At 69.6% G+C, this 99,276-nt stretch carries 85 protein-coding genes, 1 tRNA gene, 2 pseudogenes and 2 riboswitches; of the genes and pseudogenes, 28 read left to right on the top strand and 60 right to left on the bottom strand.

Going from position 1 to position 99,276, the window contains the following annotated elements; genetic code table 11:
• The first annotated feature begins 234 nt into the window (after positions 1–234).
• Positions 235–1,209 (top strand): bile acid:sodium symporter family protein, encoded by a 975-nt coding sequence (locus ABZZ22_RS07905; protein WP_354928916.1) that lies wholly within the window; start codon positions 235–237, stop codon positions 1,207–1,209.
• Positions 1,210–1,435: 226 nt separating this feature from the next.
• On the opposite strand, the gene ABZZ22_RS07900 is transcribed toward ABZZ22_RS07905, so the two are convergent.
• From ABZZ22_RS07900 to ABZZ22_RS07875, 6 genes and pseudogenes are all read right to left on the bottom strand, one after another.
• Complete coding sequence (locus tag ABZZ22_RS07900; RefSeq protein ID WP_354928914.1) at positions 1,436–2,455, bottom strand: phosphatase domain-containing protein; 1,020 nt, start codon at positions 2,453–2,455, stop codon at positions 1,436–1,438.
• A 35-nt stretch (positions 2,456–2,490) separates the two neighbouring features.
• Positions 2,491–3,891, bottom strand: a complete 1,401-nt coding sequence (locus tag ABZZ22_RS07895) for a mycothione reductase (protein WP_354928911.1) — start codon at positions 3,889–3,891, stop codon at positions 2,491–2,493.
• A gap of 142 nt (positions 3,892–4,033) precedes the next feature.
• A pseudogene (locus ABZZ22_RS07890) lies at positions 4,034–4,333 on the bottom strand (LysR substrate-binding domain-containing protein); the annotation flags it as partial.
• A 35-nt stretch (positions 4,334–4,368) separates the two neighbouring features.
• On the bottom strand, positions 4,369–5,778 hold the full coding sequence (locus ABZZ22_RS07885) for a cobyrinate a,c-diamide synthase (protein ID WP_354928908.1): 1,410 nt from the start codon (positions 5,776–5,778) through the stop codon (positions 4,369–4,371).
• 76 nt (positions 5,779–5,854) lie between these two features.
• On the bottom strand, positions 5,855–6,469 hold the full coding sequence (gene cobO / locus ABZZ22_RS07880; protein ID WP_354928905.1) for a cob(I)yrinic acid a,c-diamide adenosyltransferase: 615 nt from the start codon (positions 6,467–6,469) through the stop codon (positions 5,855–5,857).
• Positions 6,469–8,616 (bottom strand): VWA domain-containing protein, encoded by a 2,148-nt coding sequence (locus ABZZ22_RS07875; protein WP_354928902.1) that lies wholly within the window; start codon positions 8,614–8,616, stop codon positions 6,469–6,471. The genes cobO and ABZZ22_RS07875 overlap by 1 nt, the downstream gene beginning before the upstream one ends.
• Positions 8,617–8,640: 24 nt before the next feature.
• A riboswitch (cobalamin riboswitch) is annotated at positions 8,641–8,783 on the bottom strand.
• Between the two features lie 16 nt (positions 8,784–8,799).
• Here ABZZ22_RS07875 and cbiE point away from each other — a divergent pair.
• Positions 8,800–10,032, top strand: a complete 1,233-nt coding sequence (gene cbiE, locus ABZZ22_RS07870; RefSeq protein ID WP_354928899.1) for a precorrin-6y C5,15-methyltransferase (decarboxylating) subunit CbiE — start codon at positions 8,800–8,802, stop codon at positions 10,030–10,032.
• Here the strand turns inward: cbiE and ABZZ22_RS07865 are convergent.
• Positions 10,019–11,263 carry a helix-turn-helix domain-containing protein gene (locus ABZZ22_RS07865; protein WP_354928896.1) on the bottom strand — a complete coding sequence of 415 codons (1,245 nt, stop codon included), beginning with the start codon at positions 11,261–11,263 and terminating at the stop codon, positions 10,019–10,021. The two genes, cbiE and ABZZ22_RS07865, sit on opposite strands and share 14 nt — an antisense overlap.
• Before the next feature lie 334 nt (positions 11,264–11,597).
• On the opposite strand from ABZZ22_RS07865, the gene ABZZ22_RS07860 reads away from it, so the two are divergent.
• The 4 genes from ABZZ22_RS07860 (at position 11,598) to ABZZ22_RS07845 (ending at position 15,103) form a co-directional block, all read left to right on the top strand.
• Complete coding sequence (locus tag ABZZ22_RS07860; protein WP_354928893.1) at positions 11,598–12,311, top strand: hypothetical protein; 714 nt, start codon at positions 11,598–11,600, stop codon at positions 12,309–12,311.
• A gap of 41 nt (positions 12,312–12,352) precedes the next feature.
• On the top strand, positions 12,353–12,973 hold the full coding sequence (locus ABZZ22_RS07855) for a hypothetical protein (protein WP_354928890.1): 621 nt from the start codon (positions 12,353–12,355) through the stop codon (positions 12,971–12,973).
• A gap of 111 nt (positions 12,974–13,084) precedes the next feature.
• On the top strand, positions 13,085–13,705 hold the full coding sequence (locus ABZZ22_RS07850) for a hypothetical protein (protein ID WP_354928887.1): 621 nt from the start codon (positions 13,085–13,087) through the stop codon (positions 13,703–13,705).
• A 174-nt stretch (positions 13,706–13,879) separates the two neighbouring features.
• Positions 13,880–15,103: a hypothetical protein gene (locus tag ABZZ22_RS07845; RefSeq protein WP_354928884.1), complete on the top strand. Its 1,224-nt coding sequence runs from the start codon at positions 13,880–13,882 to the stop codon at positions 15,101–15,103.
• A 40-nt stretch (positions 15,104–15,143) separates the two neighbouring features.
• Here the strand turns inward: ABZZ22_RS07845 and ABZZ22_RS07840 are convergent, their stop codons facing one another.
• From ABZZ22_RS07840 to ABZZ22_RS07815, 6 genes and pseudogenes are all read right to left on the bottom strand, one after another.
• The gene (locus ABZZ22_RS07840; RefSeq protein ID WP_354928881.1) at positions 15,144–15,977 is read right to left on the bottom strand and encodes an HAD-IA family hydrolase; all 834 of its coding nucleotides are present in this window, start codon (positions 15,975–15,977) and stop codon (positions 15,144–15,146) included.
• 17 nt (positions 15,978–15,994) lie between these two features.
• The gene (gene bluB, locus ABZZ22_RS07835; protein ID WP_354928878.1) at positions 15,995–16,612 is read right to left on the bottom strand and encodes a 5,6-dimethylbenzimidazole synthase; all 618 of its coding nucleotides are present in this window, start codon (positions 16,610–16,612) and stop codon (positions 15,995–15,997) included.
• Positions 16,612–17,367, bottom strand: a complete 756-nt coding sequence (cobM, locus tag ABZZ22_RS07830; RefSeq protein ID WP_354928875.1) for a precorrin-4 C(11)-methyltransferase — start codon at positions 17,365–17,367, stop codon at positions 16,612–16,614. Before cobM ends, bluB begins: the two co-directional genes overlap by 1 nt.
• Before the next feature lie 106 nt (positions 17,368–17,473).
• Positions 17,474–19,174, bottom strand: a complete 1,701-nt coding sequence (gene cobJ / locus ABZZ22_RS07825) for a precorrin-3B C(17)-methyltransferase (RefSeq protein WP_354928872.1) — start codon at positions 19,172–19,174, stop codon at positions 17,474–17,476.
• Positions 19,171–19,824 carry a precorrin-8X methylmutase gene (locus ABZZ22_RS07820; RefSeq protein ID WP_354928919.1) on the bottom strand — a complete coding sequence of 218 codons (654 nt, stop codon included), beginning with the start codon at positions 19,822–19,824 and terminating at the stop codon, positions 19,171–19,173. Before ABZZ22_RS07820 ends, cobJ begins: the two co-directional genes overlap by 4 nt.
• Before the next feature lie 642 nt (positions 19,825–20,466).
• Positions 20,467–20,658, bottom strand: a pseudogene (locus tag ABZZ22_RS07815) (nitrite reductase); the annotation flags it as partial.
• Positions 20,659–20,713: 55 nt separating this feature from the next.
• Positions 20,714–20,919, bottom strand: a riboswitch (cobalamin riboswitch).
• A gap of 103 nt (positions 20,920–21,022) precedes the next feature.
• On the opposite strand from ABZZ22_RS07815, the gene ABZZ22_RS07810 reads away from it, so the two are divergent.
• Positions 21,023–22,189 (top strand): ABC transporter substrate-binding protein, encoded by a 1,167-nt coding sequence (locus tag ABZZ22_RS07810; protein WP_354928869.1) that lies wholly within the window; start codon positions 21,023–21,025, stop codon positions 22,187–22,189.
• Between the two features lie 17 nt (positions 22,190–22,206).
• Here the strand turns inward: ABZZ22_RS07810 and ABZZ22_RS07805 are convergent, their stop codons facing one another.
• The 4 genes from ABZZ22_RS07805 to kdgD (ABZZ22_RS07790) form a co-directional block, all read right to left on the bottom strand.
• Positions 22,207–22,704: a sulfite exporter TauE/SafE family protein gene (locus ABZZ22_RS07805; RefSeq protein ID WP_354928866.1), complete on the bottom strand. Its 498-nt coding sequence runs from the start codon at positions 22,702–22,704 to the stop codon at positions 22,207–22,209.
• A 327-nt stretch (positions 22,705–23,031) separates the two neighbouring features.
• Positions 23,032–24,375 carry an enolase C-terminal domain-like protein gene (locus ABZZ22_RS07800; RefSeq protein ID WP_354928863.1) on the bottom strand — a complete coding sequence of 448 codons (1,344 nt, stop codon included), beginning with the start codon at positions 24,373–24,375 and terminating at the stop codon, positions 23,032–23,034.
• The gene (locus tag ABZZ22_RS07795) at positions 24,372–25,865 is read right to left on the bottom strand and encodes an aldehyde dehydrogenase (NADP(+)) (protein ID WP_354928860.1); all 1,494 of its coding nucleotides are present in this window, start codon (positions 25,863–25,865) and stop codon (positions 24,372–24,374) included. The genes ABZZ22_RS07800 and ABZZ22_RS07795 overlap by 4 nt, the downstream gene beginning before the upstream one ends.
• A 38-nt stretch (positions 25,866–25,903) precedes the next feature.
• Entirely contained in the window at positions 25,904–26,818 is a 915-nt protein-coding gene (kdgD, locus tag ABZZ22_RS07790; RefSeq protein ID WP_354928857.1) for a 5-dehydro-4-deoxyglucarate dehydratase, read from the bottom strand.
• 827 nt (positions 26,819–27,645) lie between these two features.
• Between kdgD (ABZZ22_RS07790) and ABZZ22_RS07785 the strand changes: the two genes are divergently transcribed.
• Positions 27,646–28,908, top strand: a complete 1,263-nt coding sequence (locus ABZZ22_RS07785) for a DUF222 domain-containing protein (protein ID WP_354928854.1) — start codon at positions 27,646–27,648, stop codon at positions 28,906–28,908.
• A 426-nt stretch (positions 28,909–29,334) separates the two neighbouring features.
• Here the strand turns inward: ABZZ22_RS07785 and ABZZ22_RS07780 are convergent, their stop codons facing one another.
• Positions 29,335–30,246 carry a LysR family transcriptional regulator gene (locus tag ABZZ22_RS07780; RefSeq protein WP_354928851.1) on the bottom strand — a complete coding sequence of 304 codons (912 nt, stop codon included), beginning with the start codon at positions 30,244–30,246 and terminating at the stop codon, positions 29,335–29,337.
• A gap of 153 nt (positions 30,247–30,399) precedes the next feature.
• Here ABZZ22_RS07780 and ABZZ22_RS07775 point away from each other — a divergent pair, with 153 nt between their 5' ends.
• The 10 genes from ABZZ22_RS07775 (at position 30,400) to ABZZ22_RS07730 (ending at position 40,498) form a co-directional block, all read left to right on the top strand.
• A complete protein-coding gene (locus ABZZ22_RS07775) occupies positions 30,400–31,395 on the top strand; it encodes a tripartite tricarboxylate transporter substrate binding protein (RefSeq protein WP_354928848.1) in 996 nt (331 codons plus the stop codon).
• A 41-nt stretch (positions 31,396–31,436) separates the two neighbouring features.
• A complete protein-coding gene (locus ABZZ22_RS07770) occupies positions 31,437–31,967 on the top strand; it encodes a tripartite tricarboxylate transporter TctB family protein (protein ID WP_354928845.1) in 531 nt (176 codons plus the stop codon).
• A gap of 174 nt (positions 31,968–32,141) precedes the next feature.
• Positions 32,142–33,680 carry a tripartite tricarboxylate transporter permease gene (locus ABZZ22_RS07765; protein ID WP_354928842.1) on the top strand — a complete coding sequence of 513 codons (1,539 nt, stop codon included), beginning with the start codon at positions 32,142–32,144 and terminating at the stop codon, positions 33,678–33,680.
• Positions 33,681–33,692: 12 nt separating this feature from the next.
• Positions 33,693–34,088 carry a universal stress protein gene (locus ABZZ22_RS07760; protein WP_354928839.1) on the top strand — a complete coding sequence of 132 codons (396 nt, stop codon included), beginning with the start codon at positions 33,693–33,695 and terminating at the stop codon, positions 34,086–34,088.
• Positions 34,085–35,359, top strand: a complete 1,275-nt coding sequence (locus ABZZ22_RS07755) for a glucarate dehydratase family protein (RefSeq protein WP_354928836.1) — start codon at positions 34,085–34,087, stop codon at positions 35,357–35,359. The genes ABZZ22_RS07760 and ABZZ22_RS07755 overlap by 4 nt, the downstream gene beginning before the upstream one ends.
• A gap of 136 nt (positions 35,360–35,495) precedes the next feature.
• On the top strand, positions 35,496–36,704 hold the full coding sequence (locus tag ABZZ22_RS07750) for a hypothetical protein (RefSeq protein WP_354928833.1): 1,209 nt from the start codon (positions 35,496–35,498) through the stop codon (positions 36,702–36,704).
• A gap of 20 nt (positions 36,705–36,724) precedes the next feature.
• The gene (locus ABZZ22_RS07745) at positions 36,725–37,243 is read left to right on the top strand and encodes a TRAP transporter small permease (RefSeq protein ID WP_354928830.1); all 519 of its coding nucleotides are present in this window, start codon (positions 36,725–36,727) and stop codon (positions 37,241–37,243) included.
• 28 nt (positions 37,244–37,271) lie between these two features.
• On the top strand, positions 37,272–38,567 hold the full coding sequence (locus ABZZ22_RS07740) for a TRAP transporter large permease (RefSeq protein ID WP_354928827.1): 1,296 nt from the start codon (positions 37,272–37,274) through the stop codon (positions 38,565–38,567).
• A 24-nt stretch (positions 38,568–38,591) separates the two neighbouring features.
• The gene (locus ABZZ22_RS07735; RefSeq protein ID WP_354928824.1) at positions 38,592–39,641 is read left to right on the top strand and encodes a TRAP transporter substrate-binding protein; all 1,050 of its coding nucleotides are present in this window, start codon (positions 38,592–38,594) and stop codon (positions 39,639–39,641) included.
• A 32-nt stretch (positions 39,642–39,673) separates the two neighbouring features.
• Positions 39,674–40,498: an NAD(P)-dependent oxidoreductase gene (locus tag ABZZ22_RS07730; protein WP_354928821.1), complete on the top strand. Its 825-nt coding sequence runs from the start codon at positions 39,674–39,676 to the stop codon at positions 40,496–40,498.
• 74 nt (positions 40,499–40,572) lie between these two features.
• On the opposite strand, the gene ABZZ22_RS07725 is transcribed toward ABZZ22_RS07730, so the two are convergent.
• The 3 genes from ABZZ22_RS07725 to ABZZ22_RS07715 all read right to left on the bottom strand — a co-directional run bounded on the left by ABZZ22_RS07725 (position 40,573) and on the right by ABZZ22_RS07715 (position 44,387).
• A complete protein-coding gene (locus ABZZ22_RS07725; protein ID WP_354928818.1) occupies positions 40,573–42,402 on the bottom strand; it encodes a pectate lyase in 1,830 nt (609 codons plus the stop codon).
• A gap of 103 nt (positions 42,403–42,505) precedes the next feature.
• Positions 42,506–43,189: a FadR/GntR family transcriptional regulator gene (locus tag ABZZ22_RS07720; RefSeq protein ID WP_354928815.1), complete on the bottom strand. Its 684-nt coding sequence runs from the start codon at positions 43,187–43,189 to the stop codon at positions 42,506–42,508.
• Positions 43,190–43,265: 76 nt separating this feature from the next.
• On the bottom strand, positions 43,266–44,387 hold the full coding sequence (locus ABZZ22_RS07715) for a mandelate racemase/muconate lactonizing enzyme family protein (RefSeq protein WP_354928812.1): 1,122 nt from the start codon (positions 44,385–44,387) through the stop codon (positions 43,266–43,268).
• 76 nt (positions 44,388–44,463) lie between these two features.
• On the opposite strand from ABZZ22_RS07715, the gene ABZZ22_RS07710 reads away from it, so the two are divergent.
• Together ABZZ22_RS07710 and ABZZ22_RS07705 are read left to right on the top strand one after the other, a co-directional pair.
• Positions 44,464–45,711, top strand: coding sequence for an alpha-hydroxy acid oxidase (locus ABZZ22_RS07710; RefSeq protein WP_354928809.1), 1,248 nt, complete (start codon positions 44,464–44,466; stop codon positions 45,709–45,711).
• Positions 45,708–47,108 (top strand): FAD-binding oxidoreductase, encoded by a 1,401-nt coding sequence (locus ABZZ22_RS07705; RefSeq protein WP_354928806.1) that lies wholly within the window; start codon positions 45,708–45,710, stop codon positions 47,106–47,108. Before ABZZ22_RS07710 ends, ABZZ22_RS07705 begins: the two co-directional genes overlap by 4 nt.
• A gap of 151 nt (positions 47,109–47,259) precedes the next feature.
• Here ABZZ22_RS07705 and araA read toward each other — a convergent pair whose 3' ends face one another.
• The 5 genes from araA to ABZZ22_RS07680 form a co-directional block, all read right to left on the bottom strand.
• Complete coding sequence (gene araA / locus ABZZ22_RS07700) at positions 47,260–48,786, bottom strand: L-arabinose isomerase (protein WP_354928803.1); 1,527 nt, start codon at positions 48,784–48,786, stop codon at positions 47,260–47,262.
• A gap of 41 nt (positions 48,787–48,827) precedes the next feature.
• Positions 48,828–49,517, bottom strand: coding sequence for an L-ribulose-5-phosphate 4-epimerase (locus ABZZ22_RS07695; RefSeq protein WP_354928800.1), 690 nt, complete (start codon positions 49,515–49,517; stop codon positions 48,828–48,830).
• Positions 49,517–51,160, bottom strand: a complete 1,644-nt coding sequence (locus tag ABZZ22_RS07690; RefSeq protein WP_354928797.1) for an FGGY-family carbohydrate kinase — start codon at positions 51,158–51,160, stop codon at positions 49,517–49,519. The genes ABZZ22_RS07695 and ABZZ22_RS07690 overlap by 1 nt, the downstream gene beginning before the upstream one ends.
• Before the next feature lie 113 nt (positions 51,161–51,273).
• On the bottom strand, positions 51,274–52,293 hold the full coding sequence (locus tag ABZZ22_RS07685) for a LacI family DNA-binding transcriptional regulator (RefSeq protein WP_354928794.1): 1,020 nt from the start codon (positions 52,291–52,293) through the stop codon (positions 51,274–51,276).
• Positions 52,294–52,336: 43 nt separating this feature from the next.
• Positions 52,337–52,972, bottom strand: coding sequence for an endonuclease (locus ABZZ22_RS07680; protein ID WP_354928791.1), 636 nt, complete (start codon positions 52,970–52,972; stop codon positions 52,337–52,339).
• Positions 52,973–53,104: 132 nt separating this feature from the next.
• Between ABZZ22_RS07680 and ABZZ22_RS07675 the strand changes: the two genes are divergently transcribed.
• Together ABZZ22_RS07675 and ABZZ22_RS07670 are read left to right on the top strand one after the other, a co-directional pair.
• Positions 53,105–53,587, top strand: coding sequence for an SDR family NAD(P)-dependent oxidoreductase (locus ABZZ22_RS07675; RefSeq protein WP_354928788.1), 483 nt, complete (start codon positions 53,105–53,107; stop codon positions 53,585–53,587).
• 33 nt (positions 53,588–53,620) lie between these two features.
• On the top strand, positions 53,621–54,049 hold the full coding sequence (locus ABZZ22_RS07670) for a hypothetical protein (RefSeq protein WP_354928785.1): 429 nt from the start codon (positions 53,621–53,623) through the stop codon (positions 54,047–54,049).
• Between the two features lie 142 nt (positions 54,050–54,191).
• Here the strand turns inward: ABZZ22_RS07670 and ABZZ22_RS07665 are convergent, their stop codons facing one another.
• Both ABZZ22_RS07665 and ABZZ22_RS07660 read right to left on the bottom strand, forming a co-directional pair.
• On the bottom strand, positions 54,192–54,818 hold the full coding sequence (locus ABZZ22_RS07665; RefSeq protein WP_354928782.1) for a hypothetical protein: 627 nt from the start codon (positions 54,816–54,818) through the stop codon (positions 54,192–54,194).
• A complete protein-coding gene (locus ABZZ22_RS07660) occupies positions 54,815–55,063 on the bottom strand; it encodes an NAD(P)H-binding protein (RefSeq protein ID WP_354928779.1) in 249 nt (82 codons plus the stop codon). The genes ABZZ22_RS07665 and ABZZ22_RS07660 overlap by 4 nt, the downstream gene beginning before the upstream one ends.
• Positions 55,064–55,146: 83 nt before the next feature.
• Between ABZZ22_RS07660 and ABZZ22_RS07655 the strand changes: the two genes are divergently transcribed.
• Positions 55,147–56,820: a CocE/NonD family hydrolase gene (locus tag ABZZ22_RS07655; RefSeq protein WP_354928776.1), complete on the top strand. Its 1,674-nt coding sequence runs from the start codon at positions 55,147–55,149 to the stop codon at positions 56,818–56,820.
• Between the two features lie 590 nt (positions 56,821–57,410).
• On the opposite strand, the gene ABZZ22_RS07650 is transcribed toward ABZZ22_RS07655, so the two are convergent.
• Complete coding sequence (locus ABZZ22_RS07650; RefSeq protein ID WP_354928773.1) at positions 57,411–58,727, bottom strand: TIGR01777 family oxidoreductase; 1,317 nt, start codon at positions 58,725–58,727, stop codon at positions 57,411–57,413.
• 49 nt (positions 58,728–58,776) lie between these two features.
• Positions 58,777–59,925: an acyl-CoA dehydrogenase family protein gene (locus ABZZ22_RS07645; RefSeq protein WP_354928771.1), complete on the bottom strand. Its 1,149-nt coding sequence runs from the start codon at positions 59,923–59,925 to the stop codon at positions 58,777–58,779.
• Between the two features lie 175 nt (positions 59,926–60,100).
• On the opposite strand from ABZZ22_RS07645, the gene kdgD (ABZZ22_RS07640) reads away from it, so the two are divergent.
• Both kdgD (ABZZ22_RS07640) and ABZZ22_RS07635 read left to right on the top strand, forming a co-directional pair.
• Entirely contained in the window at positions 60,101–61,015 is a 915-nt protein-coding gene (kdgD, locus tag ABZZ22_RS07640; RefSeq protein WP_354928768.1) for a 5-dehydro-4-deoxyglucarate dehydratase, read from the top strand.
• A 16-nt stretch (positions 61,016–61,031) separates the two neighbouring features.
• Entirely contained in the window at positions 61,032–62,015 is a 984-nt protein-coding gene (locus tag ABZZ22_RS07635; RefSeq protein ID WP_354928765.1) for a 2-hydroxyacid dehydrogenase, read from the top strand.
• Here the strand turns inward: ABZZ22_RS07635 and ABZZ22_RS07630 are convergent.
• From ABZZ22_RS07630 to ABZZ22_RS07620, 3 genes are all read right to left on the bottom strand, one after another.
• Positions 61,957–63,267: a hemolysin family protein gene (locus ABZZ22_RS07630; protein WP_354928763.1), complete on the bottom strand. Its 1,311-nt coding sequence runs from the start codon at positions 63,265–63,267 to the stop codon at positions 61,957–61,959. The genes ABZZ22_RS07635 and ABZZ22_RS07630 overlap by 59 nt on opposite strands.
• A gap of 90 nt (positions 63,268–63,357) precedes the next feature.
• Entirely contained in the window at positions 63,358–65,637 is a 2,280-nt protein-coding gene (locus tag ABZZ22_RS07625; RefSeq protein ID WP_354928760.1) for an FdhF/YdeP family oxidoreductase, read from the bottom strand.
• Between the two features lie 56 nt (positions 65,638–65,693).
• Positions 65,694–67,376, bottom strand: a complete 1,683-nt coding sequence (locus tag ABZZ22_RS07620) for a BCCT family transporter (protein WP_354928757.1) — start codon at positions 67,374–67,376, stop codon at positions 65,694–65,696.
• 430 nt (positions 67,377–67,806) lie between these two features.
• On the opposite strand from ABZZ22_RS07620, the gene ABZZ22_RS07615 reads away from it, so the two are divergent.
• A complete protein-coding gene (locus ABZZ22_RS07615; RefSeq protein ID WP_354928754.1) occupies positions 67,807–68,481 on the top strand; it encodes a GntR family transcriptional regulator in 675 nt (224 codons plus the stop codon).
• 60 nt (positions 68,482–68,541) lie between these two features.
• Here ABZZ22_RS07615 and ABZZ22_RS07610 read toward each other — a convergent pair whose 3' ends face one another.
• From ABZZ22_RS07610 to ABZZ22_RS07600, 3 genes are all read right to left on the bottom strand, one after another.
• Positions 68,542–69,732 (bottom strand): hybrid-cluster NAD(P)-dependent oxidoreductase, encoded by a 1,191-nt coding sequence (locus ABZZ22_RS07610; protein ID WP_354928751.1) that lies wholly within the window; start codon positions 69,730–69,732, stop codon positions 68,542–68,544.
• An 18-nt stretch (positions 69,733–69,750) separates the two neighbouring features.
• Entirely contained in the window at positions 69,751–71,001 is a 1,251-nt protein-coding gene (locus ABZZ22_RS07605; protein WP_354928748.1) for an aromatic ring-hydroxylating dioxygenase subunit alpha, read from the bottom strand.
• A gap of 270 nt (positions 71,002–71,271) precedes the next feature.
• The gene (locus tag ABZZ22_RS07600; protein WP_354928745.1) at positions 71,272–72,012 is read right to left on the bottom strand and encodes an IclR family transcriptional regulator; all 741 of its coding nucleotides are present in this window, start codon (positions 72,010–72,012) and stop codon (positions 71,272–71,274) included.
• 283 nt (positions 72,013–72,295) lie between these two features.
• On the opposite strand from ABZZ22_RS07600, the gene fdhA reads away from it, so the two are divergent.
• A complete protein-coding gene (gene fdhA, locus ABZZ22_RS07595; RefSeq protein WP_354928742.1) occupies positions 72,296–73,507 on the top strand; it encodes a formaldehyde dehydrogenase, glutathione-independent in 1,212 nt (403 codons plus the stop codon).
• A 75-nt stretch (positions 73,508–73,582) separates the two neighbouring features.
• Here the strand turns inward: fdhA and ABZZ22_RS07590 are convergent, their stop codons facing one another.
• The 18 genes from ABZZ22_RS07590 to ABZZ22_RS07505 all read right to left on the bottom strand — a co-directional run bounded on the left by ABZZ22_RS07590 (position 73,583) and on the right by ABZZ22_RS07505 (position 92,934).
• Positions 73,583–74,935, bottom strand: a complete 1,353-nt coding sequence (locus ABZZ22_RS07590; RefSeq protein WP_354928739.1) for a folylpolyglutamate synthase/dihydrofolate synthase family protein — start codon at positions 74,933–74,935, stop codon at positions 73,583–73,585.
• Complete coding sequence (folP, locus tag ABZZ22_RS07585) at positions 74,932–75,816, bottom strand: dihydropteroate synthase (RefSeq protein WP_354928736.1); 885 nt, start codon at positions 75,814–75,816, stop codon at positions 74,932–74,934. Before folP ends, ABZZ22_RS07590 begins: the two co-directional genes overlap by 4 nt.
• Before the next feature lie 76 nt (positions 75,817–75,892).
• On the bottom strand, positions 75,893–76,777 hold the full coding sequence (locus ABZZ22_RS07580) for a bifunctional methylenetetrahydrofolate dehydrogenase/methenyltetrahydrofolate cyclohydrolase (RefSeq protein WP_354928733.1): 885 nt from the start codon (positions 76,775–76,777) through the stop codon (positions 75,893–75,895).
• A 22-nt stretch (positions 76,778–76,799) separates the two neighbouring features.
• Positions 76,800–78,173: an L-serine ammonia-lyase gene (locus ABZZ22_RS07575; RefSeq protein ID WP_354928730.1), complete on the bottom strand. Its 1,374-nt coding sequence runs from the start codon at positions 78,171–78,173 to the stop codon at positions 76,800–76,802.
• Positions 78,173–78,829, bottom strand: a complete 657-nt coding sequence (locus tag ABZZ22_RS07570) for a sarcosine oxidase subunit gamma family protein (RefSeq protein ID WP_354928727.1) — start codon at positions 78,827–78,829, stop codon at positions 78,173–78,175. The genes ABZZ22_RS07575 and ABZZ22_RS07570 overlap by 1 nt, the downstream gene beginning before the upstream one ends.
• Positions 78,822–81,731, bottom strand: coding sequence for a 2Fe-2S iron-sulfur cluster-binding protein (locus tag ABZZ22_RS07565; protein ID WP_354928724.1), 2,910 nt, complete (start codon positions 81,729–81,731; stop codon positions 78,822–78,824). The genes ABZZ22_RS07570 and ABZZ22_RS07565 overlap by 8 nt, the downstream gene beginning before the upstream one ends.
• Positions 81,728–82,018 carry a sarcosine oxidase subunit delta gene (locus ABZZ22_RS07560; protein ID WP_292653169.1) on the bottom strand — a complete coding sequence of 97 codons (291 nt, stop codon included), beginning with the start codon at positions 82,016–82,018 and terminating at the stop codon, positions 81,728–81,730. The genes ABZZ22_RS07565 and ABZZ22_RS07560 overlap by 4 nt, the downstream gene beginning before the upstream one ends.
• Before the next feature lie 12 nt (positions 82,019–82,030).
• Complete coding sequence (locus ABZZ22_RS07555; protein ID WP_354928721.1) at positions 82,031–83,248, bottom strand: sarcosine oxidase subunit beta family protein; 1,218 nt, start codon at positions 83,246–83,248, stop codon at positions 82,031–82,033.
• The gene (gene glyA, locus ABZZ22_RS07550) at positions 83,248–84,543 is read right to left on the bottom strand and encodes a serine hydroxymethyltransferase (protein ID WP_354928718.1); all 1,296 of its coding nucleotides are present in this window, start codon (positions 84,541–84,543) and stop codon (positions 83,248–83,250) included. The genes ABZZ22_RS07555 and glyA overlap by 1 nt, the downstream gene beginning before the upstream one ends.
• Positions 84,544–84,656: 113 nt before the next feature.
• Positions 84,657–87,161, bottom strand: a complete 2,505-nt coding sequence (locus ABZZ22_RS07545) for an FAD-dependent oxidoreductase (RefSeq protein WP_354928715.1) — start codon at positions 87,159–87,161, stop codon at positions 84,657–84,659.
• A gap of 40 nt (positions 87,162–87,201) precedes the next feature.
• Complete coding sequence (gene purU, locus ABZZ22_RS07540) at positions 87,202–88,104, bottom strand: formyltetrahydrofolate deformylase (RefSeq protein ID WP_354928712.1); 903 nt, start codon at positions 88,102–88,104, stop codon at positions 87,202–87,204.
• 179 nt (positions 88,105–88,283) lie between these two features.
• Complete coding sequence (locus ABZZ22_RS07535; RefSeq protein ID WP_354928709.1) at positions 88,284–89,360, bottom strand: hypothetical protein; 1,077 nt, start codon at positions 89,358–89,360, stop codon at positions 88,284–88,286.
• Between the two features lie 271 nt (positions 89,361–89,631).
• A tRNA-Ala gene (locus tag ABZZ22_RS07530) sits at positions 89,632–89,704 on the bottom strand.
• Positions 89,705–89,767: 63 nt separating this feature from the next.
• Entirely contained in the window at positions 89,768–90,397 is a 630-nt protein-coding gene (locus ABZZ22_RS07525; protein ID WP_354928706.1) for a histidine phosphatase family protein, read from the bottom strand.
• Positions 90,398–90,418: 21 nt separating this feature from the next.
• On the bottom strand, positions 90,419–90,793 hold the full coding sequence (rsfS, locus tag ABZZ22_RS07520; protein WP_292650844.1) for a ribosome silencing factor: 375 nt from the start codon (positions 90,791–90,793) through the stop codon (positions 90,419–90,421).
• Positions 90,790–91,467, bottom strand: a complete 678-nt coding sequence (gene nadD, locus ABZZ22_RS07515; RefSeq protein WP_354928702.1) for a nicotinate-nucleotide adenylyltransferase — start codon at positions 91,465–91,467, stop codon at positions 90,790–90,792. Before nadD ends, rsfS begins: the two co-directional genes overlap by 4 nt.
• An 11-nt stretch (positions 91,468–91,478) precedes the next feature.
• Positions 91,479–91,640 (bottom strand): hypothetical protein, encoded by a 162-nt coding sequence (locus tag ABZZ22_RS07510; RefSeq protein ID WP_292650848.1) that lies wholly within the window; start codon positions 91,638–91,640, stop codon positions 91,479–91,481.
• A gap of 43 nt (positions 91,641–91,683) precedes the next feature.
• Entirely contained in the window at positions 91,684–92,934 is a 1,251-nt protein-coding gene (locus tag ABZZ22_RS07505; protein WP_354928699.1) for a glutamate-5-semialdehyde dehydrogenase, read from the bottom strand.
• A gap of 177 nt (positions 92,935–93,111) precedes the next feature.
• On the opposite strand from ABZZ22_RS07505, the gene ABZZ22_RS07500 reads away from it, so the two are divergent.
• On the top strand, positions 93,112–93,279 hold the full coding sequence (locus ABZZ22_RS07500; protein WP_354928696.1) for a hypothetical protein: 168 nt from the start codon (positions 93,112–93,114) through the stop codon (positions 93,277–93,279).
• 201 nt (positions 93,280–93,480) lie between these two features.
• On the opposite strand, the gene ABZZ22_RS07495 is transcribed toward ABZZ22_RS07500, so the two are convergent.
• The 6 genes from ABZZ22_RS07495 to ABZZ22_RS07470 all read right to left on the bottom strand — a co-directional run bounded on the left by ABZZ22_RS07495 (position 93,481) and on the right by ABZZ22_RS07470 (position 98,939).
• A complete protein-coding gene (locus ABZZ22_RS07495) occupies positions 93,481–94,386 on the bottom strand; it encodes a phosphotransferase (RefSeq protein ID WP_354928693.1) in 906 nt (301 codons plus the stop codon).
• 24 nt (positions 94,387–94,410) lie between these two features.
• Positions 94,411–95,697, bottom strand: a complete 1,287-nt coding sequence (locus ABZZ22_RS07490; protein WP_354928690.1) for a phospholipase D-like domain-containing protein — start codon at positions 95,695–95,697, stop codon at positions 94,411–94,413.
• 234 nt (positions 95,698–95,931) lie between these two features.
• A complete protein-coding gene (locus tag ABZZ22_RS07485; RefSeq protein WP_354928687.1) occupies positions 95,932–96,885 on the bottom strand; it encodes an electron transfer flavoprotein subunit alpha/FixB family protein in 954 nt (317 codons plus the stop codon).
• Between the two features lie 22 nt (positions 96,886–96,907).
• The gene (locus ABZZ22_RS07480) at positions 96,908–97,708 is read right to left on the bottom strand and encodes an electron transfer flavoprotein subunit beta/FixA family protein (protein WP_354928684.1); all 801 of its coding nucleotides are present in this window, start codon (positions 97,706–97,708) and stop codon (positions 96,908–96,910) included.
• 110 nt (positions 97,709–97,818) lie between these two features.
• Entirely contained in the window at positions 97,819–98,154 is a 336-nt protein-coding gene (locus ABZZ22_RS07475; RefSeq protein WP_354928681.1) for a hypothetical protein, read from the bottom strand.
• A 5-nt stretch (positions 98,155–98,159) separates the two neighbouring features.
• Positions 98,160–98,939 carry an enoyl-CoA hydratase-related protein gene (locus ABZZ22_RS07470; RefSeq protein ID WP_354928678.1) on the bottom strand — a complete coding sequence of 260 codons (780 nt, stop codon included), beginning with the start codon at positions 98,937–98,939 and terminating at the stop codon, positions 98,160–98,162.
• Positions 98,940–99,276: the final 337 nt, after the last annotated feature.

Here is a 99,276-nt window from a genome sequence, read left to right as displayed (position 1 = left end):
CACCCTCGACCTCGAGGTCGCCGACAAGCTCCTCGCCAAGATCGACGAGATCGCCGAGATCTTCTGGGCGACCAAGAAGGCCTGAGGAACGAAGGGCCTCTCGTACGTCGACGGAGAGCTCGACCGGGTCTCGTGACCCGGTCCCCTGCCCCGCCCGCCGCGCGACTCCTGCGAGGATCTCGCGGTGGGCGGGGCATCGGGTCGCCCCGTACCGAGCGTCGTGGAGGGAACAGCATGAACAGAGTCCGACAGGTCAGCGCCTTCGTGGGGCGTTGGTTCGCCCTGATCGTCCTGGTCGCCGGCGCCATCGCCCTGGCCACCCCCAGCACCTTCGACGGATGGGCGGCGCAGATTCCTCTGCTCCTCCAGATCATCATGCTCGGGATGGGCATGACGCTCAGGCCACGCGACTTCGCCATCATCGGCCGGCGGCCATGGGCGCTGCTGCTGGGCGTCGCCGCTCAGTTCACCGTGATGCCCCTGCTCGGCTGGGGCATCGCCAACGCGCTGAGCCTCTCCGCGGTGCTCACCGCCGGCATGATCCTGGTCGGCTGCTCACCGGGCGGCACCGCGTCCAACGTCATGGTGTTCCTGGCCCGTGGCGACACTGCACTCTCAGTGGCCATGACCTCCGTGTCGACGCTGCTCGCGCCGGTGCTGACGCCCATCCTCGTCCTGCTGCTGGTCGGCGAGGATCTCCCCGTCTCCGCGAGCGACCTGTTCGTCTCGATCGTGAAGATCGTGCTCGTCCCGGTCCTGCTCGGCCTCGTGCTCCGGCTGTTGCTGCCCCGTCTCGTCGAGCGGGTCATCGACGTGCTCCCGCTGATCTCGGTCGCCGGCATCACCGCGGTCGTGCTGGCCGTCGTCGCCGGAAGCGCGTCGACCCTGCTCTCTGTCGGCCTCCTGATCGTTCTCGCCGTTGTCCTGCACAACATCGCCGGCCTGGCACTGGGGTACGCAGTGGGGCGGGTCTGCCGAATGCCGGTCTCGAGCCGACGCGCCCTCAGCATCGAGGTGGGCATGCAGAACTCCGGACTCGCCGCCGCCCTCGCGACCGTCCACTTCTCCCCCGCGGCCGCGCTTCCTGCCGCGATCTTCTCGGTGTGGCACAACGTGTCCGGGTCGACCCTGGCCAGCTACTGGTCGCGTCGTCCCGTCGAGGGGGATGACGTCACCTCACCGAAGGGTGCCCCGGCCAATAACCCCTGACAGGCTTGTGACGAGCAGCGCGTCGACGGCACCCGGCCAGCCCGGGATTGCGACCCTGGTCGGATGACCTCGACCCTTCGCCCCTGTTGACTGGAGGCCATGAGCGAGCCACCGTCCGGCAGACCTCGACGATCTCGGCCCCGCTCGACGCGGTCTGGCAACGCGTCACCGACTTCGAGGGGATCGACGACGAGCTCATGCCGGTGATGCGGATGCGAGTGCCAGTTCAGAGCAGGCCGAGTCCTGTGGCGTGGCGACGAACCGCCTCGCTGTCGGCGACGAGCACAAGAGGTACGTCGTCGCCCATCCCGTTCCACACGCGCTCGACCCGCCCGTCGTGAGGGTCGAGGCGCACCTCGCGGATGCAGACCGCGAGGATCCGCCCGGGATGGCGGCGGACAGTGTCGACGTAGATCTCCGGGTCGTGCTCACCGGAGTCGCCCAGGAGGACGAACCGTAGGTCGGGGTGGAGCGCGAGGACCTCGTCGATGCGCGCCGTCTTGGGCTCGCGGCCGGCGGCCCTGCCGAGCAGGTCGCGCAGCAGCAGCGGCCCGCGGGGGAAGTCGCGGTGGCGTACGAAGGCGCTCAGGAACGAGTGCAGGTTCCACGGGCTGGAGGAGATGTAGAACACCGGGTTCACACCGGCGGCGAGGTCGCGGTAGAGCTCGGGCGCGCCCGGGAACGGGGTGCGCGTGAGCGCCGACCCGGTGAGGGTCTGACGCACCATCCGCCCGACGCGCTGCACCCCGGTCTCGAGGATCGTGTCGTCGATGTCGGAGATCACGCCGAACCGCGCCTCCTCGGCGGGAACGCGAACCTCCACCTCGGCCCGATGAACGCCGGCCAGGCCGCGGTACTCGCCGGCCAGCTCGACGGTGCCCTGGGTCCACGGTGCCTGCAGGGTGTGGGCGCTGGGGTGCAGTCGCGCCACGAAGTAGCCCTCGTCGTCGGTGACCGCGTCCACAACGGCATCGCCCACGGTGATCCGCAGCGGCACACCCGGCAGCTCGTCCGTCACGAAGTGTCGGACCATGCGGCGTACGGCGGCGACCGCACCCTCGCCCTCCACAGCCGCCGAGGGCGGCGGATCATCGACGACCCGCCCGCGCACGACGACCCCCACGGCGCTCCCGTGCCCGCCGTAGCAGACGATCCGGAAGTCCGCCGGCACCCGTGATCCTGCCCGGCGGAGCCTCGCCGCGTCCCACGCCCGCTCCACCCTGAGCACCCACTGACGTGCCAACATGGCCACAGCATATGGTCCGGCCGTCCGGCCGGCGATCACGCCAGCGGCAGGGCCAGCAGCGCGTTCTCGATGAGTTCCGGCATCGCCGGATGGATCCAGTACTGGTCGCGTGCCATCGTCCGGGCATCGAGGCCGAACTGCATCGCCTGGATAAGCGGCTGGATCAGCGTCGGCGCTTCGGGCCCGATGACGTGCGCACCCAAGAGCGCGCCCGTGTTCGGGTCGGCCAGCAGCTTGGCGAACCCCGAGGTGTCCTCCATCGCCCAGCCGTAGGCGGTGCCGGCGTACTCCTGGGTCGAGGTGACGTACTCGATGCCGTTGGCTCGAGCCTGCTGCTCGGTCAGCCCGACCGACGCGATCCGCGGTTCGGTGAACACTGCGTACGGCACGTAGCGGTGGTCGGTGCGGATCAGGCCCTTCGGGTGGAGCAGGTTGTGCGCGACGGTCCGAGCCTCACGGTTGGCCACGTGCTTGAGCTGGTACGGCGAGCTGACATCACCCAGGGCCCACACGCCCGGGACCGTCGTGGCTTGGGTCTCGTCGACCACGATCCGGCCATCGCCGGTGATCTCGAGTCCTCCGGCCTCGGCTTCGATCAGGTCGCTGTTGGGCACCCTGCCGGTCGCGACCAGCAGCACGTCGGCCTCGAGGCGCTCCTCGCCGTCGTGGGTGTCGAGGAGGACCCGAACCCGGTCACCGTCGCGGTCGACTCGTCGGATCGCGTGGTTCAGACGCACGTCCCACCGCTCTCCCGCGATCTCGGTGAACCGGCGCGCGACATCGCGGTCCAGCCGGCTGAGCAGCTGTCCGGAGCGGGCCACGACGGTGACCTTCACGCCGAGGGAGGCGAAGATGTGGGCCATCTCCACGGCGATGAAGCCGCTCCCCAGGATCACCATGCTGGCCGGCAGCTGCTCCAGGCGCATCACCGAATCACTGGTGTGGAATCCGCTCTCGGCCAGCCCCGGGACGTCGGGAACGGCCGGGCGACTGCCCGCGGCGACCACGATCCGATCGGCGCTGATCGCCGTGACGCCGCCGGCCTCGTCGATGACGGTCAGCTGCTTCGGACCGGTGAAGCGCGCAGTGCCGGTCAGCAGACTCGTGTTGGGCCGTCCGGTCTGCCGGTACTTCTGACCGCCATCGGCGATCGGGTCGATCCGTCCAAAGATCCGGTCGCGGATCCGCGGCCAGTCCGCATCGTCGAAGGAGAGGTCGACGCCGAGTCGCCGCGCTTCACCGGGGGCTCCGGCCACGTCGGCGGTGTGCACCAGCATCTTGGTCGGGATGCAGCCGACGTTGAGGCAGGTGCCGCCGTAGGAGCCTCGGGACCCGACGCCCTTCTCGACGTAGACCACCTCCCAGTCGTCGAACCGCTCATCGACGATGGCGTTGCCCGAGCCGGAACCGATGATCACCAAGTCGACATGCCGCATGCCCCCATCATCGCCGGACGAACGCTCGCGGGACGGGTTTCTGGGCGCGAGCCGTACGGCAGAGAGGAAGACGTACGCAGCCACCACCCTTTCTGTGGGCCAGGTCGTCGAGAAGTCGGGCGGCGATCAGTGACGGTTCACATCAGGTGCTCGTTCGGTTGATGCCGATCGCGGCGAGGAACGCGGCGGTCGCCGGGGTCGGGCCGGTTGACGGCCAGGCGACGTACTCGGTGCGGTGCGGTGCATCGGTGACGGTGACCACGACGAGACCTTCGAGCTCCGGGGCGATCTGGACGTACGGCGCTGCCAAGAAGCCGACCGCGAGGCCGCACCGGATCAGGCCCGCCATGAGGGCGGTGTCGGTGACTTCGTAGGCAACCTCGCGAGTCAAGCCCGCCTGCACGAACGCCTGGTCGGTCTGAGCACGTCCGGCCGACCCGTACGGGAAGTCGACCGAGGGTTCGTCTACGAGGTCGGCTAGGCGACGTGGAGGTAAGACGCGTGCACCGTGTCACTGCTGAAGCCGGTCTCGGCACCGTCGACGCTCCAGGCCGCCTGCGCCCCGGCGGAGGGCGAGGTGGTGGTGCGGTGGAACTCGTGGCCGGTGACCTGCTCGCCGGCACGGGTGAGCAGGGAGTCGGAGGGGGCCGTGGCCACCGGGTAGCGGAGGGTGAGGCGCTCGCTCATCGCGGCTCGGGCAGGAAGGGCGCCGGCCAACGGGACGCCGTCGAGGGCCTCCGCGAGGTAGAGCAGCCCGGCGCACTCGGCGACGGTCGGGACCCCGGCTTCGACGGCTTCACGCAGGTCGCGGAGGAGGCTGCGGTTGGCGGCGAGCTCGGCGGCGTACATCTCCGGGAAGCCGCCACCGAGATAGATCCCCCGGGTGCCGACAGGGAGCGCCGGATCGGTCATCGGGTCGAACGCGACAACCTCGCAACCCGCGGCCGTCAGGAGCTCCTCGGTCTCGGGGTAGCGGAAGGTGAACGCCCTGCCGCCCGCGACCGCGACCACAGGACGCGCGTTCGCGTCGTCGACTGTGTTGGTCTCGACACGCCTCCGCCTAGCGGCTCCGGCGGCTCGACCAACGGTTGCGCTGGTTGAGCCGGCGTCGTGAGGAACGAGCGACGCCGTGTCGAAACCAACACGGTCGCCTTCGCCCAACGCCACCACCGGATCCCAAGGATCCCCGTCCAGGTCTGGAGCCGACCGGGCGAGCTCCAACAAGGCGGACAGGTCCAGATGAGCCGCGACCTGCTCGCCCAGCCGCTCGATCAGCGCGACGGACTCGTCGCGCTCGTCGACCGGGACGAGCCCCAGGTGGCGCGAGGGCGTCGCCAGCGACGGGTCCGGCGGGAGCATGCCGAGGACCGGCAGCCCGAGACCGTCCAGCGCACGCCGGATCTCGTCGGCGTTGCGCCCGGGAGAGCAACGGTTGAGGACGACTCCCCCGATGCGTACGGACGGGTCGAAGCCGGCCATGCCCGCAGCGATCGCGGCAGCGGAGCGGGACATCCGGGCGACATCGAGGACCAGGACGACCGGCGAGGAGGTCAACGAGGACACGTGTGCGGTCGAGGCGAAGCCGTCGGTGCCGAGCCGGCCGTCGTAGAGGCCCATGACGCCCTCGATGACCGCCACGTCGGCTCCGGCAGCGCCGTGGAGCAGCAACGGTACGACCCGCGACTCCCCCACCAGGTGCGGGTCGAGGTTGCGGCCCGGGCGGCCGGTGGCGAGCGCGTGGTAGCCCGGGTCGATGTAGTCCGGGCCGACCTTGTGACCGCTGACCACGTGCCCGGCCGAGCGCAGCGCCGCCATCAGCCCGGTCGCGATCGTCGTCTTGCCCGAGCCGGTCGAAGGAGCAGCGACCGCCAGCCGGGGCAGGCTCATGCCGCCACGCCCGTAGGGCAGTGCGAAGAATACGGACGTGGCGCCCTGAGGTTTGTTGTCGCTCGCTTGGGCTCGCTCACCATTCGATGCCCCGCTGGCCCTTCTGACCCGCGTCCATCGGATGCTTGATCTTGGTCATCTCGGTGACCAGGTCGGCGACCTCCAGCAGCGCCGGGTCGGCGTCGCGGCCGGTGATGACGACGTGCTGACGCCCCGGCCGCTCGGCGAGCACAGTGGCCACCTCGGCGGCATCGACCCAGCCCCACTTGATCGGATAGGTGAACTCGTCGAGGACGAGCAGGTCGTAGGTCTCCGCGGCCAGGCACCGCTTGATCTCGGCCCAGCCCTCGGCGGCGTCCGCGGCGTGATCCTCGGCGTCACCCTGCTTGCGCGACCAGGACCACCCCGAGCCCATCTTGTGCCAGTCGACCGGACCACCTTCGCCGGTCTCCTCGTGCAGCGCACCGAGACGCTCGAGCACGGTCTGCTCGCCGATGCGCCACTTGGCCGACTTCACGAACTGGAAGACCCCGATCCGCCAGCCCTGGTTCCACGCGCGCAGCGCGAGCCCGAAGGCGGCGGTCGACTTCCCCTTGCCGGGCCCGGTGTGGACCATCACCAGCGGACGGTTGCGACGCTGACGGGTGGTGAGCCCGTCGTCGGGTACGTTGAGCGGCTGTCCCTTCGGCATCAGGCAGCGCCCCTTCCGGTGGTGGATCCGGTGAACCCGTGGACGGCGGAGGTCAACGCCTCGGCGCTCACCTCGGCTACGGGCACGTGCTCCGCATCCAGGTGCGCCGCCAGCTGGCGCGCCAGCCCGAGCCGCATCGGTCCGCTCTCGGAGTCGATGACGACGGTGGTGACGCCCAGACCGGCGACGTACGCGGCGGCCTGCTGCGAGCGCCGGACCGCGTCCTTCCCGTGGGTCTTGGAGTTGGCGCGGCCGTCGGTGACGACCACCAGCAGCGGCCGCAGATCAGGGTCACGCAGACGCTCGCGCTGGAGCACACGGGCGGCCTCGAGGAGGCCTTCGGCCAGCGGCGTACGTCCTCCGGCGGGGATCTCGTCGAGGCGGGCCGCGGCGAGGTCGACCGACCCGGTCGGCGGCAGCACGAGCTCGGCGCCCTCGCCGCGGAACGTGATCATCCCGACCTTGTCACGGCGCCGGTAGGCGTCGAGGAGAAGCGAGAGGACCGCCGCCTTCACCTGCGCCATCCGCTTGCGCGCGGCCATCGACCCGGACGCGTCCACGCAGAAGAGCACCAGGTTGGCCTCGCGGCCCTCGCGGACCGCGGTGCGGAGGTCCTCGATCCGCAGCTCGACCCGCCCGGACGTACGTCCCCGGGCGGCCTGCTTCCCCGCCGCCGCCTTGAGCGTCTCGACCAGGTGGAGCGAGCCTCGGCTGCTCTCCCGTGCGCCGATCCGGCGACCGCTGCTGCCGATCGCCTTGCTCCGGCCGCCGGTGCGGCCCGTGCCCAGGCCGGACACGGTCAGGAGGCGGGGGCGGTAGGCCGCGGCCGCACCGGTGACTGACTCGGGTGCGGCACCGGAAGGAGATTGTGGCTGGTCGGGTGCGTTGTCGGCTGTGTTGGTTTCGACACCGCTCGCTTCGCTCGCGGGCTCAACCATCGGGGGTTCTCCCCCGTCGGTCGAGCTATCCCCGTCGGTCGAGCCGGCACCACCCTCGTCGGTCGAGCCGTCGGAGCCGCTAGGCGGAGACGTGTCGAGACCAACAGAGTCGTCTTCGGCACCCGAGTCTCCCGAGTCATCCGAAGGCCCACCCTCCGGCGGCTCAGGTGGCAGCTCCTCGTCCCCGAGAATCCGGTCGAGCAGGTCCTCGTCGATCCCCGGAGCATCGAACGGGTTGCGCCGCCGCCGGTGCGGCAGCGCGAGCAGCGCGGCCCGGCGAATGTCGGCCCGGGTGACCTCCGACCGGCCGGCCCAAGCAGCGTGCGCGACCGCGGTGCGGGCGGTGACGATGTCGGCACGCAGCCCGTCGACCTCGAACGCCGCGCAGACCTCGGCGATCTTGAGCAGCCCCGGCTCGGTGAGCCGGACCTTCCCGACCAGCTCACGAGCGGCGGCGATCCGGGAGGTCAGCGCACGATCGGCTCCGCCGAAACGTTCGGCGAACGCAGCGGCGTCGAGGTCGAAGGCCATCCGGCGGCGGACGACCTCGACGCGAAGCGCGGGATCCCGCGGCGCGGCGACCTCGACGGTGAGCCCGAAGCGGTCCAGCAGCTGCGGGCGCAGCTCGCCCTCCTCGGGGTTCATGGTGCCGATCAGGACGAAGCGCGCGGCGTGCGAGACCGAGACGCCGTCGCGCTCGACGGAGACGCGCCCCATCGCCGCCGCGTCCAGCAGCAGGTCGACCAGGTGGTCGTGGAGCAGGTTGACCTCGTCTACGTAGAGCAGGCCACGGTGTGCGCGGGCGAGCAGCCCCGGCTCGAACTCGACCGCACCTCGCGAGAGCGCGCTCTCCAGGTGGAGCGAGCCGACGACCCGGTCCTCGGTGGCTCCCACCGGGAGTTCGATCAGCCGCACCGGCCGGCTCTCCACGACGGCGGCGGACCCGAACGGACCGTCCGGCGACTCGGCGGAGGGGTCGGACGGGTCGATCGAGAACCGATCCCCCGCATAGACCGAGATCGAGGGCAGCACGGCCGCCAGACCGCGTACGGCCGTCGACTTCGCGGTCCCCTTCTCGCCACGGACCAGGACGCCGCCGATCTCCGGGGAGATCGTGGTGAGCACGAGCGCGAGGCCCATGTCGTCGAGTCCTGTGGCTGAGTCGGCCTCGCAGCCGAGGACGGCAGAAAATGGATAGTGCACCGGCATGAGAGGCTCCCGCTCCCTATCGCGTTGATTGGATGGTCACGGGGCCGGTCTTCGGACTCACCGAGTCTCCACGAATGGAGCTCGACTCACCGCAGCGGGCCTGTGCCGGATTCTCACCGGCTTCCCAGATTCTCCCCAGTCGGGGCACCTCGTGACTGTGCGGTCACTGTAGCGTCTGGCCCCATGATCGTCGTGGTGGGCATCGGTGCCGGAGGTTGGGACGAGGTCCCCGTACGTCACCAGCAGCTGATCCGAGGCGCCTCGGTCCTCCTCGGCGGCAAACGCCACCTCGACCTGGCCCCGGACGTCCCCGGCCAGCGGCGCGAGCCCTGGCCCTCACCGCTCCGCGACGGGCTCCCTGCACTGCTCGAATCCGTCGGCGACGCCGTCGCTCTGGCCTCGGGCGACCCGCTCGTCTCCGGTATCGGCACGACCCTGATCGACCTGCTCGGCCCGGAGAACGTGCGCATCGAGCCGGCCGTCTCCTCCGTCGCCCTCGCTCGCGCCCGGATGGGCTGGTCGGCCGAGTCGTGCGTGGCCGTCAGCCTCGTCGGCCGCGACGTCGCACTGATCGCCCGCGAGCTCGCCCCCGGCCGCCGCATCCTGGCGCTCTCCTCGGACGGATCCACTCCCGTGTCGGTCGCTGACCTCCTGGTCACGGTCGGTTTCGGCGCCTCGACCATGACCGTCCTGGGTGACCTGGGAGCGGAGACGGAGACTGCTCAGACGGCGACCGCGTCGACCTGGGTCGGTGAGTCGCCGCGCCTCAACATGGTGGCGATCGAGTGCGCCGCCGACCGTGTTGGTTTCGACACGGAAGCGAGCGTGTCGAGACCAACACAGTCGTTCCCCGCGTCCTGGACCCCAGGCCTCCCCGACGACTCCTTCGAGCACGACGGCCAGCTGACCAAGCGCGACCTCCGGGCCTCGGCCCTGTCCCGTCTCGCCCCGACCCCAGGACAGCACCTCTGGGACGTGGGCGCCGGAGCCGGGTCGGTCGGGATCGAGTGGATGCGGGCGCACCCGACGTGCACGACGACCGCGATCGAGGCCAGCTCCGAGCGGGCGGCCCGGATCGCTCGCAACGCAGCCCGCCTCGGCGTTCCCAACCTGAGCGTCATCGAGGGCCGCGCCCCCGACGCCCTGGCCGGCCTCCCCGCCCCGGACGCGATCTTCATCGGCGGCGGGGCGACCCGTCCCGGCGTGCTCGACACCTGCCTCGCGGCGCTGCGCCCCGGCGGCCGGATCGTCGTCCACGGCGTCACCCTCGAGACCGAGCAGCTCCTGGCCGCTGCCTACCAGGAGCACGGCGGCGAGCTCACCCGGATCTCCGTCGAGACCTCTGCCCCGATCGGCGCCTTCACCGGCTGGACCCCGGCCCGGTCGGTCACCCAATGGACCCTCACCGTCGGGTGAGATCGCGCCGCCAGCGCGGAGTCGTCGACTCCAGGGCGGTCAGGAGTCCGACGGTCTCTGCCGGGTCGCTGAGGCGGTCACCGAAGAGCTCCTTGATGCGCTTGAGCCGGTGGCGCACGGTCTGCTCGTGGACCCTCAGCTGCTCGGCGACGACGGGCGCGCTGGGCCGGGCCCGCAGCCAGACCAGCATGGTCTCGGCGAGCGCCAGGCGGCGTTTCGGGGTCTCCCCCAAGAGGGGCGCGAGCAGCTGCTCGTCGGCGAAGCGGCGCAGCGTCGGGTCGGCGTGCAGGCACAGCTCCGACTGGTGCTCGGCGCACCAGACGATGCCGTCCGCGGAAGGACGGAGGACCTGCTCGGCGACCAGATCCACGGCCCGCAGGCCCCAACGTACGGCGTGGCGGGTCTCGTCGAGCCGCACCTCCCAGGTGACGGCCACCGGGCGGCTCGTCGCGGCGACGACCGCCCTGGCCCTCTCGTGCACCACGCCTGAGGCCCCGATCACGACCATGGCCCCCTCGCTCGGCCCCATGAGCAGACGCGGCGCGGGCGCGCTGAGCTCTGCCGGGACCGGTCCGCCCGGAACCACCGCCACGGCCACCCGGTCGGTGATCTTCCAGCCGGCGCGTCCGGCCAGGGCACACAGGTCGCCGGTCCGTACGTCGCCGACGAGCGCCGCGAAGAGCGGCAGCCGGGGGTCGATCGGCGGCGAAGGCTCGGCGAAGCCGCGGGTCGCGTGCTCCAGCAGCTGGCGCTGGTAGTCCATGAGCGCCTCGGCGAGGTGGCTCACCGACGCCATCGGCAGCTCCAGCTCACCGGCGATCTTCGTCATCTCCCGCCAGAACTCCTGCGTCGCGATGTGGTGTGCGGCCCGCATCGCATCGAGGTTGTGGCCGGCCCTGCCCTCGAGACTGCCCAGCTGTCGGTAGATGTGGGCGACGGTCGCACCGCGCACGGGCGCACCGGCCATCGCGTCGACGAAGAGCGCGACCGCCTCGTCCAGCGCCTTCTCGATGACGTCGTGCAGTCGCGGGTCGCTGAACGCGGCCACCTCACCGCAGATGCGTCTGGCGATACGGCGAGACAGGTGGCAGGCGCGGGGCCGGTAGGCCACCACGATCTGGCGCGCGATCAGGTTGGGTGGCGGCGACAGGGCGATTCGCAGCGTCGGGTGGGGCCTTCTCGGGATCAGGCCCGTGAACATGTCCGTGTCCGGTCGTGTCGTCGAAGTCACGCAGCTCTCCTCCACTTCCGTCCCTCGCTCTCTGCGACCTGGGGAGCCGCGCGAAGGACGTGTCCCGGATGCAGTGAAGTGGCGGGAGACCTCCACGTCCAGAGCCGCGGAGGTGCGCGGCGCCAGAACCTCCAAAACTTGTGATGGGCCTCACAAATTTTCACCGCTGAGGCGAAATTGTCACCAACCTGACAATTTTGGCCGGATCCGGTGACTTTCGATGTCGCCACGGTAGCCAGCCACCGTCCGCGACCCCCTCAATGGTGCCGTCATCGCAGTTGTGGTCGATCTCCCACCCGGCTCGATCACCCCTCCCACACCGTAAGGGGAACACGTGAGAACCAAGCCTCCACCCCGTCGCCGCACCTGGGCCGTCACGGCCTTCGCCGCCCTCGTGGCCACCGCGCTGCTCGTCGGGGCACCCGCCGCCCAAGCTGCCGAGAACCCGACGCTCGAGATCGACTACGACGCCGTCGGTACGACGCACATCGGTGCGCAGGTCGACTCATCGATGGCCATCGGGCCCTCGGTGCTCGAGTCGACCCTCGACCTCACCAACGGCCACATCGTCGGTGGATCCCTCGCCATCCCGACACAGACGATGAGCTTCGACATCTTCGGGATCCCGGCTCAGGCGAAGGTCACCATGACCCAGGTCGGGCCGCTGACCGGCGCCATCGTGCCCACCGACCAGCTCGGCAAGTCGACCCTCACCTCGACTGTCGCCTACGACATCCAGCTGAGCGACGTCAAAGCCAAGGTGTTCGGGATCTGGTGGCCTCTGGCAGTCGGCAGCCGCTGCCACACCGCCGAGCCGGTCAACATCACCGCCAGCACTCCCGAGGGTGAGTTCTTCACCGTCAACGGCGGCGGCCGGGTCACCTCCACCTACACGATCGGGAGCTTCACCGGGTGTGCCGCGCTGAACTTCTTCGACATCCCCGGCTTCTTCCCCTGGTTCGGCTCCATCCCGATCAACGCCTTGGTGCCGGGCGCCGACAACACCCTCGAGCTGCAGATCGCCAACCCCCGCGCGGGCACCGCGTGAGCCCCTCGGGTTCAACACAACACCACACAAGGAGAAACATCATGAAGAAGATCACCAGCCGCGTATTCACCGGTCTCGCTGCCGGAGCGCTCGCTGTCGGGACCGTCGCCGCCATGTCCGCGCCGGCCCAGGCCGCTGCCGCCGACTACACCCCCACCGGCCCGGACCCGGTCGTATTCGTCGGCAACAACGTCGCCTTCACCGCGGACGAGGCCGGTCAGACGCTGACCTGCGACGTGTTCGACCTGGAGGGTGGCATCTCCAACTCCGGTACGAGCCGGGCCTTCGGGGCATCTGCCGGAACGCTCGATGACCTCTCGTCCAGCGGCTGCACCAACCCGATCGCCGGGGACACCACGGTCCAGCCGACCGGCGCCTGGGACGTCGCGATCACCGGAGCCGAGGTCGGCTCGGTCTCGCCTGCCGAGCTCCGGAACGTGACCGCGTTCGTCTCCGCCGCCGACTGCGACTTCAACGTCGCGGGCGCGGTGACCGGTAGCTTCAACGACTCCACCGGGGTGTTCACGCCCACCGGTTCGAGCCTGGTCATCTCCGACAACCCGTCCGGCTTCATCTGCTCGATCCTCGGCCTCGCTCAGGGTCAGAGCATCTCCGTGGACGGGACCTGGACGGCCGCCGGTCTGACGATCACCAACCCGTGATCAACCAGCACTGATCGATCCATCAAGGGGTCTGTGTCGCTGGCCTTGGCCAGCGACACAGACCCCTTTCTACTACCCAACTCGGGAGCACCCTTCACCCAGGAGAAACATATGAAGAACCTCATCAGCCGAGTGCTCACCGGCCTTGCAGCCACAGCGCTCACGATCACGACCATCGTGGCAACGGCCACACCCGCCCGGGCAGTCGTCGACACGTACACGCCGCACGGAGGGCCTGCCATTTCGTTCACCGGTGCCGACATTGACTTCACCATCATCGAGGCCGGCCAGAGGTTTACCTGTGCGCAGGTCGACATGTTCGGCACCATCCGCGACGCGGGCGTGAGCAGGCCCTTTGGGGCAACTGCCACGGCTTGGGACCAGCTCGTCTATGACGATTGCACCAACCCGATCTTCGGCGAAACCACCTTCGACCCAATCGGCGTCTGGGTATTTGCGATCACCGGGCCCGAGGTTGGCTCGGTCTCGCCCGCGACCCTCACCGACGTGAGGCTATTCCTCCAGGCTGCTGACTGCTCGTTCAACATCGCGGGGGACGTGAGCGGTAACTTCGACGACGTCACTGGGGTGTTCACGCCTACGGGGTCCACCCTGACAATTGCTGACGATCCAGCCGGCTTCGTCTGCTCGCTCCTCGGCTTCGCTCAGGGTCAGAGCATCAGCGTGAGCGGCTCCTGGCTGATCAGCGGTCTGACGATCACCAACCCCTGATCGTCTGACAATGGCTCGCTGATGAGTCGAGAAAACTTGTCACGCGCGTGACAAGTTTCCGAGTCTCCAGCCCCTTCGCTCCACGGTTCTGTGGCGCTCGCCACATTCGCCGTCTTAACTGATGGCGGACACCCGTACGGTCCTCGCCGGACCCGACCACCTGAGGAACTCTTCATGCGCATCCCTCGCCTCCGTGCCGGAGCACGTACCGGTCGAGCTGCTGTCGGCGTGCTCCTCCTGGCCTCCGCGTTTCTGGCACTCCCCACCGGCCCGGCCACGGGCGATCCCGAAGCCGATCCGCAGAGCGCCTCGCAGAGCAGCGTCGCGGCTCCGACACCGGAACTACAGGCATTGATCGCGGACGACCCGGCCGAGGGCCTGCCGGGCTTCAACGACCTTCCCATTCCCCGGTCGATCAGCATCACCGAAGGCACCGTCACCGCTTCGCAGCACGCAGTCGCTCGGCGCTCGAAGATGTCCATCACGGCTCAGCCGATCTGGGCCGCCATGTACTACGGGGAGTTCAACGATCCGATCGAGAATCCGACGAGATACAACGCACCACGTTGCACCAGCACTACTAACGTTGCCTGCCTTCCCGACCCTTTTTACCAACCGTCGTGCGCGACAGAGGATCCGAGCACGCAATGGACGGCGGCCTATTTCCGCCACCAGATGTATCCGTTGAAGCCGATCGACGGCGGTGGCGCCGAGGTAGGAGTCCTCTCCGAGGACAGGATCAATCTGATCGCCTTCGGTACCATCCCGGCCACTGCGACGCTGACGATCTCCGTCCCGCGGGTCCGCGGAAAGTTCCAGCCGTTGATTGCCCACACTTGGTCCAGGCCGTTCAGGTCGACGGGATGCGCGCCGCGGCCGAGCGACATTCCAGGAGCGTCCGCACTGGTGGACGGAAAGGTCATCCTTCAGCTCAGCGACCTTGAGGTCGACGGCGTGCCGGTCGATCTCGGCGCGCGGTGCCGGACGAAAGACCCGGCCCAGCTCAGTCTCTGGGGAGACTCGGTCAGCGGGAACTACAGCGCCGCCAGGGGAGGCCCGTTAGGCGCCTTTGACGGACTGCACCCGGGGTCACGGGGACCGTTGAACAGTCCCTACTACCGCACTGACAACGGTCGCACCATTCCCCCGTCCTCGGGAATCGATATTCCACCTTTCGCCAACTGTGGCACGAGCGGCGATGACCTCAGCCCCCTGGTCAGCGCCATGGCTTCGGGCCCGAACAATCCAGTGCGTGCGACCCAAGGTCAGATCTTCGGCTTCAACCGAATTCCGCTGGAAGACATCGCGATGTGCTCGCTGACTCAGCCAGACTCGTGCCCACTCCCCGCACCAGAGGTGCCCGAAAGGCCGCCGCTGCCGGACGGCGAGGGTCAGTGACCGTCCAGCGTTCCCCCCGCTGCGTACCTCTCCTCATGGATCACCGAAGAGAGCGCGGAGCGGTGGCGCCAGCCGAAGCGTTCCAGGTCGGAGACATTGGGCAGGCCGGAGATCTGATCGAGCAGGACTGGGCAACGCACGTTCGTACTCGAGCGGGCCGACGGGGAATCGCAGGAACTCCTCGGCGGTAGCAGCCGGCCTGGTCAACAACGCCCTCGAATCGCACGTCGCCGTGCTTCACGCGAGCACGGATGCTCGCGAGCTCGGCCAAGGTGTCGATCCGATGGGTCGCCCCCGAGAGGTCCTGGGTCGCGGTGAAGCCGTTGCGTACGACCGCACAGTCGATGCCCGCGGCAACTGCCGACGCGAGACCTCGGGACGAGTCCTCGACGACGAGCGTCTCGTCACGGCTCGCACCGAATCGCGTCAGGCCGGCCAGGTACGGCTCCGGGTGCGGCTTGGGGCGGTCGTAGTCCTCACGGACCAGCACGAAGTCCATGAACCCGGTGATCTGCCGCCCTTGGTGGATGAGGTCGAAGTCGGCCCGCTTCGCCGTGGTCACGATGGCCATCCGGACGTACTGCGACAGCTCGGCGAGCGCGTCGACGACTCCGTCGATCTGGATCGCCTCGGTCCGCAGATACTCCTGGTAGTAGGCGTCCCGCACCTCACGCTGCCTGTCGATGACCGGCTCGTCGACACCGGCCGCCCGAGCCTGGGCCCAGGCGCCCAGCCCCTGGCTCATGTCGCGGAGATATCGCTCCTGATCCAGCGCCACACCGATCTCCGCCAATGCTCGTTCGCCGGCCTTGAAGTACCAGAGCTCGGTGTCCACCAGAACACCGTCATGGTCGAAGAGGACGTACTTCTTCACGACCTGATCCTGACGGACTACCCGAACCTCTCCTCGTGCACCACCGTCGAGAGCGCAGAGCGGTGGCGCCAGCCGAAGCGCTCCAAGTCGGGGACGTCGGGGAGGTCGGCGACGGGGCCGACGCAGAGCCAGGCGACGGGACGTACGTGGTCGGGCAGGCCGACGAGGTCGCGCAGGAACTCCTCGCGGTAGAAGCTGACCCAGCCGACGCCGAGGCCCTCGGCGGTGGCGGCGAGCCAGAGGTTCTGGATGGCGAGGACGGTCGAGTAGAGGCCGGCGTCGGCGATCGCGTGGCGGCCGAGGACGTGGGTCCCGCCGCGGGTCGGGTCGTAGCCGACGACCACCCCGAGGCCGGACTCGCAGATCCCCTCGATCTTGATCTTCGAGAACGTCTCGGCCCGCTCCCCCGCCAGCGAGTCAGCGAAGACCTCGCGTTCGGTGGCGACGTGCTCACGAAACGTACGCAGCGTCTCGGGCGAGCGCACCAGCACGAAGTCCCACGGCTGGGTCATCCCGACGCTCGGAGCCGCATGGGCCGCCGACAGCACTCGCTCGAGCACGTCGGGGTCGACCGGGTCGCCGGTGAACTCGGCTCGGGTGTCGCGGCGGCGGTTGATCGCGTCGTACAGGTCCATCAGGCACGCTCCTCCAGGTTTCGCGGGCGGGCCGCGTCGTAGAGGAACGACTCGCCCCCGTCGCGGGCCAGCGCGGGTCCGGCGAGGATGACGGCCGCCTGCCGCAGGCCCGCGTCCTCGACCGCCTCGGCGATCGTCGCCACCGTCCCGCGCAGCACCAGCTCGTCGGGCTGGCTGGCGCGGTAGACGACCACGACCGGGCACTGTGGTCCGTAGTAGGGCAGCAGGTCGGCCATCAGCTCGCGGGTGCGCCGGATCGCGAGGTGGAGCACGAGGGTGGCGCCGGTCGCGGCGTACGCGGCCAGCGACTCCCCCTCCGGCATGGCCGTCGACCGAGCCTGGGTGCGGGTGAGCACCACCGACTGCGCCACCAGCGGGACGGTCAGCTCCCGACCCACCAGTGCGGCGGCCGCCGCGTAGGCCGGAACTCCGGGAGTCACGTCCCACGGCACTTCGGCGGCATCGAGCCGCCGGGTCTGCTCGGCGACGGCCGAGTAGACCGACGGGTCGCCGGAGACGAGGCGTACGACCCGATCGCCACCGCGGTGGGCGGCGACGATCGCGCCGACGATCTGGTCCAGGTCCAGCTTCTGGGTGTCGACCAGCTCGGCCTCGGGGCTGCAGTGCGCCAGCACCTCGGTGTCCAGATAGGTGCCCGGATAGAGCACCACGTCAGCGGCCGCGAGCATCCTCGTCGCGCGGACGGTGAGCAGGTCGGCCGCGCCGGGGCCGGCGCCGACGAAGTGGACGGTCATGAGTCGGTTCCTCCATCACGGTATGCAGAGAAGCGACCGCTTCCCTCGCGGAGCTCCGCAAGGGATGTGTCCCTTGGGCTGCATACCTTGACGAAGGTGCAGCCCCTCACCGTACGTACCTCGGCGTCCAGACCTGCCCGGCCGCGGTCGCCCGCGTCGAGCTCGCGCCCACGATGACCAGGCACTTCATGTCGATCGAGGCCGGGTCGAGCTCGCCGAGGGTGGTCACGGTCAGCGACTCCTCGGCCCGCCCGACGTCGCGGCCGACGACCACGACGGTGTCGGGCTTGCGGTGCTCCAGGAGTACGTCGCGGGCGGTGCCGATCTGCTCGGTGCGCGAGCGCGAGGCCGGGTTGTAGATGGCCAGTACGAGGTCGGCGGCGGCCACGGCGCGCAGCCGCTCCTCGACGACCGGCCACGGCTTGAGCCGGTCGGAGAGCGACATCACCGCGAAGTCGGCCCCGACCGGAGCTCCTGCGCGCGCGGCCACTGCCTGGACGGCGCTGACGCCGGGTAGCACCCGGATGCGTACGTCGGCATAGGCCGCATCCTCGGCGGCCTCGAAGACGGCCGACGCCATCCCGAAGACCCCGGCGTCGCCGCCGGAGACGACGGCCACCCTCTCCCCCGCCTTCGCCAGGTCCAGCGCGTGCCGGGCCCGGTCGACCTCGACCGTGTTGCCCGAGGCATGCCGCTGCAGGCCCTCGCGCTGGGGCACCCGGTTGACGTAGGGCGCGTAGCCGACGACGTGGCCGACCTCGGCCAGCGCGGCTGAGACCTCGGGGGTCAGCCACCCATCCGGTCCCGGACCGAGCCCGACGACGAGCACCTCCCCGGAGACCGGGTCTGTCGAGACGCCCCCGCGCGTCGCCTCGACAGACTCGGCAGACTCGGCCGCCGCCCCGGCACCGGCTGGTCGAGCCGCCGGAGCCCCTAGGCGAAGGCGTGTCGAGACCAACAGGGTCGATTCGAGCGCAGAGGGGACTGTGTTGGTCTCGACACGCTCGCTAGCGCTCGCGGCTCGACCGACGGGGGTAGCGGCTCGACGGGCGGAGGTCGGGGCGGTGTCGCCGGGGACGACGATGAGGGAGAAGTAGGGAACCGAGGACGGGTCGACGTCGGCGACCGGTAGCCAGCGCTCCTCGGGCTGCGAGGCACGCTCGACGTACCAGGCGCCGTCCAGCCGCCCGGCAGCCGCGAGCGCGGAGCGGACCGCGGGGAAGGTGCGGCCGAGCTTCATGATGATGGCGGCCTCGGTGTCGGCGAGGCGCCGGGCGAGCTCGGGCTCGGGCAGGGTGCCGGGCAGGACGGTGAGGACGTCGGTCTGGCGCACCAGCGGCGTCGACACGGCGGCGGTGGCGGCCGCGAAGGCGGGCACCCCGGGCACGACCGAGGTCTCGTAGATCTCCTTGAACCGGTCGTGGAGATACATCGAGGAGCCGTAGAAGAGCGGGTCGCCCTCGGCGAGCAGGACCACGTCGCGGCCGGCGTCGAGATGAGCCGAGAGCCGGACCGCGCAGGACTCGTAGAACTCGGCCATCGCTCCGACGTAGCCGCCCGGGTGCGAGGTGGTCCCGGTCGTGACCGGGTAGCGCAGCTCCTCCTCGATCGCGTCGGCGGGGATCAGCGAGGACGCGATCCGGCGGGCGTGGGACTGCTTGCGCACGCCGGCGTGGTAGGCGACCACCGGCGCCGCGCCGATCAGCCGGGCGGCCTTGAGGGTGATCAGCTCGGGGTCGCCCGGGCCGATGCCGACGACGCTGAACTTCCCGCGTACGCCCGCCGGAGTTCCTGTCGAGCCAGTCATTCCTGCTCCTGGGCGAGTGCGTTGAGGGCGGACGAGGTCATCGCGGAGCCGCCGCGGCGGCCGCGGACGGTGACGAACGGGATGTCGATCCCGTGCTCGTCAGCGAAGGCGGCCAGCGCCTCCTTGGACTCGGCGGCGCCGATGAAGCCGACCGGGCAGCCGACGACGGCGGCCGGCCGCGGACCGCCGTCGAGGATCATCTCGAGCAGGTGGAAGAGCGCCGTCGGGGCGTTGCCGATGGCGACGACGGCACCCTCCAGGTAGGGCTCCCACATCGACAGCGCGGCTGCGGTGCGGGTCGTCCCCCACTCCCGGGCGAGCCCCGGGACCCGGTCGTCGCCGAGCATGCAGAGCACCTCGTTGTCGCGGGGCAGCCGGCTGCGGGTGACCCCGGTCGCGACCATGGTCGCGTCGCACAGGATCGGGGCGCCAGCCTCCAGCGCACCCCGCGCGGCCTTCACCAGATCGGGGTGGATGACCAGGTCGGAGGCGAGATCGACCTGCCCGCTGCCGTGGATCATCCGCACCGCGAGGCGCTCGGCGTCGGCCGGCACCGCGGAGAGGTCGGCCTCTCGCCGGATGGTCGCGAAGGAGTCGACGTAGATCGCCGGGCCCTGGTCGATGTAGTCGTAGCGCCGGGTGGGGCGCAGCTGCGGCGAGGGTACGAACACGCCGTGCCACGGCGTCACCACGACGGCCGGAGCCCGCTTCGCGAGCCCCTCGATCGCGGTCCGGTCGAGGACCCCGTCGGTGGCGGCCACGTGCTCACCACCGGGCACCTGGCCGAAGTCGAGCTCCTCGGCCGCGACGGGCACCCGAGCGTCAGCCGCGACCGGATCGGTCAGCGGCGAGTCGAGCTCGGAGACGTGCCAGGCCGCGGACGGTCCCTCACCACGTACGTCCAGGAAGCGCGAGGCGAGCGCGGCGAGCCGGGACGCGGCCTCGACGAGCGGTACGACGGGCCCCCACGTCTCGCCGACCCGGAGCTGAACCTCGGTGGCGGACAGCGCGACCAGGCCGAGGTCGCACTCGCGCGAGACCAGGTCGCCGCGACCGTCGTCGAGCACGAAGAGGAACCGGCCCGGGAGCGCCGTCAGGCGGGAGGAGCCGCACAGCAGCCGGTCCAGCGACGCGGCGACGCCGCGCAGGTCGGCCCGACCCCCGGCGACTCCGGTCTGCGGGGAGACCATCACGTTGCGTACGAGCTCGTGGGTCTGCGCCGGCACCAGACCGGTCGCCTTCAGCGCGGTGAGCACCTCGCCCGGGAGCGCTCCGTCGACCGCAGGCAGGCCCCGGACCTGCAGGTTCGCGCGGCCGGTGAGGTAGATGTTGCCGTCGCCGTAGGTCTCGGCGACAGCGATCAGCGAGAGCAACGCCGACGACGAGACGGACCCGCCGATCAGACGCAGCCGGACCAGCAGGCCGTCCTCAGCCGGCCACGGACGGCCGACTCCCGGGCACCGGTCGGTTCGGACTCGCGTCATCGGGACACCTGCTCTGCGTCATGTGCCCTTGCGCGGGGCACGTGGTGACCTGGCGGCGGGCGCCACCAGAGCCAGCAGGTCTTCGGACTCGGAATCGATCGGAGCGGAGCGCCTTCCCGGAGCCAGGCTCCAGTGGCTGCCCTCCCCCGAAGAAGAGCGTGCCCCGCCCGTCATCCTCACCGCTGCGCGTCAGTCCCGGACTTGCACCGGGTTCCCTGACCCCATCAGGCATGGAGTACGACTGGCAGGGCGAGACTACCCACTTGCGGACATCGCGACGAATTGCTCGCTGTCAGGCCGTGGTGTGTGGCAGTGTTCGGCTACTCGAAATCTGCTCCACGTCCTCCCACAGATGGAGTCTCCCGTGACCGGATCGGCCAACCGGCAGCTGTTCGTTCTCGCGACCGTCTCGTCGCTCACCTTCGGCCTCGCCGGGTGCGCCTCGAGCTCGGAGTCGAAGGTCTCGATCGGCCTGGTGGTTCCGGCGTCCGGGGCGCACGAGTCGATCGGCACCGACATGACCCGCGGCTTCGACCTCTACCTCGACCAGCACGACGGGCAGCTCGGCGGCAGGCTGGTCGACGTCGTCGAGGCCGACGAGGGCGACCACGTGCAGACCGGGGTCGCCGCGGTCGCCAGGCTGATCGAGGAGGACGAGGTCCATGCGGTCGTCGGGCTGGTCGGCTCGGAGACGGCGCTCGCGGCCAAGTCCGTCGCGACCGCCAACGAGACGCCGCTGATCGTGACCGGCGCCGGAGCCGACCGGTTCGCCGACGGCTCCGACTATCTGTGGCGGACGTCCTCGACCAACGCAGGACTCGGCGGCTCGCTCGGGAAGGCGGTCGCCGTGGACACCGACCGGGGCTCGGCGTACGTCATCGCCTCCGACGACGCGACCGGGCACGAGCTCGCCGACAGCTTCATGATCGCCGTCGAGGCGTCGGGCGGGACCATCTCGGGCCAGGGATACACGTCGTCCGGCGCGTCCCGGGAGTGGTCCGGCCTTCTCAACGAGGCCGCGAAGTCGGGGGCGGACGCCATCTACGCCGCCTATGCCGGGAAGCAGGCTGAGGCGTTCGTGCGGGCCTACCGCGAGTCCCGCGTGTCTCGGAGGATCCCGCTCTACGGTCCCGGCTTCCTCACCGAGGGCGACGTCCTGACCACGTTGGCCGGCGCCGCCACCGGGGTGCGGACCGCGCTGCACTACAGCGCCGCGGTCGACTCGCTGGCCAACGCCGCCTTCGTGCTGGACTACCGCGAGGCGTACGACGCCACTCCGACGGTCTACGCGGTGCAGGCCTATGACGCGGCGGCTGCACTCGACAAGGCTCTCGCGCTCTCCGACGATCTCGACCGTAACGAGATCGCCGATTCCCTCGGGTCGGTCGGCACCATCGCCAGCCCACGCGGGAACTGGTCCTTCGACCCCAATAACAACCCGGACCAGCCCTACTTCCTGCGCGTGGTCAAGGACGGCCCCGACGGGCACAGCAACGTGGTGCTGCGCAAGATCGGCTCGACCAGCGGCTGATCTCTGCCACCCGCGCGCTAGCTGGTCGCCAGGTGCAGCGCGAGACCGAGCCCGGCGAGGCCGACCAGCCAGCGCAGGGGGCGCTCGGGCGCGACGCGGACGATCCCGGGCCCCAGGAAGCCGCCGATCACCGCCCCCAGCCCGAGGGCGATCGCTGCAGGCCAGTCGACGGAAGCGAAGAAGACGTACGCGATCGCCGCGGTGCCGTTGGCGACGCCGGTCGCGACGTTCTTGACGGCGTTGGTGATCGCGAGCGCCTCGGTTCGCTCGAGCACGAGCACGGCCAGCGCGATGATGCCGACACCCGCGCCGAAGTAGCCGCCGTAGATGCCGAGCACGAAGACGATGACGCCCCAGCCGAAGCCGCGCGCCAACGTACGCCTGCCTGCACCGTCCGGCGGTAGGGCGTCGATCGGTGGTCGAGCTTGTCGAGACGCCCTTGCAGCAGCAGCCCATCCCCTGATCCGGTCACGGAGCAGCAGAAGGATTGCACCGCCGCCGACGAGCCAGGGCACGATCGCCTCGAAGGCCTCTGCCGGCGTGGTGAGCAGCAGAGCCGCGCCGACCGCAGGAACGAAGCCAGACCCAGCCAGGCGATCCTTCTGCCCTGGCCGCGGAGCTCGCGTCGTGAGCCCGCGATGGTGCCGCCGGTGACGCCGAACATCGCCACGGTGTTGGTGACGTTGGCGACGACCGGCGGCAAGCCCGCGGCCAGCAGGGAGGGGTAGCTGACCAGCGAGGCCAGACCGGCCACCGAGCCGGTCAGTCCGGCGCCGATACCGGCGAGCAGGAGCCAGGCGAGCTCGGCGCTCACCGGGCCGACACTCGCGCAGCCTCCGCGTTCATCGGACCAGGCAGGGGCGCTTGGGGTCGAAGGTCCACCCCGGCACCAGGTACTGCATGGCGACGCCGTCGTCGCGCACGCCGAGGCCGTGCTCGAGGTAGAGCTCGTGCGCGGCCGCGACCCGCTCGCGGTCGAGCCGGATCCCGAGGCCGGGGGCCGTCGGGACCTCGATGGCACCGTCGCGGATCTCCAGGGGCGACTCGGTCAGCCCCTGGCCGTCCTGCCAGATCCAGTGGGTGTCCAGCGCGGTGATCTCCCCCGGCGCCGCGGCGCCGACGTGGGTGAACATCGCCAGCGAGACGTCGAAGTGGTTGTTGGAGTGGGAGCCCCAGGTCAGCCCGAAGTCATGGCACAGCTGGGCGACGCGGACGGAGCCGGACATGGTCCAGAAGTGCGGGTCGGCCAGCGGGATGTCGACGGCGTTCGTACGGATCGCGTGCGCCATCTGACGCCAGTCGGTGGCGATCATGTTGGTCGCCGTACGCAGCCCGGTGGCGCGCTTGAACTCGGCCATGATCTCGCGGCCCGAGTAGCCGCCCTCGGCGCCGCAGGGGTCCTCGGCGTACGCGAGCACGTCGTCCTTGCCCTTCAGCAGCCGGACCGCGTCGGCGAGCAGCCAGCCGCCGTTGGGGTCGAGGGTGATCCGGGCGTCGGGGAAGCGCTCGTGGAGGGCGGTCACCGCGGCGACCTCCTCCTCGCCGGGGAGGACGCCGCCCTTGAGCTTGAAGTCGGTGAAGCCGTAGCGGGCCTGGGCGGCCTCGGCGAGGCGTACGACCGCCTCGGGGGTCAGCGCGACCTCTCTCCTGATGCGGTCCCAGTCGTCGGCGGCGTCAGACTCCCGCAGGTAGGGCAGGTCGGTCTTGTCGGGGTCGCCGACGTAGAAGAGGTAGCCGAGCATCGGGACGCTGTCTCGCTGCTGGCCGTCGCCGAGCAGCTCGGCGACCGGCACACCCTGCGCCTGACCTGCGAGATCGAGGAGCGCGGACTCCAGTGCGGTGACGGCGTGGACGGTCGTACGCAGGTCGAACGTCTGGGCTCCGCGGCCGCCGGCGTCGCGGTCGGCGAACCGCTCCGCGACCTGCCGAAGCAGGCTGCGGTAGCGGGTCACGGGCTGCCCCACGAGCAGCTCGGCGGCCTCCTCGATGGTGCGTCGGATCGGCTCGCCGCCGGGGACCTCGCCGACACCCTCGCGGCCCTCGGAGTCGGTGAGGATCGCGATGTTGCGGCAGAAGGTCGGCGCGTGCGCGCCGCTGAGGTTGAGCAGCATCGAGTCATGACCTGCGACGGGGACGACCTCGATCTTGGCGATCGTTGGCCCCATGGTGGGCACAGCGCTGGTCATGGCAGCTGCAGCTCGCCGTCGATCCGGCGGGCGAGGTGCCACGGGTTGTCGTCGCGTACGGCCTCCGGGAGGAGGGCCGCGGGGACGTCCTGGTAGGCGACCGGACGCTGGAAGCGCTCGATCGCGAGGCTGCCGACCGAGGTGGTGCGGGAGTCGGAGGTGGCCGGGAACGGGCCGCCGTGGACCATCGCGTGACCGACCTCGACGCCGGTGGGCCAGCCGTTGAAGAGGATCCGGCCGACCTTCAGCTCGAGCGCGGAGACGACCTGGGCGGCGGCCTCGTCGTCGGCATCGGTGGCGTGGACCGTCGCGGTCAGCTGGCCCTCGAGGGAGCTCAGGCTGGGCAGCAGCTCGTCGACGGAGTCGTAGCGGACCACGACGCCGGAGGCACCGAAGATCTCGTCGGTCACACCGTCGAGGCGGGCGGCCTCGACGATCTGGGGTGCGGGGGCGCACTCCGCGCCTGCCTTGCCCTCGCCGACGACGGTGACGCCGTCGGTGGCGCGGAGCGTCGCGATGCCCTTCTCGTAGGCGTTTGCGATGCCGGAGGTCAGCATGGTGGCGCCGACGGCCTCGGCCGTGGCGCGGCCGGCTGCGGCCAGGAAGGCGTCGCCGGCCTCGTTCTTCGGGAGGAAGAGCAGGCCGGGGTTGGTGCAGAACTGGCCGGCGCCGAGGGTGAGCGAGCCGACGTAGGCCTTGGCGAGTGCCTCGACGTCACCGTCGAGGGCGCCGGGGAGGACGACGACGGGGTTGATCGAGGACATCTCGGCGTAGACCGGGATCGGCTCAGGCCTGGCCGCCGCGGCCGCGGCGATCGCGAGCCCACCACCGCGGGATCCGGTGAAGCCGACGGCCTTGATCCGCGGGTCGACGACCAGGGCCTGGCCGAGCTCGATGCCGGCCTTGAAGTCGGTGGAGAGGAGGTAGGAGAAGGTGCCGGCCGGCAGGCCGGCCTTCTGGACGGCCCGGGTGACGGCCTGGGCGACCAGGTAGCCGGTCAGCGGGTGCGCCGGGTGGCCCTTCACGACCACCGGGCAGCCTGCGGCGAGCGCCGAGGCGGTGTCGCCGCCGGCGGTCGAGAAGGCGAGCGGGAAGTTGCTGGCGCCGAAGACCGCCACCGGGCCCAGCGGGATCTGGCGCTGACGGATGTCGGCGCGCGGGAGCGGGGTCCGGTCGGGGAGCGCCGGATCGATTCGTACGCCGAGGTGGTCACCGCGCCGCACGACGCCGGCGAACATCCGGAGCTGGCCGGTGGTGCGGCCGACCTCGCCGCTGATCCGGCCCTCGGGGAGGTGCGATTCGGCGACCGCGGCCTCGACGATCTCGGGGCGGGACGCCTCGATCTCGTCGGCGACGGCCTCGAGGAAGTCCGCGCGTGCCTCGGGGGTGGTCGCGCGGTAGCCGGCGAACGCCTCGGCTGCGGCGGTGGTGGCGGTGGTGACGTCGGGCTGCTCGGAGTCGGCTCCGGCGATGATCGAGCGGTAGCTCATGGTCCCTTCCTATCGGGTCGGTTCTAGGGAGGTCGGCGTCAGGAGATTCGGGCGACGAGGTCGCGCAGCTCGGCGACCTCTTCCTCGCGCAGGTCGGTCAGCGGCGGTCGGACCGGGCCGGCCGGTCGGCCGATCGCGGCCAGGCCACCCTTGACGATCGACACGGCATAGCCTGCCGTGCGGTCGCGAATGTCGAGGTAGGGGATCACGAACTCGTTGAGACGACGGTAGACCTCGTCGCGGTCCTGGGCGCGTACGGCGTCGTAGAACTCGATCGCCCACTTCGGCGCGAAGTTGAACAGCGCCGAGGAGTAGGTGCTCACGCCGAGCTGGAGCAGCGGCAGCGCGAAGGTCTCTGCCGTCGGAAGGCCACCGATGTAGGTGAGCCGGTCGCCGACCCGGGCGTAGGTGCGGGTCATCTGCTCGATGTTGCCGACGCCGTCCTTGAAGCCGATCAGCGTGGGGTTGCGGTCGGCGAGCTGCGCGACGGCCTTGTCGTGCAGGACCGCGTTGGCGCGGCTGTAGACGATCACGCCGAGACCGGTGGCCTCACAGACACGGCTGGCGTGCTCGACAAGGCCGTCCTGACCCGCCTCGGTGAGGTAGGGCGGCATCAACAGCAGACCGTCGGCCCCCGCCGCCTCCGCCGCCTTCGCCTGCGCGATGGCGTTGGAGGTGCTGCCCGTCGCGGGCGCCAAGACCGGAACCGCACCGGCGACCTCGTCAACGGCCGCGCGTACGACCCGGTCGGTCTCCTCCGGGGTCAACGAGAAGCCCTCCCCTGTCCCTCCGGCCGCGAAGAGGCCTGCGACGGGGTACTCGGCCAGCCAGCTCAAGTGCTTGCGATAGTTCTCTTCGTCGAACTGCAGGTCATCGTTGAAGTGAGTGACCGGGAACGAGAGAAGCCCGCTCTTGAGCTGGGCGGCCAGGTCGGTCGGGCTGTACTCGGTCACGAGTCACGTCCTTCAGGGGTTGTGAGGCAGAAGTGGTGCCCATCACGTTATGAACCTTCGGCGATGCCTGTCCAAGCCCGAATTTGAATCTCTTGATGCGCGTGGGGCATCGCGGGGGTGGGTGTGAGTTCGTCGAGACCACATCCCCACTGGTCGAGACCTCATCCCCGCTGGTCGAGACCTCCCTGTCCCCGCTGGTCGAGCCGCCGGAGCCGCTAGGCGGAGGCGTGTCGAGACCAACACAGTCGCTTCGGTGGTCGAGCTTGTCGAGACCGCCTGCCCCCGGTGGTCGAGCCTGTCGAGACCCCCTGCCCCCGGTGGTCGAGCCTGTCGAGACCCCCTGCCCCCGGTGGTCGAGCCTGTCGAGACCCCCCGCCCCCGGTGGTCGAGCCTGTCGAGACCCCCCGCCCCCGGTGGTCGAGCCTGTCGAGACCCCCTGCCGGAACGTCCCACCCGAAGGCTGGCGTGGGCCGCCGACCCTTCTTCGAGGATCTTCTCGACATGCCCCGGAGTCAAGGACGGCCTTCGGCCGCCGGCTACGCCGGCCGCTATCGCGGTCCTTGACACCGGACCACGTCGAGAAAAGATTTGGCTGGCTATCGGGGCGGCGGCCCGGGTGTGGCGCAGCGCATTCTTGCTTCGGAATGGTGGTGTTGATGGGGCGGGACGCTGGCCCTTCGGGCCACTTACCATCCACAGGTCCGAGGCCGTTCGCTCACCGCGAAAACAGGGTTTGACCTGCCAAGATAGGTAGATTCGCGTCGCCTGGTGGAGTAGAATCAGACCCATCATGACACGCCTCTGAACACGGGAGAGGAGGGGCGGCGATGAGTCTCGAACCCGAGATCAACCACTGGGGCACCAACCCTCAGGACCCGATCGACGCAGAGCTCGCCGCCCTCGAATCCTCCCTCGACACCCTGCTCGCCAGGGACCCCGCCTACTGGCGCACTGCGGAGAAGAAGGACCGGTTGAGGCGTTTGGAGATCATCCAGGCCAAGCAGGCCGCGCTGAAGCTCGGCGTCCTCGCTGTCTCCGGTGACATCGCTGAGGAGACCGGCGCGAAGGATGTCTCGGGGTGGATGCTGGCCGAGCTGTTGGTCGACAAGAAGATCGGTCGCGCCGAGGTGAAGCTCGCCGCCGGGCTCGCGAGGTACGAGCTCGTCGCCGCGGGCCTGGCTGAGGGTGTGGTGTCCCAGGACAAAGCCCGGGTGATCGTCAAGGCGCTCGAGGCGGTCGAGGCCGACCCGGTCGCCACTGCTGAGGACCTGATTCTCGCGGAGAAACTGCTGGTCGACTACGCCACCCAGATGACCGCCGACGACCTCAAGAACATCGGGAAGCGGATCCTGACCGAGGTCGACCCCGAACGGTTCGAGGCGGCCGAGGCCAAAGCCCTGCAGCGCGAGGAAGAACGCGCCCAGCGGCGTACGTTCTTCACGTCTCGTACCAACGGTGATGGGACCGTAGACATTCACGCCCGTGTCTCGAACGCGGTCGGGATGAGGCTTCGGACCATCCTGGACTCGTTGGCGCAGCCCCGGAAACTGTCATCGGAGGACCGTGGGCGTAAAGCACCGTATGACCGGCTGCTGGGCCAAGCCTTCGCTCGGATCGTTGAGACCTATGACGTGGACCAGCTGCCCCGTCATGGTGGCCACGCCACCACGGTGTTCATCACCATGAACGTGAAGGACCTCCGCAAGGACCTCGGCACCGCCGCGTTGGGGTTCGACGGGGAGCAGATCAGTGCTGCTGAGGCCCGCCGGATGGCTTGCAACGCCGACCTGATCCCGGTCGTGCTGGGGACAGGCTCGGAGATCCTCGACTTCGGCCGCAGCATCCGCCTGGCACATCCGGTCCAACACCGTGCACTCCGACTGCGGGACAAGTGCTGCCAAGCAGAAGACTGCGACGCACCAGCGGCCTGGACCGAAGCCCATCATCTGAAACCGTGGTCGGCAGGCGGCCGAACCGATCTAGCCAACATGGTGCTGTTGTGTTCGAGTGATCATCGTCGGATCCACGACCCCAACTACGACTATGAGCGCCTCCCGGATGGACGGATCCGGTTCACCCGCCGCGTCTGACCGCGCTGCGGCCTCCCCGGCCCACCGGCCGGCCTTGTGAAGGGTTTCACGAGGTCGACCCTCTGTCATAGCCGACGACTTCATGGTCTTCGCCAAGCCATAGGGGCGGCCACCTTGTGAACGATTCACGAGGTGTCATCGTCTAGCGCAGCACCCCCGCAGACCCTCCCTGGCAGGACCGGCCAACCCCGGTCCCCAAGCCCGTGCGCACCCCAATCTCGCTGCGCCATACCCCGCCGCCGACCCGATAGCCAGCCAAATTTCTCGCCGGATCACGGTGTCAAGGACCGCGAAGCGGCCGGCGAAGCCGGCGGCCGAAGGCCGTCCTTGACTCCGGGATCCGGCGTGAACACCATCCATAACGGGTCGGCGGCTCCAACCCAACAAGAACGACCAGCCCCGAAGCCCTCACGGAAAGCCCCAGCCCTACCGATTCATCTCGATGATCGCATCAAGAACCCGCCGTACGACCGGACTGACAGACCCCCGCGCCCAGATCGCATGCAGCTCGACCGGACGCTCGGGGTCCTTGTCCAAGCGAGTGTCGCCGCCGCCGTGCTCGATGGGGCGGAAGACGACGCCTTCGACGTGCAGCGAGCTGGCCGAGACCGGGACGAAGCCGACGCCACGATCGGCGGAGACCAGGAGCATGGCGGTGAGGACCTGGTGGACGCGCTGCTCGATGCGGGGGTGGGCGTTGGCGAGGAAGCGTACGGAGAGCTCGTGGAAGTAGCGCGACTGCTGGGGGTGGTAGCCGATGACGGGCTCGCCTTCGAAGTCCTGCGGGGTGAGCGGTCGGTCCAGCTCGGCCAGCCGGTGTCCTTGTGGCAGCACGGCCATCAAGGGCTCCCGGGAGATGACTCGCGAGGAGAGCAGCTCGGTGTCGAAGGGCGGGCGGGCCAGGCCGATGTCGATCTCACCGTGGCGGATGCCGTCCACCTGGGCGAGCGTGACCCGCTCGGAGAGCCGCACCTCGACGTCCGGGACCTCGACGGTGAGGCGGCGCAGCAGGGGGCCCAGGATCGAGATGGCCGAGACCGCGGTGAAGCCGAGCCGGACCACACCGGCGGCACCCGCGTCGACGCGACGGGCCAGGTCACCGGCGCTCTCGACGAGGTTGAGCATCCGGTAGGCCTCGTCGAGAAAGGCCGCGCCGGCGCCGGTCAGGGCGACCCGGCGGTTGTCCCGCTCGAGCAGCTGCGCGCCGACCGACTTCTCCAGCTTCTGGATCTGTCGCGACAACGGGGGCTGGGTCATCCGGAGCCGCTCGGCCGCCCTGCCGAAGTGGAGCTCCTCGGCGACCGCGACGAAAGAACGCACCTGGTCGAGGGTGATCATTTCGCCAGGGTAGACCACGATGCACCAAGTGGAACACTCTATGCCGAAACGGGCTTGGACCGGTATCGCCAGGGCTCTTAGTGTCGGTGATCACACGACCTCGGGCCACCGTATTGCGCCAACCGGCCCGACCACTCGGACCTAGGAGCAACGATGCGTACGACCAACCACCTTCTCGCCGCGACTGCCGGCGTCGCGGCCCTGGCCCTCTCCGCCTGTGGCGTCTCGAACACGACCGGTGGCAGCGGTGACGGCGAGGAGTATCCCGCCGGCACCGTCGAGATGTACGTCGGCGCCTCGGCCGGTGGGTCCAGCGACCTGATCAGCCGCGCGGTCTCCAAAGGCCTCTCCGACGAGCTCGGCGCCTCCTTCCCGGTGATCAACCAGGAAGGCGCCAACGGCGCGCTCGCCGCCAACAAGGTGGCGAAGGCCAAGGCCGACGGCAAGACCATCGCCATCCAGAACGCCTCGCTGTTCGCCATCACGCCGCTGGCGGTCAGCGAGGACGAGGTCACCGATCTCGCCGACTTCGACGTGGTCCAGGGCGTCTCCCGCGACGACTACGTCATGGTCACCGGCCCGAAGAGCGGCTTCAAGTCGCTCGACGACATCAAGGCCGCGAAGACGAAGGTCACCTACGCCACCACCGGCGTCGGCACCGGCGCCCAGCTCTCCTGCGGCCTGACCTACGCCTCTGCCGACATCGACGCCGAGGCCGTGCCGTTCGACGGCGGCGCGCCGGCCCTGACCGCGGTGCTCGGCAACCAGGTCGACACCGCCTGCATCCAGGTCGGTGAGGCGATCGAGAACATCGAGTCCGGGAAGCTGACCCCGCTCAGCGTCTTCGGTCCGGAGCGGGTGGAGTACCTTCCGGAGGTCCCGACCGCCAAGGAGCAGGGCCTCGACGTCGAGGTCGCGCAGTACCGCTTCATGACCGTCCCGAAGGGCACCCCGGACGACGTCAAGGACACCATCGCCGAAGCGATGCAGGCGACGTTCAAGACCGAGGAGTACCAGGCCTTCAACAAGCAGAACAGCCTCACCCCGATGGAGATCTCCGGCGACGAGGTGGTGGCCCAGCTCGACGAGGACAAGAAGCGCTTCGCCGACCTGGTCGAGCAGTACGGTCTCGACCTCGGTCAGGGCTGAGCAGCACCCGGCCCGGCAGAACACACGACGAAGGCATGACGATGAGCGACGAACGTACCCCAGCTTCTGACCAGGACATCCTGGATGAGATTCAGGCCGAGGTGGCCCACGACCTGGAGGAGGAGCGACCTCCTTCCGGCGGGCCGACATACCAGGTGGTCGGGGCGCTCGTCGCTCTCGTCGTCGGTATCGGCGGCGCCGTCCTCTCCTACGGCTACGGCATGGGCTCGCTGCGTCAGCCCGGCCCCGGCATGTGGCCGTTCGTGGTCAGCGTCGCCATCGCCCTGATGGCGGCGGCGCTGCTCGTCGTCGGCCGTGGGCTGAACGACAGCGAGAAGTTCACCCGCTCCAGCGCGCTCCCCGCGGTCGGCCTGGTCACCTTCATCTTGCTGGCCATGCTGATGCCCGTGATCGGCTTCGAGATCCCGTCGCTGCTGCTGTGCGTCGTGTGGCTGAGATTCCTCGGCGGCGAGACCTGGCGCAGCACGATCATCACCGCAGGTATCACGGTCGCCGCGTTCTACTTCCTGTTCCTCTACGGGCTGCGCATCCCGCTGCCCCACCTGTTCTGAGCGGAGCCCTAAGGCCATGTCTCCTGAGTCCACGCCCACTACGCGACGTTTCGCATCCGATCTGGCTGCGTTGCCGCCGCTCGACAGCCTCCAGGATGCCTTCGCAGCGGACGCCTTGCCAGATCGGCCCGAAACGCCGCTCGTGGCCGCCGTGTCTTCAGGAGACATGGCCTGATGGACGTCAACGCCTTTCTCGACGGCTTCGCGCTCGTCACCGAACCGCAGAACCTGCTCTACTGCCTGATCGGCGTGCTCATCGGCATGCTGATCGGCGTACTCCCCGGCCTCGGGCCGGCGGCCACGATCGCCATTCTGCTGCCGATCACCTACAGCATCGACCCGGTCTCCGCGATCATCATGCTGGCCGGCATCTACTACGGCGCCCAGTACGGCGGCACGATCACCTCGGTCCTGCTCCGACTACCGGGCGAGGCCTCATCGGTCGTCACCGTCTTCGACGGCTTCGCCCTCGCCAAGCAGGGCAAGGCCGGGACGGCCCTCGGCATCGCCGCGATCGGCTCCTTCGTGGGCGCGACCGTCTCGATCCTCGGCCTGACCCTGGTGGCTCCGCTGATCGCCGGCTGGGCGCTCAACTTCGGTGACCCGGAGTACGCCGCGCTCGCCCTCCTGGGCGTCCTGCTGGTCGCCACCATCGGCAACGGCAACAAGCTCAAGGCGATGATCGCCGCCGCGCTCGGTCTGCTGCTGGCCACGGTCGGCCGGGACAGCTTCAGCGGCGCCGAGCGCTTCACCTTCGGCAGCCTGCAGCTGACCGAGGGCATCGACTTCGTGGTCGTCGCGATGGGCCTCTTCGGTGTCGGCGAGATCCTCTACAACCTCGAGGAGCGGCACGGGAAGCCCCACGTCCCCGCCGTCGTCACCAACATCTGGCCCTCCCGCAAGGACATCAAGCAGTCCTCCGGCGCCATCGGCCGCGGCTCGCTGATCGGCTTCGTCCTGGGCGTGCTGCCCGGTGGCGGCGCCGTGATGTCCTCCCTGGCCGCGTACGCCGCGGAGAAGCGCATCTCCAAGCACCCCGAGCGCTTCGGCCGTGGCGCCATCGAGGGCGTCGCGGCCCCCGAGACGGCCAACAACGCCGCCGCGACCTCCTCGTTCATCCCGCTGCTGACCCTCGGCATCCCGGCCAACGCCTCGATGGCGATGCTCTTCGGCGCCCTGCTGATCCTCGGCATCTCGCCCGGTCCGCAGCTGGTCGAGGAGCGCCCCGACCTGTTCTGGGGCGTCATCAACTCGATGTACATCGGCAACCTGATCCTGCTGATCCTGAGCATCCCGCTGGTGGGTATCTTCGTCCGCATCCTGCGGGTGCGCCCGGCGATCCTGGCCCCGATCACCGCGCTGATCACCATCCTGGGCGTCTACACGATCAACAACTCCACCTTCGACATCTTCGTGATGATCGTCTTCGGTCTGATCGGCTACCTGATGAAGAAGGTCGGCTTCGAGCCCGGCCCGATGGTGCTCGCCTTCGTCCTCGGCTCGATCGTGGAGGACGGCTTCCGCCGCTCGATGCTGATCTTCGACGGCGACCCGACCGGCTTCTTCACCCGGCCGATCTCGGGCACCATCCTGGCGGCCTTCGTCCTGGTCGCGCTCTGGCCGGCCGCGAAGGCGCTCCTGACCCGCCGCAAGGCCGCCACCGTCACCCCGGCTCCGGCCGAACGCGACGACGTCGACACCCCGACCCGCTGAGAGAGGCACACCATGACCATCCTGATCGGCTACGTACCCACCCCGGTAGGTGAGGCGGCCCTCGAGGCCGGCCTGGCCGAGGCGGCCGCACGCGGCGACGACGCCGTGATCGTCAACAGCCCGCGCCGCGGTGCCACCGTGGATGCCGACCTCGTCGACGAGACCACCGCCGCGGAACTCGTCGCCCGCGCCGCCGAGGCCGGTGTGACCGCCCGCGTCGACCACACCACGCACGGCGCGGACGTCGTGGAGACCTTCGACGCGCTGGTCGCATCGACCGGGGCCCGGCTGATCGTGATCGGCCTGCGCCGCCGCTCCCCTGTCGGCAAGGCCCTGCTGGGCAGCGACGCCCAGCGCATCCTGCTCGACGCCGGCGTACCGGTTCTCGCGGTCAAGCCCACCGCATGAGTGGGCCAAGCACCAGCCGTATCTCCAAGGTCGTCGTCACGCCGGTCGCGTTCGCCGACCCACCACTGCTCAACGTGGTCGGCGTCCACCAGCCGTGGGCGCTGCGCGCGATCGTCGAGCTCCACACCGACACCGGCCTGCTCGGCCTCGGGGAGACGTACGCCGACGAGACCCACCTCGCCCGGCTCGACGCCGTCGCCCAGGCGCTCCCCGGCTCCGATCCCTACGACACCAACGCCCTGCGCCGGCTCGTCGTCGACGTGCTCGGCAAGGAGACCGGCGGGGCCGGCGCCTCTTTCGGCGGCATGCTCGACGTCTCCTCCGCGGTCGACACCGTCTACTCCCCCTTCGAGGTCGCCTGCCTCGACCTGGTCGCGCGCGAGGCCGGCAGACCGGTGAGCGATCTGCTCGGCGGCGCCGTGCGCGACCGGGTGCCGTTCAGCGGCTACCTCTTCTACAAGTGGGCCGGCCACCCGGGCATGCCAGACGATGACTGGGGCGAAGCGCTCAACCCCGAGCAGATCGTCACCCAGGCGAGACGGATGGTCGACGGCTGGGGTTTCGGCTCGCTCAAGCTCAAGGGCGGGGTGCTCCCGCCCGAGGACGAGTGCGCTGCGATCGAGGCGCTGCGCGATGCCTTCCCGGACCTGCCGCTGCGCCTGGATCCCAACGGCGCCTGGACACCGGAGACCTCGGTGAGGGTCGCCGAGCGGCTGGCGGGCGTCGTGGAGTATCTCGAGGACCCCACCCCCGGCATCGAGGCGATGGCACAGGTCGCGGCACGCACCGACGTACCCCTGGCCACCAACATGTGCGTGATCGCCTTCGAGCATCTCAGACCGGCGATCGCTGCCGACGCGGTCCAGATCGTGCTCTCCGACCACCATCTATGGGGCGGGCTACGCCGCTCGGCGCTGCTGGGCGGCATCACCGACACCTTCGGGATGGGCCTGTCGATGCACAGCAACTCCCATCTCGGCGTCTCGCTGGCCGCGATGGTCCAGCTGGCCGCCGCGACCCCCAACCTGACCTATGCCTGCGACACCCACTACCCGTGGAAGACCCAGGACGTCGTACGCCCCGGGGTGCTCGACTTCGACGACGGCGCGGTCGCAGTGCCGACGGGGCCGGGCCTTGGTGTCGAGCTCGACCGTGACCTGCTCGGCGAGCTGCACGAGCAGTACCTCGGCTGCGGCGTACGCCGCCGGGAGGACACCGTCTACATGCGTTCGATCGACCCCGCCTTCACGCCGAACACAGCGCGCTGGTGACCGCGTCAGCAATACCTTCACAGTATCGCCTAATGCGATATGTGGCTTGGACACGAATCGCTAATCCTGACAGTCTCCTGTGACCAGGGCCACAGGTGGGCCCAGTCACAGAACCACGAGCCAGGAGCAGACACCGGTGACACAGATCCAAGCAGGCGAGACCGAGGCTGTACAGCCGGTACCGGTCGTCGGCTATGCCTACCCCTGGGACGTGATCGGCGATCCTTCGTTCGCCGACCGCGCCCGGAGTCTCGGAGTCTCGAAGGTCGCCCTCGCCGCGGCCTACCACACCACTCGCGCCGCGACCCCGCTCCACCCCGAGCACCGGTTCGTCGAGGCCCGCAGCGCGGCGCTCTATCGCCCGGTGCGCGCCGAGGCGTGGGACGGCGCCCGGCTGGTGCCGCCCCCGGCGACCTGGGTCGCCGCGGAGGACCCCTACGGCGAGGCGAGCGCCATCCTGACCGACGCCGGGTTCGAGGTCGCCGCCTGGATCGTGCTGACCCATTCCAGCCGCCTCGGTGAGGCCAACCCCGACCTCGCGGTCGTCAACTGCTGGGGCGAGCCCTACCCCTACGCGCTCTGCGCCCGCCACGAGGACGTCCGCCGCTACGCGGAGACCCTGGCCGCCGAGGCCGTCCGCGACACTGCGACCTCCACGGTCATCCTGGAGGCGTGCGGCCAGCTCGGCTTCGGCCACGGCGGACACCACGAGAAGACCGACGGCGCCTACGACGCCGCCACGCAGCAGCTGCTCTCGATCTGCTGCTGCGCCGGCTGCCGCGAGGACTGGGCCGGCCGCGGGCTCGACGCCGACGCCACCGTTGCGGCCCTGCGTGCCGCGACCGGCGCTGACGCCGCCGACGCCACCGTGGACGCCGAGACCCTCGACACCATCCTCGCCTCCCGCCACGCCGCGGCCGACGAGCTCCGCCACCGGGTGATCGCCGCCGTACGCGAGGCCGCTCCCGACGTCGTCGAGATCGCGGTGCACGCCCAGCCCGACCCGTGGGCCACCGGAGCCAGCCCGGGCCTGACCCCGACCACGCCCGACGACGTCGACCTGGTCGTCTCCTTCTGCTGGCCGACCACCGAGGCCGCGGTGGAGACCGGACGCCGGCTCGTCGAGTCGCTCTCCGGAAAGGCAGCGGCCGCTGCGTACGTCACCGTTCTCCCGCCCACCACCGAGGACGCCTTCGGCGGCCATGTGCGGGCGCTGGTCGATGCCGGGATCGACCAGATCCACCTCTACCACCTCGGCCTGGCGGGCTCGGACAGGCAGCACCTGCTCGCCGAGGCGACCGAGGTTCCCCACCACCGCCGCGACGAGGACGGACTGTCGGAATGAACGTAGACAACGAGAACGCTGTGCCACATGAGAAATCTGGCTTCACGCGCACCTGGCGCGCGGTCGACACGGTCTTCGAGGTGTTCTGCATCCTGTGCCTGATCGCCACGGTGCTGATCGTGCTCTGGCAGGTGTTCAGCCGAGAGCTGCTGAGCAGCTCCCCCACCTGGAGCGAGGAGAGCGCGCGGATCCTGCTGGTCTGGATCGGCTTCCTCGGTGCCGCGATCGGCTTTCGCGAAGGCGCCCACATCGCGGTCACCTTCCTGGTGGACAAGTTCCCGGCGATGCTCCAGGCGGTGATCGACCGGGGCATCCAGGTGCTGTTGATCGGGTTCGGTCTCTTCCTGGTCGTCCAGGGCACCCAGTTCGTCATCGACGCCCGGATGGCCACGCTGCCCGGCACGGGTCTCCCCCGCAGCGTCTCCTACCTCATGATGCCGGTCGCCGGCGCCATGGTCATCCTCTACACCGTCCTCCAGGCCTTCGGCGTGAGCACCAAGCGCTACGTCGAGGCCGGCGACGCAGCCGAGCTCGACTGAGCCGCCGAGAGCCGAGAGAGCCCCCATCATGCCTATCGATCCGCTTGCCATCACCATCCTTCTGGGCGGCTTCGCCGTCCTCGTCGTCCTCCGCGTCCCGGTCGCTCTGGCGCTCGCCCTGGCCGCCCTCTTCGAAGCGCTCTATCTCGGGCTTCCACTGACCACCGTCGGCCAGCGGATGGTCGCCGGCCTCGACACGTTCGCCCTGCTCGCCATCCCCTTCTTCATCCTCGGCGGCGAGATCATGGGCGCCGGCGGCATCTCGCGTCGTCTGATCGCCTTCGCCGGCCTGCTGGTCGGCTGGGTGCGCGGCGGTCTCGGGATGGTCAACATCGGCGCCAGCACCTTCTTCGGGGCCCTGTCCGGCTCCTCGGTCGCGGACGTCTCCGCGATCGGCTCGGTGACCATCCCGATGATGAAGAAGCGCGGCTACGACACCGACTACGCGGTCGCGGTCACCGTCGCGGGCGCCACCCAGGCGGTCATGATCCCGCCGAGCCACAACCTGATCATCTACTCGATGGCCGCAGGCGGCGTCTCCATCGGCGCCCTGTTCACCGCCGGCATCGTCCCGGGCATCCTGCTCGGCACGGCACTGATGACCCTGGCGTACATCCTGGCGGTCAAGCGTGGCTACCCGAAGGAGGAGCTGGTCCCCCTCAAGGACGTCCCCAAGATCATCAGCGACGGGCTGCTCAGCCTGCTCATGCCGGTGATCATCCTGGGCGGGATCCTCAGCGGCATCTTCACCGCGACCGAGTCGGCGGCGATCGCCTGCCTGTACGCCTTCGTCCTGACCTTCTTCGTCTACCGCGACCTTCCCCTCAAGGCGATGGTCCCGATCCTGCAGAGCGCCCTGCGCACCCTCGGGGTGGTGTTGTTCATCATCGCGGCGGCCGGCGCCTTCGGCTACTTCCTGGCCTTCCTGCAGGTGCCGGCGCTGGCCACCGACGCCCTGCTCGGCATCTCCAGCAACGTCGTCGTCGTGCTGCTGCTGATCAACCTGCTGCTGCTCGCGCTCGGCGCGATCATGGACATGGCGCCACTGATCGTGATCATGACGCCGATCCTGCTGCCGGTCGCCACCGGCCTCGGCATGGACCCGGTCCAGTTCGGGATCATGCTGGTCCTCAACCTGGCCATCGGCCTCATCACCCCGCCGGTCGGCAACGTCCTCTTCGTCGGCTGCGCCATCGGACGTACGTCCATCGAGAAGGTGATCAGGACGGTCGGTCTCTTCCTGATCCCGTTGCTCGTCGTCCTGATGCTGATCACCTTCGTCCCGTTCTTCTCCCTGGCCCTCCCCGATGCGCTCGGACAGTAGTCACCCCCTCGAAAGGAACCAACCATGAACACCGCCTCCCCCAAGCCGGTCGCCCGGCGCTCCCTGTTCAAAGCCGGTGCCTTCGGCGCCGCGGCCGTCGCCGGCGGCCTCGCCCTCAGCGCGTGTGGCGGCGGATCTCTCGCCGGCAGCGGTGGAGGCGGCGGCTCGAAGACCTTCAAGCTGGCCGAGACCCACCCCGAGGACTACCCGACCACGCTGGGCGACAAGAAGTTCGCCGAGCTGGCCGAGAAGTACACCGACGGCCGGATCAAGATCCAGGTCTACCCCAACGCCCAGCTGGGCGAGGAGTCCGACGCCATCGAGCAGGTGCAGATGGGCTCGATCGAGATGACCCGGATCAGCTCCGCCCCGATGGGCGAGTTCGTGCCGGCGATGGGGCTCTTCAGCCTGCCGTACCTCTTCGACGACGCCGACCACCTGTGGCGCTTCCTGGAGAGCGAGAGCGGCAAGAAGCTGCTCAGCGAGACGGAGAGTGCCGGCTTCAAGGGCCTGGGCTACTTCGACCCCGGCGCCCGCAGCTTCTACACCACGAAGAAGCCGATCCTCGCCCCGACGGACGTCAAGGGACTCAAGATCCGGGTCCAGGAGTCGCAGGTGCAGATCGACTTCATCAACGCCCTCGGCGGCTCCCCCACCCCGATGGCCTACGGCGAGGTCTACAGCTCGCTGCAGAGCGGGCTGCTGGACGGCGCCGAGAACAACGAGCCGTCCTACCTCTCCGCCTCCCACTACGAGGTCGCGCCGAACTACACCCTCGACCGGCACATGCGCGTCGCCGAGGTGCTCCTCATCAACAAGGACACCTTCGACGGGCTCTCCTCCGAGGACCAGGAGGCGCTCCAGAAGGCTGCCACCGAGGCCGCCCCGTTCCAGCGCGAGAAGTGGGAGGCTCAGGTCGAGACCGACCTCGAGAAGCTGCGCGGCGAAGGGGTCAAGATCAACGAGATCGCCGACATCGCCCCCTGGCGCGAGGCGACCAAGTCGGTCATCGAGAAGCACGGCGCCAAGCTCGGCGAGTACCTCGACGCCGTCGACGAGCTCCGCTCCGCCTGATCCCTCACCGTTCGACCCAACCGGAAGGAACCATGTCCGAGACCGTACTCATCACCGGCGCCAACGGCGTCGTCGGGCGGCTCATGCGCCCGCGCCTCGCCCGCGAGGGCCGGGTGCTTCGCCTCCTCGACATCGTACGTCCCGAGCCCGCCGCTGAGGGCGAGGCCGTCGAGGTCATCGAGGCGTCGGTGACCGACGAGGCGGCGATGCGCGCCGCTTGCGAGGGCGTGGACGCGATCATCCACCTGGGTGGCATCAGCGTCGAGGCCCCCTGGGCCGACATCCTCTCGGCCAACATCGACGGCACCCGGGTGGTCCTCGAGACCGCCCGGGACGCCGGGGTCCGTCGCGTGGTCCTGGCCTCGAGCAACCACGCGGCCGGCTTCTACGACCTCGAGAACGCACCGGAGGGCGGACTTCCGGCGGATGTCTTCCCTCGCCCCGACACCTACTACGGGGTCAGCAAGGTCGCACTGGAGGCCCTCGGGAGCCTCTTCCACGACCGCTACGGCATCGACGTGACCGTGCTGCGGATCGGCTCGTGCTTCGAGAAGCCGTGGGACCGCCGATCGCTGTGGACCTGGATGTCACCCGCCGACGGTGCCCGTCTCCTCGAGGCGTGCCTGTCCACTCCCGAGCCCGGTTACCGGGTGGTGTGGGGCATCTCCCGCAACACCCGCAACTGGTGGTCGCTGGAGGCCGGCGAGGCGATCGGCTACCACCCGCAGGACGACTCCGAGATCTTCGCCGCGGAGCTGCTCGGTGACGCGATCGACGACGGCCCGCAGGGGCCCGAGGAACGGCTGGCGGGCGGCAAGTTCTGCTTCACGCCACTCGGGGAGCACCAGCAGAAGTAGCAAGATCCAACAGGCCCCATGGGGAACGGGTGGCCCGGCGATCGCCGGGCCACCCGTTCTCTTTGCTCAGCCGGTCAGGAAGCGGACGCGCGGATCAGCGTGCCGAGGTTCTCGACGAACGTCTCGGTGTTGATCAGCTGGGGCGCCTCGGTCGGCTGGTAGGGCGGCACCGCCGGCGGGTTGCCGGCGGGATAGGGCGAGGTGTCGAAGGTGTCCCCGACGTGCTTGCTCATGTAGGCCTTCCCGTCGTAGGGGTGCTTGCTCCCCGGGCCACGGAACGGGTTGGTGATCGCGTCGGCCGCAGAGAGCCAGTAGCCCTTCTCGCCGAGATCGGTGACCACTCGCGCCACCTCGGCGTCGCCGGGCCGGCTGACCTCGTGCGAGGTGCCGCGCAGCAGCTCGAGCAGGCCCAGGTCGTGCAGCGAGAAGAACGGCGGCAGCTCGTAGGGGTCCCCCGGAGTCAGCGGGGAGCGGTCCACCAGGTCGGCGACCTCGGCATCCGACAGCGCCCGCAGCCGGTCGTACTCGGCACGCAGCCGCGCCTCCGCCACCGAGCGACCGCCGGAGTAGTGGCTGAGCGTGTCGCGGTGGTCGTAGTCGTAGTAGTACGCGCCGTTGACGATGTTGGAGCCGAACCGGTGCACGAACAGCGCCCGGTTGGTCCCGGGCTCGACGAACGTGGGGTGGGTCCGGCTCGCGATCAGCGGGTTCTCCGCCCGCTGCTGCTCGGTCAGCCGGCAGCCGGCCAGCCAGTCCAGCGCGGCCGGGACGCCGTCGAGGAAGGAGCGGTCGCCGGTGAGCTGGAAGTAGGTGAACAGCTGCTCGACGTTGGTCTGCGTGGTGTGGGTGGCCAGCGCACGCGGCTCGTAGGAGCGGCCTGCGGCGACCGCGCCGGCCGGGCGCCCGTCCATGTCCTCGGCGAGGTGCTGGAGACCCCAGCCTGCCTGGGGCGCGGGCTGCTGCATGCGGCGCACGCACTCCATGGCCCGGCGCACGGGCTCGACCAGATCGTCACGGCCGAGCGAGACGACGCACATCAGCATGAGCTTGATGTTCTCGCCGAGGACGTTGTCGTTGAACGTGACGTGCTGGGTGTAGTCACCGTCGACCATCCCCTGGCGGGCGTCCTTCGGGAGCCAGGACGGCAGCTTCTTCGGCCACGGCATCTCGGTCGTCGCCTTCGGGTCGACCGGCCAGCGCTGCGGCCAGCCGCCGTCGCCCACGCCACCGCTGATCTGGGCGTCGGTGATGAAGTCGATCACCTTGTTCAGCGACCGCTTGAAGCCCCGGTCGCGCGGGTCGAGCAGGTGGAGACGCAGGATCAGCTGGCCGGCGGTCGAGGTGGCGGCGTCGTCGAAGGTGGAGTTGTCGTAGAGGTGCTGGAACTCCTCCAGGCGCCAGCCGTTGATCCCGATCGACTTGTACCAGCGCTTCAGCGACTTCGGGCCGGCGAAGTCGTGGATGTAGTTCCAGCCGCCCTCGGGACGCTGGGCGCGGACGAGAGCCCGGCCGGTGCGGCGGGCGGCGTCCAGGAACCGCTTCTCCCCCGTCGCGACGTACGCGTCGAGCAGGGCGTGACCGACGGTCGGCGTGCCTGGCGGCTGGACCCAGCACATGGTGCGCCGAGCCTCCATCTCACCCCAGGTCAGCGACATGTCGGGGCGGTAGCTCCAGACGTAGGCACCCTCGTAGGAGACCGTCTCGTCCATGTAGGTCGCCGCGCGGAGCATCGCGTCGCGGACACCCTCGGCGGAGGCCGCCGTCGCGGCTGCGGCGGACGAGGTGAGGCCGGCGGTGGTGAGACCGCTCGCGGCGCCGACGAGCGGGGCGGCGGTTGCTGCTTGGACGAGCCGACGACGGCTCAGCGTCGAGCTCGGTGGGGACTTCTTCGCAGGTGAGTTCATCCCTCAATCGTGACGACAGTCACAGCCCACGGCCAATACCGATGCCGACTCACGCGATGCCCGCCAGGGCAACGTGTCATTGCGGCTGAGCCACGCCGCTGGGTCACTCGCGCAGGCGCCGGCGGGTGCTGCCCAGATGCACCCGCATCGCGGCCCGGGCGGTGTCGGCGTCACCGGTGAGGATCGCCGTGGCGATGTTGTCGTGCTCGCGCTGCACCCGCTCGACGTGGATCGCATCGCCGGGCGAGTAGGCGTCGCCGAGGCGGGTGCGCGGCAGCATGATCATCATCGGACCCAGCGAGTCCATCAGGTCGAGGTAGAAGCGGTTGCCGGTCGCGGCGGCGACCGCCCGGTGGAAGGCGAAGTCGGCCTCCACCGCGCCGTCGGGACCCGCGGTCGCCAGCGCGGAGAGCGCCTCCTCGATCGAGCGCGCACTCTGCTCGTCGTGGTGGGCGGCGGCCAGAGCCGCCGCCTCGCACTCCACCCCGAGCCGGAAGTCGACCATGTCGAGCACGTCGTGCTGCGTACGGATCGCGGAGGACTCCAGCGCGAACGGCGACGGCGCCGGCACCGCCAGCACGAAGGAACCACGCCCCTGGAAGGTCTCGACCAGACCCTCGGCACGCAGGCGGGTGACCGCCTCGCGCGCCACCGTCCGCGACACCCCGTACGTCGCGACCAGATCGGACTCCGAGGGCAGCTTCGCCCCCGGCGCGAGGTCCCCGGCCAGGATCTGGTCCTTGATCCCGGAGACGACGCGGTCGGCGAGCCCGGCGCTAACTGTCATGCCGTCGCCTCCGTCGGACAGAGGCAAGGATACGGACGCGACGGCCTGACCCTGATTGTCGCTCGCTGGCGCTCGCTCATGCCGTGAACTTAACGCTCTCCACGGTGAGCTTGCGCATCTGGTCGCTGAGCGTGAAGCCGAGACCCGGGCGGTCCGGCACCCACATCTGGCCGTCGTGGATGTCGATGCGCTCCTCGAAGAGCGGGTTGAGCCATTCGAAGTGCTCGACCCACGGCTCGGTCGGGTAGGCCGCGGCCAGGTGCAGGTGGATCTCCATCGCGTAGTGCGGCGCGAGCGCGAGACCGGCGTGCGCGGCGAGGGTGGCGAACTTCAGGAAGGGGGTGATGCCGCCGATGCGCGGCGCGTCCGGCTGGACGATGCCGCGGTAGCCGGCGTCGATCAGCGCCATGTGCTCGGGCACCGAGGTCAGCATCTCGCCGGTCGCGATCGGGGTGTCGAAGACGCGCGAGAGATCGGCGTGGCCGACCGCGTCCCAGGCGTCGAGCGGCTCCTCGATCCAGATCAGGTCGAACTGCTCGAGCTCGCGGCACATCCGGCGGGCACGGGCACGGTCCCACTGCTGGTTGGCGTCGACCATGAGCGGCGTGTCACCGAGGTGCTCGCGGACCGCGGCGACCCGGCGCAGGTCCTCGGCCCAGTCGGGCTGGCCGACCTTGATCTTGATGCCGCCGATGCCGGCCTCGAGCGAAGCGGTCGCCTTCTCCTTGATCTCCTCGACGCCCGCCTGGAGGAAGCCGCCGGAGGTGTTGTAGACGCGGCAGGAGTCGCGGTGGGCACCGAGCAGCTTGGCCAGGGGCAGGCCGGCGCGGCGCGCCTTGAGGTCGTAGAGCGCCACGTCGAGAGCGGCCACGGCCTGGGTCGCCACTCCGCTGCGGCCGACCGAGGCGCCGGCCCACATCAGCGACTCGTAGATCTTGGCGATGTCGGAAGGATCCTGGCCGATCGCGACCTGGGCGATCTCCTTGAGGTGGGCGAACTGCGCCGGACCGCCGGCGCGCTTGGAGTAGCTGAAGCCCATGCCCTCGAAGCCCTGCTCGGTGGTCACCTCGACGAAGAGCAGCACGGTCTCGGTCAGCGGCTTCTGCCGCCCGGTGAGCACCTTGGCGTCGCTGACCGGGTTGTCGAGCGGGAGGACGACGTGGGAGAGGTTCAGTGACTTGATGCGGTCGGCGGCCATGGCGGGGTGCTCCTCGATGGGCTAAGTTGTATTACAAGTTCAGAACTTATCCGATGAGTGAGGAGGAGTCCAGAGCGTGCCCGCTGATTCTCAGGTCGCCCGGCAGGCGGCCCGACAGCTCCCCCGGTGGCGCGATCTCGCGCCCTTCCTGCGGCCACGCCCGTTCCACTGGCGGGCCGCCGACCGGCGGCTCGCCCGCTGTCTCAGCGTCGACGACCTGGAGCGCGCCGCCCGGAAGCGAGTGCCGACGGCGGTCTGGGACTACGTCTACGGCGGCTCGGACGGCGAGCACGCGATGCACCGGAACCGGGCCGCCTTCGACCGCGTGGAGCTGCGCCCCACGGCCTTCGGCCAGGTCGGCGAGCCCGAGGTGCGTACGTCGATCCTCGGGCGGCCCGCGTCGGCACCCATCGTCCTGGCACCGACCGGATACACCCGGCTCAGTCACCACACCGGGGAGCGGGCGGTCGCCGCGGCAGCCGCCGCGGCCGGGCTGCCCTACACGCTCTCGACCTACGCGACAACCTCGATCACCGACGTCGCGCGCGCCGCCCCACAGGGGCGCAACTGGTTCCAGGTCTACCTGATGAAGGACCGGGCGGTGACCCTCGACCACATCACCGAGGCGGCCGCGCAGGGCTACGAGGCGCTCATGCTGACCATCGACACGACCGTGACGGGGATGAAGCGCAAGGACAAGCTCAACGGCTTCGCGATTCCGCCCCAGCTGAGCCTGCGTACGTTCGCCGACATGGCGCGCCACCCCGGCTGGGTCGCCAACATCCTGACCACCGAGCCGCTGCGGTTCGCGACGTTCCCCGAGGGGTCGCACCACGGCCGCTGGGGCATGTCCAACGAGCTGCGCGAGCAGGCGATCCGGCCCGCAGACATCGGCTGGCTCAAGGAGCACTGGGACGGCCCGGTGGTGGCCAAGGGCGTGCTCTCGGTCGCCGACGCGGTGGCCTGCGTGGACGCGGGGGCCGACGCACTGGTGCTCTCCAACCACGGCGGCCGCCAGCTCGACCGCGCGCCGGTGCCGCTGGAGCTGCTGCCTGCGGTGGTCGACGCGGTGGGCAACCGGACCGAGGTGTATCTCGACTCCGGCGTGCGCTCCGGTGGCGACATCGCGGCCGCCCTCGGCCTCGGCGCCCGTGGCGTGATGATCGGGCGGCCCTACCTCTACGGCCTCATGGTCGCCGGCCGACAGGGGGTCGACGCCGGCCTGACCCTGCTGGTCGAGGAGCTGCGGCGGGCGATGTGCCTGCTCGGCACCCCCGACATCGCCGCGATCGGCCCCGAGCACGTCCGGCTGCGGTCCGCATGACCCGCCTCGTATCCAGCCTGCGCGCCGCCCTCGGCGACAGCACCGTGCTGACCGATCCAGCCGACATGGCGGCGTACGTCACCGACTGGACCGGCAGCTTCACCGGCACCGCCCTCGCCGTGGTGCGCCCGGCCTCGACAGGCGAGGTCGCCACCGCGGTCCGGCTGTGCGCGGCGGCGGGCGTCGGGGTCGTCCCCCAGGGCGGCAACACCGGTCTCGTCGGCGGCGGCGTCCCCGACTCCGGCGGCGACCAGATCGTGCTCTCGCTCGGCCGGATGCGCCGCGTACGGGAAGTCGATGCAGTCGCCGACACCCTCACCGTCGAGGCAGGCACGCCCCTCGCCACCGTCCAGGGGGCCGCCGCAGCCGCCGGGCGGCTGTTCCCGCTCTCCCTCGGCTCGGAGGGCTCGTGCACCATCGGCGGCACGATCGCGACCAACGCCGGCGGCACCGCGGTGCTGCGCTACGGGATGATGCGCGAGCTGGTGCTGGGCCTGGAGGTCGTGCTCCCCGACGGCCGGGTCTGGGACGGGCTGCGGCCACTGCGCAAGGACAACACCGGCTACGACCTCAAGCAGCTGTTCATCGGCTCGGAGGGCACGCTCGGCGTGGTCACCGCGGCGGTGCTGCGCCTGCTGCCGGCGACGCCCCGTCGGGCGACCGCGTTCGTGGCGCTCGAGTCGGTCTCGGCTGCCACCGCACTGCTTCCGCTGCTCCGCGAGCACGCCGGCGGGCAGCTGACCACCTGGGAGCTGCTCGGCCGCCAGGCCGTCGACCTCGTCCTGGCCCACCTGCCGGGCGCCCGCGACCCGTTCCCGGACCGGCACGCCTGGTACGGCCTCGTCGAGCTCGCCGGCACCTCCGCCGACGTCGACGAACGGCTCGAGTCGGCCCTCGGGGCCGCTGCCGACCAGGGGCTGCTCCTCGACGCGGTCCTCGCCGGCAGCGCCGCTCAGCGCGAGTCCCTGTGGGCGCTGCGCGAAGGGGTCTCCGAGGCACAGAAGAGCGAGGGCGCGACCCTCAAGCACGACGTCACCCTGCCGATCACAGTCCTGTCCCGGTTCGTCGCCGAGGTCGGGCCTGCGCTGCTCGCCGCGCTACCGGGGCTACGGCTGGTGACGTACGGGCACGTCGGGGACGGCAACCTGCACTACAACATCTCCGCGCCCGTCGGCGACGATGCGGCGCTGAGGCGGGAGGCGCCCGCCCTGACCCGGATCGTCTACGACGCCGTCACCGCGCTCGGTGGCAGCATCTCCGCCGAGCACGGGATCGGTGCGCTCAAGCTGGATGCCGCTGCGGCGTACAAGACGGGGGTCGAGGTCGACCTCCTGCGAGCCGTCAAGCAGGCGATCGACCCCGACGGGGTCATGAACCCCCGGAAGGTGGTGTCCTGACGCGGCCGCTGGTCGAGCCGGGTTCGTGAGGAACGAACGAATCCGTATCGAGACCAACACGGTCGTCTCGCCGCTCGAGAGGACCCTGTTGGTCTCAACTCGCTCGCTCCCCCTCGGAGTCTGAACGCAGTAGCCCCAACCGACGGCGTGTCTACAGCCCCTGGGCGACCCGGTAGAACACCTGGTTCCAGCGCACCTGGTCGGCGAAGCCGCGGCGGGTGGTGGACTCGTCGATGACCAGCAGCTCCGTGCGGGCGATGTCGGCGAAGACCTCGAAGGCCTCGATCCCGGCGGCGGTCGACATCACCGTGTGGTGCGCGCCGCCGGCGGTCAGCCAGGCCTCGGCCGAGGTGGTGAAGTCGGGGCGCGGGGCCCAGACCGCCCGGGCGACGGGCAGCTTCGGCAGCGCCTGGGTCGGCGGGACCACGTCGACCACGTTGGCGGTCATCCGGAAGCGATCACGCATGTCGGCGAGCGAGACGACGACGGCGCCCTCGCGAGCGTCGGCGTCGAAGACCATCCGGACCGGGTCCTCGCGGTCGCCGATCCCGAGCGGGTGGATCTCGACCTTCGGCTTCGAGGTGGTGAGCGAGGGGCAGATCTCGAGCATGTGCGCACCGAGGATCACCTCCGAGCCGGGGGTGAGGTCGTAGGTGTAGTCCTCCATCAGTGAGGCACCGCCGGGCAGGCCCTCCCCCATCACCTTCGCGGCCCGCACCAGGACGGCGGTCTTCCAGTCTCCCTCGGCGCCGAAGCCATACCCCTTGCTCATCAGCCGCTGCACCGCGATGCCGGGGAGCTGGCGCAGGCCGCCGAGGTCCTCGAAGTTGGTGGTGAAGGCCATCGCGTCGCGCTCGACCAGGAACGCCTCCATGGCGATCTCCTGGCGGGCGGCGTAGCGCAGCGATTCGTGACGCTCGCCGTCCTTGCGGAGTTCGGGCGCCACGTCGTAGAGATCCTCGTACTCGGTGACGAGCGCGTCCACGGCGGCCTCGTCGACGGCCTCGACGGCCGCGACCAGGTCGTTGACGCCCCAGGTGTTGACCGAGACACCGAAGCGCAGCTCGGCCTCGGTCTTGTCACCCTCGGTGACCGCGACGTTGCGCATGTTGTCGCCGAAGCGGACCAGGTTGAGCCCGTGGGTCGCGGCCCAGCCGGCGGCACCGCGGATCCAGGTGCCGACACGGCGGGTGACCGCGGGGTTGGAGACGTGACCTACGACGGTGGTTCGGGCGACGCCGAGGCGGGTGGCGATGTAGGCGTACTCACGGTCGCCGTGGGCGGCCTGGTTGAGGTTCATGAAGTCCATGTCGATCTCCGACCAAGGGAGTTCGACGTTGGCCTGAGTGTGCAGGTGCAGGAGCGGCTTCTGGAGCGCGTCCAGGCCGGCGATCCACATCTTGGCCGGGCTGAAGGTGTGCATCCAGGTGATCACGCCGAGGACGTTGTCGTCGGAGTTCGCCTCGAGCATCGCGCGGCGGATGGACGCGGAGTCCTTCAGGACGGGCTTCCACACGACCTTCGCCGGAACGTCGGAGGAGGCGTCGAGGGCGCGAGCGACCTCCTGGGACTGCTCGGCCACCTGGCGAAGGGTCTCCTCGCCGTAGAGGTCCTGGCTGCCGGTGAAGAACCAGACCTCGCGGTCGCCATAGGGTTTCGGCGCTGTTGGCTTGCTCATGTGGGGTCCTTCCAGTGCTTGGTGAGGTTCGAGGGCGCAGCTCAGTGCTGGCCGTAGACGTTCTGGTAGCGGTCGTAGAGCGAGTCGATGTGGCCCTGGTCGATCGGCTGCGGCTGGCCGAGCTGGCGCGCGATGTGCACGGTGCGGGCGACCTCCTCGCACATCACCGCGGCCTTGACCGCGGAGCGGCCGTCCTTTCCGATGGTGAACGGACCGTGGTTCCGCATCAGCACCGCTGGGCTGCGCGACTCGCGCAGCGTCTCCACGATGCTGCGCCCGATCGAGTCGTCACCGATGATCGCGAACGGGCCGACCGGGACCGGTCCGCCGAACTCGTCGGCCATCATCGTGAGCACGCAGGGGATCTCCTCCCCGCGGGCGGCCCAGGCGGTGGCGTAGGTGGAGTGGGTGTGGACCACTCCCCCGACCTCGGGCATGTTGGCGTAGACGTACGCGTGGGCGGCCGTGTCCGAGGACGGCGACCGCTCGCCCTCGACGAGGTTGCCGGCCAGGTCGCACACGACCATCGCCTCGGCGGTGATCTCCTCGTAGGCGACGCCGGAGGGCTTGATGACCAGCAGATCCTCGCCGTCGGGGTTGCTGACCCGCTCGGAGACGTTCCCGGCGGTCCACACGACCAGCTCCCACCGGGGCAGCTCGGCGTGCAGGGCGGCGACGCGCTCCTTGGCGGCGTCGACGGCGGTGCGAAGAGCGGCGGGGATGCCCGTCATCACTGGTCTCCTTCTTCTGCGGCTCGTGCGTTGTCTGCGGTGGGTGCGAGCGAGGCCACGGCGGCGCGCTCGATGTCGAGGCCGGCCTCGTAGCGTTCGAGGTAGGTCCGGAACCCGGCGAGGTCGGCGGCGTCCGGCTCGACGACCTCGAGGTCGATGTCGCCGAAGACGCGCTCGGCGAGATAGGCGCTCAGGCTGAGGTCGCCCTCGGCCGCGGCCGCCCGGGCGTACGCAGCCAGCACCGCGATCCCCCACGCGCCGCCTTCGCCGGCGGTGCGGCCGACGGCGACCGGGGCGCCGATCGCCGCGGCGAGCAGCCGCTGGGCGACGCCCGCGGTGCGGAACAGGCCGCCGTGGGCGAACATCGCGTCGATCTCCACACCCTGGTCGGCGAGCACACGCATGCCGAGGGCGAGGGTGCCGAAGACGCCGTAGACCTGGGCACGTGCGAACCCGGCGAGGTCGAGGCGGCTGCCGGGGGTGCGTACGAAGAGCGGACGGCCCTCGTCGAGGCCGGCGATCGGCTCGCCGGCCAGGTAGTTGTAGGCCACCAGCCCGCCACCGTCGGGCGAGCCGTTCAGGGCGGCACCGAGCAGCGCGCCGAAGACCGCGTCGGGCTCGCAGGGGTGTCCGAGGGCGGCGGCGAACTCGCCGAAGACCCCGGCCCAGGCGTCGAGCTCGCTGGCACCGTTGTTGCAGTGCACCATCGCGACCGGGTCACCGGCCGGGGTGGTGACGATGTCGATGGCGTGGTGGACCGTGGCCAGCGGCGCCTCGAGCACGACCATCGCGAAGATCGAGGTGCCCGCACTGACGTTGCCGGTGCGCTTGGCGACCGAGTTGGTGGCGACCATCCCGGTGCCGGCGTCGCCCTCGGGCGGGCACAGCGGGATGCCGGGCCGGAGCAGCCCGGTGGGATCGAGCAGCGCGGCGCCCGCAGGGGTGAGCCGACCGGCGTCGGCGCCCGCCGGGAGGACCTGCGGGAGCAGCCCTTCGACCCGCAGGCCGGGACGCTTGGCGGCGGCCAGGTGGCCGACCTGCTCCAGCATCCGCTGGTCGTAGGTGCCGGTGGCCGGGTCGATGGGAAACACGCCGGAGGCGTCGCCGACGCCGAGCACGTGCTCGCCGGTCAGCTCCCGGTGGACGTAGCCCGCGAGGGTGGTCAGCGAGGCGATCCGCGGCAGGTGGGGCTCGTCGTCGAGGATCGCCTGGTAGAGGTGGGCGACCGACCAGCGCAGCGGGATGTTGGCGCCGAGGGTCTCCGACAGCTCGGCGGCGGCGACGGCGGTGTTGGTGTTGCGCCAGGTGCGGAAGGGCACCAGCAGCTCGCCGGCCTCGTCGAAAGCGAGGTAGCCGTGCATCATCGCCGAGACCCCGATCGACCCGAAGGTCGTCGGCCGGGTGCCGTAGCGGCGCTCGACCTCGTCGCCGAGGGCGGCGAGGGCGCCCTGCACGCCCGCCCAGACCGCCTCGAGCGAGTAGGTCCACAGACCGTCGACGAGCTCGTTCTCCCACAGGTGGGAGCCGGTGGCGAGGGGCGCGTGGTCGGGCCCGATCAGGCACGCCTTGATGTTGGTGGAGCCCAGCTCGATGCCGAGCGAGGTCTCTTCGAGGTCAGGCAGCAGGCCTGCTCGCTGCGTCATCACGGCTCCGTTTCTGCCCGACGGCTCGGGATGGGGGTTCGAGGCGATGTGAACGCTAACATATTGCCGGCGGATTACCCCTGTGTTCCCGTGGACCCGATTGACCCTCGCGGTTACGCGGGCGGGTTCGGCGCGGCCGAGTCCCGGACGACCAGCTCCGGAGCGATCAGCGGCGGGACCTCGACGGTTCCCTCGGCGATGGCCTCCGTGGCCACCTCGACCGCGAGCTCGCCCAGCGATGCGAAGTCCTGCCGGACGGTGGTCAGCGGCGGCCACAGGTACGCCGCGTCCGGGACGTCGTCGAAGCCCACGACGCTCACGTCCTGAGGGACCCGGCGGCCCGCCTCGTGCAGCGCCCGGATCACGCCGAGCGCCATCGAGTCGTTGGCCGCGAAGACGGCGGTGACCGAGGCGTCCCGGGCGATCACGGCGCCGGCCTCGTAGCCGCTCCTGCTCGACCAGTCCCCGAAGATCTCGGGCCCCGGCTCCGCGCCGCCATCCCGGAGCGCGGCGAGCCACCCCTCCCGGCGCTGCCGGGCGTCGATCCAGCCGACCGGGCCGGCCACATGGGCGATGTTGCGATGACCGAGACCCAGCAAGTATTCGGTGGCCAGCACGGCGCCGGCGTGCTGGTCGATCCCCACCGAGCGCACCCCGGCGGGCGGGTCGCTGTGAATCATCACGACCTCCACCTGCGTCGAGAGCTGGGCGACCAGATCCTCGAACGACTGATGCGAGACGCCGAGCAGTACTGCCTCGACCGCATCGTCGAGGAGCGCCTCGATCGCCCGCTCAGCCGCAGTCGCCTCCGGGTACGGCACCGGGCTCAGGATGATGTCGTAGCCGGCCCGCTGACCGGCCTGGTGCACCGAGGCGGCCAGCGTGCCCGGACCGTAGAGGTGCGGTTGGGTGTAGAGCAGGCCCAGCCGCCCCGACCGCCGGGTCACCAGCGCCCGTGCCGACTTGTTGCGCCGGTAACCCAGCTCGTCGATCGCGGCCTGCACCCGCTCACGGGTGTCGCCGCGGACGGCGTCGGAGCCGTTGACCACCCGGGACACGGTCTGGTGGGAGACCCCGGCCAGCGCCGCGACATCTGCCATGCTCGGCGCGTTCTTCGACTCCCCGTTGACCATGCGGTGATCCTAAGCGGGTTCACCCTGCGCGGCGGGAAGAGCCTCAGCTCTCCTCGAGACCGGGAAGCCCGTGACGCGCTCTGGTGAGGGCTGCGGCGAGCGGGGCACAGCGTCCGTCGGGGGCCAGCGAGGCGAGCTCGTCCGGGTCCCCGGGCAGGCCGATGTCGCGCGCCTGCTCGAGGAGCGGGCCGTCGAGGAAGGGCAACAGCTCGGGCCACACGTCCTGCACCTCCCGGCAGAAGATCCGGGCACCCACCGGGCCGATGCGGGGCGACTCGGTGAGCGCGTCGATCAGGGTCTCGGCGTCGTCGCAAGAGGTCGGGCGGAGTCGGCGGAGGTCACCGCGGCAGGTCTCCAGCAGCCACCGCGCCTGCTCGGCGAGCTTGGTCGCGGTGCTCTCGTCGTAGCGGCGGTAGTGGGCCCGGCCGAGAGCGTCCACCCGCTGCTGCCAGGTGGAGTCGAGCAGCCGTTGCGGCGTACGCCATCCGGCGCCCGACAGCTCCCGCGCGGCGGCGACCGCGATGTCGGTCGAGATCCGGATCGAGGAGAGCATCGCCAGAACGAGGAGCCGATACAGCGGGGACGGCTTGTCCCGGAGCCGGATGCCGGCCTCTTCGGCGTACGTCGCGCCGCCGGCGTCCAGCAGGCGCCGCACCACGTCGCGATCCCGTTTGCTCACCCTGTCGACGTACCCGCCGCGAGCCGCACCCATGCGCTGCCGTCGCAGGCTGGGATCGGCAGACCCTGGATAGATCCTGGCGGCCGACCGAGGATGGATCCGACCCGAGATCCTCTCTCCAGGAGCAGACCGATGCCACGTCGACCCATCGACATCACGATCCCCGACCTGTCCGGCAAGCGAGCCCTCGTCACCGGAGCCAGCAACGGCATGGGCCTGGTGATGGCCACGCGACTGGCGGCGGCCGGCGCCGAGGTCTTGATGCCCGTACGCAACGCCCGCAAGGGCGAGAAGGCGCTGGCCACGATCCGCGGACACGTCCCGGAGGCCCGGATCTCGCTGCGCGACCTCGACCTGTCCTCGCTGTCGTCGGTGGCGGCGCTCTCCGAGACGCTGCTGGGCGAGGACCAGCCGTTCCACGTGATGATCAACAACGCCGACGTGATGACGCCGCCGGCGCGGCAGACGACCGCCGACAGGTTCGAGCTCCAGCTCGGCACCAACCATCTCGGCCACTTCGCCCTGGTCGCCCGGATCCTGCCGCTGCTGCGAGCCGGGCAGGCCCGGGTGACCTCCCAGGTCAGCGTCGCCGCGAGGCGCGGCGCGGTCAACTGAGGGGATCCCAACTGGGAGCAGGGCTACGAGGCCATGTTGGCTTACGGCCAGTCCAAGATCGCCGTCGGCCTCTTCGGGCTGGACCTGGATCGGCGAAGCCGGGCCAACGCCTGGGGCATCACCAGCAACCTCTCCCACCCCGGCGTCGCCCCGACCAACCTGCTGGCCGCGCGACCCGAGATCGGCCGCACGACCGACACCCTCCCCGTACGCATGATCCGCTGGCTCTCCGCCCGCGGGGATCCTCCTGGGCACCCCCGAGACCGCCGCCCTTCCCGCACTGCTGGCCGCCACCTCGCCCGATGCGACCGGCGGCCGGCTCTACGGCCCCAGCGCCCCCGGGCACCTCGGTGGCGCCCCCGCCGAGCAGGCGCTCTACCGCCCCTAGCCAGTGGCGAGGACGCCGCCCGGCTGTGGGAGATCTCCGAGAGCCTCACCAGGACCGCGCTCCTGACCAGCTGACCGGCTGCGGCGGTGCCTAGGTGCCGGTCAGGCCGACGCGCCAGATCAGCGAGGCCGGCGGCTCGACATCGGCGGCCTCGTCGATGTGCGCCTGGTTGGCTCTTCGTTTGTCCACGCACCTCACGATGATCAACGCAGCGGCTCAGGCAGCCGCCATCTTCCGGATGCGCGGGTGGTTCTCCAGGGCCCACCGCACGGTCTTCGGAGGGCGTCCGAGCAGGGTTTCCAGCTCGTCGGTGATGCCGCCGTACCCTCCGCGGCCGATGATCCGGTTCAGGGTCTTCAGGTGCTCTGCGATGTGCGGATACGCGGCCATGTGGGTGTCCGCGTAGGTCTTGTTCCAGGTTTCGATGTCTTCGGGAACGTAGGTGACCGGGCTTCCCAGCACGGCCGCGAAGTCCTCCGCGAACCCGTGCCCGTCCTTCATCTCCGGACCGGTGAGCGCGTACGACTTCGAGATATGCGGCGCCGGGTCAACCAGGATCTTCGCGCACAGTTCCGCGACGTCATATCCGGCGATGGGCGCGAAGCGGTGGTCGCCGAAGGGCAGGCGCAGCTCACCGTCGGCCAGTGAACCGAGGGCCAGCCAGGTCATGATGGGGTTCTCGACGAAGAAGGCCGCCTGGATGTTGACGGTCGGGACGCCGGACCATTCCAGCACCTGCTCGGCGACCCAGTGAGCCCGCTGCGGCGGCGACCAGTTGGCGACGAGTCCGCCGAGCCGCGCGCGCCGCTCGCCCTCCGGCGCGGTCATGTCGTCGAAGGTCATGAACAGGCCCATGCTGAAGTAGATGCGCCGGACACCTTCAGCGCGGCGGCCACGTCGGCGATGGTGAGCATGTCCCCGACGAAGACCTCGTCCCCGGCGTGGCGGAGCGAGTGGGCGCGTTCGTCGTCCTGTCGTACCAACGCGCGCACCGGGTGCCCTTGTTCGAGCAGCATGTCGACCATCGTCCGGCTTACACCCCCCAGAAAAGACCGATCGGTTTCACCACGCAGATCCGCCTCGACCACCCCCCGATCGGGGGTGCCGCGGGGGGTATGGCCTGATTCACTATGTCCTGAAGAAGACGTCGGGGCAGGCAAAGGAGCAGCACGTGGCGGAGATCCAGGTCGAGTTCGACGTACCCGCGGAGATGCGTGACGGCACGGTGCTGCGCGCGGATGTCTACCGGCCCGGCGGCAGCGGACCGTGGCCGGTCCTGCTGAGCAGGCTGCCGTATGGGAAGCAGATGCCCCTCGCGATCGGTCTCCTCGATCCCCTGGCGGCGGCTCGGCGTGGCTTCATGGTGGTCATCCAGGACACCCGTGGCCGGTTCGCCTCCGAGGGTGAGTGGGACCCGTGGACGCACGAGGAGAGCGACGGATACGACACCGTACGGTGGGCTGCCGCCCTTCCCGGCGCGAACGGCTCCGTCGGCATGATCGGCGCGAGCTACTTCGGCCACACGCAGTGGATGGCGGCGCTGTCCAAGCCGCCGCAGCTCAAGGCGATCGCGCCGATGGTCTCGTGGTCCGACCCGGACGACGGGCTGTGGACGCGCGGCGGCGCGATTGAGCTCGGCATCACCGCCAACTGGACCCTCCTGATGGGCGCCGACGCGATGATGCGCCGGCACAGCACCGACCCCGCCACGCTCGTCGGCAGCCTCGGCAGGCTCGTGCAGGATCTCGACGGCCTGGCCGACGGCGGCTACGGCGAACTGCCCGCCGGGCTCTTCCCCGCGTTCGTCCGGCACGATCTTCCCGAGCTGGGCTATGAGCGGTCCCGGCGGGAGCCCGAGTGGGCGCGGACCTGCCGGGTCGAGGGCCGGCACGACGAGGTGGACCTGCCGACCTTCCAGGTCGGCGGCTGGTACGACATCTTCACCCAGGGCACGCTCGACAACTTCACCGCCATGCGCCGCGCCGGCCGGACCGCCACGCTGATCATGGGGCCGTGGAGTCACGCCAACCAGCAGCACGTCATCGGCGACGTCAACTTCGGGTTCGGCGCGAACTCCGCCTTCATGGGCATGCGCGGACCCCTGCACGGCCTCCAGCTCGACTGGTACGAGCGCACGATCGGCGACGGGGAGCCACTGGAGCCGGACACCGGCAAGGTGCTGCTGTTCGTCATGGGCGTCAACCAGTGGCGCGAGGAGACGGAATGGCCCCTGTCGCGGGCCGTGGACACGGACTTCCATCTGCGCGCGGACGGGCGTCTGACGCGGGAGCCGCCACCTGTCGCCGAGCCGCCCGAGGAGTTCGTCTACGACCCGATGGACCCGGTACCCACAGTCGGCGGAGCCCTGTTGCTGACCGACGACTTCCGTTCCGGTCCGCTCGACCAGGCGGCCGTTGAGGCGCGCGAGGACGTCCTCGTCTTCACCACCGAACCGCTCACCGAGGACGTCGAGGTGACCGGCCGGGTCAAGGCCGTGCTCTTCGCCGCCACCGACGGGACCTCGACCGACTGGCTCGCCCGCCTGTGCGACGTCGACGAGCATGGCGTCTCCCGCAATGTCACCGACGGCATCGTGCGGGTACGGGCAGCGTCACCGGGTGAGCCTGCCGAGCACGTCGTGGACCTGTGGTCGACCAGCATCGTCTTCCGGGCAGGGCATCGCATACGGGTCCAGATCACCTCGAGCAACTTCCCCCGCTGGGACCGCAACCTCAACACGGGTGAACCCGAGGAGAGCGCGACCACCGCCCGAGTGGCCCGCCAGCAGGTCTGCCACGACCCCGCCCGGCCCTCCCGCATCGTCCTCCCGGTGGTCCCGGGCTGACCGGCATTTCGGCCGTGTCGCAGCCGTCGTCCACCACGGTGGCGCGGGCACCATGACCAATGGCCGCCGAGGCCCGGCCGACGGAGCGGCCGTGGCCGAGGAACTGTTGCTCACCGGCGAGGCCTGACCCTCAACGACCGAGTACGTGACTCAGTGCCGCCTCCAACCTGTGGTGGCGGAACTCGTGGCCGGCGAGCGGGTCCGGAACGCGTCAGCGCCGTACCCGTGACGACCTGGTGTCGAACTCGCACTCGACGATCAGCACAGATGACAAGGGGCCGCAGCGTCGGAGGGCTGCGGCCCGCTGAGGTGAGCATCAGAGGCGCGTCTGGATCACGGCGTGAGTCCCGTCGGTGCGCCAGCCGGGTTCGTGTGTTTCCAAGACGGAGGGCTCGGTGAAGGGAGGTAGGACGTTCTGGGCCACCTCGTCAAGCCGGTCGAGGTTGTCCTGGACCGACGGCCGATACGGGATTCCTGATCGCACCTTCGCGATCAATTCGGGGTGACGGCGGGTCAGGACGCCGTGACCGAAGGAGGCCGGCTCTTCGGAGCCGATCTCTTCGGCACTGACGCTCTGGCAGATCCTCATCTCAGCGGCCGACCACATGGCGCAGCGCCCCCTCCAGGTCGGGATGGCGGAACGTGTGGGGCATGAGGGCTTCCGGCAGGACCCGCTGACTCGCCAGCGCCATCTCCTCGGCCCCCTCCTTGCCCAGCAGTAGCCGCGGGCCGAGGGCCGGGGTGGGCAAGAGCGCAGGGCGCCGGAGCACGTGGGCAAGGGTCTGCGCGTAGTCCCGGCCGGTGACCGGCTCGGGCGCGACCGCGTTGACCGGGCCGGTCAGCGAATCGTCGAGGAGCGCGCGGTGGTAGATGTCGACGAGGTCGTCGATGCCGATCCAGCTCAGCCACTGCTCGCCGCTCCCGAGCCGGCCGCCCAGTCCGGCGGCGAAGAGCGGCCGCTGGAGCCGCAACGCTCCCCCGGCCGGTGTCTGGACGATCCCGGTCCTCACCGCGACGGTCCGCGGCCCGTCGACCCGGCCGGCCGACTCCCAGTCGGCGACCACGTCGGCGAGGAAGCCGGTGCCTCGCGCCGAGGACTCCGTGAGCATCTCGGCTCCCCTGTCCGCACCGTAGATCCCGATCGCGGAGGCACCGACGAAGGTGCGTACGCCGCTGCGTGCCGCCGCCTCCGCGAGCCGTCGGGTCGGCTCGATCCGGGAGTCGCGGATCGCCGCCTTGTGCGCCGCGGTGAAGCGGCCGGCGATGGACGCCCCCGCGAGATGGACGATCGCGTCGACACCCTCGAGCAGGTCCGGCGCCGGCGCCGAGGGATCCCAGCGGCGCTCGTCTGGACCCTTCGGGGTGCCTCTGACCAGCCTGATCACCCGATGGCCACCCGTGGTCAGGAACGGCACCAGCGCTTGCCCGACGGTCCCGCTCGATCCGGTCACCGCGATGGTGAGAGATCTGCCCGCGGCGTACGTCCGGTGGTGGGCTGCGAGGTCGGCGCCCAGCTGGGCGTGGCGGTAGGCGAGCATCCGGTCCACCATCCGCCCGAGCACGTTCGTCTCGATCCGGTCGGTGACCAGCGTCGCGGCGCCGTCGGCGGCGAACTCGTGCCGGTGGGTCCACGACAGCGGCCGCAGCGAGGCGAGCCGGTCGGTGAACAGGTGCGGCGCCTCGTAGGCGGCCGGGTCGTGACGAGCCACCCAGTCCACGCCACGACCGAGCGAGATCACCGCGGTGCCGTCGGCCAGGTCGGTCGCCTCCTCCCGCGCCTCACCCGGCATCCACGGCGGCATCAGCCGGTGGATCGCACCGGGGCGCCGATGCCACTCGAAGACCTCCTCGACCGGCGCCTCGATGCGCGTCGTCAGCGAATGGACCCGGACCAGCGGTGACGTCATACCTGTAGCCTCGCGCGGATCCGCCGGGCGGACAATCTCCCTCGCTGACTCAGCCCTGGAACTCCTTCACCATCTGCTTGGCGATGATCAGCTTCTGGATCTCGCTGGTGCCCTCGTAGAGCCTGAACAGCCGCGCGTCCCGGTAGAACCGCTCCACCGGCACCTCGCGCATGTAGCCGAGGCCACCGTGGATCTGGACCGCCCGGTCGGCGATCCGGTCGACCGCCTCGGTGCAGAACAGCTTGCACAGCGACGGTGCCATCCGGCGGTCGCTGCCGTCGTCCCAGCTGCGGGCGGCCTCGAGCACCATCGCGCGACCGGCGTACGCCTCGGTCCGGCTCTCGGCGAGCATCGCCTGGATCAGCTGGAACCCGGCCAGCTTCTGGCCACCCTGACCGTTGGTCGTGGCGTGACGGAGGCTCTCCTCGATCAGCCGGTCGGCCAGGCCGACGGTCAGCGCCGCGATGTGCAGGCGGCCCTTGGCCAGCGAGCGCATCGCCGCGGAGAAGCCCTCGCCCTCGACCTCGCCGACCAGGTTCTCGGCGGGCACCCGGACACCGTCGAGGAAGATCTCGGAGGTCGAGGTGCCGCGCTGGCCCATCTTGTGGTCTCGCGGACCGACGGTGACGCCGGGGGTGTCGGTCGGCACCACGAACACCGAGATGTTCTTCGCGCCCTCGCTGAGGTCACCGGTGCGGGCGAAGACCATGAGCAGATCGGCCCAGTTCGCGTTGGTGATGAAGCGCTTCTGCCCGCTGATGACGTACTCGTCGCCCTCACGCACCGCGCGGGTGCGCAGGCCGCTCGGGTCGGAGCCGGCCTCGGGCTCGGTGAGTGCGAACGAGGCCACCAGCTCACCGCTGGCCAGCCGGGGCAGGTACTGCTGCTTCTGCCGATCGGTGCCACAGTTGACCAGCACCTGACCGGCGATGCCGTTGTTGGTGCCGAACACCGAGCGAAACGACGGCGTTGTCCAGCCGAGCTCCATCGCCAGCCGGACCTCCTCCGACATGGTGAAGCCGAGGCCGCCGTACTCCTCGGGGATGGCATAGCCGAACAGCCCCATGGCTGCGGCCTGCTGCCGGAGCCGGTCGGGGATCCGGTCGGTCTCCTCGATCTCGTCCTCGGCGGTGACGACCTCCTTGCGGATGAACGCGCGGACTGCGTCGAGGATCGAGGCGAACTCGTCGGGCTCCATGGGTGCTGCTCCTTCATGCGGGACGGTCAACGGCTCGATGATTGTCCCAACTGGACCACGGCCCAACTGGCCAATGCCGCGAGGGCATCGCGCGATGCCGTTGCGATGTTGGACGCGTATCGCTTCCGCTCCCTAGCCTCAGGATCCGACGCCGTCGAACCCCTGAGGAGATCCCATGGGCCGCTACACCCCCACCGAGCTCCGCGACGCCCTCGGCACCGGGCTGCTGTCGTTCCCAGTGACCCACGCGACCGCCGACTTCGCCCTCGACGAGGAGGCCTACCGCGCGCACCTGCAGCACCTCAACGGCTTCGACGTCGCCGGCCTGTTCGCCGCCGGCGGCACCGGCGAGTTCTTCTCGCTGACGCACGACGAGGTGTCCAGGGTCCTCAAGGCGACCGTCGAGGAGGTCAAGGACGGCACTCCCGTGATGGGAGCGGCCGGCTACGGGACCTCCCAGGCCGTCGCGATGGCGCAGCGCGCCGAGGCGGACGGCGCCGACGGCATCCTGCTGCTGCCGCCCTACCTCACCGAGCTGTCGAGCCGTGGCCTGTACGAGCACGTCGCCCGCGTCTGCTCCGCCACCTCGCTCGGCGTGGTCGTCTACCACCGCGCCAACGCCCGCTACGAAGCCGACACGATCCTCCGCCTCGCCGAGGATTTCCCGAACCTCATCGGCTTCAAGGACGGCATCTGCGACATCGACCTGATGGCGACGTTGAACGCCCGCCTCGGCGACCGCCTGGTCTACATCGGCGGCCTGCCCACCGCCGAGACCTACGCGCTGCCCTACCTGGAGCTCGGCGCCAGCACCTACTCCTCGGCGATCTTCAACTTCGCCCCGCGCTGGGCGGTCGAGTTCTACACGGCCGTACGCAACCACGACCGCGACAAGGTGCTCGCCCGGCTCCGCGACTTCGTCGTCCCCTACATCGCGATCCGCGACCGCGGTGCCGGCTACGGCGTCTCCATCGTCAAGGCCGGCCTGACCGCCGCCGGTCGCCCGGCCGGTCCCGTACGTCCCCCGCTGACCGACCTCACCGAGCAGGAGCTGGCGGAGCTGACCGCCCTCGTCAAGACCGTCGTCTGACCGACAGGAGAAACCCGTGAGCCGCCGCATCCTCCAGGTCGGACCGCTCAAGCCGTCGCTGGCCGCCACCCTCACCGAGCGGTATGACGCCCTCGTGCTGCCCGACGGCGAGACCCGGGCCGCGTTCCTCGCCGAGCACGGCCCATCGATCGGCGCCGTGGTGACGACCGGGCGCACCGGCGTACCGGCTGACCTGATGGCGCAGCTGCCCGCGCTCGGCGCCATCGTCAACTTCGGGGTCGGCTACGACACCACCGACGTCGAGGCCGCCGCCGCACGCCGGGTACTGATCTCCAACACCCCCGACGTCCTGACCGACTGCGTGGCCGACACCGCGATCGGCCTCGCCATCGACACCCTGCGCCGCCTCAGCGACGCCGACCGGTTCGTACGCCGCGGCGACTGGCCCGAGGCCGGCACCTACCCACTGACCCGCAAGGTCTCGGGCAAGCGGGTCGGCATCGTGGGCCTGGGCCGGATCGGCCAGGCGATCGCGACCCGCTTCGAGGCCTTCGGCTGCCCGATCTCGTACCACTCCCGCCGCGAGGTCCCCGGCTCCCCGTACGCCTACACCGTGTCCCCGGCCCATCTCGCCGCCGACGTAGACATCCTGGTCGTCGCCACCTCCGGCGGCAGCGGTACGCAGCACCTCGTCGACCGCCAGGTGCTCGAGGCGCTCGGGCCCGAGGGCTACCTGATCAACATCGCGCGTGGCTCCGTGGTCGACCAGGACGCCCTGGTCGACCTGCTGCTCACCGGCGGGATCGCCGGAGCCGGGCTCGACGTCTACACCGATGAGCCCACGGTGCCCGCGGACCTGATGACCCTCGACAACGTGGTGCTCCTCCCCCACCTGGCCAGCGGCACCGTCGAGACTCGTGCCGCCATGGAGCAGCTGACCCTCGACAACCTCGACCGCTGGCTCGCCGACGGCACCGTCCTCACTCCGGTACCGGAGGTGACGGAGGTGACGGAGGTGACGCCTCGGGGTGCATCGTGATCTCGGTGATCCGGTTGCCGTTGCGGGCGGCCACCTCCAAGGTGCCGCCCGGGACGGCCAGCACCTCCCCGACCTGCGGGATGTGCCCCAGCCGGGAGATCAGGTAGCCCGCGACGGTCTCGTAGCCGCCGTCCTCGAGCTCGACGCCGGTGGTGCCCGCGAAGTCCTCGAGCGTCATCGCGCCGTCGAACCGGGACAGGTCGCCGTGGTCGCGGATGCGGGCCTCGCCGTGGTCGTACTCGTCACGGATGTCGCCGATCATCTCCTCGACGAGATCCTCGAGGGTCACGATGCCGTCGGTGCCGCCGTACTCGTCCACCACCATCGCCAGATGGGTGCCGCCCTGGCGCATCGTGGCGACCGACGGGATGACCCGCTTGGTCCCCGGCAGCGCCAGCACCGGACGGCACACGTCCCGGATCGTGCGCTGATCGGTCGTGGTCACACCGAGCAGGTCGCGCACGTGCAGGAACCCGAGGATGTCGTCGAAGCCCTTCCCGGTCACCGGGTAGCGGGAGTAGGGCAGGTCGCGCACCTTCTCGGCGGCCGCGGGAAGCGGCATCGAGGCAGGCAGGAAGGTGACATCGCCGCGTGGGCGCATCACCTCCCGCAAGGTCGTCTCGGTGGTGGCGAACACGTCACGGAGGATCCGGCGCTCCTCCTCCTCGAGGTCCTGGTTCGTGGAGACCATCTCCCGCAGCTCCTCCTCCGAGACCTGCTCGGTCGCGGCCTTGGGATCGCCGCCGAGCAGGCGCACCACGGCGTTGGTCGAGATCGAGAGCAGCCAGATGACCGGCCGCATCACGTTGGCGAACCGGTCCAGGATGGGCGCGACGGCGAGCGAGATGCCGGCGGACTTCTGCAGCGCGAGCCGCTTGGGCACCAGCTCGCCCAGCACCAGGGAGAGGTAGGCGATGAACAGGGTGAGCACGATGAGAGCCGTGGTCTCGGCGAGCGTCTCGCCCAGACCGAGACGCTCGAGGTAGGGCGCGACGTCGGGAGCGATCGCCGAGCCACCGTAGGCCGCGGAGAGGAACCCCGCGACGGTCACGCCGATCTGCACCGCGGCCAGGAATCGGTTGGGGTCACGGGCGACCTCCGCCACCCGGGCCCCGCGAGGCCCCTGACGCTCCAGCGCGGCCAGCTGGCTCTCCCGCAAGGACACCAGCGCCAGCTCGGTCGCCGCGAAGACACCGCCGACCAGAACGAACACCAGGACCAGCCCGAGGCTGAGGAATGTCTGCGTGTCCATCATGCCCGCTCACCCATCGTGTCGATTTCAGGTGAGCGGTAGGAACTTCGAGGCTTCTTCACGCAGAAGAATCTACAGCCAGGCCGCTTGTCAGCCCGGATCCGACCCGGCGCCCTCGAGTCGGACCACCACCCCCTTCGAGGTGGGGGTGTTGCTGCCTTCGGCGACGCTGTCGAGCGGCACGAGGACGTTGGTCTCCGGATAGTACGCCGCCGCCGAGCCCCGGCTCGCCGGGTAGGCGACCAGGGTGAACCCGGGCGCCCGCCGCTCGACGCCGTCCTCCCAGACCCCGACGATGTCGACGCGGTCACCGTCGGCGAGCCCGAGCTCGGCGATGTCGGCCGGGTTGACCATCACCACCCGTCGGGCCTGGTGGATGCCGCGGTAACGGTCGTCCATCGCGTACGGGATGGTGTTCCACTGGTCGTGGGAGCGCAGCGTCTGCAGGATCAGATGGCCCGGTGGCGCCTGCAGCCAGGTCAGGTCGTTGCGCGTGAAGACGGCCTTGCCGCTCGGCGTGCGGTAGACGCCGGAGTTGACCGGGTTCGGGAGGACGAATCCGTTGGGCTCCTTGATCCGCTCGTTGAAGTCCTCGAACCCCGGCACCACCCGAGCGATCCGACCGCGGATCCGGCTGTAGTCGGCCTCGAAGTCCGCCCACGCGATGCCGTAGCGGCCGCCGATCGTGGCTCGCGCGATGCGCGAGACGATCGCGACCTCGCTGAGCAGACTCTTCGAGGCAGGCTCGAGCTTGCCGCGGGTCGCGTGCACCGAGCTCATCGAGTCCTCGACGGTCACGAACTGCTCGCCGCTCGCCTGGACATCGATGTCGCTGCGACCCAGCGTGGGCAGGATCAGCGCCGTCCGGCCGACCACTGTGTGCGAGCGGTTGAGCTTGGTGGAGATCTGGACCGTCAGGCTGCATTTCCTCAGCGCCGCCTCGGCGACGTCGCTGTCCGAGATCGCCCGGACGAAGTTGCCGGCGACGCCCACGAAGACCTTCGCCTTCCCGTCCCGCATGGCCCGGACCGCGTCCACCGAGTCGTACCCGTGCTTGCGTGGCGGGTCGAAGCCGAACTCGGCACCGAGCGCGCCCAGGAAGGAGTCGGGCATCTTCTCCCAGATACCCATCGTCCGGTCACCCTGCACGTTCGAGTGGCCGCGGACCGGGCACACGCCCGCACCGGGCTTGCCGATGTTGCCCCGCAGCATGAGGAAGTTGACCACCTCGCGGATCGTCGGCACACCGTGCTTGTGCTGGGTCAGCCCCATCGCCCAACAGACGATGACCGAGCGGCTGGCCAGCACCTGCTCGTGGACCGCCTCGATCTCCTCGCGAGTCAGCCCGGTGGCCTCGAGCGCCGCCTCCCACGTGATCGCGCGGGCATGCTCGGCGAAGGCATAGAACCCGGTCGTGTACTCCGCGATGTACTCCCAGTCCAGCACCCCGCCCCCGGCGTCCCGGTCGGCCTCGAGCAGACGGCGGTTGAGCATCTGGAACAGGGCGAGATCGCCGCCTGGACGGATCTGCAGGAACTGGTCCGCGATCTGGGTGCCCCGACCCACCACTCCACGAGCCTTCTGCGGGTTCTTGAACCGCATCAGTCCCGCCTCTGGCAGCGTGTTGACCGCGATCACCCTGCCGCCGCGATGCTTGGTCTCCTCCAGCGCCGACAGCATCCGCGGGTGGTTCGTACCCGGGTTCTGGCCGACGACGAACACCAGGTCCGCGTTGTAGATGTCCTCGAGCTGGACGCTGCCCTTGCCGATCCCCAGCGTCTCGTTGAGCGCCGAGCCGCTGGACTCATGGCACATGTTCGAGCAGTCGGGCAGGTTGTTCGTACCGAAGGCCCGGGCGAAGAGCTGCACCAGGAACGCAGCCTCGTTGTTCAGCCTGCCCGAGACGTAGAACAGCGCCTCGTCGGGAGAGTCGAGGCCGTTGAGCTCTGCGCCGATGGTCTCGAACGCCTCCTCCCAGGTGATCGGCTCGTAGTGGGTCGCACCTGGCCGCTTGACCATCGGCTCGGTCAGCCGGCCCTGCTGGTTGAGCCAGTGGTCCGACTTCTCGTCGAGCTCCGCGACCGAGTGCCGGGCGAAGAACTCGCGCGTCACCCGACGCGTGGTCGCCTCGTCGGCGATGTGCTTGGCGCCGTTCTCGCAGTACTCGTTCCGGTGGCGGTGTTCGGGCTCCGGCCATGCACATCCCGGACAGTCCATCCCGTCGGCCTGGTTGAGGTTCAACAACGTCAACGCCGTACGCCGCACAGAGGTCTGCCTCAGCGAGTACTCGATCGCCTTCCGCACCCCAGGCACGCCCGCGGCCCAGTTCTTCGGCTCGGTGACACCGAGCGCCTCCGTCGGCTCGTCCACGGGGTACGCCCCGTCCGCATCTCGTTTCACCACACCCGTTCCCTTCGCGACTCGGGTTAGCTCGCCGGCCTGGGCAGCGCGTCCTCGTCATCGACGGGCTCGACGACGGGCTCGACGACCGCTTCCACGACCGGCTCACCGACTGGCTCATCACCCGGGTCGTCGGCGGGAGCATCAGGGTCACGCGAGACCCTGAAGACGAAGTCGTCCCCGTGCTCCGAGACCCCGTAGACGACGGCCTGCTCGACAGCCTTGGAGGCGTACTGTGCGCGCACGACCAGCGGATCCTCGCGGAGGTCTTTCACCAGGGACACGCACAGCCCGACCATGACCACCACGAAGGGGACCGCAGCGACGATGGTGATGGTCTGCAGGCCGCTGAGCGCGTCGGAGCCGCCGACCAGGAGCATCACGGCGGCGACCGCACCCGTGGCGACACCCCAGAAGATCACCGTCGGCCTCCCCGGCTCGATCGAGCCGCGCTCGGAGAGCGTGGCCATGACGATCGAGGCGGCGTCCGCACCCGAGACGAAGAAGAGCGCGACCAGGATCATGACCACCACGCTGGCCACGGTGGCGAACGGGAAGGACGCCAGAGTCGTGAACAGCTGGGTCTCCACGCCCCCTGCGCCGGCGATGTCCACGCCGTTCTGCTGCAGGTTGATGGCCGCACCGCCGAAGATCGCGAACCAGGCCAGGCTCACCAGCGAAGGAACCAGGAGCACACCGGTCACGAACTGGCGGATGGTCCGGCCGCGCGAGATCCGGGCGATGAACATCCCGACGAACGGCGTCCACGAGAGCCACCAGGCCCAGTAGAAGACAGTCCAGCTCGACAGCCAGGAGGCGGTCACAGAGCCTTCGGCCGAGGTCCGTGCCGACATCATCGCCACCTCTTGGAAGTAGCTGCCGACCGTTGTCGGGACGAGGCTGAGAATGAACACCGTCGGTCCGGCCAAGAAGACGAACAGGGCCAGCCCGACGGCGAGCACCATGTTGATGTTCGAGAGCCACTGGATCCCCTTGGCCACCCCCGAGACCGCCGAGATGACGAAGCCCACCGTGAGCACGGCGATGATCGCGACCAGGATGCCGTTTCCGGTCCGGCCCAGTCCGCCGACGATCTCGAGCCCGCTACGGATCTGGAGCGCGCCGAGGCCGAGCGACGCCGCCGACCCGAAGAGCGTGGCGAAGATCGCGAGCATGTCGATGACCTTGCCGCCGGCACCGTACGCGTGACGCCCGAGGAGCGGCTCGAACACCGAACTGATGAGCAGGCCGCGCCCCTTCCGGAAGACGCTGTACGCGATCGCGAGACCGACCAGGGCGTAGATCGCCCACGGGTGGATCCCCCAGTGGAAGAGGGTCGTGGCCATGGCCGTCTGGATCTTCTCGGACTGACCGTCGCCGACGGAGCCCGGCGGCGGGGCGATGTAGTGGCTGATCGGCTCGCTCACCCCGTAGAAGATCAGACCGATCCCCATGCCGGCGCTGAACATCATCGTGATCCACGAGACCGTGCGGAACTCGGGCTCCTCGCCGTCCCTGCCGAGCGGGATGTTCCCGAACTTGCCGAAGGCGAGCCACAGCACGAACCCGACGAAGGTCGACGCCGCGGTGACGAAGAGCCATCCCAGGTTGGCCATCACCCAGGACAACGACGTCCCCGAGACCGACGCCAGCGTCTCCGTGCTGAGGAACCCCCAGACCAGAAAGCCGACCGCGATGAGCGCGGTCACCCCGAAAACGACGCGGTCGACGCCCCCCGTGTCCTTGGCCGGCTCCCCGGGAGGACAGTCGAGCGCAGGATGGGTCGGACTTCCGTGCTGACCGACGGCCTTGTGGCGCGGGGAAGGCACAGGGGAAAGGTCTCCGCTACCTGCGGATGATCTCATGACGCACTCCGATCGAGAGCCCTTGGGACGAGCAGCATCTGTAGGTGCCATGGAGGCTCCGGGTGGCGGCACTACGGTGGGGCGCTACACGGTCAGACACTGATATACCAGTGACCATATATGTGATGCATCACAGATGACAAGGGCCCGAATCACAAGGAAATGACCGGCCACGCAATTGCCCGAAGGCTGATGTATCAGACTAGGATGGTAAAAACCGCATCAGGAATATCTGATGCCGACAGGTCGGACCGGACAGGTGGGCACGCACTCGATGACTGTTGACGAGATTCTGGCGACGACGGCGAACCCGCCCGCCTCCTCACTTGCCGAGCAGGCCTACCTGTACGTCCGCGATCGCCTGGTGATGCTCGACATCCGCCCCGGGGCACCGATCAACGACGCGCAGATCGCCGCGGCCATCGGCATGGGGCGCACCCCCGTCCGGGAGGCGATCAAGCGGCTCGAGGCCGACCACCTCGTCCACTCCTTCCCGCGGCGCGGCACCTTCGCGACGACCATCGACGCGACCGAGCTCAGCGCGATCACCGAGATCCGGCGTCAGCTCGCGCCGCACGCGTCCCGCGTCGCCGCGGAGCGCGCGACCGCGCAGCAGCGCGAGCAGATGCGCGCTCTCGCCGATCAGATCGGCGAGGGCAAGCTGGGCGACCAGGACCGCACCGCCCTGATGCGCGTCGACAAGGCCGCCCACGGACTGATCTACCAGTCGAGCGGCAACGCGCACCTCGAGGACATCCTGGTCAGGTACGACAACCTGGCCATCAGGATCTGGTGGATGGTGATCGACCGCCTCCCCGACCTGGCCCACCACGTGGTCGAGCAGGCGCAGCTCCTCAACGCCGTGGCCGCCGGCGACGGCGACCGAGCCGAGAAGCTCACCCTCGAGCACATCGGTGACTTCGAGCGCGAGATCCGTCAGGTCCTCTGAGCCATCGGTGGCTGCCAGGTCGACCCCGGCCGGGCGGCCGCCGGTGCTGCGTACGCCTCCTCAGCAGTCCAGACGGACGTCACCCAGCGGCTTGGAACAGCAGATCAGCACCTTCTGCTGGCCGATCTCCTTCGGTCGGATCCCGCCGTTGTGCTGCATGTCGACCTCTCCGGAGAGCATCGACACCTTGCAGGTCCCGCACATGCCCTGACCGCAGGCGGCCAGCGGCCGCATGCCGGCTGCCACCGCCGCCTCCAGCAGCGTCTGGTCCGGACCGCAGGTGATCATGCGGCCGCTGCGTGCGAACTCGACCGAGAACCCGGTCGCAGCCTCGTCCGCGGCTTCCTGCTCGGCTTCCTGCTCGGCTTCCTGCTCGGTCGGTGGACCGGCAGGCAGGACAGGCGCCGCGGGCGCGCTGAGGTCGAAGCTCTCCTCGTGATACTTCGCCATGTCGTAGTCGAGCTCTTCGAGCAGCGACTTCGCCGCCGCCATGTAGCCCTCGGGTCCGCAGATGAACGTCTCGCGCTCGTTGAGGTCAGGGGCCAGGATCTCGAGCACCGGCTTGGAGATGCGTCCTTGCAGCCCCATCCAGCGCTCGCTGGGGGCGTCACCTTCGCAGATCTCCACCACTCGCAGGTTGGGCATCAGGCGCGCCATCGCCTCGAGCTCTCCGCGGTAGATGATGTCGGCCGGCGTGCGCGCGCTGTGCACGAAGAGGATGTCCGCCTCGGACCCCAGGTCATACAGGGTCCGCGTCATCGAGAGCACCGGGGTGATGCCGCTCCCGGCCGAGAGGAACAGGTACTTCGGCGCGTCCTCCTCAGGCAGCACGAAGGCGCCCGCCGGGGCGTGCATCGAGATCCAGTTGCCGGGTTCGAGATTGTCGTGCAGCCAGTTCGACACGACACCGCCGGGGACCCGTTTGATCGTGATCGCCAGGCGGTCGGGCCGGGTCGGCGGGGAGGCGATCGTGTAGCAGCGGGTCATCATCTCGCCGTCGATCTCGACCCGCATCGTGATGAACTGTCCCGCCTCGAAGTCGAAGGGGCGCCGCTCGGGTGTCGTGAAGACGAAGGTCTTCACATCATGGGTGACCGCCAGAACCTGGCTGCACACCAGGTCCATCACGTCGCTCTCGGCCCAGCAGGGCTCCAGCATCCGCTTGCTACGGGCGACCGCCGGGCGGCCGTTCTGCAGGCCGAACGAGTTCGGCTCCGACACCTCGGGGATGTCCGTCTCCATGATGCTCATGTCTGCTCCCGAATCCTGCTAGGCGTTGGCTTGGACGCGTTGGACGTACCAGGTGACGAAGGCGTCGACCTCGCCCTCGACGGTCGAGTACGGGCCGGGTACGTAGCCCGGGTCCGCGACTCCTCGCTGCGTGCTCTCCACCAGGACGCGGTCCTGGTCGTTGGTGGCCCGCCAGACAGAGGTGAGCGACTCGACCGAGTAGTCGACCCCTTCGACGGCCTCCGGGTTCACCAACCAGGTCGTCCGGACCAGCGTCCGGTCGACGGCGAGGGGGATCACCGAGAAGACGACGGCGTGGTCACCGAGGAAGTGGAACCACGAGTTGGGCTGCATGTGCAGCGAGAGATCGCCGAACCTCGGGTCCTCGATGGACCCCATCAGCTTGGCGCAGAGCTGCTGTCCGTCGGGGCCGAACGAGGCCCCCGCGCCGTCGAGGGGGAGGTGTGAGATCTGGAACGCCGTCGCACGCCCCTCGAGCTCGCAGCGCTCGCCGACGGGGAAGCCGATGGCCGCGCAGGCCTTCTCCAGATCGGCCTGCGCCGCCTGGTAACGCTCGAAGGTCGACTGCATACGCGGCGGCACGTCCTTGGCCTCGTACCGGCTGATCGGGAAGTAGGCCGTCACCAGCTCGGGGTGGGAGGCGTCGCAGTGGTGGCACTCACGGTTGTTCTCCATCACCAGCTTCCAGTTGCCCTCCTCCACGATGTCGGTCTGGTGGGCGACCTTGGCCGAGGCGAGAGAGTAGGGCTTCAGGTAGGGCTCCAGGAACTCGCTGACCTCGTCGAAGTCGGCTGGCGGCTCGTCGGCCAGGCAGAGGAAGACCAGCCCGCCCACGGCGCGGACGTTCACCGGCTTGAGCCCGAACTTGTCGTACTCGAAGGAGTCCTGTTGGGACTCGGCGAAGATGAGGCTGCCGTCGACCCGGTAGGTCCACTGGTGGTAAGGGCACACGATGTTGCCGATCGAGCCGCAGGCGGACTCGAGCAGCCGTGATCCGCGGTGCCGGCACACGTTCCGGAAGGCGCGGACGTTCTCGTCGTCATCGCGAACGACGATCACGGAGTGCGCGCCCACATCGATGGTGACGTAGTCACCGGGGTCCGGGATCTCAGCCTCGGCGACAGCGAAGATCCAGTGCTGCCCGAAGACGATGTCGAGATCCTGCTCGTAGATCTCCGAGCTTGTGTAGAACGGCGCCTCCAGGCTGTAGCCGGATGCTCGCCTGTCCGCCAAGGACGCCAGGCCCGCAGGCCTCGTTTCGATGCTCATTCGCGTCACGCTCATGTCTCCCACGCTCAGATCCGGGCAGGTACCGGGGTTCAGATGACAGCGGCCCGTCAGTCAACAGTTGTTTCGCTCTGCACAACCACTGCGTACCGTGAAACGATTCTGCCGCGCCAAATGTGACGCTGTCAACGGATCGATGTCGATTCGGTCACAGGATTTACGCGCGCTCGACGACATGGACGAAGCGGCCCGCATGCACAGGGCATGCGGGCCGATCTTGCGGGCCGGTTCGTCGCCCCGGCAGGGCGCAGATCACTCGGCCTTGGGGAAGCCGTTCCGCTCGGAGATCGACGCAGCGGCCGCGAGAACGTGCTCGGCCAGCTCGGCCGCATTCTCGGAGGTGATGCGGAACGACGGGCCGGAGACCACCACGGCGGCGATCACCCCGCCGCCGATGGAGCGGATCGGCGCGGCCACGCCGGCGAGACCGATCTCGTGCTCGTCGACGGAGTAGGCGTAGCCCAGCCGCCTGACCTCGGCGAGCTGTTCCTCGAGCCGCTCCGGATCGACCACGGTCTCCTCGGTGTAACGCTCGAGACCACGGTCGAGAATGTGTTGGCGCTCCTCCGGCCGCATCATCGCCAGGAAGACCTGGCCGGACGCTGTGGTGTGCAAGGGGCTCCGCTGCCCGACCCAGTTCACCGAGGTGATCTCGGCGCTCCCGATCACCTGGTCGATCGTGATGGCCTCCTCACCGTCGTTGATGACGATGTTGACGGTCTCTCCGACCTCGTCGGCCAACGCCATGCAGATCGGACGACTCGTGACCGAGAGGTCATGCTTGCGGGTCGCGCCGGCGGCCAGCTGGATGACGCCATAGCCGAGCTGATAATGCCCCCGAGTCGCGTTCTGCTCCACCAGCCCGCGCGCCTCGAGAGTGGCCAGCAGACGGAAGACCGTGGACTTGTGCACCCCCAGCTCCTCGGAGATCGGCGTGACTCCGACAGCCCCCCGACGGGCGAGCACCTGGAGGATGGAGATGGCTCGGTCCACTGAGTGAACGGTCGTGCTCCGTGTTTCGCTCGTGTTGCTCATGCTGAAACAGTATGCCGCCCGGTCAGATCCCGCCCTCTCCGCCCCTACTGTCGGGTAGCCGCAGCGCGAGCGACCAGACGCCGCCGCAAGCGGCCCGAAATCGATCGAGAGAGGGTCTTGATGCCAGCGTTCCCGACGGGCTAGCGTGTTTCATATAGCGCTCTTGTTTCGCTATAAGAAACACGCTTGTCATCTGAGAAACGCCGTACGCCCCCATCCCGGGGCAGGAAGAAGAGACGCCATGGCAGACAACAGAGTCGTCGTCTACAAGGGGCCGGGCGAGGTGGCCGTCGAGACCATCGAGTACCCGAAGCTGGAGCTCCCCGAGGACGTGGTCCGTGGCCTGGGGATCAAGCGCGCCGCGCCGCACGCGGTGATCCTCAAGCTCGTCACCAGCAACATCTGCGGCAGCGACCAGCACATGGTCCGCGGCCGGACGACCGCGCCCGTGGGCCAGACCCTCGGCCACGAGATCACCGGCGAGATCGTCGAGATCGGCGACGACGTCCTCTTCCACGAGGTCGGTGACATCTGCTCGGTGCCGTTCAACATCGCCTGCGGACGCTGCCGGATGTGCAACGAGGGCAAGACCGGCATCTGCCTCAACGTGAACCCGGCCCGGGCCGGCGCTGCGTACGGCTATGTCGACATGGGCGGCTGGATCGGCGGCCAGGCCGAGTACGTCATGGTCCCGTTCGCCGACTTCAACCTGCTGAAGTTCCCCGACCGGGACCAGGCCCTGGAGAAGATCCTCGACCTGACGATGCTCTCCGACATCTTCCCGACCGGCTACCACGGTGCCTATACGGCCGGTGTCACCACCGGATCGACCGTGTACGTGGCGGGTGCGGGCCCGGTCGGGCTCGCCGCGGCGTACTCGGCGCAGCTGCTGGGGGCCGCGACCGTCATCGTCGGCGACATGAACGCGGCTCGGCTCGAGCAGGCCGCCAGCTTCGGCTGCGCGACCGCGGACCTGTCCTCCGGCGACGCCCTGGCGGACATCATCGCGGACATCCTCGGCGAGCCGGTGGTCGATGCGGCCGTCGACGCGGTCGGCTTCGAGGCCCGCGGTCACGGCCGGGATGCCGTCGAGCAGCCTGCCACCGTCCTCAACGACATCATGGAGGTCTCCCGCGCAGGTGCCTCGCTCGGCATCCCCGGCCTGTACGTGACCGGCGACCCGGGCGCGGTCGACGATGCCGCCAAGCAGGGGAAGATCGGCGTCAGGCTCGGCCTGGGCTGGGCCAAGTCGCACACCTTCGTGACGGGTCAGTGCCCGGTCAAGCAGTACAACCGCCAGCTGATGAACCTGATCCTCGCCGACAAGGCCCACATCGCCGACGCGGTCAACGCGAAGACCATCAGCCTCGACGAGGCCGCGGAGAGCTACGCCGCGTTCGACCAGGGCGCGGCCACCAAGTACGTGATCGATCCGCACGGCATGGTGAGCTGACCCCAGCGGTCAGCGCACGGTCCTGCCCCTGGCCACGTCGGCCAGGGGCAGGACCGTTTCACAGCCTCAACGGTTTCACAGGCCCAACAGGAGGCGCGCCTCCCCCACGGTGACGACAGAGCCCGTGACCAGAACCTGAGCCGGACCTCCGTCACCCGCGGAGAGAGTCGAGGCGACGCTGGTCGCCTCGAGGAGGGCGTCGCCGAGGTCATCGATCTCCACGACCCGGTCCGCGCCGAGGAAACCGCAAGCCACGGCAGCGGTGTCGCGAGCGGACAGCGACCTCGGACTGCCGTTCCGGGTGCAGATCATCGTCGTCACGACGGGCTCGAGCTCGGCGAGCATGCCCGCGAGGTCCTTGTCGCTCAGCGCGGCGACCACGGCGACGGTCGGCCGCCCGCCCAGGTCGGCCAGACCCGCAGCCAAGGCGCGGGCACCGTCGGGGTTGTGGGCGGCGTCGAGGATGACGGCCGGGGCTCCGCGCAGCACCTCCAGCCGGCCGGGCGATCGTACGGAGCCGAGCGCCCGGCGAAGGCCGTCGATCGGGATTGCCTCGCCCAGGAAGGCCTCGACGCTCGCGATGGCGAGCACGGCGTTGTGCGCCTGATGGCGTCCGTGCAGGGAGAGCGGGACCTCGGGGTAGAGACCCGCGAGACCGTCGACCGAGATGATCTGCCCCACGCCGTACGTCCGTCGCTCGCTCAGGCGGAAGTCACGGCCTTCGACCATGAGCCGCGCCAAGTGAGCGTCGGCGTGGGCGCGGAGGAGCTGTTCGACGTCCGGGGTCTGCCGAGCAGTCACCGCCAGTGCACCGGGTTTGATGATCCCGGCCTTCTCGGCGGCGATGTCGAGGGTAGTGGGGCCGAGGTGGTCGACGTGGTCGAGGCCGACGGGCAGGATCGCGGCGACCTCGCCGTCGATGACGTTGGTGGCGTCCCACCTGCCGCCCATCCCGACCTCGACGGCGGCGACGTCGACCTGCGCGGTCGCGAACGCCTGATACGCCATCGCGACCGTCATCTCGAAGAACGACAGCGGTGTGGGGCGAGTCCTGTCCACGGCCTCGGCGGCGGGCAGGACGTCGCGGTAGGCGCGTACGAAGCCGCCCCGCGAGATCGGCCGGCCGCCGAGGCTGATCCGCTCCCGGATGTCGGTGAGATGAGGACTGGTGAACCTACCGACCTTCGAGCCCAGCTCGAGCAGGATCGCCTCCACCATCCGCGCGGTGCTCGTCTTGCCGTTCGTCCCGGTGATGTGGATCGAGCGGTAGTTGTGCTGCGGCTGGCCGAGCACCTCCATCACCGCCCGGATGCGCTCGAGGGAGGGGGCGATCCTGGTCTCGGGCCAGCGGGCGAGAAGCTCGCGTTCCACCTCGGTGACGTCGAAGCCGGAGGCCGGACCAGTCGTAAGGCCCGGCCGGCGACTCATCGCTCCCCTGCCCGGGCGCCGATCAGCTCGGCTCCGACCACGCGGCCGTGCAGACGCGCGGCGACCCTGGAGGCGGCAGCGGCACCCGAGACCGAGTGCACGCGCACGCCCCAGGCGCCTCCGTACGCAGCGATGGCGGCCACGGCGTCCGAGGCCTCATCACGGTCGGCAGGAACGTCGGAGTCACGTCGTCCGTACGTCGCCACCTCGGCGAGGAACCGTTTGCGGGAGGCTCCGACGAGGACGGGGAAGCCGAGCTCTCGCAGCTCCGGCAGGGCAGAGAGCAGCTCCCAGGACTGGGCGGCGTTCTTCGCGAATCCCAGGCCGGGATCGAGGATGATGCGCTCGGGGCGTACGCCGGCGGCGAGCGCGGAGTCGAGGCGGCCGCGAAGCTCGGCGCAGACGTCGTCGACCACCGAGTCGTAGTAGGAGAAGTCGTCCATCCGCACGGAGTGCCCCCGCCAGTGCATGAGCACGCAGGTGACGTCGGCCTCGGCGAGGAACGGCAGCATCTCGGGGTCGGCGAGGCCACCGGAGACGTCGTTCACGATCACGGCGCCGGCTCGGACGGCCTGCCGGGCGACCGATGCCCGCATGGTGTCGATCGAGACCGGAAATCCTTCCCCTGCCAGGGCCTCGATCACCGGAACCACGCGGGCCAGCTCTTCGCTCTCGCTGACACGCCCGGCACCTGGCCTGGTGGACTCGCCACCGACGTCGAGGATGTCGGCGCCCTCTCGCATCAGCTCGACGCCTCGGCTGACGGCCGCCTCGACATCGAGGAACCTGCCGCCGTCGGAGAAGGAGTCGGGCGTGACGTTGATGATGCCCATCACCTGGCAGCGCTGAGCTGCGACGGTCTGCATCCGAACGGCACTCATGCCACCGCCCCCGTAGCGCAAGCGCCATCGTACGGGCGCGGCGGCCTGAGGTTTATTGTCGCTCGCTGGCGCTCGCTCATGTCAATGCCCCGACGATCGCCTCCCGAGCAGCCAGATGTTGTTCGGCGATCTCGACGATGTTGGTCAGCAGCATGGCGCGGGTCATCGGTCCGACTCCCCCGGTGGCACCGCTCATCTTGCCGGCGACGACATCCACGTTCGGGTCGACGTCGCCGAGGATGCCCTCGATGGTCCGGGTGATGCCGACGGAGAGGACGGTGGCGCCGGGGCTGACCCAGTCGGGCTTGACCAGGTGAGCGACGCCCGCCGCGGCGACGATGACGTCCGAGGCCCGAGCGTGAGCGGCGACGTCGCGGGTCTCGATGTTGCACAGGGTCACGGTGGCGTGCTCCGTCGGGCGGGTGAGCATGAGCCCGAGAGGCCTGCCGACGGTCAGGCCACAGCCGATGATGCAGAACCGCTGTCCGGTGATCGGCACATCGTGCTGCCGAAGGAGCTCGATGATCCCGCGCGGCGTGCACGGCAGCGGCGCCGGGGTCCCGAGCACCAGCTTGCCGAGGTTCGTGGGGTGGAGCCCGTCGGCGTCCTTGTCCGGGTCGATGAGCTCCAGGACCCGGTGGGTGTCGACGTGCGGAGGCAGCGGCAGCTGGACGATGAAGCCGGTGCAGGTCGGGTCGTCGTTGAGCTGCTGCACCGCGGCCTCGATCTCCGCCTGCGACGCGGAGGCGGGCAGCTCGATCCGGATCGAGGCGATGCCGACCTCGGCACAGTCGCGGTGCTTGCCCGCGACGTACGACCGGGAGCCCGGGTCGTCGCCGACGAGGATGGTGCCGAGGCCGGGATCGATTCCGGCCTCGTGCAGCGCCTTCACCCGTTCGGCGAGGCCGGCCTTCAGATCAGCAGCGACGCGCTTGCCGTCGATCTTTGCTGCGATGCTCATGCGCTTCTCCTTCGGCCCGACGTCAGCATTCGATGACGTTGACAGCGAGGCCTCCGCGGGAGGTCTCCTTGTACTTGATCTTCATGTCGGCCCCGGTCTCGCGCATGGTCTTGATCGCGGCGTCGAGAGAGACACGGTGGCTGCCGTCGCCGCGGGCGGCGATGCGGGCAGCGTTGATGGCCTTGTTGCTGGCGATGGCGTTGCGCTCGATGCACGGGATCTGCACCAGCCCACCCACCGGGTCGCAGGTGAGGCCGAGGTTGTGCTCGATCCCGATCTCGGCCGCGTTCTCCACCTGCTCGGGGCTGCCGCCCAGCACCTCGCACAGAGCGCCGGCCGCCATCGCGCAGGCCGAGCCGACCTCGCCCTGACAGCCGACCTCGGCGCCGGAGATGGACGCGTTGATCTTGAACAGGATCCCGACCGCGGCGGCCGCGAGGAGGAACCTCACGATCCCGTCCTCGTCCGCGCTGGGCACGAACTTCTCGTAGTAGTGGAGAACGGCCGGGACGATGCCCGCCGCGCCGTTGGTCGGCGCGGTCACGATCCGCCCGCCCGAGGCGTTCTCCTCGTTGACGGCGAGGGCGAAGAGGTTGACCCAGTCCATCGCCCTGAGCGGGTCGGTGTCGTCGGTGACGGCGTGGAGGTGGGTGTAGAGACCCGGGGCGCGTCGAGGGACCTTCAGCCCGCCGGGCAGCGTGGGCTCGGTGCGGGTGCAGCCGTTGTGCACGCACTCCTGCATCACCGACCAGATGTGCAGCAGCTCGGCGCGTACCTCGTCCTCGGTGCGCCACGCCAGCTCGTTGGCCATCATCACGTCGCTGATCCGCTTGCCTGATCGGGCGCAGGTCGCGAGCAGCTCCGCTCCGGTGGTGAAGGGATACGGGATCGGGGTCGCGTCCGCGACGATCCGGTCGGCGCCGGCCGCGGTCTCGTCCACGACGAAGCCGCCTCCGACCGAGTAGTAGGTGCTTTCCAGGAGCGTCGCTCCGGTGGCTTCGAACGCTCGGAAGATCATGCCGTTCGGGTGCGCGGGCAGGGTCTTGGTGCGATGCATCACCACGTCGTCGGCATCGAACTCGATCTCCCGCCCACCACCGAGTCGCAGCCGACGAGCCGCCCGCACCTCGGCCACGCGAGCGTCGGCGTTGTCCGTGTCGACGGTCTCGGGACGGTTGCCCTCGAGACCGAGGACGACCGCCTTGTCGGAGCCGTGGCCGTGGCCGGTGGCGCCGAGGGACCCGAACAGCTCCACCTGGACCCGGGCGACCCCGTCGAGCAGCGAGCCTTCCTTCAGGGCGTCGGTGAACTGCACCGCCGCGCGCATCGGGCCGACCGTATGGGACGACGACGGCCCGATGCCGACGGAGAACATGTCGAACACGCTCAGTGCCATCAGCCGGATCCCAAGCGACGGATCGAGCTTGTCGAGATCACCTTGAACTCGGCCATGGCGTCGATCAGCCAGCGGCCCAGGAAGTCTGCGTACGAGGCACGCGGAAGGATCCGGTACGACTCGTTCTCGACCTTCCAGAGCAGGACCGGGACACGTCCGATGCTGGTGGCGACGGCGGTGCCGGGCGAGAAGGCCCGGGGATGGAGGTCGAGCGGGCAGCCCTTCTCGAGCACCGCCCGCGCCGACGGGCCCTCGAGCCGGAGGGTGGTCCGGTTGGCCGACAAGTCGAGGACCGCGGAATCACCGGCTGCGGCCCCCGCGCGCAGGTAGGACACCAGGGTGGAGCCGCCCACACTCTGGGAGATGACCAGATACTCGTCGGGCGAGAGCCACAGGACGGTCACGTCGTGGCCGATGGCGACCTCGCCGCAACGGGCCGGCAGCTCGGTGCCGAGGACCTTGGCCAGGCGATCCCGGTCCGGCGAGCCGATCGGCACGCGCAGACCCACCATGGTGAGGAACTGCTCCTCGCGCACCCGCACCCCCCGGGCTCCCGAGACGCCGGCCGCGACGAAGTCGCCGTGGAGATGCTGGGCTGGGCTGACGCGCAGATCATGGATCGTCTTGTCGAGCGGCTCGATCGTGGTCTCAACCATCGCGGCGGCTTCCTTCCGGGTCGTAGAGGACGGTTTCAGCGACGACGACGTCGACCATTCGGTCTCCGACCGGCGCGACGAGGGACTGGCCGATGCGGTTGCGGCCATCCTTGATGAGTGCCAGGGCGAACGAGCACCCGAGCGCGGCGCTGTGGTAGCTCGAGGTCACATGCCCGAGCATCGGCACCGGTCCGTCAGCAGGAGTGATCGGCGTACCGGCCGCGACCAGCTGGGTGCCCTCGGGCAGCCTGAAGGTCTTGTCGACCGGCAGCACCGAGACGAGGTGCTTGCGGTCGGTGCGGGCGGTGTCGTCCCGGCTGTAGGACCGCTTTCCGACGAAGTCCTTCACCTTGGAGACGATCCACTCCATGCCCGCGTCCTGAGGGGTGACCGTGCCGTCGGTGTCCTGGCCGACGATCGGGTAGCCCTTCTCCGCGCGGAGCACGTGCATGGTCTCGGTGCCGTACGGGGTGATCGACCATTCCTGGCCGGCGGCGTGGATCTCCTCCCACACCCGCCGACCGAACCAGGTCTCGACGTTGACCTCGAAGGCGAGCTCTCCGGAGAACGAGATCCGGCACACCCGCGCCGGGACGCCCGAGGCGAGCGTCGTCTCGCGGAAGCTCATGAAGGGGAACGCCTCGTTGCTGGCATCGAGCTCCGGTGCGATCTTGGCGATCACCTCGCGCGACTTCGGGCCGACGACGGCGACGGTGGCCCACTGCTCGGTCACCGAGGTGAAGCTGACGTCCAGGGCCGGCCACTCGGTCTGATGCCACTCCTCGAGCCAGTCGAGGACCTTGGCGGCGCCGCCGGTGGTCGTGGTCATGAAGTAGCGGCCCTCGTCGAGGCGGAGCGTGACACCGTCGTCGAGGATCATCCCGTCGGGCGTGCACATGACGCCGTAGCGCGCAGAGCCGGGGGCGAGCTTCTTGAAGCCGTTGGTGTAGATCCGGTTCAGGAACTCACCGGCGTCACTCCCCCACACCTCGATCTTGCCCAGGGTGGTCGCGTCCATCATGCCGACCGACTCGCGGACCGCGGCGCACTCACGGAGCACGGCCTCGTCCAGCGACTCGCCGTTCCGCGGGTAGTACCAGGGCCGCAGCCACTGGCCAACGATCTCCATCTCGGCACCTTGCGCGACGTGCCAGGGGTGGATCGACGTCAGCCGGGCCGGGTCGAAGAGGTCTCCCCGCTCGCGGCCCGCGAGCGCGACGAACGGGACCGGAGCGTACGGCGCACGGTACGTGGTCGTGCCGATCTCACCGGGGCTGCGACCGTCGTTGAGCGCGGCCGCGATGACCCCGATCGCGTTGACGCCGGAGGTCTTGCCCTGGTCGTTGGCGGTGCTGATGGAGGTGTAGCGCTTGATGTGCTCGACGCTGCGCATCCCGGCGCCGGTCGCACGCAGTACGTCGTGCACCGTCTGATCGCGCTGGAGGTCGACGAAGTGGTCGACCAGGTCGTCGAGCGGGACGCCGTGCTCGGCCGCGAGCCAGAGGCTGCGGGTCGTACCGCTGGCCCTCGCCGCGGGAAGTGGCTCGATCGGCGCCTCCAGCTCACCGACGAAGCCGGCGGCGAGCAGAGCCGTCGAGGCAGCGTGCCGACCCTCGGCGAGGCACGCCTCGAGCGGGTAGCTGCCGCGGGCCGATCCCGCGATCTGCTGGCCGGGGACCTCCCCCACGGGGACGAAGCCGGCCAGGTCCTCGTCCCAGTGGACCTTTCCCTGCCGCTGGCTGTGCAGGTGCACGACGGGGCTCCAGCCTCCGGCGACGGCGACCACGTCGCAGGCGACGTCTCGCCTCTCTCCGACCGCGACGCCGTCGGCATCGATGGCCGACACCGTCGCGGCGGTGACCCGAGGGTCGCCGTCGGTGTCGAGGACGGCAGAGCCGAGGATGACCTCGATGCCTGCCGCCTCGGCCCGGCGGGCGGTTTCGGACTGCTCGGCGCGGGAGTCGACGACGGCCGCCACGGTGACTCCGGCCGCCGTCAGGTCGGCGGCGACGTCGTAGGCGCTGTCGTTCGTGGTGGCGAGCAGGATCCTGGCCCCTGCGGCGACGCCGTACCTGTTGAGGTAGGTGCGGACCGCGGAGGCGAGCATCACGCCGGGCCGGTCGTTGTTGGCGAACACGAGGGGACGCTCGTGAGCGCCGGTCGCGACGACGACCTGCTGGGCCCGGATGTGCCACAGGCGCTGTCGCGACAGGCCCCTGAGCTCCTCCTTGGCGGGGGCGTCGAGATGGTCGAGCCGGCTCTCGAGCGCGATCACGTAGTTGGAGTCGTAGCTGCCGAAGGCGTTGGTCCGGCTGAGGACCGTGACCTCGGGTGCGGCCGCGAGCTCCTCGGTGACACCGCGCAGCCAGACGTCGCTGTCGACGCCGTCGATGCTGACGTCGCGGGTGGAGAGCAGGGCGCCGCCGAGCTCGGGCTGGTCGTCGATGAGGATGACGCGGGCACCGGATGCGGCGGCGGTCCTCGCGGCGGCGAGCCCGGTCGGGCCGGCACCGATGACGAGCACATCGGCGTGGACGTACAACTTGTCATAGATCGCGGTGTCGTCGGCGGGGTCGAGCTCGCCGAGGCCGCTGAGGTAGTGAGCCTCGAGCCCGTCGACGAGCTCGACGGTCGTGGCGGGAAGCATCGACTCGGTGACCGAGTCACCGGGACGACTCAGCTTGACCAACGCGTTGGGCTCCTCGACCCCGGCGGCGAGGACGCCGCGGGGGCGCTGCCGGTACAGCGACGGCCCGCACTCGAGCACGCCGTTGGCGAGCAGCGCCGAGGCGAGGGTGTCACCGGCGTGGCCGGCGTACTCCTGGCCGTCGACATGGAAGGTGAGGCGGGTGGATCGGTCGATCCGGCCGCCGTCTGGGAGGCGTTGCGACGTCGTGCTCACTGCGGGTCTCCATCCAGAGTGGGGCGCGGTTCGCCGGTGCGGTAGACGGCGGCGATGCGGTAGGTGACGGTGTCACGAAGAACGTTGAACCACTTGCGGCAGCCGGAGCTGTGGACCCAGCGCTCGGCGAAGATGCCCTTGGTGTTCTCGCGGTAGAACAGGTAGCGACCCCACTCCTCGTCGCTGAGCGTGTTCGGGTCCTCCGGGTACGGGACGTGGGCCTGTCCGCCGTAGTGAAACTCGGTCTCGTCACGCGACCCGCAGTTGGGGCAGCTGATGAGGATCATCGTCAGCTCCTTTCAGTGGGCCACGGCGGCTGCGCCGTGCTCGTCGATGAGGGCGCCGGTGCTGAACCGCTCCAGCGCGAACGGGGCGTTGTACTCGTGCGGCTCGTCGTGGGCGATCGTGTGCGCCATCGTCCAGCCGGCACCGGGGGTGCCCTTGAAGCCACCGGTGCCCCAGCCGCAGTTCACGTAGAGCTGGTCGATCGGCGTCTTGCTCACGACTGGGGAGGCGTCCGGGGTGACATCGACGATGCCGCCCCAGGTACGCAGCAGGTGGGCTCGGGCGAAGATCGGGAACAGCTCGACGGCCGCTGCCATCTGCTCCTCGATCACGTGGAACCCGCCACGCTGGCCGTAGCCGTTGTAGGAGTCGACGCCGGCGCCCATGACCAGCTCGCCCTTGTGGGCCTGGGAGACGTAGACGTGGACGTGGTTCGACATGACCACCGTGGGGTGGACTGGCTGGTGGAGCTCGGAGACGAGCGCCTGGAGCGGGTGCGACTGGATCGGCAGGTCGAAGCCGGCCATCTCGGCGAGGACGCTGGAGTGCCCGGCCGCGCACAGCGCGACCTTTCCGGCCGCGATGGTGCCGCGGCTCGTCCGGACGCCGGTCACCCGGTTGCCGTCCTTGACGATACCGGTGACCTCGCAGTCCTGGATGAGGTCGACACCGAGCTCGTCGGCCTTCCGCGCGAACGCCCAGGCGACGTGGTCGTGCTTGGCGATGCCCGCGCGCGGCTGGTAGGTCGCACCCATGACCGGGTAGCGGATGTTGTCGCTGGTGTTGATGATCGGGCAGACCTCCTTCACCTGGTCGGGGTCGAGCCACTCGGCGTCGACCCCGTTGAGGCGGTTGGCCTCGCAGCGGCGCACCGAGTCGCGGACGTCCTGCAGCGTGTGGGCGAGGTTGAGCACGCCGCGCTGGCTGAAGAGGAAGTCGTAGTCGAGCTCCTCGGGGAGCACCTCCCACTGCTTGAGGGAGTGCTCGTAGATCGCCGCGGACTCGTCCCACAGGTAGTTGGACCTGATGATCGTCGTGTTCCGGGCCATGTTGCCGCCCGCGAGCCAACCACGCTCGAGCACGGCGACGTTCGTGATGCCATGGTTCTTCGCGAGGTAGTACGCCGTCGCGAGACCGTGTCCGCCGCCGCCGATGATGACGACGTCGTAGGAGGACTTGGGCTCCGGGTTGCGCCAGAGGAAGTCGGGGTGCTCGGGCAGGAGGTCCGCCATCACACGGCTCCGTTCGACTCGATGAGGTGGGGGTAGAGCGGGTGCTTCTCGGCGAGGACGGTCACCCGGCTGCGCAGGACATCGGCCGTCTCCTCGGTGAAGTCGTCCTTCAGCGCGGCCGCGATGATGTCGGCCACCTCGCTGAAGTCGCTGTCGCCGAACCCGCGCGTGGCCAGGGCAGGCGTGCCGATTCGCAGGCCGGAGGAGACCATCGGCGGGCGCGGGTCGAACGGGACCGCGTTGCGGTTGACCGTGATGCCGATCCGGTGGAGCCGGTCCTCGCCGTCCTGGCCGTTCAGCTCGGAGTCGCGCAGGTCGACCAGCACGAGATGTACGTCCGTGCCGCCGCTGACCACCGAGACACCCGCGGCCGCGACGTCGTCGGCGAGCAGACGCTCGGCGATGATGCGGGCACCGCGCAGCGTACGCTCCTGGCGCTCGCGGAACTCAGGCTCCGCGGCGACCTTGAACGCGACCGCCTTGCCGGCGATGACGTGCTCGAGCGGCCCACCCTGCTGACCGGGGAAGACCGCGGAGTTGATCTTCTTGGCGATGGCGGGGTCGTTGGTCAGGATGACTCCCCCACGCGGGCCACCCAGGGTCTTGTGCGTCGTCGAGGTGACGACGTCGGCGAACGGCACCGGGTTCGGGTGCAGGCCGGTCGCGACCAGGCCGGCGAAGTGCGCCATGTCGACCATGAGCCGGGCGCCGACCAGATCCGCGATCCGCCGGAACTCCGCGAAGTCCAGCTGGCGAGGGTAGGCGGACCAGCCCGCGACGATCAGCTTCGGCCGGTGCTCGAGGGCGAGACGCTCGACCTCGGCCATGTCGATCAGGAAGTCCTCGCGGCTGACCTCGTACGGAACGACCTGGTAGAGGCGTCCGGAGAAGTTGATCTTCATGCCGTGGGTGAGGTGGCCGCCGTGGGCGAGCGAGAGGCCGAGGATGGTGTCACCGGGCTCGAGGAGAGCGAACATCGTCGCGGCGTTGGCCTGGGCGCCCGAGTGCGGCTGCACGTTGGCGTACTCCGCGGAGAAGAGCGCCTTGAGACGGTCGATGGCGAGCTGCTCGATCACGTCGACGTGCTCGCAGCCGCCGTAGTAGCGGCGGCCGGGGTAGCCCTCGGCGTACTTGTTGGTGAGGACCGACCCCTGCGCCTCCATCACCGCGGCAGGAGCGAAGTTCTCCGAGGCGATCATCTCCAGCGTCGTCTGCTGGCGGCTCAGCTCGGCGTCGATCTGCTCGCTGACCTCGGGGTCGAGGGTCGCGAGCGAGGCGGTCAAGACGTCAACCACGGTGAACTCCTGAACTCTTGAAGTACGATTGATATATCAATTGATGATCAACAGTATGCTTGCTGGTGAAGATGGCTGTCAACGGCCTCTGGACCCGATCCCGACGAGGCCGGTCAGCCGCGCAGACGGCTCATCGCGGGGTCGAAGAGCGGCTCAGGTGTGACCGTCGCCGGGATCCGCTGACCGAAGTACTCGATCTCGACCTGGTCGCCCTCGCCGATCTCCGCCGGCAGGTAGGCGTAGGCGATCGGCTTGCCGATCGTGAACCCGTACGCCGCGCTCGTGACGTACCCGACGGCGGTGTCGCCCGACAGCACGGGCTCCTTGCCGAGCACCATGGACTTGCCGTCGTCGACGGTGAGGCAGCGAAGCCGGCGAGCCGAGGTCTCCACCGAGCGGCCCTCGAGCGCAGCCTTGCCCACGAAGTCCTCCTTGGCGGTCTTCACCGCGAACCCGACGCCTGCTTCGTACGGGTCGTGCTCGGTGGTCATGTCGGCACCCCAGGACCGGTAGCCCTTCTCCAGCCGCAGCGCGCCGAACGCGGCGCGGCCGGCGGCGATGACACCGTGCTCCTGGCCGGCGTCCCACAGGACGTCCCACAGCTTCTGGCCGTTCTCGGCGGAGGCGTAGATCTCCCAGCCGAGCTCTCCGACGTAGGACAGCCGCAGGGCAGTGACCGGGATCCCGCCGATGGTGGCCCGCTTGCCGCGGAAGTACTTCAGACCGTCGTTGGTGAAGTCGTCCGCGCTGACCTTGGCGATCAGGTCCCTGGCCAGCGGCCCCCACAGGCCGATGCAGCAGGTGCCGCCGGTGGTGTCCCGGACATGCGCGGCGAGGGCGGGGTCCTCGGCCCGCAGCTTGCGGGCCTCCCGGCGGAGGTACGCCAGGTCGACCGTCCCGTTGGCACCGACCTGGTAGAGCTCGTCCTCGAGACGGGCGACGGTGATGTCGCTCTTGATCCCACCCTGCTCGTCGAGGAACAGGGTGTAGGTCACCGCACCGGGCTTCTTGGCCACGTCCCCGGTGGTGAGCCGCTGCAGCAGCGTCTCGGCACCAGGACCGGAGACCTCGAGGCGGCGCAGCGGCGTCATGTCGTACATGGCGACCGCGGTGCGGGTCTTCCATGCCTCGACGGCCGCGATCGGCGAGTGGTAGCGGGCGGACCAGTCGTCGCGCGTCGGCGCCTTCCACTCCTCCGGCAGCTGGTCCAGCAGGGCCGCGTTGGCCTCGTACCAGTGCGGCCTCTCCCACGTCCCCGCCTCGAGGAAGAAGGCGCCGAGCTCGACCTGGCGTGCGTGGAACGGGCTGACCCGGATGTCGCGGGGTGACTCCTTGGGCTGCAGCGGGTGCAGGATGTCGTAGATCTCGACGAAGTTCTGCTGCGAGGTCTCGCTGACGTACGCCGGGGCGAGCTGGGTCTCCTCGAAGCGGTTGAGCTCGCAGTCGGCGAGGTCGTACTCCGAGCGGCCGGTCGTCAGCACCTCGGCCACCGCCCGGGCGACGCCGGCGGAGTGGGTGACCCAGACGGCCTCGGCGACCCAGAAGCCGTCGACGTCGCGGGACTCACCGACGAGCGACCCCCCGTCCGGGGTGAACGAGAAGATGCCGTTGAACGACGACTCCGCGATCTCGGTCTCCTGCAGGCACGGGAGCAGCTTGCGGCACTCGTCCCACGGACCCTTGAAGTCCTCGGGCGTGAAGTCGAGCCGGGAGGGCATGTTGTCGTGGTCGACGTGCTCCGGGGTCGGGCCGAGGTCGGAGGCGACGTACGGCATCGGCTTGTGGGCGTACGAACCGATCCCGTACGCCTCCCCCCACTCCCGGAAGTAGAGGTCCTGGTCCTGGTGGCGCAGGATCGGCAGGGTCGCGCCGTCGGCCTGCTTGTGCTTGCCGCTCAGGACCGGCACCGGCGTGGTCTTGACGAACTGATGGGCGAGCGGGATGAGCGGCACGTCGGTGCCCGCCATCGCGCCCACCTCGACGCCCCAGAACCCGGCGCACGAGACGACGATGTCGGCCTCGACGACTCCGCCGGTGGTCTCCACGCCGGTGACACGGCCGCCCTCCTGGAGGACACCGGTCACCGCCGTGTGCTCGAGGTAGGTGACGCCGGCCGCCCGCGTACGCTCGATGAGGATGTCGACGGCACGAGCCGCCCGAGCCAGACCGTCGGTGGGGATGTGCAGCGCCGCGAGGACCTGCGACTCGTCCAGATGCGGATAGAGGTCCTTGCACTCAGCCGCGCCGATGACCCGGGCGTCGATCCCCCAGGACTTCGCGTAGCCGAGCTTGCGGTAGAGCTCGGCGACGCGAGCCTCGGTGGTCGCCACCTCGAGGCCACCGACCTGGTTGAAGCAGCTCACGCCGTCCTTCTCCAGGGACAGGAACTTCTCGACGGTGTACTTGGCGAACAAGGTCATCGTCTTCGACGGGTTGATCTGGAAGACGAGACCGGGAGCATGCGAGGTCGAGCCGCCGGGCAGGCTGAGCGGGCCCTGCTCGATGACCGTGACGTCGGACCACCCGCGCGACACGAGTTCGTCCGCGAGGTTCGTGCCGACGATGCCGGCGCCGATGATGACTGTGCGGGGCGAGACGGTGCTGCGGGAGGATGGCATGAGCAACTCCTGAGATTTCCGGGTGGTTCTGGGTGGGTGGTCAGCGGAACACGACGGTGCTGGAGCCGTGCATGAGGACACGGTGCTCGCAGTGCCAGCGGACAGCACGCGAGAGCGCGAGGCACTCGGCGTCCTGTCCGACGTTGGCCAGCGCCTGCGGGGTGTAGGAGTGGTCGACCCGGTTGACCTCCTGCTCGATGATGGGCCCCTCATCGAGGTCGGCGGTGACGTAGTGAGCGGTGGCACCGACGAGCTTCACACCACGCGCGTGCGCCTGGTGGTAGGGCTTGGCCCCCTTGAAGCCGGGCAGGAACGAGTGGTGGATGTTGATCGCGCGCCCCTCGAGCTGGCGGCACAGGCCGTCCGAGAGGATCTGCATGTAGCGGGCGAGCACCACCAGGTCGATGTCGTACGCCTCGACCAGATCCAGCATGCGCTGCTCGGCCTGCGGCTTGGTCTCCGGCGTGACCGGGAGGTGGATGAACTCCAGGCCGGCCGCCTCCGCCATCGGGCGGAGATCTTCGTGGTTGGAGGCGACGACCGCGATCTCCGCACCCAGCGTCCCACCACGCCACCGGAAGATGAGGTCGTTGAGACAGTGGCCGAACTTGGAGACCATCACCAGCAGCCGCGGCTTGCGCTCGTCGTGGAAGGTGAACGACATCCCGAACCGATCCGCGATCGGCCCGAACTCGGCGGTGAGCTCATCGACACCGGCCCCGCCGACAGCGGCGAACTCGGTCCGGAGGAAGAACAGCTCCCCCATCCGGTCGTCGTGCTGCTGGTGCTCGAGGATGTCGAACCCACGCTCGTACAGGAAGCTGGTGACCGCCTGCATGATCCCCGGGCGCTCCTGGCATGAGAGCGTGAGCACGTTGGTCGTCGCGGTGGAGGCGGTCGCCATCGGCGCAACAACGGTCGAGCTGGGCGGGCTGATGGTCATGCTGGGCTCCTGGGTGAGTAATGATACACGACTCATATATCAGAATGAGCGTAAGACGACCCTCCGCCCGCAGTCAAGGGTCCGAGCGAGCCGGAACGTGGCTCGACGCCGTCAGCAGCGGGATTCCCGCTGCCGACGGCGTCGAGCAGATCTCACACGTCGTTTCTCAGGACCTCGACTCAGAGGATCCGTCGCCGAACCGCTGTACGCAGCCGACGTACACGGGTGCTGCGCTTCTCGGGCCGCCCAACGGCCAGGTCACGTTCAGCGACGGTCTTCCAGCGTTGGATGGCGAGCTCGGCCATGGCACCGAGGGCGACGTCGAGGACGTCGCGGTCATTGGGCTCGACGGGGCCGACGGCGAGGTCCTCGGGGCAGACCAGGTCAGCCTCGTCGCCAACGATGCGAACACCCGAACGCCTCAGCTCGACCAGTTGGCGCCGGGTGACCTCGACGCACCACGGGGCCGCCTCGGCGGGCAGCCGAACCGGCGTGCGGCCGCTGTCTGCCATCAGGCTCTCGCGCACGATCCAGCCGCGCACGGCCTTGCGATAGAACGGCCGCTTCGGCACCTGCCGGCGGGAGAGCTCGAGGTTGAGCCGGCGCACCATCTCGGCCTGGCCCAGCGACAGCGAGCGGTTGGCGACCGCCTCGCCCGGCGCTTTGCTCAACGTGGATGGGTCGATACCGACCTCCGCACAGAACAGGTCGACGATGCCTAGGCCGTCGACGGGCGGTGACGGGGTGGCGATCACGACGACGTCATCGGTCCGCTCGCTCCAGCGGGAGACGATGTCGGGCAGGTAGTGACAGGCCCAGAACCCCGGTTCGCCGGGGCTTCCGTGACGGGTGGCCGCGATGTACTCCTGCAAGGTCGCGGTGCCGCGTTCCTTCACGGTCTGCTGCCACTCCGAGGGAATCGCGAGACCCCAGTGACGGGCGGTGATGAGCACCTTGACCTCGTAGCCGAGCCCTTGGATGGCCGCCACGATCTGCGAGGCCAGCCACTGCGGCAGCTCGGCCAGGGCCTCCAACGAGATGATCTGCCGTTCGGGACCGAGCTTCAGGACACGTACGAGACGGCCGACGGCCTCCTCCTGCAGTTCGCGCCGGCCGGAGACGAGGTCGGCGATCACCTCGGTCATCCCGTGCGGCGTCGCACGCAGCGCGACCGACTGCTCCGCCAAAGCCGCACTGGAGCCGCGCAGCAGGCCCTGCAGCGAGGTCGTACCGCTCTTGCGGGTTCCGATGTGCACGAACACCACACCATTCATCGGCGGAACACCGACCCACGCTCGCGATCGTCCAGGGCGGGCAAGTCACCGCTGCGAGGGATGAGGTTCTCGGGTTCACGGAGGGCTCGGCACACGAGGAAAGACCCTGAGGCTCGAACATTGAGGCCTCTTGGCAGTTTCTTTGCAGTTTCATGTCAGATCCAGGCCCAGATCCATGCGAACCAAATGCGGAAAAGGCCATGTTCTCGAACCCTTCTCAGAGTTCAGAACATGGCCCTGACCGGCATTTCGGTGGAGGTGAGGGGACTCGAACCCCTGACCCTCTGCATGCCATGCAGATGCGCTACCAGCTGCGCCACACCCCCGTGGCGTTGTCCCGGTCGATCACCCCGGGCAACGAGAAGAACATTAGCGGAATCAGTTTGCGATCACGAAATCGGGGTGCCCACTCCGTACGTCGCGAGGCGCCATGGCGCTGACGGAATGAGTCCATGAGTGGACTCTCGGGCAACGAGCTCGATCCAGGCGCAGTTCGTCAGCGGCGCGAGGGTGGTGACGACGGACGGCTCCCAGCCGAGGAAGGCGGCCAGACCCTGGCGGATGGCGCCGCCGTGGGCGACGACCACGACGGTCTCGCCGGGCTCGACGGTCTCGGCGACGTCGTGGAGCGCGGCGCTGAAGCGCGCCGCCACGGTGGGCCACGACTCCCCGCCGTAGGGCTCCCAGCTGGCCGGCATCTCACCGAAGCGCTCGTGGATCTGGGCGCGGTTCATCCCCTCGGCCTCCCCCGCGCAGACCTCACGCAGGCGCGGGTCGTACGCAGCCTCGCGGCCGGTCTCCTCGGCGACGTGGGCAGCGGTCTGGCGTGCCCGCATCAGGTCGGAGGAGACGAGCCGGGTCACGGCGTACGTCGTCGCGAGCGTGCGAGCGGCGGCCTTGGCCTGCTGATGGCCGGTCTCGACGAGCTCGATGTCGGTCTGGCCCTGGTAGCGACCGTCGGCGTTCCAGCCGGTGACGCCGTGGCGGAGCAGGATGAGGCGACGGGGTTCCGCAGGCACAGCTGGCTCGCCCACCTGACCTCAGTCCTCGGAGACGACGTCGGCGGGCAGCGAGATGGCGGGGCAGTCACGCCAGAGCCGCTCGAGGGCGTAGAACTGGCGCTCCTCCTCGTGCTGGACGTGCACGACGATCTCGCCGTAGTCGAGCAGCACCCAGCGCCCCTCCTTGTGACCCTCACGCCGCAGCGGCTTGGAGCCGAGGTCGCGCAGCTTGAGCTCGACCTCGTCGACGATCGACTGCACCTGCCGTTCGTTGGGGGCGGAGGCCAGCAGGAAGGTGTCGGTGATCGCCAGCTGGTCGCTGACGTCGAAGGCGAGGATGTGTCCAGCCTTCTTCTCCGAGGCCGCGCGGGCGGCCGTGATGGTGAGCTCGAGAGCGTGCTCGGTCGCGGTCATGGGCCATCCTTGTAATGGGGATTCTTGAGGTGGGGAGTGGGTCGGTAGAGGTCGTGCTTGCCGATGTACTGCACCACGCCGTCTGGGACGAGATACCAGACCGGCTCGCCGCGGTGACGCCGATCGCGGCAGTCGGAGGAGGAGATCGCCAGAGCCGGGATCTCGAGCATGGTGATCCGGTCGGCGGGGATCTTCGAGATGACCTCGGGATCCATCGCGTAGCCCGGACGCGTGCACCCCACGAACTGGGCGAGCTCGAAGAGCTCGTCGGTGTCGCGCCAGGTGAAGATCTCGGCGAGCGCGTCGGCCCCGGTGATGAAGTAGAGCTCGGCGTCCGGCAGCGCCTTGGCGAGATCGCGCAGGGTGTCGATGGTGTAGGTCCGGCCGGCGCGTTCGATGTCGACCCGGCTGACGGTGAAGCGCGGGTTGGCGGCGGTCGCGATGACCGTCATCAGGTAGCGGTGCTCGGCCGGGGAGACGTTCCGGTCGGCCTTCTGCCACGGGTCGCCGGTGGGCACGAAGACGACCTCGTCGAGGTCGAAGAACGACTGCACCTCGGAGGCCGCCACCAGGTGGCCGTGGTGGATGGGATCGAAGGTGCCGCCCATCACCCCGACACGGCGCTTGCCGGTCAGACCCTCCAGACCTGGCTCGGGCGCTCCCCCGCTGCCCATCTGATCAGCGCTCAGGAGTGCTCACGGCCACCGGCGAACCAGACCAGAGCCATCAGCGCGAAGAACAGGATGGCCAGGGTCACCCCACCGATGACCCACTCGATGCCGGAGGTGCCGTGCTCGGCCCCGTGCTCAGCGGAGGTGATGATGCTCGACAGAACGGAGTTCGACATGGGCGACAGATTACCTTGTGACCGCTCGAGTAGCCGCTTCGGACTAGCGTAGATGTCCGTCGCCGGTGACCACGTACTTCGTCGAGGTCATCTCGGGCAGGCCCATCGGGCCGCGAGCGTGCAGCTTCTGGGTCGAGATCCCGATCTCCGCACCGAAGCCGAACTCGCCGCCGTCGGTGAACCGCGTCGAGGCGTTGACCATGACCGCAGCGGAGTCGACCGCGGCCGTGAACCGCCGAGCGGCGCCCAGGTCGTCGGTGACGATCGCCTCGGTGTGACCGCTCGACCAGCGCCGGATGTGCTGGACGGCAGCGTCGAGGGAAGGTACGACCGCGGCACTGATCTTCAGCGCCAGGAACTCGGCCGCGTAGTCCTCCTCGGTGACCGGCTCGACCAGGTCGTAGGTCTGGAAGGCCTCGTCTCCGTGGATCTGGACGCCGCGCTCCTGGAGCGCGGGGATCACCTTGGGCAGGAACTCCTCGGCGATGTCGGCGTGCACGAGCAGCGACTCGGCGGAGTTGCACACGCTGGTGCGCTGGGTCTTGGAGTTGATGACGATCGCGAGCGCCTTGTCGAGATCCGCGGCCTTGTCGACGTAGACGTGCACGTTGCCCACCCCGGTCTCGATGACCGGCACGGTGGACTCCTCGACGACGCTGCGGATCAGGCCGGCGCCACCGCGCGGGATGAGCACGTCGACCAGTCCACGGGCGCGCATCAGGGCCTTGACCGAGTCGTGGCCCTCACCGGGCACGACCTGGATCACGTCGGCCGGGAGACCGACCGAGACCACGGCGTCGCGGAGCACGGCGACGATCGCCACGTTGCTGGCCGCGATGTTGGAGGAACCACGCAGCAGCGCCGCGTTGCCGGACTTGAGGCAGATCCCGGCAGCGTCGACGGTGACGTTGGGGCGTGCCTCGTAGATCATCCCGACGACGCCGAAGGGGACCCGCACCTGCCGCAGCTCGAGACCGTTGGCGAGGGTGCTGCCGCGGACGACATCTCCCACCGGGTCCGGAAGAGCGGCGAGCTCGCGGAGCGCGGCGGCGATGCCATCGAGGCGCTCCTGGGTCAGGGTGAGGCGGTCGACGATGTTGGCCGGGCTGTCGGACGCCTCGGCACGGGCCACGTCGGCCGCATTGGCCGTCAGCACCTCGTCGGCTCGGTCGAGCAGGGCGTCGGCCATCGCGTGCAGCGCCGCGTCCTTCACACTGCGCGGCGCGACCGCGAGCTCGTAGCTCGCCTCTCGTGCCTTCGCCGCCACCTCACGGATCACTGCCTCTGCACTCATGTACGAAGCCTATGTCGTCGGCCGTACGCAGCCACCACCCTTTCGCCGTGCGGACCGCACGGACAGAGTCAGTCCTCGCCGCCCAACCCCAGCAGCTCGCCCAGGCTTTCGAGCGGGCCGCGCGGACTCTCGGACGGTTTCGCCGTCGCCATCGGCTCACCGCTCGCAGATGCGGACGTGGACGCGGAGGGCCGCAGCTTCCGCGACGGCTTCGCCGGCTTCGACTCGCTGGGATCGCCCGCCGGCCGGGCACCTGGCGAGGCCTCGAGCCGCTCCTTCTTCCCGGCCGGGCTCGCCGGTGCCGATGCGATCGCCGCGGGCTCGGACTCGTTCATCGCCGGATAGTCCACCGGTGGCTGGTAGGACCTCCTGACGAACGCGATCCCTGACATCGCACCGGCGAAGAGCGCCGACAGCACCAACGCCGAGATCCAGGGCGTCCAGCTACGCCACCAACCTCCGGCAGGGCCTCGGGCCCCGTCGAGCTCACTCGCTCCCACAACCATCCCCCAGGTCGCGCCGGCACCGTCCGGCGCGCTCCGAAGCCTAGCCTCGATCCGAGCCCTCTGGGGCGATGTGGACATCACCGGATCGCGCGATCTCGAGGAGGAGATCGTGCGCCCGGGCGGCCACCGGATTGTCGGTACGCCGCGCGCCGAGCTCCACCAGCGCAACCAGGTCCGCGGAGCGCGCCAGATCGAGGGCTTCCGAGGTGCTGCCACCGCGCGCCGAGACGTAGCCCTCCAGCACCCCCGCGACGTACGCCTCCTGCCGGTCGAACCGCAGCAGATTGCCGAGATCGGCATACGGGGGTCCGGCATGGGCGAACTCCCAGTCGACGACCGCACGCACGCTCAGCGTCTCCGGATCGAGGATGAGGTTCTTCGGGTTGAGGTCGCTGTGCACCAGGCTCACCCTGGTGACCGCGTCGAGCAGGGACTGGGCGTCGGCGGCAACGTCGCGCAGACCCTCAAGGTCCGCCGGTGACCAGTCGAGTCGATCCGCGTACGACTCGACCCAGTCAGTCAGGTCCAACGCATGCGCCTCGACCCTCAGCTCCTTGTCGGCGAAGGTCCCGGCGGTCAGGAACGGCATCCCGGCCAGGGTCGCCGCGATCTCCCCGAGCTCTCGTCCGAGCCGACGCTGCTGCTCCTCGTTCAGGTCAGGAACCAGCAGGTCGCCGCGTACGCCGTCGACGAACGCGGTCACCAGCAGTGCGGGTGTGCCCATGTCGAGGTCCGCGCGGCGGACCTCCAAGACCTCCGGGACCGGGAGGAGGCCCCGCACCAGACGGTGCAGGGCCTCTTGGATCTCCGCGGCCTGCGGTGGATGGCGCGGATCGGCGAAGACCCGCACCACCGACCGCTCACCACCGGTTTCCGCCAGGAACGTCTCTCCCGACCAGCCGCCGTCGAGCGGCTGGATGCCTCCATCGAGTTCACCGAAGCTCACCCGTGGAGGCTAGCGGCCAACCGGTCAGGCGCAGGGACGACGCTTCGGCTGGCTGTAGATCTTGTGGGTCGCGTTCGAGCTGTTCCACATCCTCTTGAACCGGTCGGTGTAGGCGTTGTAGTAGCTCTTCGAGGTGAACCGGAAGGTGACCTCGTCGTTGCTGAACGACGGCGGCGACCAGTTCTCCGAGCCGGTCCAGACGCTGAACGTGCCGCGGCCGCCGAAAGAACCGTTGACGCTCATCCACTTGTAGTGGGAGTAGCACCGCGAGCCGTAGACGATGTTGTCGCCGCCGGTCGACTTCTTCTGGCCCCAGTCCCACGCGGCGTCGCGCGCCGGGATGCCGACCCGCCTGAGCTTTCGATAGACAGGCGCGCTGGTGACCGAGCCGATCACCCGGACCACGCAGCCACGCTTCTTCAGCCGGACGACCTCGTCGGCGATCCGCTCGCCGCGGCGGCCGTACCACGCGTACATGTGGACTCGCAGGATCGTCTTGCCCTTGGTGCCGTAGCCCGTGGGCGCCCGGCAACCGACCCGGCGCAGCCGGTCGATCACCCTGTCGCCGGAGCCGCGGGCGTAGACCTCTTCGCTGGTCGCCCCAGGGCGCGTGCGCTGGAACCCGACGGAGGTCCCGCCACCGGACCACGAGACGTAGCGCGGCGTGGCCTTCCTGTCGGCCTTGAGCTCGTTGAACATCCGCAGCCAGGTCCGCCACAGGCTGGTGCTGGCGTAGATCGTCTGGCCGTCGTTCCACTGGGATCCGGCCGCGCCGCCACCGAGGTTGCCGGAGCTGTTGATCACGATGTTGCGCTTGGAGCCGACCTGGGTGAAGGAGTGGATCTTGATGTGCAGGTTGCCCTTGGTGTATCCACGGCAGGCACCGGCGCATCCGTAGATGAAGCTCGGCCGGTGGCGCTTGGTGCCGAGGCGCGCGGCCAGCTTCTTCTCGCCGCTGCTCCACATCTTCCGGTTGACCAGGATCTGCACGTGAACACCGCGCTTGTGGGCGGCGATCAGCTGGTCGACGGTGTCGGCACGGTCCAGGTTGTAGGTGACGAACCGGATGTAGGAGCCCCGCACCGAGTGCCGGATGCTGGTGTTGATCCGATTGACGACGGCGTTGCGCTGCGCGTAGTTGCCTGTCGGGTTGTTGAAGAACGGTCCCGGCGGCGGCGACCAGGGCGCCGCGGTCGCTGGTGTCGAGACCACCGACATCGTCGCCATCACCAGCGCTGCCACGCATCCCGCCACAGCCGAGGCGATCGATATCTTCCGGGTCGTCTTCGACCTCAGCAAATTGACCCACATGGGCCCGGACTATACCCAGCGACGTATGGCCCGCGCGACAATTCGCCGGACCCGATACCAAACAGTAAAGAACCCGCCTCCGAGCGGCTGCTCGGAGGCGGGTTTTCAGGACGTCTCACGCGAAGTGAAACACGTAGCTCACCGTCGGTCTCGACCCGCGGTCACAGCCTCGCAAGCTCGGCTGTGCGCTCGCTCGACCCCTTCGCGTTCGCCCGGCGCGAGCGCCGGGCGAGCTCAGGCCTTCGCGGCCTTCACCGCGTCGGTGACGGCCGGGAGGACGGTGTGCAGGTCGCCCACCACACCGAAGTCGACGAGCTCGAAGATCGGGGCCTCCTCGTCCTTGTTGACCGCGACGATGGTCTTCGAGGTCTGCATACCGGCGCGGTGCTGGATCGCGCCGGAGATCCCGTTGGCCACGTAGAGCTGCGGGGAGACGGTCTTGCCGGTCTGGCCGACCTGGAAGGTGTGCGGCATCCAGCCGGAGTCGACCGCGGCACGCGAGGCGCCGACGGCGGCACCGAGCGCGTCGGCGAGGCCCTCGACGGCGGAGAAGTCGCCGCCGGTGCCACGACCACCGGAGACCACGATCGCGGCCTCGGTGAGCTCGGGGCGACCCGAGGCCTTACGCGGCTGGGAGGCCACGATCTGGGCGGTCTTGGCGGCGTCGGAGATGGTCACCTCGAACGGGGTGACCGCGGCGGCGCCGGCCTTCTCGACCGGAGCGGCCGAGTTGGGCTTGACCGTGATGATCGGGGTGCCCTTGGTGACCTTGCCCTTGACCGTGAAGTTTCCGGCGAAGACCGACTGGGTCGCCACGCCGGACTCGTCGAGGTCGACGGCGTCGGTGATCAGACCGGAGTCGAGCTTGATCGCCAGACGTCCGGCGACCTCCTTGTTCTCCGCGGAGGAGGGCAGCAGGATCGCCGCCGGGGAGGCGGTGCCGGCCAGCTGCGCGAGCGCCTCGGCCTTCGGGGCCACCAGGTAGCCCTTGATCTGGGCGTCGTCGATGACGTACACCTTCTCGGCGCCGTAGCCCTTCACGGCCTCCGCGGCACCAGCAGCGCCGCCGGCGTCACCGATGTAGACCGCGGACGGCTCGCCGAGCTTGGCGGCCAGGGTGAGCAGCTCGTAGGTCGGCTTCTTGACCTGACCACCCACGTGGTCGATGAGAACGAGAACTTCAGCCATGATTCAGAATCCTTTCTCGGCCTCAGATGAACTTCTTGGACACGAGGAACTCGGCCAGCGCCTTGGCGCCAGAGCCGTCCTCGTCGGTGACGATCTCACCGGCGGTACGCGGCGGGCGGGCCGCCGTCTCCTCGACCGCGGTGTACGCGGCACCGAGACCCACCTGACCGGCGTCGACACCGAGATCGGCCAGCGACCAGGTCTCCAGCGGCTTCTTCTTGGCCGCCATGATGCCCTTGAACGACGGGTAGCGGGCCTCGCCCGACTGGTCGGTCACCGAGAGGACCAGCGGCAGCGTGCCACCGATGACCTCGGTGGCGACGTCGCCGTCACGCTTGATGCGGATCTGGTCGCCCTGGGTCTCGACGACCGAGGCCAGGGTGACCTGCGGCAGGCCGAGGCGCTCGGCGAGCATCGCCGGGACGACGCTCATGCTGGCGTCGGTCGAGGCCAGACCGCCGACCACCAGGTCGACCTTGGTCTCGGCGCCGATCTTCTCGATCGCCTTGGCGAGCACGAGCGAGGTGGCGATGGAGTCGGAGCCGGCGATCGCGTCGTCGACGACGTGGACGCCCTTGTCGGCGCCCATCTGCAGCGCCTTGCGCACAGCAGCCTCGGCGGCCTCGGGACCCACGGTCAGCGCGGTGACGGAGATCTCCTCACCGTCGCGCTTCTCCTTGATCTGCAACGACTGCTCGACCGCATACTCATCGAGCTCGGAGAGCAGACCGTCGACGTTCACGCGGTCGACGGTGAAGTCGTCCTCGAACTGCCGGTCCGCGGTCGCGTCCGGTACGTACTTCACAAGCACAACAATGTTCATGATGGTGCGGCCTAGCCGGCCCCTCCTGAATGGTCGTAGTTCGCCAGCGATGTTACCCGTCAGTCACATAAGGATGACAGGTGCCTTCGAGTTGAGAATGTCACATGGGGTCAGGGCCGGATGAAACCAGCCACGATCCGGCCGACGATCAGCCAGGCCAGCGCACCGATGCCCCAGTTGAAGAGCGCGTTCTTGGTCGCTGCGTCCTCACCGCCGAACTGCTTGATGCCGTTCTCACGAGAGAACAGGCCGAGATCGGCAACGTCTGCCGCGTCGAGCACGAAGGCGACGAGCGTGTTGCTCTGGTTGGCGTCGAGCGCGATCAGAAGGGCACCGATCGCCAGCGCCAGGGCGGCGATCAGCGCGATCACCCAGACCGCCCTGGAGGCGTAGGACCGGACGGTCTTCACCACGGCAGGACCGGAGGATTTCTTGGTGTCGGACACGAGAGTCACTTCCCTTCGAAGTTGGCTTTGCCCGGACCGTTCTCCAGAAACGATCCCATCCCGATCTGGGAGTCCTGCGTCGCGAACACGCCGGCGAACTGCTGCTGCTCGATGGCCAGCCCGGTGGCGAGGTCCACCCCGAGCCCCTTGTCGATCGCCGTCTTCGCCGCCGCCAGAGCGTAGGGCGCCGCCTTCTTGTACTGGCTCGCCCACGCGAGCGCCTCCTCGTAGACAGAGGCCGCCGGCACCAGCCGGTCGGCCAAGCCGATAGCAAGCGCCTCGTCTGCTTTGACGAAGCGGCCCGAGAAGATCAGATCCTTGGCCTTGGACGGCCCGACCAGTCGCGCCAGCCGCTGGGTGCCCCCGGCACCGGGGATGATGCCGAGCAGCACCTCCGGCTGACCGAAGGTGGCGTCGTCGGCGGCGATCCGGAAGTCGGCGGCGAGCGCCAGCTCGCAGCCCCCGCCCAGCGCGTAGCCGGTCACCGCGGCCACCACCGGCTTGGGGATCTCCGCGACCGCTGTCACCGCGGCCTGCACACCCGCGACCCGCTTGGCCATCTCGGAGTAGGAGAGGCCGGCCATCTCCTTGACATCGTTGCCGGCGGCGAACAGCCTCTCCCCGCCGTAGACGACCACCGCGCGTACGTCGTCGTCGCCCGCCGCCTCGGTCGCGACCTCGAGCAGCTCAGCCTGCACCTGGAAGCTGATCGCGTTCATCTTGGGCCGGTCTAGTCGGATCGTGCCGACGCCGTCCTCGACGGTCAGGTTGACGAAGTCACCCATCGTGGCGCTCCCTGTCTGTAAAAGGCGGTTACATGTGACCGGAACCCTATCGGGTGCCTTCCACCCAGCGTGCGCCTGTTCGCGGTTCAGGCGTTACCTGTGCCGCGTAACCCCTGGTCACCGGAGGGGCGTTCTGGCCGATATGACCGAAACATGTTCCAGTTTGGCGGCCGAGGACAGGTCTCGGTGGGCTGTGGCGCATGGGTTGGGGCCGCCGCGGATTTCGGGTTGGGTGCGGGCTAGGGGCCCAGGGTTGGCCGGTCCTGCCAGGGGAGGGTCTGCGGGGCGCTGCGCTAGACGATGACACCTTGTGAATCGTTCACGAGGGATAGCGCCC

The organism is Nocardioides sp. NPDC006273 (genome assembly GCF_040613495.1).
In the GTDB taxonomy this organism is placed as follows: Bacteria; Actinomycetota; Actinomycetes; order Propionibacteriales; family Nocardioidaceae; genus Nocardioides.
This window is presented reverse-complemented; position numbering and strand designations above follow the sequence as displayed.

What these genes read in the sequence shown, in the direction of transcription:
- ABZZ22_RS07485 (WP_354928687.1), bottom strand. Translation starts at nt 96,885, where the DNA reads ATGGCTGAAGTTCTCGTTCTCATCGACCACGTGGGTGGTCAGGTCAAG.
- nadD (WP_354928702.1), bottom strand. Translation starts at nt 91,467, where the DNA reads ATGGGCAGCGGGGGAGCGCCCGAGCCAGGTCTGGAGGGTCTGACCGGC.
- ABZZ22_RS07770 (WP_354928845.1), top strand. Translation starts at nt 31,437, where the DNA reads ATGAGCGACGAACGTACCCCAGCTTCTGACCAGGACATCCTGGATGAG.
- ABZZ22_RS07695 (WP_354928800.1), bottom strand. Translation starts at nt 49,517, where the DNA reads ATGACGGGCATCCCCGCCGCTCTTCGCACCGCCGTCGACGCCGCCAAG.
- ABZZ22_RS07765 (WP_354928842.1), top strand. Translation starts at nt 32,142, where the DNA reads ATGGACGTCAACGCCTTTCTCGACGGCTTCGCGCTCGTCACCGAACCG.
- ABZZ22_RS07755 (WP_354928836.1), top strand. Translation starts at nt 34,085, where the DNA reads ATGAGTGGGCCAAGCACCAGCCGTATCTCCAAGGTCGTCGTCACGCCG.
- ABZZ22_RS07505 (WP_354928699.1), bottom strand. Translation starts at nt 92,934, where the DNA reads ATGAGTGCAGAGGCAGTGATCCGTGAGGTGGCGGCGAAGGCACGAGAG.
- ABZZ22_RS07715 (WP_354928812.1), bottom strand. Translation starts at nt 44,387, where the DNA reads ATGGCCGCCGACCGCATCAAGTCACTGAACCTCTCCCACGTCGTCCTC.
- ABZZ22_RS07705 (WP_354928806.1), top strand. Translation starts at nt 45,708, where the DNA reads ATGACCCGCCTCGTATCCAGCCTGCGCGCCGCCCTCGGCGACAGCACC.
- ABZZ22_RS07580 (WP_354928733.1), bottom strand. Translation starts at nt 76,777, where the DNA reads ATGAGCATCGCAGCAAAGATCGACGGCAAGCGCGTCGCTGCTGATCTG.
- ABZZ22_RS07720 (WP_354928815.1), bottom strand. Translation starts at nt 43,189, where the DNA reads ATGACAGTTAGCGCCGGGCTCGCCGACCGCGTCGTCTCCGGGATCAAG.
- ABZZ22_RS07470 (WP_354928678.1), bottom strand. Translation starts at nt 98,939, where the DNA reads ATGGGTGACTTCGTCAACCTGACCGTCGAGGACGGCGTCGGCACGATC.
- ABZZ22_RS07850 (WP_354928887.1), top strand. Translation starts at nt 13,085, where the DNA reads ATGAAGAACCTCATCAGCCGAGTGCTCACCGGCCTTGCAGCCACAGCG.
- ABZZ22_RS07605 (WP_354928748.1), bottom strand. Translation starts at nt 71,001, where the DNA reads ATGAGCATCGAAACGAGGCCTGCGGGCCTGGCGTCCTTGGCGGACAGG.
- ABZZ22_RS07630 (WP_354928763.1), bottom strand. Translation starts at nt 63,267, where the DNA reads ATGGACACGCAGACATTCCTCAGCCTCGGGCTGGTCCTGGTGTTCGTT.
- ABZZ22_RS07560 (WP_292653169.1), bottom strand. Translation starts at nt 82,018, where the DNA reads ATGATCCTCATCAGCTGCCCCAACTGCGGGTCGCGTGACGAGACCGAG.
- ABZZ22_RS07615 (WP_354928754.1), top strand. Translation starts at nt 67,807, where the DNA reads ATGACTGTTGACGAGATTCTGGCGACGACGGCGAACCCGCCCGCCTCC.
- ABZZ22_RS07845 (WP_354928884.1), top strand. Translation starts at nt 13,880, where the DNA reads ATGCGCATCCCTCGCCTCCGTGCCGGAGCACGTACCGGTCGAGCTGCT.
- rsfS (WP_292650844.1), bottom strand. Translation starts at nt 90,793, where the DNA reads ATGACCGCGACCGAGCACGCTCTCGAGCTCACCATCACGGCCGCCCGC.
- ABZZ22_RS07675 (WP_354928788.1), top strand. Translation starts at nt 53,105, where the DNA reads ATGCCACGTCGACCCATCGACATCACGATCCCCGACCTGTCCGGCAAG.
- fdhA (WP_354928742.1), top strand. Translation starts at nt 72,296, where the DNA reads ATGGCAGACAACAGAGTCGTCGTCTACAAGGGGCCGGGCGAGGTGGCC.
- cobJ (WP_354928872.1), bottom strand. Translation starts at nt 19,174, where the DNA reads ATGACTGGCTCGACAGGAACTCCGGCGGGCGTACGCGGGAAGTTCAGC.
- kdgD (WP_354928768.1), top strand. Translation starts at nt 60,101, where the DNA reads ATGGGCCGCTACACCCCCACCGAGCTCCGCGACGCCCTCGGCACCGGG.
- ABZZ22_RS07900 (WP_354928914.1), bottom strand. Translation starts at nt 2,455, where the DNA reads ATGTTGGCACGTCAGTGGGTGCTCAGGGTGGAGCGGGCGTGGGACGCG.
- ABZZ22_RS07645 (WP_354928771.1), bottom strand. Translation starts at nt 59,925, where the DNA reads ATGGAGCCCGACGAGTTCGCCTCGATCCTCGACGCAGTCCGCGCGTTC.
- ABZZ22_RS07690 (WP_354928797.1), bottom strand. Translation starts at nt 51,160, where the DNA reads ATGACGCAGCGAGCAGGCCTGCTGCCTGACCTCGAAGAGACCTCGCTC.
- ABZZ22_RS07575 (WP_354928730.1), bottom strand. Translation starts at nt 78,173, where the DNA reads ATGGCACTGAGCGTGTTCGACATGTTCTCCGTCGGCATCGGGCCGTCG.
- ABZZ22_RS07555 (WP_354928721.1), bottom strand. Translation starts at nt 83,248, where the DNA reads ATGGCGGACCTCCTGCCCGAGCACCCCGACTTCCTCTGGCGCAACCCG.
- ABZZ22_RS07905 (WP_354928916.1), top strand. Translation starts at nt 235, where the DNA reads ATGAACAGAGTCCGACAGGTCAGCGCCTTCGTGGGGCGTTGGTTCGCC.
- cbiE (WP_354928899.1), top strand. Translation starts at nt 8,800, where the DNA reads ATGATCGTCGTGGTGGGCATCGGTGCCGGAGGTTGGGACGAGGTCCCC.
- bluB (WP_354928878.1), bottom strand. Translation starts at nt 16,612, where the DNA reads ATGGACCTGTACGACGCGATCAACCGCCGCCGCGACACCCGAGCCGAG.
- ABZZ22_RS07875 (WP_354928902.1), bottom strand. Translation starts at nt 8,616, where the DNA reads ATGCCGGTGCACTATCCATTTTCTGCCGTCCTCGGCTGCGAGGCCGAC.
- ABZZ22_RS07895 (WP_354928911.1), bottom strand. Translation starts at nt 3,891, where the DNA reads ATGCGGCATGTCGACTTGGTGATCATCGGTTCCGGCTCGGGCAACGCC.
- cobM (WP_354928875.1), bottom strand. Translation starts at nt 17,367, where the DNA reads ATGACCGTCCACTTCGTCGGCGCCGGCCCCGGCGCGGCCGACCTGCTC.
- ABZZ22_RS07730 (WP_354928821.1), top strand. Translation starts at nt 39,674, where the DNA reads ATGTCCGAGACCGTACTCATCACCGGCGCCAACGGCGTCGTCGGGCGG.
- folP (WP_354928736.1), bottom strand. Translation starts at nt 75,816, where the DNA reads ATGAGTGCCGTTCGGATGCAGACCGTCGCAGCTCAGCGCTGCCAGGTG.
- ABZZ22_RS07760 (WP_354928839.1), top strand. Translation starts at nt 33,693, where the DNA reads ATGACCATCCTGATCGGCTACGTACCCACCCCGGTAGGTGAGGCGGCC.
- ABZZ22_RS07780 (WP_354928851.1), bottom strand. Translation starts at nt 30,246, where the DNA reads ATGATCACCCTCGACCAGGTGCGTTCTTTCGTCGCGGTCGCCGAGGAG.
- ABZZ22_RS07665 (WP_354928782.1), bottom strand. Translation starts at nt 54,818, where the DNA reads ATGACCTTCGACGACATGACCGCGCCGGAGGGCGAGCGGCGCGCGCGG.
- ABZZ22_RS07685 (WP_354928794.1), bottom strand. Translation starts at nt 52,293, where the DNA reads ATGGTCAACGGGGAGTCGAAGAACGCGCCGAGCATGGCAGATGTCGCG.
- ABZZ22_RS07510 (WP_292650848.1), bottom strand. Translation starts at nt 91,640, where the DNA reads ATGTCGAACTCCGTTCTGTCGAGCATCATCACCTCCGCTGAGCACGGG.
- ABZZ22_RS07775 (WP_354928848.1), top strand. Translation starts at nt 30,400, where the DNA reads ATGCGTACGACCAACCACCTTCTCGCCGCGACTGCCGGCGTCGCGGCC.
- ABZZ22_RS07785 (WP_354928854.1), top strand. Translation starts at nt 27,646, where the DNA reads ATGAGTCTCGAACCCGAGATCAACCACTGGGGCACCAACCCTCAGGAC.
- ABZZ22_RS07480 (WP_354928684.1), bottom strand. Translation starts at nt 97,708, where the DNA reads ATGAACATTGTTGTGCTTGTGAAGTACGTACCGGACGCGACCGCGGAC.
- ABZZ22_RS07725 (WP_354928818.1), bottom strand. Translation starts at nt 42,402, where the DNA reads ATGAACTCACCTGCGAAGAAGTCCCCACCGAGCTCGACGCTGAGCCGT.
- purU (WP_354928712.1), bottom strand. Translation starts at nt 88,104, where the DNA reads ATGACCATCAGCCCGCCCAGCTCGACCGTTGTTGCGCCGATGGCGACC.
- ABZZ22_RS07800 (WP_354928863.1), bottom strand. Translation starts at nt 24,375, where the DNA reads ATGACCAGCGCTGTGCCCACCATGGGGCCAACGATCGCCAAGATCGAG.
- araA (WP_354928803.1), bottom strand. Translation starts at nt 48,786, where the DNA reads ATGAGCAAGCCAACAGCGCCGAAACCCTATGGCGACCGCGAGGTCTGG.
- ABZZ22_RS07670 (WP_354928785.1), top strand. Translation starts at nt 53,621, where the DNA reads ATGTTGGCTTACGGCCAGTCCAAGATCGCCGTCGGCCTCTTCGGGCTG.
- ABZZ22_RS07740 (WP_354928827.1), top strand. Translation starts at nt 37,272, where the DNA reads ATGCCTATCGATCCGCTTGCCATCACCATCCTTCTGGGCGGCTTCGCC.
- ABZZ22_RS07590 (WP_354928739.1), bottom strand. Translation starts at nt 74,935, where the DNA reads ATGAGTCGCCGGCCGGGCCTTACGACTGGTCCGGCCTCCGGCTTCGAC.
- ABZZ22_RS07490 (WP_354928690.1), bottom strand. Translation starts at nt 95,697, where the DNA reads ATGTGGGTCAATTTGCTGAGGTCGAAGACGACCCGGAAGATATCGATC.
- ABZZ22_RS07545 (WP_354928715.1), bottom strand. Translation starts at nt 87,161, where the DNA reads ATGCCATCCTCCCGCAGCACCGTCTCGCCCCGCACAGTCATCATCGGC.
- ABZZ22_RS07795 (WP_354928860.1), bottom strand. Translation starts at nt 25,865, where the DNA reads ATGAGCTACCGCTCGATCATCGCCGGAGCCGACTCCGAGCAGCCCGAC.
- ABZZ22_RS07735 (WP_354928824.1), top strand. Translation starts at nt 38,592, where the DNA reads ATGAACACCGCCTCCCCCAAGCCGGTCGCCCGGCGCTCCCTGTTCAAA.
- ABZZ22_RS07885 (WP_354928908.1), bottom strand. Translation starts at nt 5,778, where the DNA reads ATGAGCCTGCCCCGGCTGGCGGTCGCTGCTCCTTCGACCGGCTCGGGC.
- ABZZ22_RS07570 (WP_354928727.1), bottom strand. Translation starts at nt 78,829, where the DNA reads ATGGTTGAGACCACGATCGAGCCGCTCGACAAGACGATCCATGATCTG.
- cobO (WP_354928905.1), bottom strand. Translation starts at nt 6,469, where the DNA reads ATGCCGAAGGGACAGCCGCTCAACGTACCCGACGACGGGCTCACCACC.
- ABZZ22_RS07855 (WP_354928890.1), top strand. Translation starts at nt 12,353, where the DNA reads ATGAAGAAGATCACCAGCCGCGTATTCACCGGTCTCGCTGCCGGAGCG.
- ABZZ22_RS07610 (WP_354928751.1), bottom strand. Translation starts at nt 69,732, where the DNA reads ATGAGCATCATGGAGACGGACATCCCCGAGGTGTCGGAGCCGAACTCG.
- ABZZ22_RS07650 (WP_354928773.1), bottom strand. Translation starts at nt 58,727, where the DNA reads ATGACGTCACCGCTGGTCCGGGTCCATTCGCTGACGACGCGCATCGAG.